The sequence below is a fragment of the Streptomyces chlorus genome (assembly GCF_042655885.1).
Lineage (GTDB): Bacteria > Actinomycetota > Actinomycetes > Streptomycetales > Streptomycetaceae > Streptomyces > Streptomyces chlorus.
In genome coordinates this window covers 113,156-227,233 of record NZ_JBHSOA010000042.1, presented here as the reverse complement: position 1 = coordinate 227,233, position 114,078 = coordinate 113,156, and the positions used below count along the sequence as shown (strand labels likewise).

The 114,078-nt window shown below is 70.4% G+C and carries 101 protein-coding genes and 9 pseudogenes (2 of these 110 only partly in view); 63 read left to right on the top strand and 47 right to left on the bottom strand.

Annotated elements, in window-relative coordinates:
• The 4 genes from ACFPZI_RS20250 to ACFPZI_RS20235 all read left to right on the top strand — a co-directional run.
• Positions 1-739, top strand: partial view of a sensor histidine kinase gene (locus ACFPZI_RS20250; protein WP_381364831.1) — the final stretch only. It extends 1,949 nt beyond the left edge of the window; 739 of the gene's 2,688 nt are visible here — the last part of the coding sequence; its start codon lies beyond the left edge, outside the window; the stop codon is at positions 737-739.
• Positions 736-1,425: a response regulator gene (locus ACFPZI_RS20245; protein ID WP_381364830.1), complete on the top strand. Its 690-nt coding sequence runs from the start codon at positions 736-738 to the stop codon at positions 1,423-1,425. The genes ACFPZI_RS20250 and ACFPZI_RS20245 overlap by 4 nt, the downstream gene beginning before the upstream one ends.
• Before the next feature lie 133 nt (positions 1,426-1,558).
• A complete protein-coding gene (locus ACFPZI_RS20240) occupies positions 1,559-1,957 on the top strand; it encodes an OB-fold nucleic acid binding domain-containing protein (RefSeq protein WP_381364828.1) in 399 nt (132 codons plus the stop codon).
• Between the two features lie 3 nt (positions 1,958-1,960).
• On the top strand, positions 1,961-2,740 hold the full coding sequence (locus ACFPZI_RS20235) for a DUF3159 domain-containing protein (RefSeq protein ID WP_381364826.1): 780 nt from the start codon (positions 1,961-1,963) through the stop codon (positions 2,738-2,740).
• A gap of 91 nt (positions 2,741-2,831) precedes the next feature.
• Here ACFPZI_RS20235 and ACFPZI_RS20230 read toward each other — a convergent pair whose 3' ends face one another.
• Together ACFPZI_RS20230 and ACFPZI_RS20225 are read right to left on the bottom strand one after the other, a co-directional pair.
• Positions 2,832-3,509 carry a potassium channel family protein gene (locus ACFPZI_RS20230; RefSeq protein ID WP_381364824.1) on the bottom strand — a complete coding sequence of 226 codons (678 nt, stop codon included), beginning with the start codon at positions 3,507-3,509 and terminating at the stop codon, positions 2,832-2,834.
• Complete coding sequence (locus ACFPZI_RS20225; RefSeq protein WP_381364822.1) at positions 3,509-4,180, bottom strand: potassium channel family protein; 672 nt, start codon at positions 4,178-4,180, stop codon at positions 3,509-3,511. Before ACFPZI_RS20225 ends, ACFPZI_RS20230 begins: the two co-directional genes overlap by 1 nt.
• Positions 4,181-4,766: 586 nt before the next feature.
• On the opposite strand from ACFPZI_RS20225, the gene ACFPZI_RS20220 reads away from it, so the two are divergent.
• Positions 4,767-6,812: an APC family permease gene (locus tag ACFPZI_RS20220; RefSeq protein ID WP_381364820.1), complete on the top strand. Its 2,046-nt coding sequence runs from the start codon at positions 4,767-4,769 to the stop codon at positions 6,810-6,812.
• A gap of 67 nt (positions 6,813-6,879) precedes the next feature.
• Complete coding sequence (locus tag ACFPZI_RS20215) at positions 6,880-8,208, top strand: class I SAM-dependent RNA methyltransferase (RefSeq protein ID WP_381364818.1); 1,329 nt, start codon at positions 6,880-6,882, stop codon at positions 8,206-8,208.
• A 560-nt stretch (positions 8,209-8,768) separates the two neighbouring features.
• Here the strand turns inward: ACFPZI_RS20215 and ACFPZI_RS20210 are convergent.
• The gene (locus tag ACFPZI_RS20210) at positions 8,769-9,677 is read right to left on the bottom strand and encodes a hypothetical protein (protein WP_381364816.1); all 909 of its coding nucleotides are present in this window, start codon (positions 9,675-9,677) and stop codon (positions 8,769-8,771) included.
• A 452-nt stretch (positions 9,678-10,129) separates the two neighbouring features.
• Between ACFPZI_RS20210 and ACFPZI_RS20205 the strand changes: the two genes are divergently transcribed.
• The 4 genes from ACFPZI_RS20205 (at position 10,130) to ACFPZI_RS20190 (ending at position 14,547) form a co-directional block, all read left to right on the top strand.
• Positions 10,130-10,342 carry a hypothetical protein gene (locus ACFPZI_RS20205; RefSeq protein WP_381364814.1) on the top strand — a complete coding sequence of 71 codons (213 nt, stop codon included), beginning with the start codon at positions 10,130-10,132 and terminating at the stop codon, positions 10,340-10,342.
• 430 nt (positions 10,343-10,772) lie between these two features.
• Positions 10,773-13,049 (top strand): GmrSD restriction endonuclease domain-containing protein, encoded by a 2,277-nt coding sequence (locus ACFPZI_RS20200; protein WP_381364812.1) that lies wholly within the window; start codon positions 10,773-10,775, stop codon positions 13,047-13,049.
• An 854-nt stretch (positions 13,050-13,903) separates the two neighbouring features.
• Positions 13,904-14,269 (top strand): hypothetical protein, encoded by a 366-nt coding sequence (locus ACFPZI_RS20195; RefSeq protein ID WP_381364811.1) that lies wholly within the window; start codon positions 13,904-13,906, stop codon positions 14,267-14,269.
• Positions 14,266-14,547 (top strand): hypothetical protein, encoded by a 282-nt coding sequence (locus ACFPZI_RS20190; protein ID WP_381364809.1) that lies wholly within the window; start codon positions 14,266-14,268, stop codon positions 14,545-14,547. The genes ACFPZI_RS20195 and ACFPZI_RS20190 overlap by 4 nt, the downstream gene beginning before the upstream one ends.
• A 211-nt stretch (positions 14,548-14,758) precedes the next feature.
• Here the strand turns inward: ACFPZI_RS20190 and ACFPZI_RS20185 are convergent, their stop codons facing one another.
• The 3 genes from ACFPZI_RS20185 to ACFPZI_RS20175 form a co-directional block, all read right to left on the bottom strand.
• Positions 14,759-15,949: an IS701 family transposase gene (locus ACFPZI_RS20185; RefSeq protein WP_381364807.1), complete on the bottom strand. Its 1,191-nt coding sequence runs from the start codon at positions 15,947-15,949 to the stop codon at positions 14,759-14,761.
• A gap of 181 nt (positions 15,950-16,130) precedes the next feature.
• Positions 16,131-16,547: a PIN domain-containing protein gene (locus tag ACFPZI_RS20180; RefSeq protein WP_381364805.1), complete on the bottom strand. Its 417-nt coding sequence runs from the start codon at positions 16,545-16,547 to the stop codon at positions 16,131-16,133.
• Positions 16,544-16,807, bottom strand: a complete 264-nt coding sequence (locus ACFPZI_RS20175; RefSeq protein ID WP_381364803.1) for a CopG family transcriptional regulator — start codon at positions 16,805-16,807, stop codon at positions 16,544-16,546. Before ACFPZI_RS20175 ends, ACFPZI_RS20180 begins: the two co-directional genes overlap by 4 nt.
• A 579-nt stretch (positions 16,808-17,386) precedes the next feature.
• On the opposite strand from ACFPZI_RS20175, the gene ACFPZI_RS20170 reads away from it, so the two are divergent.
• On the top strand, positions 17,387-17,842 hold the full coding sequence (locus ACFPZI_RS20170) for a TetR family transcriptional regulator (RefSeq protein ID WP_381364801.1): 456 nt from the start codon (positions 17,387-17,389) through the stop codon (positions 17,840-17,842).
• 49 nt (positions 17,843-17,891) lie between these two features.
• On the opposite strand, the gene ACFPZI_RS20165 is transcribed toward ACFPZI_RS20170, so the two are convergent.
• Positions 17,892-18,776, bottom strand: a complete 885-nt coding sequence (locus ACFPZI_RS20165; RefSeq protein WP_381364800.1) for a helix-turn-helix transcriptional regulator — start codon at positions 18,774-18,776, stop codon at positions 17,892-17,894.
• A 236-nt stretch (positions 18,777-19,012) separates the two neighbouring features.
• Between ACFPZI_RS20165 and ACFPZI_RS20160 the strand changes: the two genes are divergently transcribed.
• The 6 genes from ACFPZI_RS20160 (at position 19,013) to ACFPZI_RS20135 (ending at position 23,046) form a co-directional block, all read left to right on the top strand.
• Positions 19,013-20,029, top strand: coding sequence for a zinc-dependent alcohol dehydrogenase family protein (locus tag ACFPZI_RS20160; RefSeq protein ID WP_381364799.1), 1,017 nt, complete (start codon positions 19,013-19,015; stop codon positions 20,027-20,029).
• Positions 20,030-20,095: 66 nt separating this feature from the next.
• Positions 20,096-20,791, top strand: coding sequence for an SDR family NAD(P)-dependent oxidoreductase (locus ACFPZI_RS20155; RefSeq protein ID WP_381364797.1), 696 nt, complete (start codon positions 20,096-20,098; stop codon positions 20,789-20,791).
• Positions 20,792-20,831: 40 nt separating this feature from the next.
• A complete protein-coding gene (locus ACFPZI_RS20150) occupies positions 20,832-21,353 on the top strand; it encodes a cyclophilin-like fold protein (RefSeq protein ID WP_381364795.1) in 522 nt (173 codons plus the stop codon).
• 79 nt (positions 21,354-21,432) lie between these two features.
• Positions 21,433-22,200 carry an SDR family NAD(P)-dependent oxidoreductase gene (locus ACFPZI_RS20145; protein WP_381364793.1) on the top strand — a complete coding sequence of 256 codons (768 nt, stop codon included), beginning with the start codon at positions 21,433-21,435 and terminating at the stop codon, positions 22,198-22,200.
• Between the two features lie 63 nt (positions 22,201-22,263).
• A complete protein-coding gene (locus ACFPZI_RS20140; protein ID WP_381364791.1) occupies positions 22,264-22,584 on the top strand; it encodes a carboxymuconolactone decarboxylase family protein in 321 nt (106 codons plus the stop codon).
• Between the two features lie 48 nt (positions 22,585-22,632).
• The gene (locus ACFPZI_RS20135; RefSeq protein WP_381364790.1) at positions 22,633-23,046 is read left to right on the top strand and encodes a (R)-mandelonitrile lyase; all 414 of its coding nucleotides are present in this window, start codon (positions 22,633-22,635) and stop codon (positions 23,044-23,046) included.
• A 1,224-nt stretch (positions 23,047-24,270) separates the two neighbouring features.
• Here ACFPZI_RS20135 and ACFPZI_RS20130 read toward each other — a convergent pair.
• Positions 24,271-25,305: a hypothetical protein gene (locus ACFPZI_RS20130; protein WP_381364789.1), complete on the bottom strand. Its 1,035-nt coding sequence runs from the start codon at positions 25,303-25,305 to the stop codon at positions 24,271-24,273.
• Positions 25,306-25,442: 137 nt separating this feature from the next.
• On the opposite strand from ACFPZI_RS20130, the gene ACFPZI_RS20125 reads away from it, so the two are divergent.
• The gene (locus ACFPZI_RS20125) at positions 25,443-26,264 is read left to right on the top strand and encodes a TetR/AcrR family transcriptional regulator (RefSeq protein WP_381364788.1); all 822 of its coding nucleotides are present in this window, start codon (positions 25,443-25,445) and stop codon (positions 26,262-26,264) included.
• A gap of 227 nt (positions 26,265-26,491) precedes the next feature.
• Here ACFPZI_RS20125 and ACFPZI_RS20120 read toward each other — a convergent pair.
• From ACFPZI_RS20120 to ACFPZI_RS20110, 3 genes and pseudogenes are all read right to left on the bottom strand, one after another.
• Positions 26,492-26,698 (bottom strand): annotated as a pseudogene (locus ACFPZI_RS20120) (zinc-binding dehydrogenase); the annotation flags it as partial.
• A gap of 66 nt (positions 26,699-26,764) precedes the next feature.
• On the bottom strand, positions 26,765-27,253 hold the full coding sequence (locus tag ACFPZI_RS20115) for a TetR/AcrR family transcriptional regulator (protein ID WP_381364786.1): 489 nt from the start codon (positions 27,251-27,253) through the stop codon (positions 26,765-26,767).
• Between the two features lie 31 nt (positions 27,254-27,284).
• A pseudogene (locus ACFPZI_RS20110) lies at positions 27,285-27,622 on the bottom strand (hypothetical protein); the annotation flags it as partial.
• A 53-nt stretch (positions 27,623-27,675) separates the two neighbouring features.
• Between ACFPZI_RS20110 and ACFPZI_RS20105 the strand changes: the two are divergent.
• The 11 genes and pseudogenes from ACFPZI_RS20105 to ACFPZI_RS20055 all read left to right on the top strand — a co-directional run bounded on the left by ACFPZI_RS20105 (position 27,676) and on the right by ACFPZI_RS20055 (position 38,299).
• Positions 27,676-27,978 (top strand): urease subunit gamma, encoded by a 303-nt coding sequence (locus tag ACFPZI_RS20105; protein ID WP_381364784.1) that lies wholly within the window; start codon positions 27,676-27,678, stop codon positions 27,976-27,978.
• Between the two features lie 8 nt (positions 27,979-27,986).
• Complete coding sequence (locus ACFPZI_RS20100; RefSeq protein ID WP_381364782.1) at positions 27,987-28,352, top strand: urease subunit beta; 366 nt, start codon at positions 27,987-27,989, stop codon at positions 28,350-28,352.
• Positions 28,349-30,088 (top strand): urease subunit alpha, encoded by a 1,740-nt coding sequence (locus ACFPZI_RS20095; protein WP_381364781.1) that lies wholly within the window; start codon positions 28,349-28,351, stop codon positions 30,086-30,088. Before ACFPZI_RS20100 ends, ACFPZI_RS20095 begins: the two co-directional genes overlap by 4 nt.
• A 2-nt stretch (positions 30,089-30,090) precedes the next feature.
• Positions 30,091-30,786 carry an urease accessory protein UreF gene (locus ACFPZI_RS20090; protein WP_381364780.1) on the top strand — a complete coding sequence of 232 codons (696 nt, stop codon included), beginning with the start codon at positions 30,091-30,093 and terminating at the stop codon, positions 30,784-30,786.
• Positions 30,776-31,480 carry an urease accessory protein UreG gene (ureG, locus tag ACFPZI_RS20085; RefSeq protein WP_381364778.1) on the top strand — a complete coding sequence of 235 codons (705 nt, stop codon included), beginning with the start codon at positions 30,776-30,778 and terminating at the stop codon, positions 31,478-31,480. Before ACFPZI_RS20090 ends, ureG begins: the two co-directional genes overlap by 11 nt.
• Positions 31,477-32,253: an urease accessory protein UreD gene (locus ACFPZI_RS20080; protein WP_381364776.1), complete on the top strand. Its 777-nt coding sequence runs from the start codon at positions 31,477-31,479 to the stop codon at positions 32,251-32,253. The genes ureG and ACFPZI_RS20080 overlap by 4 nt, the downstream gene beginning before the upstream one ends.
• Entirely contained in the window at positions 32,250-33,122 is an 873-nt protein-coding gene (locus ACFPZI_RS20075) for an urea transporter (protein WP_381364774.1), read from the top strand. The genes ACFPZI_RS20080 and ACFPZI_RS20075 overlap by 4 nt, the downstream gene beginning before the upstream one ends.
• A gap of 546 nt (positions 33,123-33,668) precedes the next feature.
• On the top strand, positions 33,669-33,779 hold the full coding sequence (locus tag ACFPZI_RS20070) for an urease subunit gamma (RefSeq protein ID WP_381364772.1): 111 nt from the start codon (positions 33,669-33,671) through the stop codon (positions 33,777-33,779).
• The gene (locus tag ACFPZI_RS20065; protein WP_381365002.1) at positions 33,734-34,147 is read left to right on the top strand and encodes a GTP-binding protein; all 414 of its coding nucleotides are present in this window, start codon (positions 33,734-33,736) and stop codon (positions 34,145-34,147) included. Before ACFPZI_RS20070 ends, ACFPZI_RS20065 begins: the two co-directional genes overlap by 46 nt.
• Positions 34,060-34,868, top strand: a pseudogene (locus tag ACFPZI_RS20060) (urease accessory protein UreD). The gene ACFPZI_RS20065 and the pseudogene ACFPZI_RS20060 overlap by 88 nt, the downstream one beginning before the upstream one ends.
• A 125-nt stretch (positions 34,869-34,993) precedes the next feature.
• A complete protein-coding gene (locus ACFPZI_RS20055) occupies positions 34,994-38,299 on the top strand; it encodes an FUSC family protein (protein ID WP_381364770.1) in 3,306 nt (1,101 codons plus the stop codon).
• Positions 38,300-38,714: 415 nt separating this feature from the next.
• Here the strand turns inward: ACFPZI_RS20055 and ACFPZI_RS20050 are convergent, their stop codons facing one another.
• From ACFPZI_RS20050 to ACFPZI_RS20040, 3 genes are all read right to left on the bottom strand, one after another.
• Positions 38,715-39,794, bottom strand: a complete 1,080-nt coding sequence (locus ACFPZI_RS20050; protein WP_381364768.1) for a sensor histidine kinase — start codon at positions 39,792-39,794, stop codon at positions 38,715-38,717.
• Complete coding sequence (locus tag ACFPZI_RS20045) at positions 39,787-40,482, bottom strand: response regulator transcription factor (RefSeq protein ID WP_381364766.1); 696 nt, start codon at positions 40,480-40,482, stop codon at positions 39,787-39,789. The genes ACFPZI_RS20050 and ACFPZI_RS20045 overlap by 8 nt, the downstream gene beginning before the upstream one ends.
• A gap of 68 nt (positions 40,483-40,550) precedes the next feature.
• The gene (locus tag ACFPZI_RS20040) at positions 40,551-41,261 is read right to left on the bottom strand and encodes a VanZ family protein (RefSeq protein ID WP_381364765.1); all 711 of its coding nucleotides are present in this window, start codon (positions 41,259-41,261) and stop codon (positions 40,551-40,553) included.
• Positions 41,262-41,290: 29 nt separating this feature from the next.
• Between ACFPZI_RS20040 and ACFPZI_RS20035 the strand changes: the two genes are divergently transcribed.
• Positions 41,291-41,515, top strand: a complete 225-nt coding sequence (locus tag ACFPZI_RS20035; protein WP_381364763.1) for a hypothetical protein — start codon at positions 41,291-41,293, stop codon at positions 41,513-41,515.
• Here ACFPZI_RS20035 and ACFPZI_RS20030 read toward each other — a convergent pair.
• The 3 genes from ACFPZI_RS20030 to ACFPZI_RS20020 form a co-directional block, all read right to left on the bottom strand.
• A complete protein-coding gene (locus tag ACFPZI_RS20030; RefSeq protein ID WP_381364761.1) occupies positions 41,512-41,868 on the bottom strand; it encodes a DUF4241 domain-containing protein in 357 nt (118 codons plus the stop codon). The genes ACFPZI_RS20035 and ACFPZI_RS20030 overlap by 4 nt on opposite strands.
• Before the next feature lie 138 nt (positions 41,869-42,006).
• Complete coding sequence (locus ACFPZI_RS20025) at positions 42,007-42,645, bottom strand: NADPH-dependent F420 reductase (RefSeq protein ID WP_381364759.1); 639 nt, start codon at positions 42,643-42,645, stop codon at positions 42,007-42,009.
• Positions 42,646-42,715: 70 nt separating this feature from the next.
• A complete protein-coding gene (locus tag ACFPZI_RS20020) occupies positions 42,716-43,651 on the bottom strand; it encodes an MDR/zinc-dependent alcohol dehydrogenase-like family protein (protein ID WP_381364757.1) in 936 nt (311 codons plus the stop codon).
• Positions 43,652-44,077: 426 nt separating this feature from the next.
• On the opposite strand from ACFPZI_RS20020, the gene ACFPZI_RS20015 reads away from it, so the two are divergent.
• The 6 genes from ACFPZI_RS20015 (at position 44,078) to ACFPZI_RS19990 (ending at position 54,694) form a co-directional block, all read left to right on the top strand.
• Positions 44,078-45,544 carry an AAA family ATPase gene (locus ACFPZI_RS20015; protein ID WP_381364756.1) on the top strand — a complete coding sequence of 489 codons (1,467 nt, stop codon included), beginning with the start codon at positions 44,078-44,080 and terminating at the stop codon, positions 45,542-45,544.
• Between the two features lie 83 nt (positions 45,545-45,627).
• Positions 45,628-45,810, top strand: a complete 183-nt coding sequence (locus ACFPZI_RS20010) for a hypothetical protein (protein WP_381364754.1) — start codon at positions 45,628-45,630, stop codon at positions 45,808-45,810.
• Positions 45,811-46,030: 220 nt separating this feature from the next.
• Positions 46,031-47,779 carry a TIGR02677 family protein gene (locus ACFPZI_RS20005; protein ID WP_381364752.1) on the top strand — a complete coding sequence of 583 codons (1,749 nt, stop codon included), beginning with the start codon at positions 46,031-46,033 and terminating at the stop codon, positions 47,777-47,779.
• Positions 47,776-49,011 carry a TIGR02678 family protein gene (locus tag ACFPZI_RS20000; RefSeq protein WP_381364750.1) on the top strand — a complete coding sequence of 412 codons (1,236 nt, stop codon included), beginning with the start codon at positions 47,776-47,778 and terminating at the stop codon, positions 49,009-49,011. Before ACFPZI_RS20005 ends, ACFPZI_RS20000 begins: the two co-directional genes overlap by 4 nt.
• An 8-nt stretch (positions 49,012-49,019) precedes the next feature.
• Entirely contained in the window at positions 49,020-53,228 is a 4,209-nt protein-coding gene (locus ACFPZI_RS19995) for a TIGR02680 family protein (protein WP_381364748.1), read from the top strand.
• 89 nt (positions 53,229-53,317) lie between these two features.
• A complete protein-coding gene (locus ACFPZI_RS19990) occupies positions 53,318-54,694 on the top strand; it encodes a TIGR02679 family protein (protein WP_381364746.1) in 1,377 nt (458 codons plus the stop codon).
• A 247-nt stretch (positions 54,695-54,941) separates the two neighbouring features.
• Here ACFPZI_RS19990 and ACFPZI_RS19985 read toward each other — a convergent pair whose 3' ends face one another.
• The 5 genes and pseudogenes from ACFPZI_RS19985 to ACFPZI_RS19965 all read right to left on the bottom strand — a co-directional run bounded on the left by ACFPZI_RS19985 (position 54,942) and on the right by ACFPZI_RS19965 (position 56,861).
• Positions 54,942-55,544 carry a hypothetical protein gene (locus ACFPZI_RS19985; protein WP_381364745.1) on the bottom strand — a complete coding sequence of 201 codons (603 nt, stop codon included), beginning with the start codon at positions 55,542-55,544 and terminating at the stop codon, positions 54,942-54,944.
• Positions 55,541-55,825 (bottom strand): SHOCT domain-containing protein, encoded by a 285-nt coding sequence (locus tag ACFPZI_RS19980; protein ID WP_381364744.1) that lies wholly within the window; start codon positions 55,823-55,825, stop codon positions 55,541-55,543. The genes ACFPZI_RS19985 and ACFPZI_RS19980 overlap by 4 nt, the downstream gene beginning before the upstream one ends.
• 4 nt (positions 55,826-55,829) lie before the next feature.
• Positions 55,830-56,447 (bottom strand): annotated as a pseudogene (locus tag ACFPZI_RS19975) (class I SAM-dependent DNA methyltransferase); the annotation flags it as partial.
• Between the two features lie 24 nt (positions 56,448-56,471).
• Positions 56,472-56,657 (bottom strand): annotated as a pseudogene (locus ACFPZI_RS19970) (helix-turn-helix domain-containing protein); the annotation flags it as partial.
• A 36-nt stretch (positions 56,658-56,693) separates the two neighbouring features.
• A complete protein-coding gene (locus tag ACFPZI_RS19965) occupies positions 56,694-56,861 on the bottom strand; it encodes a hypothetical protein (protein ID WP_381364742.1) in 168 nt (55 codons plus the stop codon).
• Between the two features lie 268 nt (positions 56,862-57,129).
• Here ACFPZI_RS19965 and ACFPZI_RS19960 point away from each other — a divergent pair, with 268 nt between their 5' ends.
• Complete coding sequence (locus ACFPZI_RS19960) at positions 57,130-57,642, top strand: SRPBCC family protein (RefSeq protein WP_381364740.1); 513 nt, start codon at positions 57,130-57,132, stop codon at positions 57,640-57,642.
• 115 nt (positions 57,643-57,757) lie between these two features.
• Positions 57,758-60,088, top strand: coding sequence for an FdhF/YdeP family oxidoreductase (locus tag ACFPZI_RS19955; RefSeq protein ID WP_381364739.1), 2,331 nt, complete (start codon positions 57,758-57,760; stop codon positions 60,086-60,088).
• A 182-nt stretch (positions 60,089-60,270) separates the two neighbouring features.
• Here the strand turns inward: ACFPZI_RS19955 and ACFPZI_RS19950 are convergent, their stop codons facing one another.
• From ACFPZI_RS19950 to ACFPZI_RS19905, 10 genes are all read right to left on the bottom strand, one after another.
• Positions 60,271-61,734 (bottom strand): 4-hydroxyphenylacetate 3-hydroxylase family protein, encoded by a 1,464-nt coding sequence (locus ACFPZI_RS19950; RefSeq protein ID WP_381364737.1) that lies wholly within the window; start codon positions 61,732-61,734, stop codon positions 60,271-60,273.
• 133 nt (positions 61,735-61,867) lie between these two features.
• Positions 61,868-62,728, bottom strand: a complete 861-nt coding sequence (locus ACFPZI_RS19945) for an alpha/beta fold hydrolase (protein WP_381364735.1) — start codon at positions 62,726-62,728, stop codon at positions 61,868-61,870.
• 37 nt (positions 62,729-62,765) lie between these two features.
• A complete protein-coding gene (locus ACFPZI_RS19940) occupies positions 62,766-63,656 on the bottom strand; it encodes an alpha/beta fold hydrolase (protein ID WP_381364734.1) in 891 nt (296 codons plus the stop codon).
• Positions 63,656-64,822, bottom strand: coding sequence for an acyl-CoA dehydrogenase family protein (locus ACFPZI_RS19935; protein ID WP_381364732.1), 1,167 nt, complete (start codon positions 64,820-64,822; stop codon positions 63,656-63,658). The genes ACFPZI_RS19940 and ACFPZI_RS19935 overlap by 1 nt, the downstream gene beginning before the upstream one ends.
• 30 nt (positions 64,823-64,852) lie before the next feature.
• Positions 64,853-65,731 (bottom strand): VOC family protein, encoded by an 879-nt coding sequence (locus tag ACFPZI_RS19930; RefSeq protein ID WP_381364730.1) that lies wholly within the window; start codon positions 65,729-65,731, stop codon positions 64,853-64,855.
• 48 nt (positions 65,732-65,779) lie between these two features.
• Positions 65,780-66,979 carry a flavin reductase family protein gene (locus tag ACFPZI_RS19925; protein ID WP_381364728.1) on the bottom strand — a complete coding sequence of 400 codons (1,200 nt, stop codon included), beginning with the start codon at positions 66,977-66,979 and terminating at the stop codon, positions 65,780-65,782.
• The gene (locus ACFPZI_RS19920) at positions 66,972-67,790 is read right to left on the bottom strand and encodes an ABC transporter ATP-binding protein (RefSeq protein ID WP_381364726.1); all 819 of its coding nucleotides are present in this window, start codon (positions 67,788-67,790) and stop codon (positions 66,972-66,974) included. The genes ACFPZI_RS19925 and ACFPZI_RS19920 overlap by 8 nt, the downstream gene beginning before the upstream one ends.
• The gene (locus tag ACFPZI_RS19915; protein WP_381364724.1) at positions 67,787-68,575 is read right to left on the bottom strand and encodes an ABC transporter permease; all 789 of its coding nucleotides are present in this window, start codon (positions 68,573-68,575) and stop codon (positions 67,787-67,789) included. Before ACFPZI_RS19915 ends, ACFPZI_RS19920 begins: the two co-directional genes overlap by 4 nt.
• Positions 68,572-69,420, bottom strand: a complete 849-nt coding sequence (locus tag ACFPZI_RS19910) for an ABC transporter permease (RefSeq protein WP_381364723.1) — start codon at positions 69,418-69,420, stop codon at positions 68,572-68,574. Before ACFPZI_RS19910 ends, ACFPZI_RS19915 begins: the two co-directional genes overlap by 4 nt.
• Positions 69,417-70,388: an ABC transporter substrate-binding protein gene (locus tag ACFPZI_RS19905; protein ID WP_381364721.1), complete on the bottom strand. Its 972-nt coding sequence runs from the start codon at positions 70,386-70,388 to the stop codon at positions 69,417-69,419. The genes ACFPZI_RS19910 and ACFPZI_RS19905 overlap by 4 nt, the downstream gene beginning before the upstream one ends.
• 249 nt (positions 70,389-70,637) lie before the next feature.
• Between ACFPZI_RS19905 and ACFPZI_RS19900 the strand changes: the two genes are divergently transcribed.
• From ACFPZI_RS19900 to ACFPZI_RS19830, 15 genes are all read left to right on the top strand, one after another.
• The gene (locus ACFPZI_RS19900; protein WP_381364720.1) at positions 70,638-71,468 is read left to right on the top strand and encodes an IclR family transcriptional regulator; all 831 of its coding nucleotides are present in this window, start codon (positions 70,638-70,640) and stop codon (positions 71,466-71,468) included.
• Positions 71,469-72,232: 764 nt separating this feature from the next.
• Positions 72,233-73,636: an MmgE/PrpD family protein gene (locus ACFPZI_RS19895; RefSeq protein WP_381364718.1), complete on the top strand. Its 1,404-nt coding sequence runs from the start codon at positions 72,233-72,235 to the stop codon at positions 73,634-73,636.
• A gap of 70 nt (positions 73,637-73,706) precedes the next feature.
• Positions 73,707-74,546, top strand: coding sequence for an alpha/beta fold hydrolase (locus ACFPZI_RS19890; RefSeq protein ID WP_381364716.1), 840 nt, complete (start codon positions 73,707-73,709; stop codon positions 74,544-74,546).
• 28 nt (positions 74,547-74,574) lie between these two features.
• Complete coding sequence (locus tag ACFPZI_RS19885; RefSeq protein WP_381364714.1) at positions 74,575-75,747, top strand: acyl-CoA dehydrogenase family protein; 1,173 nt, start codon at positions 74,575-74,577, stop codon at positions 75,745-75,747.
• 199 nt (positions 75,748-75,946) lie between these two features.
• Positions 75,947-76,768, top strand: coding sequence for a 2-keto-4-pentenoate hydratase (locus tag ACFPZI_RS19880; protein ID WP_381364712.1), 822 nt, complete (start codon positions 75,947-75,949; stop codon positions 76,766-76,768).
• Entirely contained in the window at positions 76,765-77,712 is a 948-nt protein-coding gene (locus tag ACFPZI_RS19875) for an acetaldehyde dehydrogenase (acetylating) (RefSeq protein ID WP_381364711.1), read from the top strand. The genes ACFPZI_RS19880 and ACFPZI_RS19875 overlap by 4 nt, the downstream gene beginning before the upstream one ends.
• Entirely contained in the window at positions 77,709-78,737 is a 1,029-nt protein-coding gene (gene dmpG / locus ACFPZI_RS19870; protein ID WP_381364709.1) for a 4-hydroxy-2-oxovalerate aldolase, read from the top strand. Before ACFPZI_RS19875 ends, dmpG begins: the two co-directional genes overlap by 4 nt.
• 815 nt (positions 78,738-79,552) lie before the next feature.
• Positions 79,553-81,073 carry a catalase gene (locus ACFPZI_RS19865; protein ID WP_381364707.1) on the top strand — a complete coding sequence of 507 codons (1,521 nt, stop codon included), beginning with the start codon at positions 79,553-79,555 and terminating at the stop codon, positions 81,071-81,073.
• 424 nt (positions 81,074-81,497) lie between these two features.
• Positions 81,498-81,686, top strand: a complete 189-nt coding sequence (locus tag ACFPZI_RS19860) for a hypothetical protein (RefSeq protein WP_381364706.1) — start codon at positions 81,498-81,500, stop codon at positions 81,684-81,686.
• A 242-nt stretch (positions 81,687-81,928) separates the two neighbouring features.
• On the top strand, positions 81,929-82,426 hold the full coding sequence (locus tag ACFPZI_RS19855; RefSeq protein ID WP_381364704.1) for an effector-associated constant component EACC1: 498 nt from the start codon (positions 81,929-81,931) through the stop codon (positions 82,424-82,426).
• A 2-nt stretch (positions 82,427-82,428) separates the two neighbouring features.
• A complete protein-coding gene (locus tag ACFPZI_RS19850; RefSeq protein WP_381364702.1) occupies positions 82,429-87,168 on the top strand; it encodes a caspase, EACC1-associated type in 4,740 nt (1,579 codons plus the stop codon).
• A gap of 829 nt (positions 87,169-87,997) precedes the next feature.
• The gene (locus ACFPZI_RS19845) at positions 87,998-88,693 is read left to right on the top strand and encodes a type 1 glutamine amidotransferase domain-containing protein (RefSeq protein ID WP_381364700.1); all 696 of its coding nucleotides are present in this window, start codon (positions 87,998-88,000) and stop codon (positions 88,691-88,693) included.
• Positions 88,690-89,445 (top strand): SDR family NAD(P)-dependent oxidoreductase, encoded by a 756-nt coding sequence (locus tag ACFPZI_RS19840; RefSeq protein WP_381364698.1) that lies wholly within the window; start codon positions 88,690-88,692, stop codon positions 89,443-89,445. Before ACFPZI_RS19845 ends, ACFPZI_RS19840 begins: the two co-directional genes overlap by 4 nt.
• On the top strand, positions 89,438-89,869 hold the full coding sequence (locus tag ACFPZI_RS19835; protein WP_381364696.1) for a nuclear transport factor 2 family protein: 432 nt from the start codon (positions 89,438-89,440) through the stop codon (positions 89,867-89,869). Before ACFPZI_RS19840 ends, ACFPZI_RS19835 begins: the two co-directional genes overlap by 8 nt.
• A 114-nt stretch (positions 89,870-89,983) precedes the next feature.
• Complete coding sequence (locus ACFPZI_RS19830) at positions 89,984-90,481, top strand: hypothetical protein (protein ID WP_381364694.1); 498 nt, start codon at positions 89,984-89,986, stop codon at positions 90,479-90,481.
• A gap of 352 nt (positions 90,482-90,833) precedes the next feature.
• Here the strand turns inward: ACFPZI_RS19830 and ACFPZI_RS19825 are convergent.
• Positions 90,834-91,052: pseudogene (locus ACFPZI_RS19825) on the bottom strand (hypothetical protein); the annotation flags it as partial.
• Between the two features lie 856 nt (positions 91,053-91,908).
• On the opposite strand from ACFPZI_RS19825, the gene ACFPZI_RS19820 reads away from it, so the two are divergent.
• Positions 91,909-92,073: a hypothetical protein gene (locus tag ACFPZI_RS19820; protein ID WP_381364692.1), complete on the top strand. Its 165-nt coding sequence runs from the start codon at positions 91,909-91,911 to the stop codon at positions 92,071-92,073.
• 12 nt (positions 92,074-92,085) lie between these two features.
• Here the strand turns inward: ACFPZI_RS19820 and ACFPZI_RS19815 are convergent, their stop codons facing one another.
• The 4 genes from ACFPZI_RS19815 to ACFPZI_RS19800 are packed head-to-tail and all read right to left on the bottom strand — an operon-like array spanning position 92,086 to position 95,516.
• Positions 92,086-93,009 (bottom strand): LysR family transcriptional regulator, encoded by a 924-nt coding sequence (locus ACFPZI_RS19815; RefSeq protein WP_381364690.1) that lies wholly within the window; start codon positions 93,007-93,009, stop codon positions 92,086-92,088.
• 10 nt (positions 93,010-93,019) lie between these two features.
• Complete coding sequence (locus ACFPZI_RS19810) at positions 93,020-94,162, bottom strand: NAD(P)/FAD-dependent oxidoreductase (protein WP_381364688.1); 1,143 nt, start codon at positions 94,160-94,162, stop codon at positions 93,020-93,022.
• On the bottom strand, positions 94,159-94,347 hold the full coding sequence (locus tag ACFPZI_RS19805; protein ID WP_381364686.1) for a ferredoxin: 189 nt from the start codon (positions 94,345-94,347) through the stop codon (positions 94,159-94,161). The genes ACFPZI_RS19810 and ACFPZI_RS19805 overlap by 4 nt, the downstream gene beginning before the upstream one ends.
• Entirely contained in the window at positions 94,344-95,516 is a 1,173-nt protein-coding gene (locus ACFPZI_RS19800) for a cytochrome P450 (RefSeq protein WP_381364685.1), read from the bottom strand. The genes ACFPZI_RS19805 and ACFPZI_RS19800 overlap by 4 nt, the downstream gene beginning before the upstream one ends.
• 528 nt (positions 95,517-96,044) lie before the next feature.
• Here ACFPZI_RS19800 and ACFPZI_RS19795 point away from each other — a divergent pair.
• Together ACFPZI_RS19795 and ACFPZI_RS19790 are read left to right on the top strand one after the other, a co-directional pair.
• Positions 96,045-96,500, top strand: coding sequence for an SRPBCC family protein (locus tag ACFPZI_RS19795; protein WP_381364683.1), 456 nt, complete (start codon positions 96,045-96,047; stop codon positions 96,498-96,500).
• Between the two features lie 236 nt (positions 96,501-96,736).
• Positions 96,737-98,401 carry a phytoene desaturase family protein gene (locus ACFPZI_RS19790; RefSeq protein ID WP_381364681.1) on the top strand — a complete coding sequence of 555 codons (1,665 nt, stop codon included), beginning with the start codon at positions 96,737-96,739 and terminating at the stop codon, positions 98,399-98,401.
• Between the two features lie 573 nt (positions 98,402-98,974).
• On the opposite strand, the pseudogene ACFPZI_RS19785 reads toward ACFPZI_RS19790, so the two are convergent.
• A pseudogene (locus ACFPZI_RS19785) lies at positions 98,975-99,490 on the bottom strand (globin domain-containing protein); the annotation flags it as partial.
• Positions 99,491-100,502: 1,012 nt separating this feature from the next.
• Between ACFPZI_RS19785 and ACFPZI_RS19780 the strand changes: the two are divergent.
• Complete coding sequence (locus ACFPZI_RS19780) at positions 100,503-100,697, top strand: heme oxygenase-like domain-containing protein (RefSeq protein ID WP_381364679.1); 195 nt, start codon at positions 100,503-100,505, stop codon at positions 100,695-100,697.
• A 69-nt stretch (positions 100,698-100,766) separates the two neighbouring features.
• Here ACFPZI_RS19780 and ACFPZI_RS19775 read toward each other — a convergent pair whose 3' ends face one another.
• Complete coding sequence (locus ACFPZI_RS19775) at positions 100,767-102,299, bottom strand: FAD-dependent oxidoreductase (protein ID WP_381364678.1); 1,533 nt, start codon at positions 102,297-102,299, stop codon at positions 100,767-100,769.
• A 160-nt stretch (positions 102,300-102,459) separates the two neighbouring features.
• Positions 102,460-103,128 (bottom strand): histidine phosphatase family protein, encoded by a 669-nt coding sequence (locus ACFPZI_RS19770; RefSeq protein ID WP_381364677.1) that lies wholly within the window; start codon positions 103,126-103,128, stop codon positions 102,460-102,462.
• 128 nt (positions 103,129-103,256) lie between these two features.
• On the opposite strand from ACFPZI_RS19770, the pseudogene ACFPZI_RS19765 reads away from it, so the two are divergent.
• Positions 103,257-103,685 (top strand): annotated as a pseudogene (locus ACFPZI_RS19765) (RNA-guided endonuclease TnpB family protein); the annotation flags it as partial.
• A gap of 13 nt (positions 103,686-103,698) precedes the next feature.
• Here ACFPZI_RS19765 and ACFPZI_RS19760 read toward each other — a convergent pair.
• Positions 103,699-104,832: a glutathione-independent formaldehyde dehydrogenase gene (locus ACFPZI_RS19760; protein WP_381364675.1), complete on the bottom strand. Its 1,134-nt coding sequence runs from the start codon at positions 104,830-104,832 to the stop codon at positions 103,699-103,701.
• A 164-nt stretch (positions 104,833-104,996) separates the two neighbouring features.
• Between ACFPZI_RS19760 and ACFPZI_RS19755 the strand changes: the two genes are divergently transcribed.
• The gene (locus ACFPZI_RS19755; protein WP_364745500.1) at positions 104,997-105,188 is read left to right on the top strand and encodes a hypothetical protein; all 192 of its coding nucleotides are present in this window, start codon (positions 104,997-104,999) and stop codon (positions 105,186-105,188) included.
• A gap of 62 nt (positions 105,189-105,250) precedes the next feature.
• Here ACFPZI_RS19755 and glpK read toward each other — a convergent pair whose 3' ends face one another.
• The 3 genes from glpK to ACFPZI_RS19740 all read right to left on the bottom strand — a co-directional run bounded on the left by glpK (position 105,251) and on the right by ACFPZI_RS19740 (position 108,550).
• A complete protein-coding gene (gene glpK / locus ACFPZI_RS19750; protein ID WP_381364674.1) occupies positions 105,251-106,768 on the bottom strand; it encodes a glycerol kinase GlpK in 1,518 nt (505 codons plus the stop codon).
• 123 nt (positions 106,769-106,891) lie between these two features.
• Positions 106,892-107,779, bottom strand: coding sequence for an MIP/aquaporin family protein (locus ACFPZI_RS19745; protein ID WP_381364672.1), 888 nt, complete (start codon positions 107,777-107,779; stop codon positions 106,892-106,894).
• Between the two features lie 318 nt (positions 107,780-108,097).
• Positions 108,098-108,550, bottom strand: a complete 453-nt coding sequence (locus ACFPZI_RS19740; RefSeq protein ID WP_381364670.1) for a hypothetical protein — start codon at positions 108,548-108,550, stop codon at positions 108,098-108,100.
• Positions 108,551-108,891: 341 nt separating this feature from the next.
• Here ACFPZI_RS19740 and ACFPZI_RS19735 point away from each other — a divergent pair, with 341 nt between their 5' ends.
• The 3 genes and pseudogenes from ACFPZI_RS19735 to ACFPZI_RS19725 form a co-directional block, all read left to right on the top strand.
• A complete protein-coding gene (locus ACFPZI_RS19735) occupies positions 108,892-109,905 on the top strand; it encodes a GlxA family transcriptional regulator (RefSeq protein WP_381364668.1) in 1,014 nt (337 codons plus the stop codon).
• Between the two features lie 109 nt (positions 109,906-110,014).
• Positions 110,015-110,653 (top strand): HD domain-containing protein, encoded by a 639-nt coding sequence (locus ACFPZI_RS19730; RefSeq protein WP_381364666.1) that lies wholly within the window; start codon positions 110,015-110,017, stop codon positions 110,651-110,653.
• A 222-nt stretch (positions 110,654-110,875) separates the two neighbouring features.
• Positions 110,876-112,336: pseudogene (locus ACFPZI_RS19725) on the top strand (LacI family DNA-binding transcriptional regulator); the annotation flags it as partial.
• A 33-nt stretch (positions 112,337-112,369) separates the two neighbouring features.
• Here the strand turns inward: ACFPZI_RS19725 and ACFPZI_RS19720 are convergent.
• From ACFPZI_RS19720 to ACFPZI_RS19710, 3 genes are all read right to left on the bottom strand, one after another.
• Positions 112,370-113,137 carry an alpha/beta fold hydrolase gene (locus ACFPZI_RS19720; protein ID WP_381364662.1) on the bottom strand — a complete coding sequence of 256 codons (768 nt, stop codon included), beginning with the start codon at positions 113,135-113,137 and terminating at the stop codon, positions 112,370-112,372.
• Positions 113,138-113,318: 181 nt separating this feature from the next.
• On the bottom strand, positions 113,319-113,561 hold the full coding sequence (locus tag ACFPZI_RS19715; RefSeq protein WP_381364660.1) for a hypothetical protein: 243 nt from the start codon (positions 113,559-113,561) through the stop codon (positions 113,319-113,321).
• On the bottom strand, positions 113,558-113,818 hold the full coding sequence (locus ACFPZI_RS19710; protein WP_381364658.1) for a hypothetical protein: 261 nt from the start codon (positions 113,816-113,818) through the stop codon (positions 113,558-113,560). Before ACFPZI_RS19710 ends, ACFPZI_RS19715 begins: the two co-directional genes overlap by 4 nt.
• Before the next feature lie 247 nt (positions 113,819-114,065).
• Here ACFPZI_RS19710 and ACFPZI_RS19705 point away from each other — a divergent pair, with 247 nt between their 5' ends.
• Positions 114,066-114,078 carry the start of a helix-turn-helix domain-containing protein gene (locus tag ACFPZI_RS19705; protein WP_381364656.1) on the top strand. 824 nt of this gene lie beyond the right edge of the window, so the window shows 13 of its 837 coding nt (coding positions 1-13); the start codon lies at positions 114,066-114,068; its stop codon lies beyond the right edge, outside the window.

The following is a 114,078-nucleotide window of genomic DNA, read 5'->3' as shown; positions in this document are numbered from 1 at the left end:
CCGGGCCGAGCTGCTCGAGGGCATCGAGGGCGGCGCCGACCGCCTGGACCACCTGGTGGGCAACCTGCTCGACATGTCCCGTCTGCACACCGGCACGGTCACCCCGCTGATCCGCGAGGTCGACCTGGACGAGGTGGCGCCCATGGCGCTCGGCGGGGTGCCCGAGGGCAGCGTCACCCTGGACGTCCCGGAGACCCTTCCCATGGTCGCCGTCGACCCCGGGCTGCTGGAGCGGGCGATGGCCAACCTGATCGAGAACGCCGTCAAGTACGCTCCCGCCGGTACCCCCGTCCTGGTGGCCGCCAGTGCGCTCGCCGACCGGGTCGAGGTGCGGGTGGTCGACCGTGGCCCCGGCGTCCCCGACGACGCGAAGGACCGCATATTCGAGCCTTTCCAGCGCTACGGCGACGCCCCGCGCGGGGCCGGGGTGGGCCTCGGTCTGGCGGTGGCGCGCGGCTTCACCGAGGCCATGGGCGGCTCCCTGAACGCCGACGACACCCCGGGCGGCGGCCTCACCATGACACTGACCCTCCGCGCGGCGGCAACGTCGGCGACGGAAGCGACGGAAGCGACGGAAGCGACGGCCGTGACGGAAGCGACGGCGGCGGAAGCGACGGCCGCGACGAGGGCCCCGATGGCGACACCCACGGCGCCCGTGAGTCTCGAAGGCCCGGAGCCCGTTCGCCCAGCAGAATCGGAGCCCGCGGGCCCCGCAGAACCGGAAAGGCACCCCTCATGACCCGTGTGCTGGTGGTCGACGACGAACCGGCGATCGTGCGCGCCCTCGTGATCAACCTCAAGGCCCGCTCGTACGAGGTCGACTCCGCCCACGACGGAGCCGAAGCCCTCCGCCTGGCCGCCGCCCGCCACCCCGACGTGGTCGTCCTGGACCTGGGCCTGCCCGACATGGACGGCGTCGAGGTGATCCGGGGACTGCGCGGCTGGACCCGGGTGCCGATCCTGGTGCTGTCCGCCCGGCACGCCTCCGACGAGAAGGTCCAGGCGCTTGACGCGGGAGCCGACGACTACGTCACCAAGCCCTTCGGCATGGACGAACTGCTGGCCAGGCTGCGGGCCGCCGTGCGCCGTGCCGAGCCCTCCGGCGAGAACGAGGACGAGGGCGACCTGGTGGTGGAGACCGACGGATTCACCGTCGACCTGGCCGTGAAGAAGGTGCACCGTGACGGCAAGGACGTACGGCTGACCCCCACCGAATGGCATCTGCTGGAGGTGCTCGTACGCAACGGCGGCCGGCTCGTGGCACAGAAGCAGCTGCTCCGGGAGGTCTGGGGGCCGTCGTACGGGACGGAGACGAACTACCTGCGCGTGTACATGGCGCAGCTGCGCCGCAAGCTGGAGGCCGACCCGGCCCACCCGAAGCACTTCATCACCGAGCCGGGCATGGGCTACCGCTTCGAGCGGTGAGTGACCGCACGCGGTGCGCGCCGCGTGCGGTGCCTGCCGCGCGTGAGGTGGGTGCATGTGGCCGGGAGCGGCCGGTTCGGGCCGGGCAGGCAGCGGGTACGTAACCCTCGGGGCACCCCGGTACGCTTCACGTATGAGTGCTGTTCCTCGCTCGGAGAAACCGGCGGGCCGGTTCCGGCGCATGCTCGACCGGCTCTCCTTGTCGCAGGAGGACCTGGAGTCCGAGGAGCTGCGTGAGGACGCCGAGACCGCCGGCTGTACACGGATAGGTGACTGCCAGGATCGGCAGATAGTGACGGTTACTGGTACCTTGCGCACGGTCACGCTGCGACCGCGCGCGGGAGTCCCGGCTCTGGAGGCCGAACTGTTCGACGGCTCCGCCGCGCTGGATGTGGTGTGGCTCGGCCGGCGCTCCATCGTCGGGATAGAACCGGGGCGCAGACTGATCGCATCGGGCAGGATCTCCCTGAGCAGAGGCCGCCGGGTGCTGTTCAATCCGAAATACGAACTGAGACCCCTCGGACGGGAGTAGCCGGTGACGTCGCTCGACAAGCCGACAACCGAAGACACATCCGCGGACGACGCCAGGGCGGTGACCGAGGCCGCCCTGTTCGAGGCGTTCGGCGGGGTGCGGGGCATGGTCGAGACGGTGCTGCCCGGTCTCCTGTTCGTCAGCATCTACACGATCAACAAGAACCTGCACATGGCGGCGATCGCGGCGCTCGCCGTGTCGCTGGCGATGGTCGTGGTCCGGCTGGCGAGGAAGGACACCGTCAAGCACGCCTTCAGCGGCGTCTTCGGTGTCGGCTTCGGCGTGGTCTTCGCGATGATGACCGGCAACGCCAAGGACTTCTACCTGCCGGGCATGCTCTACACCACGGGCCTGGCCCTGGCGTACATCATCACCGCGCTGGCCGGTGTCCCGCTGATCGGCCTGATGCTGGGCCCGATCTTCAGGGAGAACCTCTCCTGGCGCACCCGCAACCCGGGTCGCAAGAAGGCTTATACCAAGGCCAGTTGGGCCTGGGGCCTGATCCTGCTCGGCAAGAGCGCGATCCTGTTCCCGCTGTACTGGTGGGCGGACACGACACAGCTGGGCTGGGTCCTGATCGCGTTGAAGATCCCGCCGTTCCTGCTCGCGGTGTACCTGACGTGGGTGTTCCTGGCGAAGGCGCCGCCGCCGATCGACGTGTTCGCGGAGATGGAGGCGGAGGAGCGCGCCGAGGAGGAGCGCAAGGCCGCGCGAGAGCAGGAGAAGGCGCAGCACGCGGAGGACGGCGAGGCGACGACGACGGGTCGCCACCGTCGGCCCTGAGTCACCTCGTTCGGCACGTGAGTACGTGAGTGGGGGCGCCCGGAGATCTCCGGGCGCCCCCACTCACGTACTCACCGCCACCGGAGCGGTGTCAGCGCACGGTGTCGGTCCTGCGTACCGACAGGAGGTCCTCCAGCTGCTCTTCGCGGGCCTGGGCGGCCACGAAGAGCAGCTCGTCGCCCGCCTCCAGGGAGTCCTCCCGGGTCGGGGTGAGGACGCGCGTCCCCCGGATGATCGTGACCAGCGAGGTGTCCTGTGGCCACTGGACGTCGCCGACCTGGGTGCCGGCCAGCGCCGACTCCTCGGGCAGGGTCAGCTCGACCAGGTTGGCGTCCCCGTGGCTGAAGCGCAGCAGCCGGACCAGGTCGCCGACGCTGACTGCCTCCTCGACCAGGGCCGACATCAGGCGCGGGGTGGAGACAGCCACGTCCACGCCCCAGGACTCGTTGAACAGCCACTCGTTCTTGGGGTTGTTCACCCGGGACACGACGCGCGGAACGCCGTACTCCGTCTTGGCCAGCAGGGAGACGACCAGGTTGACCTTGTCGTCGCCGGTCGCGGCGATGACGACGTTGCAGCGCTGGAGCGCCGCCTCGTCCAGGGAGGTGATCTCGCAGGCGTCGGCGAGCAGCCACTCGGCCCGCGGAACGCGCTCGACCGAGATGGCGGTCGGCGCCTTGTCGATGAGCAGGACCTCGTGCCCGTTCTCCAGCAGTTCGCCCGCGATCGAGCGACCCACCGCGCCGGCTCCGGCAATGGCGACCCTCATCACTGACCGCCCTCCTCTTCGGGGCCCTTGGCGAACGCCGCCTCGACCCGGTCGATCTCGTCCGTGCGCATCATCACGTGCACCAGGTCCCCCTCCTGCAACACCGTCCGGGAGCTGGAAAGGATCGCCTCGCCGAGCCGGGTGAGGAAGGCCACGCGGACGCCGGTCTGGTCCTGCAGTCTGCTGATCCGGTGCCCCACCCAGGCCTGCGAGGTGTGCACCTCGGCGAGCTGCACACCGCCGGTCGGATCGCGCCACAGCGGCTCGGCGCCCGAGGGGAGCAGCCTGCGCAGCATCTGGTCGGCCGTCCAGCGGACCGTCGCCACCGTGGGGATGCCCAGGCGCTGGTAGACCTCCGCGCGGCGGGGGTCGTAGATGCGGGCGGCGACGTGCTCGATGCCGAACATCTCGCGGGCCACCCGCGCGGCGATGATGTTGGAGTTGTCCCCGCTGGAGACGGCGGCGAAGGCGCCCGCGTCCTCGATACCCGCCTCGCGCAGGGTGTCCTGGTCGAAGCCGATCCCGGTGACCCGGCGGCCGCTGAACGAGGAGCCCAGCCGGCGGAAGGAGGTGGGGTCCCGGTCGATGACGGCGACCGTGTGCCCCTGCTCCTCCAGGGTCTGGGCCAGGGCGGAACCCACCCGCCCGCACCCCATGATCACAATATGCATCGCGTCACACCGTGCTTCCTGCAGGCCCGTCGACCTTCATGACCATCGTGCTCATGTCTCTCTTTCGGCTCGCCGGGCAACCCGTGGCGGCCTGAGTGCGGGCCGTCGGGCAACATCATGCCGGGACGGCGCGACCCCGGTATCCTCCGGGGGCCGACCGCCGCGTCCGGGTACCCGTGACCAACGTATCCGCATCGGGAGGCGGTCAGCGGCGGGTGATGCTGCGCACGCTCGCCAGGGTCAGGATCCCGAGGCCGAGCAGCGTGGCGAGGGCGCCGATCAGTTCTGCGGTCGCGTGCATGGGAACCTCCACGGAGCGGCGACGGACGGGGCACGGCCGCCCGTCCGGACCGGCCGCCCCGGACGACGGACAGGGGCGGCCCGGCCGTGACGGACAGGGGCCCAGTCATATAGGCATGGAACCGGTGCGTGCCACAGAACCCGCAGCGCCACCACCCCGAGATTTCACCCGGAGAGCAGAGGCCGTACGCCCGCACCACGGCGGTGGCACGAGTGCCGTACGGAAGCCGTATGGATCTGGGTGGCGGGTGGGTTGCCCCTGTTCGAACGCCTACGATCCCCTGTTGTGTCCAAACTGACCGACGTGCCCAAACGCATTCTCATCGGGCGCGCGTTGCGCAGCGACCGACTGGGCGAAACGCTTCTGCCCAAGCGCGTCGCACTCCCCGTCTTCGCATCCGACCCGCTGTCCTCCGTGGCGTACGCGCCCGGTGAGGTCCTGCTCGTCCTCTCCGTCGCGGGTCTGTCGGCGTACCACTTCAGCCCCTGGATCGCGGCCGCGGTCGTCGTCCTGCTGTTCACCGTGGTCGCCTCCTACCGGCAGAACGTCCACGCCTACCCCAGCGGCGGCGGCGACTACGAGGTGACGACGACCAACCTCGGTCCCCGGGCGGGTGTGACCGTCGCGAGCGCCCTGCTCGTCGACTACGTCCTCACCGTGGCCGTGTCGATCTCCGCCGGCATCGAGAACCTGGGCTCGGCGGTCCCGTTCGTCGTCGAGCACAAGGTGGCCTGCGCGATCGCGGCGATCGTGCTGCTGACGCTGATGAACCTGCGGGGCGTACGGGAGTCGGGCACCCTCTTCGCGATCCCGACCTACGTGTTCGTCGCCGGCGTCTTCACCATGATCGCGTGGGGTACCTTCCGCTCGGTGGTACTCGGCGACGACATGCGGGCACCCACGGCGGACTACGAGATCAACCCCGAACACTCGGGTCTGGCGGGCTTCGCCCTGGTCTTCCTCCTGCTGCGCGCCTTCTCCTCCGGCTGCGCCGCGCTCACCGGCGTCGAGGCGATCTCCAACGGCGTACCGGCCTTCCGCAAGCCCAAGTCCAGGAACGCGGCGACCACCCTCGCGATGATGGGCCTGCTCGCCGTCACCATGTTCTGCGGCATCATCGCCCTGGCCGGCGCGACCGACGTCCGCATGGCCGAGAACCCGGCCACGGACCTGTTCCACGACGGCGTACCGCTCGGCCCGGACTACGTACAGCACCCGGTGATCTCGCAGGTCGCCGAGGCTGTGTTCGGCGAGGGCAGCCCGCTCTTCCTCGTCCTGGCCGCCGCCACCGCACTGGTACTGTTCCTCGCCGCCAACACCGCCTACAACGGTTTCCCTCTGCTCGGCTCGATACTCGCCCAGGACCGCTACCTCCCGCGCCAGCTGCACACCCGCGGCGACCGGCTCGCCTTCTCCAACGGCATCGTGCTGCTCGCCGGCGCCGCCATCGTGCTGGTATGGGCCTACGGAGCCAGCACCACGCGCCTGATCCAGCTCTACATCGTCGGCGTCTTCGTGTCCTTCACCCTCAGCCAGATCGGCATGGTCCGGCACTGGAACCGCCTGCTGGCCACGGAGAAGCAGCAGGCCGCACGCCGCCACATGACCCGCTCCCGGGCCATCAACGCCTTCGGCGCCTTCTTCACCGGCCTGGTCCTGGTCGTCGTACTCGTCACCAAGTTCACCCACGGCGCCTGGGTCGCGATGCTCGGCATGTGCTTCTTCTACGTGCTGATGACGGCCATCCGCCGGCACTACGACCGCGTCTCCGAGGAGATCGCCGCCCCCGAGGTCCCCGGCGACGACATGGTGCGCCCCTCCCGCGTCCACTCGGTCGTCCTGATCTCCAAGATCCACCGCCCCGCACTGCGTGCCCTCGCCTACGCCAAGCTGATGCGCTCCGACAGCCTCGAGGCCCTCAGCGTCAACGTCGACGCCGCGGAGACCCGGGCCCTGCACGCGGAATGGGAACGGCGCGGCATCGAGGTGCCCCTCAAGGTGCTGGACTCCCCGTACCGCGAGGTCACACGGCCGGTCATCGAGTACGTCAAGAACCTGCGCAAGGAGTCCCCGCGGGACGTGGTGTCCGTGATCATCCCCGAGTATGTGGTCGGCCACTGGTACGAGCACCTGCTGCACAACCAGAGCGCGCTGCGGCTCAAGGGCCGGCTGCTGTTCACGCCGGGCGTGATGGTGACCTCGGTGCCGTACCAGCTGCAGTCCTCCGAGGCGGCCAAGCGGCGCGCCCGCAAGCGGGCGGACTGGGCGGCACCGGGGTCGGTGCGGCGCGGTCCGGCGGAGCGGTCGAAGGACTCCTCCCCGCACACGTAGACTGGACGGCTGTTGTCGCGGGCCACCGCCCGCACCTTCGCCCCCGATGTTGTGGAGTCACCCCGCCATGCAGGCAGAACCGAGAAAATCGCTGGTGGGGGAGGAGTACGAGGTCGAGGTCGGCCCCGTCGCCCACGGTGGCCACTGCGTCGCCCGTACGGCCGAGGGCCAGGTGCTGTTCGTCCGGCACGCGCTGCCCGGCGAGCGGGTCGTCGTCCGGGTGACCGAGGGCGAGGAGGGTGCCAGCTTCCTGCGCGCGGACGCGGTGACGGTGCTGGACGCCTCCAAGGACCGGATCGACGCCCCCTGCCCGTACGCCGGGCCCGGCCGCTGCGGCGGCTGTGACTGGCAGCACGCCAAGCCGGGAGCCCAGCGCCGGCTCAAGGGCGAGGTCATCGCCGAGCAGCTCCAGCGGCTCGCCGGGCTCACGCCCGAGGAGGCCGGCTGGGACGGCACGGTCGTGCCCGCCGAGGGCGACAAGCTCCCCGCCGGCCAGGTCCCGGCATGGCGTACACGCGTGCAGTACGCGGTGACCGCCGACGGCCGCGCGGGCCTGCGCCGGCACCGCTCGCACGAGGTCGAGCCGATCGACCACTGCATGATCGCCGCGGAGGGCGTCAGCGAACTCGGCATCGAGAAGCGGGACTGGACGGGCATGGACTCCGTCGAGGCGATCGCCGCGACGGGCTCCCAGGACCGCCAGGTCGTCCTGACCCCGAAGCCGGGCGCGCGCCTGCCGCTGGTCGAACTGGACCGCCCGGTCTCAGTCCTGCGCATCGACGAACGTTCCGGCCAGGTCCACCGCGTCCACGGCCGCCCCTTCGTCCGCGAACGGGCGGACGGCCGCACCCACCGGGTCGCGAACGGCGGCTTCTGGCAGGTCCACCCGAAGTCGGCGGACACCCTGGTCACCGCGGTCATGCAGGGTCTGCTGCCCCGCAAGGGAGACATGGCCCTCGACCTGTACTGCGGTGCCGGCCTGTTCGCGGGCGCCCTCGCCGACCGGGTCGGCGACGCGGGAGCGGTCCTCGGCATCGAGTCCGGCAAGCGCGCCGTCGAGGACGCCCAGCACAACCTCGCCGACTTCCCCCGCGTCCGCATCGAGCAGGGCAAGGTCGACTCCGTCCTGCCCCGCACCGGCATCACCGAGGTCGACCTCATCGTCCTGGACCCGCCGCGCGCGGGAGCGGGACGCAAGACGGTGGAGCACCTGTCGTCCCTGGGTGCGCGGAAGATCGCGTACGTGGCGTGCGACCCGGCCGCGCTGGCACGGGACCTGGCGTACTTCCGGGACGGGGGGTACCGGGTGCGGACGCTGCGGGCGTTCGATCTGTTTCCGATGACGCATCACGTGGAGTGCGTGGCGATTCTTGAGCCCGCCGAAAAAGGGCTTTGACCTGCGCTTTTCCTGTGATGCTCAGGTCTGGCCGGGTTGCTCGACCTGTTTTCCGAAGTGCACCACGTGAAGTGCGTGGTCTGCTGACGAACGCCGTCTGACCTGGCGTTTTAGATGGCGTACCGGGACGGCGGTGCGGTCGTCCCTTCTCTCAGTGCGAAGGGAGGCCGACCGCATCGACGCTCAGTTGACGCTCGTTCTGATGGCTCGTCATTGATTGCCGCCCGGCAAAACATGATCAGCTCACGGATGACGTTGCCGCCTTCTCGGTCGTGCCGGATTCCTCGGCATCCGCGAACCGCTTGTTGCGGCGCACGGAGGATCAGAAGGAGGCCCCGATCAGCACCACGCCGATGAGGTGTAGGTGATCAGGCCGGCGATGCCGGACAGCAGGACCGTCTCGTTCTCGTCGACGTGCGCGCCGTCGTGTGTCTGAGCGGGGTGCGCCCTGATTCCTCGTACGCGGCTTAGGATTTGATGTCGAGGCGGACCTCGTGGGCGGGCGCCCAGTCGAGCAGACTGGACGCCCGTTCCGGCAATGGCTTGGGTTCGGGCGAACGTCAGCAGCGGAACCCGCGGGTCGTGTCCCGGGGCTCGACGTCCGTGTAAGGCTTGAACCACTCGTCCCACAGGTCTTCTTCGGCCACGTCTGCTTCCAGGAAGTCGTGCGCCCTGTCGCTGACGTCGAGCAGCCCGCTCTCATTAGCGAGGAAATCCCAGTCATAGTCGAACCGAGAGGCCGGAAGGGTCTGGTAGACCTCGTCCGCGTGGACGGATTCGATATTGAACCCGCCGATGCCTTCCACGGCGTAGCCGAGTAGCACGCTCTCGACCAGGCAGCGCGGTTCCGGGATACCGTCGGCAAGCAGATCGGCCGCGAGGTCGTCGTACGCGCGAGCGCAGTGAAGAAGGAACCAGTCCGACTGGGTCTCTGCGCTGACCGGAACGCTGTGTTCCCAGAAGTCGGGGTCATAAGCAGCGAGGTACGTCTTGTCCGCAAGGTTCCTCAGCTGCTGATGGAGAACGAATGCGGTCCTGGGCGTTACCCCAACGCCGCCGCAGTCCCCGCAGCCGCGGCCCCGGGGGGACGAGTCGCAGATGGCGCACTTCGCGCAGTCCTCGGCCACAGTGCAGCCGCAGCTTCGGCAGCTCCCGCAGTCGGATGCGCTGAAAAGCGAGAACACGGCCGCGTTGGGCTGTCCCAGGTTCTCCGCGACGGCCCGCGCGGCCCTGCGCGCAGCCCGGGCTCGTGGAGCGTCACGATGTGCGTCCTCGATCTCCTCCGCGATGTCAGTGATCGCCTTCCTGAGGGGGCCAGGCAGGGAAGCCGAGCACCGGTGAACCTTCGCGAGGGCGCCTGCTCCTCCCTGGAGAGCCGCGTTGAGCGTGGCGGCGAGCAGCTGGGATTCGTCGCGATCCTCGAACGTCCCGATCTTTGAGAGTTCCGGTCCGCGGGGCGTCCCCTGCATGCTGAAGAGGATGGCGCCGTTACCCTTGGGCTGGGTCAGAAAGAAGAGATGCGACGGTGCGGAATGTGTCGGCATGGCTGAGCCTCCGAGTGGTGCGCGGGCAACGAGTGCGGGAACGGTAGGGAACACCGCCGCAGGCTCGTGCCTGCTACGTGAAAGATGAGGTGAGAGACAAGCCGGTGGTCCGGGTGCGTCCGCGGACTCCTTGGCTAAAGCGCAGCTGGTGATCTGGCCACGAGCGAGATCCCGTTGCTGGCACGCGGAAGCCTGCCACAGAAGGTGCCGGGGATGCCAGTGAGTTCGCGAAATCCTGAGTCGGGGCGGGCGTTGTCCGGTCCCTCAACTCCTGCCCCCGCCTACCTGATGTCCTGGTTCCAGGCGCTGCTCCGGCCGTTCGGTCCCGTATTGCAGACCGTGTGTTAACAGCGCCAATATCAGGTGCCGTTCTTTCGGTGGCGCAGTTCGATGCTGGTGCAGCCGCAGCGGCCGTACTCGGACGGGCCTGGGCCTGGTCCGTGCCGTCGCGGATGAAGACGGTCACGCGCACGCCGCGTCCGACCGCCTCGCGCAGCAGCGGCAGGATGCTGCGCACCCGGTTCAAGACCCACGCCCACAGCCAGACCGAGCTGCGGGCCGCGCGGATCTCGTCTTCGCACGTGCTGTAGAAGGTCAGTTCGTCGTTGATGCCCGTCACCTCGACGTGCCGGGCCAGGACGTCGGCGAGCGCGTTCCCGAACACGCCGAACTCGCGCTCGTTCTCGTGCGGCGGAGTGATCAGGTGGCTCGCTCGCAGCCGCCGTACTCCGGGAGTGCCTACCAACGAGGCGAGGTGGGTGAAGGACCTGCCATCCTTTGCGGCCCGGATTCGCTCCCAGCTGTCGATGACGTAGAGCCGGGTCTGGACAGGAGTGGCCGTTGGCGATCAGTTTGCCGCCCTGCAGCATTCCTCCGTAGGCGAGCGAGTTGGCCAGCCGCATCACCATCGGACCGAAGCGTTGCTGCTCGGTCAGGGTGACGCAGGCTAACCTGATGCTGTTCCCACGCCATGACCGCTTCCGCCGACCAGTTGCCCTCGGACGTTAGGAGCCCTCGGCTGTGCCACCCACTTTGTATCGCGACACTGGTTACACGCTCCGGCACCTGATCGAGAACATCGAAGGCGGTCGTATCGGATTACCAGACATTCAACGCCCGTTCGTCTGGTCTGCGGCGAAGACCCGCGATCTCTTCGACTCGATGTATCGGGGCTACCCGATCGGCACCCTGATGTTCTGGGAGACCGGCGCTGAGGTGGGGACGCGGCAGATCGGAACGGAAGCCGGTGATCGGGCACCTCAGCTGTTGGTCGTTGACGGACAGCAGCGGCTCACTGCCCTGTTCGCTGTCCTCACCGGGTGCAAGATCGTCACTAAGTCTTTCGACGAGATCAACGTTCGCATCGCGTTCCACCCGGAGGACCAGACGTTCGAGGTCACGGACGCGGCGATCGAGCGTGACGCCCACTTCATTCCGGACGTCACCGCGCTCTGGGCCCAAGGTGGTTACAAGCCCACCGTCCGGCAGTTCTTCCAACGGCTCGAACAGGCCAGCGGCCAGCCCTTGTCGGACGCTGCCAAGGATGAGCTCGAAGAACGCGTAGACAGGGTCCGGGACCTGCACGAGTTCCGCTTCCAGGTTGTGGAGCTGGGTGCTTCGGCCAACGAGGAGCAGGTCGCCGACATCTTCGTGCGCATCAACTCCGAAGGCGTGAAGCTCAACCAGTCCGACTTCATCCTCACCCTGATGTCAGTGCATTGGGAGAAGGGCCGCCGCCAGCTCGAAGACTTCAGCCGCGGCGCGGTGGTCGCAGGACTCCCCGGTCCGAGCCCTCGAAACGCCTTTCTGGACCCCAGCCCGGACCAACTGCTGCGCGTAGCCGTCGCTGTCGCCTTCCGGCGCGCCCGGCTGCAGCACGTCTATAGCGTCCTACGAGGAAAGGACCTTGAAACCGGCAAGGTCACCGCCGCTCGACGGCAGGAGCAATTCGACCGGCTCGCCCAAGCACACACGAAGGTCCTGGACCTGACCAGCTGGCACGAGTTCTTCCAGTGCGTCACGGCGGCCGGCTTCCGCAGTCGCAAGATGATCACCTCCGACAACGCCCTGCTGTACAGCTACACGATCTGGCTGATCGGACGCCACGACTTCGGACTGACGGTCGATGAACTCCGGCCCGTGATCGGACGGTGGTTCTTCATGGCGCACACCACCGGTCGGTACTCCAACTCGCCGGAGTCACAGATGGAGTTTGACCTGGGACGGATCGGCAGTCTGCCGCCAGGTGACGGCCGAGCCTTCACCGCGGAACTCGACCGGATCATCGCAGCGAACTTCACCGGCGACTACTGGGACATCTCCCTGCCGAACCGGCTGGACACATCCTCGTCGCGTTCACCGGTGCTGTTCGCCTACCAGGCGGCGCTCAACATCCTCGACGCCGAAATACTCTTCGGCGACCAACGAATCCGTGATCTGCTGGACCCCTCAGTCCAACCCGCCAAGGCTGTCGACCGGGACAACCTGTTCCACCGCAAGGCGCTCGCCGGACTGGGTATCACCGACCGGCGCCAAGTCAATGCCATCGCCAACATGGCCTACGTGACGTGGCCGGCAGACGAGCTGTCCAACACCGACGCACCACATGACTACTGGCCGAGAATCACGGACGCGATGGACCCGGAGGTGCTCGAGCGGCAGGTACGGTGGCACGCGCTTCCGGTCGGCTGGGAACAGCTCGACTATTTAACCTTCCTGGAACGGCGGCGCCAGCTAATCGCCAAGGTCGTGCGGGAAGCGTTCGAAACCCTCACGGGGGAACGCCCTGCGTACGTCCCAACCACCCCGGCCGACATGATCGCCGCCGGCGAGTCCCAGGGCACCGAGTTCAAGGCCAGCGCCCGCTGGAACGTGCACACCCGGCAGGCCGACAAGTCCCTACGGCACAACATCGTCAAGGCCGTCTGCGGCTTCCTGAATGGCGAGGGCGGAAACCTGTTCATCGGTGTCGCCGACGACGGAACCGTCCTAGGCATCGAGAACGACCTCACCACTCTGGAGTCGCAGGCCAGCGTCGACGGGTATGAGCTCTTCGTACGCCAACTCCTCGACAGCAGCCTGTCGACCCCGACAGCGACCACCGTCCGCATACGCTTCCCCGAGATTTCCGGCAATGTCGTCTGTCAGATCAGCGTTGCCGCGGCAGGTAAGCCGGTGTTCGCCAAGCCCGCCAAGGGTGGCAACGGCGCCACCGACTTCTGGGTCCGGGTTGGCAACGCCACCAAGCAACTCCACGGCGATGACCTCCTGCGCTACCAGGAGGAACACTGGGGATGAACGTCCCTATGGCCAGCCCTCCGACCAGAGGGGAATGACCTCGGGGACCTATCCCTGGTGTAGACCACGGTCCGGTTGCTGCCGAGAGCCTTGGGAGTCGCACTCACCAGACGGTGTGGCGACCTACACATTTGGGCACATCGACGGATGGCGCCGGTGGAGTCCGGTCGGCCTTCTCGGCCTCCTCGTCGACCGGCTTGAACACGCAATGGCCCGCGCACCGCGGGCGCGGTCGCCAAGGAGCAAGCGCAGGCTGTCGGCCGTGACGCTCGTTTGACGCTCTGGACGCCGACAAGCCGGGGCGAGAATCGATGGGATTGCTGTGACCTGCGCTTTTCCATAACCGGCACAGACCGACGTCATACCGATGACGCACCACGTGGAGTACGTGGCGATTCTGGAGCCTGCTCGGGAGGCTGCCTGACCTGCAGGTTCTCTGTTCAGGGTCGGCTCTCGACCTGTTTTGCCGTGTCCAACAGGTCGGACGGTAGCTCAGTCCCTCACCTGCGGTTTTCCGCTGCCAAGACTCGTGTGGGGGATGAAGGAGAGCCAACTTGCAGAAGATCTTGACGCTCATATGACGCTCGGACCGCCGGTGGGCAGAGGGCCGGCGGCTCTGCGCGGTAGCTGTTGCCCACCAGGAACGGTGCTCCTGCGGGGTGCTGTGAAGCCCTGCTCCTGGTGAGTGCATCTGATTACAGAGGGTCATGTGCTGAGTCGCCGGCTCTGGCCGTTGCGGCTTTCGGTAGGGCAGGGGGCTTTCGATCGGGTGTTGTTTTACGGGTGCGCTTGATAACGGCAGGGGTATGGGTGCACGCTCGTCGGGACAAGGTCCAGGAGAGGAGCGCCGACGCATGAGTGAGCCTGCGCACGAGGCAGCCGATGCCCCGCAGCCGCCCATGCAGGTGGAGGCGATCCGTTCGGCCCTTGCGCAGGTCGCGCCGGACCTGCTTCCCCGGTTTGACGAGGCGCGGGTGGCTGCCACGGCCAAGGCCCGGCTCAGTGTCTCCGCGACGCCGCTGCGGAACTTCGTGCAGGGCTGGGCCGTGGAGGTGGCCATAGCCCGCAGGCCGGAGACGTTCGCCCGGCTCCGTGACCTGGAGGCGCGTGCGGCGAGGGTTACCAGCCTGGACGAGGCACGGACGATCGCCGCGGAAATCAGCCGCATCCGTCGTAGTGCGGCAGTCGAGGTGGGCCTGCACGAGGCGGACGCTCGGTGAGCTTCGACAACCTCTGGGTATGGGAGTACGCCTTCCACGCCGAGGACGAGATCAGCTATCCGCAGCTTGTCCGCGACGAAGTGAAGACCATCGCCGATCAGCTCGTCGAGATGGCGAACCTCGGCATCGATCCCGCCGAGCTTGGCGAGCCCACCTCGGGGACGGCCCGTCGGCATGACTTGCCGTGCGGAGGCTGGTTCACGACCCAGTCCCTGCCGTACAGTCGACCGCCCCTTCTCGCCGTGGTCGAAGTGGTTCCGCCGTTCCACCTTCTCTGAAGGTCTTCCTGGGGCGTGGGGACAGGAGGATACGGGACGACAGGCCACTCTTTGGTCAAGCTGAGTGTCCGTACTGTCAATCCCCTCGAAACAGGGCTTGGTCATGGTTGTGGATCTCGTAAGTCATGATCGCGAGGCCGGAAGCAGGCTGGGCAACGCCACAGGGTGGCGATGAGGGCGGCCCGGAGCGCGATGACGACCCGATACAGACTCAGACCACGTGTCGGCCTTTTGGGTTGAGCCGCGCCTCCAGGCAGAACAGGTGGGCGGCGGAGACCAGGGCGACGTGATGGTGGAAGCCGAGGTGGCTGCGGACCTCGAGGTCGCCCAGCCCGAGGGCCTGCTCCATCTCCCGGTAGTCGGTCTCGATGTGCCGGCGGCTGGTGGCGTGCCTGACCAGCACGGACAGCGGGATGTCGGGGGGCAGGTCCGTGATCCATGAGCGGAAGACGTCCCCGCCGCGCCTGTGACGCCACTGGACCAGCAGGGTGCGCCGGGGCAGCATCCGATCCGGGGTGGTCCGCGAGACGTGGCCCCGCTCAATGATCCCGGCGATGTGCACAGGAACGGCGACGAACCAGCCGGAGCGCGCCGGATGGTCCTTGCTCTTCGGGCGGTAGACGAAGCGGCGGGCGCGATAGCGGTGTTCGGCGGCGACCTGGTCGACCTTGAGGCTCGGCCGCCGGTGCGCCCAGACGCTGACGGGCCGGCCGGTCGCGGGCAGGACGACGGTGTCCGCGGTGACGGCTACCAGCCAGGGGATCCCCCGGGCGGTCAGCCCGCTGCGGAAGGCGACGTTGTTCCCGTGGTCGCAGTCGGCGATCACCACCGGCGGGGTCGGGCCCCAGTCGGCCGGCTCGTCGAGGAGGTCGAGGGCGAGGGCCTGCTTGGTGCGGTGCCCGACATCGGCGGGCACGCCCGCCTTCGCGCAGCGGGTGCGGTCCTCGGCCCAGGAGGCGGGCAGGAACAGCCGCCAGTGCAGCGGGGAGGAGCCCCGCCGGGACACCGCGTGGACCGAGACGGCGACCTGGCACAGGTGCTGGTTCCGGTCGCCGCAGTGCTGCACCATCGCCCCGGCCGTGCCGTCCCCGTAGCGCACGAAGGGGTGATCGTCGATCAGCCACGCCGCCGGTCCCAGCACCCGCGCGGCCCGGGCGGCTACCCGTCGCTGCACGTCGCGGTAGTCCCAGGAGGACTGCCCGATGAAGTGGCCGAGGTTCTGCCGGGGCAGGCCGAGGCGCTCCGCCATCGGCGCCACCGACTTGCGTCCACCCTGTAGCAGCAACCCACGCAGATACTGCTGTCCATAGTCGCGTTGCCCCCGGTAGACGACGTACCTGAAGACAACGTCGGCGAACTCGGCAAGATCCAGATCCAGTTCCGCGATGGCTTGTGCGTCCATGGCACCACGATGGCACCGTCATCAGACCCCGGCACCGATCCACTGTGATCCACGACCATGACCAAGCTCTGAACTCGGGGCTTGACATAAGAAAGCTCCCGTCCTACTGGTAGTCGTCGTCTGCCTGAGCGGCTTGGTGCGACCGGACTCCTGGCCCTGGCGGAAAGCTGGGCGGCTCCCGTCAGATCTTGATCACGGTGACCCGTGTCCCGCAGAGCGCGGTGAGGTCCTCAGGGTCGGAGGTGAGGACGATGGTGGGGCTGGGGGCGGCGAGTGCGGTCGCGGCGAGTATGGCGTCGATGGCGTATTTGTGGCCATGGAGACCGGCATCGGAGAGGAGCGTGGCGGCATGGCGGGCGAGCGGGTCGGTGACTGGCTCGATCACGAGACGGGAGAGCGTCCATTCCAGCGCCGGGCGGTTGATCCGGGGGTGGATGACCTCGACGAGAGTGGCTGCAGAAGTGATGACCCGGAGGTCGTCGGCGCGGGCGAGAGAGAGCCAGGCGGTAACCGTGCGGTCGCGGAGGACGGCCTTGGCCAGTCCTTCACTGTCCAGGACGAGGGTGCCGCCTGGGGTGGCGGCGGGGGAGCGGGTCACGCGGCGTCTGCTGCGTGCTGCGACTGCTCGCGTCGTGCCTGGTGGAGCTGGTCGCGCAGGGTTTGGATCTCGTGGTTGGTGACGGGGCCGTGTTCCGCCTCGGCGACGGTGATGAGCTCGTTGAGGTTGTCGCGTTCGATCTGGCGGGCGACGGCCGCGGCGACGTAGGCGGAGAGGCCGGAGGGACCGCTACGGTCGCGGGCGGCCTCGGCGACATCCCGCGGCATGGTGATCGAGTACTTGCCGGTGGGCTCAGTCATGCTACCTATCCTACCTCCGATCCTCCCTCATGGTGGGGTGGTTTGGCCGGTGTGGGGGTGGATGCCCTTGCTTGCTTGCTTGGGTTGGTGGTGAGCCGCCGTTCGCCGCTCTCGCGACCCGTGACGCTCGTTTGACGCTGATGGCGTTTCCCGGGGTGTGGAAATGAGGCTCAACCCCATCTTGACCTGCACTTTTGCTCAGTCCCCTCCGGTGTGACGTGTTCTCGATGACGCACCACGTGGAGTGCGTGGCGATTTTGGAACCTGTCGCAAAAGGGGCCTGACCTGCGGTTTTGCGGCCCGGGTCGGTCGCTCGACCTGTTTCCCTCCATGTAACGGGTCGAGCGGACCGACTGCCCCTGAGGGCGATTGACCTGCGGTTTCATGGCGGCAACGCTTGCATACGCTTCGATTTCAGACCTCCTTCGGAGTTTCTTGACGCTCGGATGACGCTTGCTTTGAGGCTCTGGCCGTCCCGACGCATACGCCGGAGTCGCGTACGGCACTTCTCTACCCGGTGGTCACCCCGCGGGCGTCATCGCCGATGTCGCCTGGCGTCTTGTGTTCGCCGCCGCGACTGTGTCGCGGGCCACCTTCTTCGACTGCTTCGCCGGCAAGGAAGCCGTCGTCTTCGACCAGGACCCCGAAGCCCGCGAACGTCGGCTCGCCTTGCTGGAAGCCCGCACCCCGGGCGAGCCGCTCTGGAACGCACCGACCGCTGTCATGATCGAAGTAAACGAGGGCCTGCGCGACCGCATGCCGCTGATGCGACGGCTCAAGAGGCAGACGCCGGCGCTCGCCCGGGCCGGCCAGGCATCCGGCGACCAGCTGCGGACCGACCTGCAGAACTGGATCCTGGCCCAGAGCGACGGCGACGACGCCCTGACCGCGATCCTGCAGTTGAACCTGGCGCTCGCGGCCTCCGGCACCGCCTACCAGAGCTGGAAGGCCGACGAGGACTTCGACACCTACCTCCGGCGCCTCAGGCAGTGCCTGGAGCAGGCGGGCGCCGGTGTCGCCTTCCCCGCCCCCTGAACCGGGCTTCGTATCCCTCCGGGACCGCTGATACGGAGCGGAGGCGAGGTCACCTGTCCAGGGGGCGGCGGGCGAGGATTTCCTGCGTCGCAGCCCACGAGGCGAGCAGGCGCAGGCCCTCTTCGGACGGTGAACCGGGTTCGGCGGTGTAGATGGTGAGGGTGAGGCCGGGTTCGGCCGCCATTTCCAGTCCTTCGAAGGCGAGGGTGAGGTCGCCGACGGCGTGGTGGTGGAAGTTCTTGGTGCCGGTGCCGTGGTGGCGGACGTTGTGGGCGCCCCAGCGGGTGCGGAACTCGTCGCTGCGGGTGGACAGTTCACCGACGAGGTCGTGGAGATCCCTGTCGTGGGGGTTGCGGTCGGCCTCGGTGCGCAGGATCGCGACGGTGACGTCGGCGGCGAGGTCCCAGCCGGGGTAGAAGCGGCGGGAGACGGGGTCCAGGAAGGTGAAGCGGGCGAGGTTCGCCTGGTTGGTGGTGGCGTAGACGTCGCTGTAGAAGGCCCGGGCGAGCGCGTTGACGGCGAGGATGTCCATGCGGCCGTTGCGGACGAACGCTGGGCCGGCGGTGATCGCATCGAGCGTCCACCGCAGGCTGCGGTGCGGGGACCACTGACGGGCGGGCCGCCGGCGCCGGGGGCGGGTGAGGGCGTCGGAGCCGTCGGCGGCCTGCGCCAGATGGAGGAGGTGGGCGCGTTCCGCGTCGTCGAGCCGGAGAGCGCGGGCGACGGATTCGAGGACGGCGGGGGAGACACCGGCGAGATTGCCGCGTTCGAGCTTGGCGTAGTACTCCACGCTCATGTCGGCCAGGGCCGCGACCTCGCTGCGGCGCAGGCCGGGGACGCGGCGCCGGGGGCCGGTGGGCAGTCCGGCCCGCTCGGGGGTGATCTTGGCTCGCCGCGAGGTGAGGAACTCGCGGACCTCCTGCTGGTTGTCCACCCGTCGACCGTACGCCCAGCGGGCCGCGGGAGGGATGTACTGCCGGTACACCCATTGAGCGTGACTGGCCGCCCGCGATGAACGGCGGTTACCTGGAGAACGTGGTGCTGGTCCCGGCTGTCCGTCGGCGGGGACGGGGCCGCCCGACCCCGGTGCACAGACGTCTCGTGTCTCGGGGCCGGTCGCACGCGGACCGTACGGAGCGGTCCGGACTCACGTACGCAAAGGAACCCCTCATGCGCGGCGCAGTGATCCACGCCCCCGGTGACGTCCGCTTCGAGACGCTGGACGGCCCGAAGATCCTCCACCCGACCGACGCGATCATCCGTACGGCCGTCACCTGCGTGTGTGGGTCCGACCTGTGGGCCTGGCGCGGTCTGGAGCCGATCGGCGATGCCCATCCGATGGGGCACGAGTACGTCGGTTTCGTCGAGGAGGTCGGCTCCGAGGTCACGGCCGTGAAGCCGGGCCAATTCGTCGTCGGCTCGTTCGCGACCTCGGACAACACCTGTGCGAACTGCCGTAACGGCTTTCAGTCGAACTGCGTGCACCGGGAGTTCATGAGCACCTGCCAGGCCGACTACGTCCGCATCCCCAACGCCCAGGGCACTCTGGTGGCCATGGACGAGGTGCCGTCCGAGGGGCTGTGGCCCGGTCTGCTGGCCGTTTCCGACGTCATGGGCACCGGTTGGTGGGCCGCCGACGCCGCCGAAGTGAAGCCCGGCTCGACCGCCGTCGTCGTCGGCGACGGTGCGGTCGGCCTGTGCGCCGTGATCGCGGCCAAGGAGAGGGGTGCGGAGCGGATCATCGCGATGAGCCGCCACGAGTCCCGGCAGAAACTCGCCCGGGAGTTCGGCGCCACCGACATCGTCATCGAGCGGGGCGACGAGGGCATCTCCCGGATCAAGGACCTCACCGACGGCATCGGCGCCGACAGCGTGCTGGAGTGCGTCGGCACCACCCAGGCCATGCAGCAGGCCCTGCACTCCGCGCGCCCCGGCGGCAACGTCGGCTTCGTCGGCGTCCCCCACGACGTCGCCGTCGACGGACAGGAGCTGTTCTTCTCCCACGTCGGCCTGCGCGGCGGCCCCGCCCCCGTGCGCCGCTACCTTTCCGAGCTCATCGACAGCGTCGTGACCGGCCGGATCGACCCGGGCAAGGTCTTCGACCTCACCCTTCCCCTGGACCAGGTCGCGGAGGGATACAAGGCGATGGACGAGCGCCGCGCCATCAAGGCACTCCTCAAGCCCTGACCCCCCCACGTTCCCGTTCCCCGGGGCCGGACGCCCGGCCCCGGCCCGCTTGAGGAGGACCCCAGCGTGACCACGTACGTTCTCGTCGGTGTCGGTGTCGGTGTCGGTGCCGGTGCCGGTGCCGGTCCCGGCCTCGGACTGGCCACCGCCCGCCGCTTCGGCGCCGCCGGCCACGGCGTCGCCCTGATCGCCCGCAGCGCCGAACACCTCGAGCACCTGACGGATGAGCTCCGCCGCGACGACATCCAAGCCCGCGGCTTCCCCGCGGACGTCCTGGACCCGGCCGCGCTCACCGGCGCCCTCCAGGACGCCGCCGAGACACTCGGGCCGGTGGAGATCCTGCAGTACAGCCCGGTGCCGCGGGCCGACTTCATGAAACCGGTCCTCGACACCACCGCCGACGACCTGGAGGACCCGCTCGCCTTCTCCCTGAAAGCCCCGGTGAACTGTGTGAACGCGGTCCTGCCCGGCATGCGGCACCTGGGTCGCGGCACCCTTCTTTTCGTCAACGGCGGCAGCGCGGTCCGCCCGCACCCCCAGCGGGCCGGTACCTCGATCGCCTTCGCCGCCGAGAGCGCCTACGCCCGCATGCTCCACGACGCGCTCGCCGCCGAGAACATCCACGCCGCGCAACTGATCATCCCCGGCGTGATCCGGCCCGACGCAGAGCACAGCAGCCCCCAGGTGCTGGCCGAGCGCCTGTACGCCCTGCACACCGAGCGGGACGGCTTCCGCCACTACGCCGAGCCGATGCCCGAGTGACGGAAGGGTGATGGACATGTCTCCGGCGTCCCCTCCGGGCGTGCGCCTTGGGCCGGTCCTGCCGGCGATCTCGGCGGCCGTGGGACTGCTGGCCCTGACAGCCTGCTCCGGCAGCGGGCAGACCATCGACCCCTCTGCCCCGGCGACCTCCTCCGGGCGACCCCGGACGACCAGCACCCAGCCCGCCACACCGTCCGACAGGAGCAGCGTCGTGCGTATCCAGCTCACCCTCGACGGTCGCCCGGTCCGAGCCACGTTGAACGACAGCCCCGCCGCCCGTGACTTCGCCGCGCTGCTCCCGCTCTCCCTCGACCTGGAGGACTTCCACCGGACCGAGAGGGTCGCCGACCTCCGGAGGGAACTGGACACCTCCGGCGCGCCGGACGCGCCCACCCCCCGGGCAGGGGACCTGGCCCACTACGCGCCCTGGCGCAACCTGGCCCTCTTCTACCGCGACGGCGAGGCGTCCCCGGGCCTGGTCGTCCTCGGGCACTTCGACGACCGCCGAGACCTCGACCGGCTGGCCACCGCCGACCGCGTCACCATCGGACCCCTGACCTGACCCGGCCCTCACACCCACTCGGCGTACCGCCCCGTACGCCCGCCGTCCGTACACGCCGCACGGAAAGGGGAAAGCCCCAATGAACCCCACGTACGACTTCACCGGCCAGGTCGCCTTCGTCACCGGAGCCTCCTCCGGCATGGGCCTGGCCACCGCCCGCGCCTTTGCCGAGGCGGGTGCCGCAGTCGGCCTCGCCGACATCGACGAAGCCGCTCTCGACGCGGCGGTACGGCAGCTCACCGGCGAAGGCCACCGGGCGCTTGCCCTTACCTGCGACGTCGCCGACGAGTCCCAGGTCGCCGCCGCTGTCGACCGCACGGTGGAGGCGTTCGGACGCCTGGACATGGCCTACAACAACGCCGGCATCCAGATCCCACCCGCCGACGCCGCCGAGGAAGGGGCCGAGGTGTTCGACCGTGTCCACGCCATCAACCTGCGCGGCATCTGGGCGAGCATGAAGCACGAGTTGCGTCACATGCGCGCCCGGGGCAGCGGCGCCATCGTCAACTGCTCTTCCCTCGGCGGCCTGGTCGGCCTCCCCGGCCGCGCCTCCTACCACTCCTCCAAGCACGGCGTGATCGGCCTGACCGGCAGCACCGCCCTGGAGTACGCCCCGCGCGGCATCCGCATCAACGCGATCTGCCCCGGCACCATCGACACCCCCATGGTCAGCGACATGATCGCCAAGGGAGAACTCGACCGCGCCGAGGCCGAAGCGAATCAGCCGATCCACCGGCTCGGCACCGCCGACGAGATCGCGCAGGCCGTCCTGTGGTTGTGCAGCCCCGGCGCCGGCTTCGTGGTCGGTGTCGCGCTGCCCGTCGATGGCGGCTACGTCGCCCAGTGACCACAGAGTCGGCGAGCGGCTGCCTCCGTGAAGCCGCCCCGATACGCAGCAAGGAGTGACATCATGCCCAAGCAGTCCGCCCCGAAGGAGCTGGAAGCGATCGCGCCCAAGCTCGTCGAGGTCACCGACGAGGTGCTCTTCGGCGACATTTGGGAGCGCCCCGGACTCTCACCGCGCGACCGCAGCCTGGTGACCGTCAGTGTCCTGGCAGCCCTGTACCGCAGCGAGCAGCTGCCCTACCACCTGGGCGTGGCGCTGGAGAACGGCCTGAGCGTCGAAGAACTGTCCGAGGCCATTACCCACCTGGCCTTCTACGCCGGTTGGCCCAACGCCATGACCGCGATCAACCAGCTAAAGAAGCTCACCGACGAGCGCGGCGCCTGACACCGGTACACCGCCCCCGCCGCATCAGCACAGCAAGGGACACCTTCCGTGGAACACATCACGCAGACCCCGACCGCCAAGGCCCCCGCCGAGCGCTTCATCGGCGACGTCTACCTCAACATGATCGAGACCCCTGTCGAACCGGCCCGGCTGGCGACCGCCCTGGTCCGTTTCACCCCCGGCGCCCGCACCGACTGGCACTCGCACGCCAACGGCCAGACCCTCTACATCACCGACGGCGTCGGCCTCGTCGGCACCCGCGAAGGCGACGTCGTACGGGTCGGCGCCGGGCAGACCGTCAAGTGCCCGCCCGGCGAGGAGCACTGGCACGGAGGCACCGACACCACTCTCATGGCCCACATCGCCATAGTCGTCGGCGACGCCGACGGCGATGGCACCACGTGGCTGGAACCGGTGACCGACGAGGAGTACGCCGCGGCGCTCGCCACCGTCGCCCGCTGAGGCCGAGTACGACGGTCGGTACGTGCGAGTCCAGGTGAGAGGCGACTGCACCTCTCACCTGGACTCGCACGTACCGAGCAGCGGTCGGACCATGCCCTGCCGACGCCTGCGTCGCCGGGTGGTCTACTCGTTGCAGCCCTGCTGTCCGCGAGCAGGCCGAAGAGGCATTCGGCCATGACGCTCGTTTGACGCTCTCGGCCTCCCCACGCAAGACAGCGAGCCATGAAACCTCCCCTGACCTCGCCTTTTCCGTTCCTTGCTCGGGCCGACATCTTTTCGATGACGCACCACGTGGAGTGCGTGGCGATTCTCGAACCCGCGAGGAAGAGCCTCTGACCTGTGTTTTCTCTGGCGTGCCCGGTCTTTGACGGGCTGTGCCGACCTGTTTCCGGGTGGGCATGACGTGAAACCTGTCACCTGACTGACGAACGCCTCTGACCTGCGGTTCTGTGGAGAACATGCTGGATGAAGGGTCCGCTGCACCGATCTTCGCGGGGACAGTGAGGAGTCATTCCGACGCTCATCCGACGCTGATTTTGATGGAGTGTCATGTGCATCGGCCCGTTGGTCACGCTCTGTGGAACCCTCGGTCTCGACTCGTTGCTCGGAGGGCGGGGCGGGTGCTGCGGTTGACGTCGAAGCCGTCCGGAGTGCTGCGGCAGCCGAGGAGAGCGCTCCCGAAGGCCCGTTCGCAGTCAGTTGTGCGGTGGTGGTGCCTGTGCTGTGGTCAGGTGTGTCGCTATGGCGGTGAGGCGTTCGGCTGTGCTCGCCGAGGTGTTCGCGGGCCGGCCGCTGTATTGCGACCGCACCACGTCCGCCGAGAGATGCCGGAGAACCCATCGGCTCATCCCAGGGCACAGGGCACAGGCCCGGGGCCGGGGCCGGGGCCGGGGAGTCATCCGGGCATGAGCTGAACTCCCATGTCGCACGGGAGATCTAAATGCCGCCCGGGTGCAGGGGTGAGGGCGTTCTCGTCCCCCACCCGGTCGAGGTCGCCTGCCCTGTGTCCGGCCGGCAGGCGAGACGTCATCTTGAATTCAGCTGTGAGCGGCCCCCGACCGGCGCCGGTGCGTCGTGCGGGGGCCAGTTGTATGCGGAGTGAGTGCTGGTCACGTGTGGATGCTCATGGCGGCCGGTTGCCGGCGAGGCTTCTGGTGTCTCATCGTGTTCCGGGCGTCGGCGCAGCCGTTTCCTCGCAGGCCGGTCGCGTGCTCGGAAGGGAGATCAGGCCGGGGTCGGCGCTGTTTCGGTCGTGGTCGTGGCCGTGAGGGTGGTCTTGGCGCCTCGTCGGTCGGCGATGAGGATGAGGATCAGGCCGAGGGTGACCCAGGCGGCGAGTGTCAGTGCCGGGCTCATGGCGCCTATGCCGTCGAAGTAGGCGTTCGCTCGCAGCAGGCTGCCGGCGGCGCCCGGCGGCAGGATCTGGCCGAGGGTGGACCAGCCGTCCGGGAGCCAGTGGGGGCCGGTGGCGAGGCCGGACAGGGGATTGCCGAGAAACATCATCACGGCGGCGCCGAGGCCGAGGCCGGCGAAGCCGACGAGTGCTTCCAGGCCGATGAAGGTCATGGAGAGGGCGGCCATCCCCAGGCTGAGACCGAGCGCGGTGAACCAGTAGTCACCGGCGAGGGATCCGGTTCCGTACTGGAGGAACGCGGTGACGGCGGCCCCGGCGAGCAGCGAGAACAGCACGGCGCCCGTGAGGCGGGTGCGCAGGCCGGTGTGGCCGGGGAAGAGGCGGGCGAGGAGGACGGCCGGGATCATGCCTCCGAAGATCATGGGGAATCCGGCGGCGGAGAATCCGGCACCCCGGGGATCGTCCTCGGGGTAGGGCACCAGGTCATGGACGGTGGCTTTGGACTGCTGCTGCGCGGCGAGCGTGTTGCCCAGCCCGGTCAGGGCGCTGCTGCCCATGGGCGATGCGGCGGTGGCCGTGTAGACCTCGATCCCGGTGGCGGAGGCGGCGAGCCCGCCTATGACGTCCCGGTCCTTGATCGCGGAGGCGAGGGCGTCGGCATCGTCGTAGGCGATGACGTCCCACTGGTCGCCGTCAAGGTTCTGCCGGAGTGCCTGGGTGGTCTGCTCCGCTCCCGTCACGCCGACGGGCATGTTGTGCGGGCCGCTGTTGATACTGGGCAGGGCGAACGCGCACAGCATCAGGATGACCGCGGCGGTCAGCCCGAGCAGGACGGCGACCAGCTTGCGGGCTGCACCAGACCCCGCGGCTTGCGTTTCAGCGGTCGGTGTTGGCTGTTCGGACATGACGTTTCGTTGCTCGCTTTCGACCGGGGTACCCCTCCTTGCCGGCCTGCGGCTGACAGGGGCAGCTGTGATGGCACATCAGCGCGCTATGGCGCGCCAGTGGCCTTGAAACTTGATTACAGGGTATCCTGATCCATGTGTCAAACGATGATGAGCCCCGCGCCGGGGCGGTGCCGGAAGAAGTGGTGCAGGCGGCTCTGCGGGCCTCGCGCGACCGGGGAGTGCCCGTCGCCGACGTCCCGCTGATCACCGTCGCGGAGGAGGCGGGAGTGTCCCGCAGCACCTTGATGCGGCGGCTGGGGGGTACGCGTCGAACTCTCGACGAGGCCGTGCGTGCGAGGGGGGTCGACCCGGGAGGCCAGAAACCGGTCCGGGAGCGCGCAGTGGAAGCCGCAGGGCATCTGATCAGCGGGAACGGGCTGGCCTCAGCCACCCTGGAAAGGGTGGCTGTCGCGGCTCACTGCTCCGTGCACAGCCTGTACGCCGCCTTCGGCGGCCGGGACGAACTGCTCTACGCCGTCTACGAGCGCTACAGCCCGATCCTCGACGTCGAGACCGTTCTCGCCGGTCCGCGCGGCGACCTGCCGGACACGGTCCGTGCGATCTACCGCGCACTGGTCGACGCGCTGGATCGCGAGCCGCGCGTTCTGCCGGCCATCATCGCCGACGCTCTCTCCCGCCCCGAGGACCCGGCGGTCCAGGCGATGTACCAGCGCCTGCTGCCCCGCATGCTCGACGGCGTCGGCCGGTGGCTCACGGACGAGATGGCCGCCGGACGGATTCGTGACCTCCCCCTGCTGCCCCTGATGCAGCAGATGACCGGTCCGGTCTTCTTCCACTTCCTGGTACGTCCCGCCACCGAACGCCTGTACAAGGATGAGCTGCCCACGACCGAGGAGACCGTCGAGGTCTTCATGCGGAACTTCATCCGCGCCGTAGCTACGTCTCCCGAGTCCTGATCACCACCCACCGTCCGGCGCGGCGGACCTGCCGCCGATGCCCGGACCGTTGGATACGTGCCGCATTTGAGCGCGGCAGCCGCCTCCTCGGTGCCCTTGGGCGGCGCGGAGGCGGGCGTGCCGCCCGGGAGAGTGAGGCGCCGGTGGTGGGCCCGCTCGCCGGTTCCCCTCCCCGGCTCGGCGGGCGGGACGTCTCGTCGTAGGGGTGCCCGGCCGCTTGGTTGCTGTCAGAGGGTGATGACGGTTTTGCCGTGCAGCGTGCCCTGGTCTGCCTGTGCGTGGATGGCCGGGAGGTCGGCCAGGGGGTGACGGTCGGCGACGTTGATGCGGATCTCCCCGGCGGCCACGCGGTCGAGCAGGGTACTGAGCTGGGCGGCGTCTCTGCGGACGGCCATGCGGACGACCTGGACGCCGCGGCCGGATTCGGCGGAAGGCGGCGCTGCGCCGGGCGACGCGGGCCCTTTCCGGCCGGGCGCACCGCGTGCGGGACCGGTCCTGCTTCAGTCGTGCGTCTGTCCGGTCAGGTACTGCTGGACGGCGGGCGTCACGCGGTGGACGAGTTCGTCCCGGTCCATGCCGGCCAGCGGTTCGACCTCGATCACGTAGCGGGCGACAGCGACCCCCAGCAGATGCGACACGGCCAGCGCGACACCCTTCGCACGGTCCGTGTCCGCATTCGTGCCGAGCACTCTCTCCTGCAATTGCGTACCGAAGGACTCGCGCAACATGCCCATGGCCTTGGGCGAGGTGATGGCGGAGCGGAAAACCACGACGGTGGTCGGCCCGGCTTCCGGTGATTCCCACAGCTCGAAGTAGGCGCGCGCCAGGCGTTCGCCGACACCGTCCGGGGTGCCGCGCAAGGCGGTGGCGAGTTGGTCGGGGGCGGTGGTCCCGGCGGCGAGCGTGGCCGCGATCAGACCGTTCTTGTCGCCGAAGAAGTGCCTGATCAGCCCTGTGTCCACCCCGGCCCGTGCGGCGATGGCCCGCATGGAGGCGCCGCTGTGACCATGCTGGGCGAAGCCAGCGGCGGAAGGCGGCGAACACGTCGATCAGCTCGCGGGCGCTCCGCGGTCGGCGAGGGCGCGGACCTTAATCCCGATCACGTCCTCTTCTGCGAGGACGGGCCCATACGGGGTCTGGGCGACCGGCCGCCAGAAGTTCTCCTTGAGGACGTCGACTTCGCAGTCCTGTCCGGTGGCCGGGGCGGTCACGGTGAAGCGGGCGGACAGCGGGGCGGTCTCCAGCGCGTGCACCGTCCAGCCGCGGGCTTCCAGACCGGCGTGGAGAGTGGCGGCGATGTCGGCCCTGGGGGCCGGGTTCTCGGTGGCGACATCGAGGTCCTGGCTGGGGCGGCGCAGTGCGGGAGCCAAGCTCAGGTTGCGGTTATCTCCCGCGGTACTACAAAGGAACCATGCATCTGTCGCCGCAGGAGCAGGAAAAGCTTCTGGTTTGCGTTGCCGCCCAACTCGCCCGCAGTCGGCTGGAGCGGGGGGTTCGGCTGAATTACCCGGAAGCGATCGCGCTGATCACCGAGCACGTCGTCGAGGGAGCTCGTGAGGGGCGCAGCGTGTCCGAGCTGATGTCCAGTGGTCGCCACGTTCTCGAACGTGAGCAGGTCATGGAAGGCGTCCCGGAGATGATCGACGACGTCCAGGTCGAGGCGACCTTCCCGGATGGAACCAAGCTGGTCACCGTCCACTCGCCGATCCCCTAGGAGGGCCCGTGCTGCCAGGAGAGATCATTCCCGCGGACGAAGCCGTGCCGTTGAACCCCGGACGTGTCCGCACGCGGATCCGCGTGGTGAACCCCGCGGACCGACCGGTGCAGGTCGGTTCGCACTACCACTTCGCCGCCGTCAATCCTGAGCTGGAGTTCGACCGCCAGGCCGCGTGGGGGCACCGACTGGACATTCCGGCCGGTACCGCCGTGCGCTTCGAGCCCGGCGTCGAGCGGGAGGTGACGCTGGTCCCCATCGCCGGGCTCCGCAGGATCCGGGGGCTGCGCCTGGAATGGGCCGGTGACCTGGACAGCCGGGACCACCAACCGACCGAATTCGCCTATGGACGCAAGGGTGAAGGGCACCAATGACCTCGGAAGAGAACACGCCGCAGATGGAGCGCGCACGCTACGTCGAGTTGTTCGGCCCTACTACGGGCGACCGAGTGCGCCTGGCCGACACCGACCTGTTCATCGAGGTCACCGAGGATCGCAGCCTGGGGCCGGGCGGTTCCGGCGACGAGTCCGTGTTCGGCGGCGGCAAGGTGGTCCGCGAGTCGATGGGGCAGTCGATGGCGATCCGTGCCGAGGGCACGCCGGACGTGGTCATCACCGGTGCTGTGATCCTGGACCACTGGGGGGTGGTCAAGGCCGATGTCGGCATCCGCGACGGACGCATTGCCGGCATCGGCAAGGCAGGTAACCCGAACGCCGCCGATGGTGTCGATCCGGCGCTGGTGATCGGTCCGTCGACGGAGATCATCGCGGGAAACGGCCGGATCCTCACCGCCGGGGCGATCGACTGCCACGTTCACTTCATCGATCCCCGATCGATCGACGTCGCGCTGGCTTCGGGAACGACGACATTGATCGGTGGCGGTACCGGGCCGGCAGACGGGTCCAGGGCGACCACGGTGTCCCCGGGCGACTGGAACATCGGGCGTATGCTGCAGGCCCTCGACGGCGTCCCGATGAACATCCTGCTGCTCGGCAAGGGCAACACCATGCGCCGCGAGGCACTGACCGAGCAGCTGCGCGGGGGCGCCGGGGGCCTGAAGCTGCACGAGGACTGGGGATGCACCCCGGCGGTGATCGACAACGCCTTGCGCATCGCCGAGGAAACCGGTGTGCAGGTCGCGATCCACACCGACACCCTCAACGAGTCCGGCTTCCTCGAGTCCACCCTGGAGGCCATCAACGGCCGGTCGATCAACGCGTTCCACGCCGAGGGCGCCGGCGGAGGGCACGCACCGGACATCATCCGGGTCGCCTCCGAGCCGTACATCCTTCCGTCGTCGACGAACCCGACCCTCCCGCACACCGTGAACACGATCGACGAGCACCTCGACATGCTCATGGTGTGCCATCACCTGAAGCCGTCGATTCCGGAAGACCTGGCCTTCGCCGAAAGCCGTATCCGACCGACCACGATCGCTGCCGAGGACGTGCTGCACGACGTGGGCGCGATCTCCATGGTCAGTTCCGACGCGCAGGCCATGGGGCGCATCGGCGAGGTCGTCATGCGCACCTGGCAGACCGCGCACGCCATGAAACGGCGTCGGGGTTCGCTTCCGGGCGACAACCGCGCGGACAACATGCGCGCCCGCCGGTACATCGCCAAATACACGATCAACCCGGCGATCACGCACGGCATCCAGGACGCGGTCGGTTCGGTCGAAGTCGGCAAAATCGCCGACCTGGTGCTGTGGGAACCGAAGTTCTTCGGTGTCAAGCCCCACATGGTCCTCAAGGGCGGGTTCGCCGCGCGGGCCGCGCTGGGCGATGCCAACGCCTCGATCCCCACACCGCAGCCGGTGCTCTCGCGTCCTGTGCACGGGTCGAACCTGAAGGCGGCTGCGGCGAGCAGCGTGCACTTCGTCGCCCCCATAGCGCTGGACGCCGAGCTTCCCGAACGGCTGCGTCTGTTCCGTAGGCTCATCGGTGTCACCAGCACCCGCTCAACCACCAAGGCCGACCTGCCGCTCAACGACGCCACCCCGGAGATCCGGGTGGACCCGGACAGTTTCGCGGTGCGCATCGACGGGGAACTCGTCGAACCGGATCCGGTCTCGGAGCTGCCGATGGCGCAACGCTACTTCCTGTTCTGACCATGTCGTGCTCGCTGGCCATGCTGGCCCTTGCCGACGCTCGCTTTCCAGGCGGTGGCCACGTGCACTCGGGCGGGGTGGAGGAAGCCGTCCGCCGAGGTCTGGTCACCGGCCCCGAAGACCTGCGGGAGTTCCTGTTCGGACGGCTACAGGGCGCAGGTCGCGTGGCCGCGGTGTTCGCCGCCGCCGCCGCTCACGCAGCCGACGCGGGAGCCGACGGCCGGCACTGGCAGAGGCTGGACTCCGAGATCGACGCGCGCACGCCGTCCCCCGCGCAGCGCGAGGCGTCCCGCGCGCAGGGGCGCGGGACCGCGCGCGCCGGTCGTGTCGCCTGGCCCTCGGCAGCGCTTGACGCGTTGCTGGCGGTGTCCACGAGACCACATCACCCGGCTGTCATCGGCGCTCTGATGGGGGGCGCGCGTGCGGGCACACCGCGGGAGGCCGCCGCTGTGGCGGCGTACCTGTCGATCAGCGGCCCCGCCTCGGCCGCTGTGCGGCTGCTGGGCCTCGATCCCTTCGCCGCGAACGCCTCCGTGGCCGCACTCGGGCCGGATCTCGAACGCATCACCGAGTACGCCGCTTCCGTGGCCGGGCACGACCCGGCCGCTCTCCCCGCGATGGGCGCTCCCGCACTCGATCTGCTGGCGCAGGCCCACCAACGACACCATCGAGACGAGGTGCGACTCTTTGCCAGCTGACCACAACCACCAGCACGACCACGACCACCGGCATCCGGTGAACTTCGATCCGACCGCGCCGGAACCAGACCCTTTCGGCTCTGCGCCCACCGCAGGACGCCCACTCCGCATCGGGCTGGGCGGTCCGGTCGGAAGCGGGAAAACCGCACTGGTCGCCGCCCTGTGCCGCTCCCTCGGTGCCGATGTCGACCTCGCTGTGGTGACCAACGACATCTACACGACCGAGGACGCGGACTTCCTGCGGCGTGCCGGTGTCCTTGACCCGGACCGGATCGAGGCCGTGCAGACCGGGGCCTGCCCGCACACCGCGATCCGCGACGACATCACGGCCAACCTCGACGCCGTCGAACGCCTGGAGCAGCGCCACTCCGGTTTGCGCCTGATCCTGATCGAGAGTGGCGGCGACAACCTGACGGCCGTGTTCAGCCGTGGGCTGGCCGACGCCCAGATCTTCGTCGTGGACGTCGCCGGAGGTGACAAAGTGCCGCGCAAGGGCGGTCCCGGCGTGACCACGGCCGACCTGTTGGTCATCAACAAGATCGACCTGGCTGAGCGGGTCGGTGCGGACATGACGGTCATGACCGCCGACGCGCACCGGATGCGCGGCGGGCTTCCGGTGATCACCCAATCGCTGACCGACACCCCCGAAGCGCCCGAGGTGACGGCCTGGGTCCGAGAGCAGTTGGCACGATGAAGGCCCGCGCGCAGCTGGCCGTGGAGCTCGACTCGCGGGGCCGCAGCGTCGTCCGGGAGCTGACCTCGGCCTCGCCGCTGACCCTGATGCCCCGGCGCGGGGCCGTCCGACCCGCGCCGGGACCGGCGGATCGGGCGGTGGTGCACCTGGTCAACTCGGTGACGTCCCCACTCGGCGGAGACGAGCTGGACCTGCGGGTGCGGGTCGGAGCGGGCGCGCGCCTGCTGCTGCGCGGTGTCGCCGCCACACTGGTGCTTCCCGGACACCGCCGGGGCAGCAGCCGCAGCGCCGTGCATGTCGAGGTCGCTGAGGGCGGCACCCTCGAATACCTGCCGGAACACACCGTGGTGACCGCTCGCGCCGAGCACGAGGCCGAGTTCCGGGCGGAGCTGGCGCAGGACGCGCTCATGCGCTGCCGCGAGATGCTGGTACTCGGACGCAGCAATGAGCGTCCAGGTGTGCTGCGGACCAGCACGCACATCACGCGCGGTGAAGTACCGCTGGTGCGGCAGACGCTCGAACTCGGAAACCCCCGCCTGGAGGCCAGTGCCGGCTATCTCGCCGGGTCGCGGGTCGTGGCCACCGAAACCGTGGTCTGGAAGAACGACCCGGTGGAGCCGACGAGCGGCGAGTGGTGGTCGTTGACCCCGCTGGCCGCCGGCGGGGCGACGGCCAGCGCCCTGGCTCCCGACGCGGTGACCGCGCGATACCGGCTGGCCGAAGCCCTCCGGACGCACCCGGACGGGAAGGAGCTCACGGAGGAGCACTGGTGAGCACGAAGACACCCCCACCGGAACCTCGCAACGCCCTCGGCCCCGAAGCACTGCGGGGGCTCCCCCGCGGAGTCGCGCAGGTGTACCTGCAGAACAACACGCTCACCGGCGTGCTGTTTCTGGTGGGGCTGTTCGTCTCCGGCCCGGTCGCCGGGGGGAGCGCACTGCTCGGAAGCGCGGTGGGGATCGTTACCGCCGTGCTGTTGCGGGTACCGGCCGAGCGGATCGGACAGGGCCTCTACGGCTTCAATGCCGTCCTGGTCGCCCTGGGAGCCGCCGGCTCGTTCCGTCCACTGTGGCTCACCTTGCTCGTCGCTGTCGGGGGCGCGGTGGTGGCCACGCTGCTCACGCACATCGCCCAGTACTTTCTGCGCGTACCGGCCTACACCGCGCCCTTCGTGTTCACCTACTGGCTACTGGAGTACCTGCATGAGTCCAGGCACTGGCCTTCGGTACCACCGTCCCACCCGACGCTCGGACTGGGCATCTTCGCCAGTGGGGCCGAGGTCTTCCTCGTGACGGGTCTGCTGCCGGGCCTGTTCATCCTTGCCGGACTCGCGGTTTCACGGTGGACCCTGGCAGTGGGAGCCTTCGCAGCCGCACTGACCACGTACGGAATCGTGCAGGGAGTCCCGCTGTTCCCGGCCAACGAGATCACCACCGGCGTCTACGGCTTCAACGCCGTGCTCGTCACGGTGGGCATGCTCAGCACCGGCAGAGGATGGCGAGCATGCGTCCTCGCCGTTCCCGCGGTGCTGCTGCTGCAGGCCGGGATCGAAGCGGTCGGACTCACTCCGGCCACGTTTCCCTTCGTCCTGGCGATGTGGTGTGCCGACCTCTGGCGTGCTCGCTCGGAGCACGAGAAGTAACCGAGCGCAAGCCGACTCGGCGATGCTGGAGTCGCTGGTGGCGTGGTGCCCGCGGGCGCGGACGCAGGCTGGCACTGCGGGCCCGTCAGACTCAGGGCATCCGGATCCGCGTCATCGAGGCCTAGGTCACCGTCATTCCCGAACACGGCGGGCCCCGCACCGAGCCCGGGCCTTGACCCCGACGTCACCTGATGACCGCACACGACCACCGAGCCGGGATGACCGTCCGCTTAGCCCTCTGGGACCGGATCACCGGCGTCACCGGCCTGCCCGCCGTAGTCTGAGCCGCTGTCACCACCGAAGCCGAAACGCGCCGACCGGCTCACACCCTCGAGCACTCGCTCAACCTGACAACGCCCCCACAGATCACCGGCGGAGTCGACACCCACGGCCCGACCCACCACGCCGCCGTGATCCGCCACGCAGCGTGACCACCGATTACGGTACAGAGCCGATGGAGGCTGGACAGGCCCGGCTTGCCACCGAGGGCTTCGAGTCGCGCCGGGAACGGCCCGGAACAACAATGAGCAGGGAAGGAGGGCGGCCATGGCTGAGATCGTCACACAGGTCCAGGTCGAGGGCACCTTCGACGACGGCACCCAGCTGGTGACCTGCGGCAACCCGATCTCCCGCACCCCGAAGGACACGTCGCAGTAGCGGTCCCGCCAACACGCATCCGGTCAACGAAAGACAGTGACGACCATGATCGTGGGCCCAGACGTTCCTCGCCGACAGCCCCGTGCAGATCAACGCCGGACGCCGCACCACGCGACTGTTGGTGCGCAGTCGGCGAGGGCGACAAGATCCCCCGCAAACGTGGGCCGGGTATCACCGACTCCGACCTGCTGATGATCAACAAGGTGGACATCGCGCCGTATGCGCGTGCCGACATCGCGGTGATGCGACGCGACGCCGCCCGATTCCGCGGTAACCGGCCATGCGTACTCACCGACTGTCTGAGCGGGCGCGGGGTGCGGGCGGTCGCCGGCCATCTCACCAGCATGTTCCGTGGACGGCCGGCGTGAGCATCACCGCACGGCACCAGGACGAAGCGCCAGACTGGGTCGGGCGGATCCAGCCACCACCGGCGTTTTCCGTGTTCGAGGGTCCGGTGGACAACCTGCCGGTCGGCAGCACGGGCAAGGCCGGGGTGCTCGACGTCGAGCCGGCCGACATCGAGGGTGTCACCGGGATCCGCCGCCGGTACAGCAGTGGTCCGCTGTGCCTGCTGCATCCGCTCCACCTGGACCCGCACCGCCCGGGCATGGCGTTTCCCCACACCACCCAACCGGGTGGCGGCCTGCTGCAGGGCGGCCGGTATCGGTCGGCCGCCCGCTGCGGGCCGGGCACATCGACGCACCTCACCTCACAGGCCGCCACGAAGTTGTATCGAATGGACCACAACCACGCCGCCCGGACTGTCGATCTCACCGCCGATGCGGACGCGTTCTGTGAGTACCCGCCCGACCCGCTCATACCGTTCCGGGGTCTCGCTTCTACCAGCGCATCCGCGTCACCGCCGACCCTTCGGCCACGGTCATTCCCGGCGAGGCCGTGCTTCCCGGCCGGGTCGCGCGAGGCGGAGAACACACCTACACCTTGTTGCACACCGACCTGGAGGCCAGCCCGCCGGACGGCAGGCTGTTGTTCGCCGACCGAACGCACCTCGCCCCGCCGGAGGCCAACCTGCGCACGGTGTCGCGCCGCTGGGACAGCCTGACTCCCCGCACCACCGGAAAACGATGATCGCACTAGAGGGGAGCACGCACATGCTCTGTCCAGGCCAGGTGCTACGTGCCCGTACTGTCAGCGAACACTGGGCCCCTCACTGGGCGCCGGCCTGCCGAGACTGACCCGAGGGGTGTCGCGAAATGGCCGCGTTCTGGATCGCGCTGGGCATCGTGGTGCTCGGGGCGGGGCTGGTCGACTTGTTCCTGACGTCGTTGAACTACGACGAGGCCGGGTTTCTGGCGACCCGGCTGTGTGCCCTGCAGTGGCGGGTAATGCGCCGGGCCACCCGCCGGATGCCGCGCCGGTGGCGGCCCGCCGCGCTGCGGCAGGCCACCGGGTTGCAGATCGCGACGAGCCTGCTGGCCTGGCTGTTGTGCATCGTGCTCGGGTTCGGGTTCATTTACTACGGCCTGACCCCGGGCAACGGCTTCAGTTACGACGGGCGGGGGCTGGGACCGGGCATGTTCAGCGCTCTCCACCTCTCCGCCGCGCAGCTGGCCACCGTGGGCACCTCCCAGATCACGCCGGAGACCGACGTGCTGCGCACGCTGACCATCCTGGAGACAATGAGCGGGCTGGTCCTGGTCACCCTGGCGCTGACCTTCCTGCTGGGTGTCTATCAGGTGGTGCGGGACCTGTCAGCACTGTCGTCGAAGTTGTTCTACGCGGCCGGCACCGAAGACCCGGTCGCCAGCCTGGCCCCGTACTTCCCGCAAGGTCGGGCCACCGGGCTCGACGGCTACCTGGAGAGTCTGCACGACAGCTTCTCCTCCTACACCGACGGACTGCGTCTGCATCACATCACCTACTACTTCCAGAGCGGACGGGACCACTTCTCGCTGCCCTACGCGCTGAACAGACTCGGCGGGATCATCGCCACACTGCGCTGGGGCCTGCCCGCCGACCATCCGGCCGCGCAGCAACCACTGCTCACCCCGCTGACCCTGCACTTCACCCGGTTCGCCGACTACCTGCACCAGCAGCTGCGCTGGCAGAGCACCGACGTGCCCGAGGCCGTGGCATTCGACGCGTTCGCGGCCGCCTACCCCGACGGCAGGGCGGCGGACCGCTGGGTGAACCGCTTCCTGCGGATGGACCGGGAGATGGCCAAACTTGCCGCCCTCGACGGTGCCGAGGACGCGCACCGCGCCTACCAGCGCTACCAGCAGTGGCTGCCGTTCGCTTTCCGGGCGCAGCAACTGGCCGCCGCGGTCGGCCGCGACTTGGACTACCAGCCCCTGCTGCCGGCCCGGCGCGACGAACCACCGCCGCCGACCGGTCGTACCGGCCCAACCCAGCCGATCGGGCACCGGCTGCGCACCGCCACGTATCTGTGGGTGGCGGTGCCCGACCCCGGGCTGACCCGGCTGGCCGGCGCCGCCCGCGCCCTGCTCGCCGTGGTCGCCGCCATCGCCACCATGTACGGCCTGCTGAACGGCCTCGGCCTCGGCGCCACCGCGCTCCCGGTGGCGATGTTCGGCGGGATGGTCGCGATGCAAGCCGCGACCAAGGCGCGGGACGCCACCATCGGCGGGCGCCGGCTGACCACCACCCTGATGGTCCTGCCCGCGGTGGCCGGCGTCGCGATCGGCGCGGCCACGGATCCGGTGCCCGCGGCGGCGGCCGGCGCGCTGGTCGGCGTCGTGTTCTGCGGGGTGTGGGTTCGTCGGTTCGGTGTCCGCTTCGCCGCGCTCGGGCAGCTGGGGTTCATGGCAAGCTACTTCGCGTTGTTGCTGCGGCTGCCCCTGTCGCTGATGCCGTGGCTGACCGTGTCCGCCGCGGTCGGCACGATCTGGGCCTACCTCGCCCGATTCGTGCTGATCCCCGAGCGTCCCGCACAGGTGCTGCGCCGCGGGCTGGTCGCCTTCTCGGGTCGGCTGCTCGACGTGTTCGACCCGCTCATCGACGCGGTGTCGGCCGCCCGCTGGGACCCCGACATCACCCGCCGAGTGCGCGTCGACCTCCGCCAGCTGCACCGGTGCGGGAGATTCCTGGAGGGCCAGCTACGCGCCCTCGCCCCCACGACCGTCGACACCGCGCAGCAGCCCGGCGACCTGCGGCTGCGGCTGTTCGACGTCGAACTCGCCGCCGGACACCTCGCCCGGACAGCCGGCCGTATCGCCCAGACCGGAACCGCGGTACCCATCGTGGTCCGGGCCCGCTTGGCGGGCATGCTCACCGAAGCGCAACAAAACCTACGCAAGACCGCTCACCGCCACCGCGTGACCCGGCCCACGTCGGGAGCCGGCGTCCCCGACGTCACCACACCAGTGCCGGCCCGACCGGGCCTGCCGACGGGCGATACCCGTCGCCTGCACGACGCCATCGAGGAACTGCTCGCGGCCGTCGCCCGCGCCAGTGACTTGCAGACCGCCGTGTTGGCCGACCGCAACGCGACCTGCGGGGAGGTGACCACCGACTCCGTCCCCACCGACCCCGAGCCGCCGCCTGTCACCCCCACCGGTCACCCCCGGCTGAGTTTCACCACGCGACAGGCCATCCAGGCGGCCGTGGCCACCGGCCTGGCCCTGCTGGCCGGCGCGGCCCTCTCCCCCACCCGCCAATACTGGGCGGCCATCGCCGCGTTCGTCGTCTTCGGCGGCACCGATACCTCCGGCCACGCCATCGTCAAGGGCCTGCAACGCATCGCCGGCACCCTGCTCGGCGCGATCATCGGGTTCGCCATCGCCCTGCTCACCGGCGCTGCCCCGGCCGTGGTGCTGCCCCTGGTCGCAGTGTGCGTGTTCGCCGCCATGTACACCGCGCCCATCTCCTACGCCCAGATGGTCTTCTGGATGACCATGCTCATCGCGCTGCTCTACGAATTCCTCGGCAAACTCAACACCCTGGCGATCGAACTGCGAGTCGCCGAAACCATCCTGGGCGCCGTCATCGCGCTGGCCACCGCGACATTCCTGCTGCCCACCCGAACCCGGGAAAAATTCACCACCGACCTGCTGGCCCTGCTGCACACCATCGGCGACATCACCCGGACCGCGCTCACCGGCACACCCGACCGGCACGCCCTCCACCACCAGACAAACACCATGAACCAGAACCTGCGCCGCCTCTATCGAACCGCCACACCATTCCGCCGCGCCGCCGGTGCCCTACGCCGCGACGGCATCGAACGCCAACTTACCGCCCTGTCCGCACTCGCCTACTACACCCGACACCTCTCCGACCCCCGTACCCCGCCACCCCCCGCCGCGCCCCTGGATGAACTGGCCGAGCTCACCGACGACAACCTGCACGCCCTCACCCAAGCCATCACCGGCCACCCCTCCGGCGACACCCACGACCCCGCAGCCATCCTGCCCCCGACCGACGATCCCGCTTCCGGACACCCCACCGTGCGCGACGTCGTACGCATCAACCAGATCATCACCACCCTCACTGCCGACATCACCCCCGACGAACCAGACCCCGACTCCCACCGGGAGTGAAGAGACCCGGCTGGTCGTGCTGCGTGGGACGGCGTGCGGGACGACGGATGCGTTCCCCCGGCTCGGAGGACGCGGGCGGCAACCGTCCTGACGCTCGTTCGACGCCGGGCCTGACGTAGCGTCAGGATGCCCGCCTCCATGGGGGGCGGGCATCCTGCCCTCCGCTTCCAAGCGGCCCCCCGTCCTTGTCTCCGCGGCGGTGTCCACCTCCACCTGGCCAAGCTCACCCGGGAGCTGGTCGTTGTCCGCCGCGCCCACTGCTCCGGCCGGACCACGCCGACTTCGACCGGCACCTGCTCCTTCCCGGGGGAACTTCAGAGTCATCCTTCCGACAGAGATCAAGACGGCGAGTCAATGATCTGCGAGCCCTAGCTCCACGGCGTCGGTACTAGTGGGCCCCGTTCGGGGACGATGCCTACGGCGCGCCGGGAAGCCGGACCGTGACGAGGAGGCCGCCGGCGGGGCGGGGGACGAGGTCGAGGGTCCCGTCGTGGGCGCGGACGATGCTGTGCACGATGGCAAGGCCGAGGCCGACGCCGGCGTGCTCGTCGGTGCGTACGCGTTCCGTTCCGCGCTGGAAGGGTTCGGTGAGGGTCGGTACCAGTTCCGGTGGCACTGGATGGCCCGTGTTCTCGACCCGCAGCACGCTCGTGTCGTGCTGCGCTTCGGTGTGGACCGTCACGGTGCCGCCGGCGGGGAGGTTGTGGACGATGGAGTTCTGGACGAGGTTCGTCACCATCCGCAGCAGGAGCTCCGCGGAGCCGCTGGTCCGTGTCGCTCCGCCGGTGACGTCGAGCGTGATCCCGCGCTGTTCGGCGAGGCGGAGCAGGGTTTCGGCGGCCTCTTCGGCGACTAGGGAGAGGTCGACGCTCTCGCGGGTGACGTTCCCGCGGTCGCTGCGGCTGAGCAGCAGGAGGGCCTCGGTGAGGTCGATCGCGCGCGTATTGACAGTCTGCAGGCGTTCGAAGAGTTCGCCTTGGTCCCGCGTGGGGTCCCTGCGGGCGACGTCGAGCAGCGTCTGCGAGATGGCCAGCGGGGTGCGCAGTTCGTGGGAGGCGTTCGCGGCGAACCTCTGCTGCTCGGCGATGTGCGAATCGAGTTGTTCGAGCATGCTGTCGAACGCGTCGGCGAGTTCACGGAATTCGTCCTGGCGGCCTTCCACGCGGATCCGGTGGGACAGCGATCCGTTGCCGACCATCCGTGCCGCGGCCGTGATCTGTGTGAGCGGTGCGAGCATCCGGCCGGCGAGGACCCATCCCCCGACGAGGCCGAACACGAGCAGGAAGGCCATCGCCACGGCCGCGGCGGGGGCGAAGGTGCGCACAAGGAGGTAGCGGTTGGGCGCGATCCCGAGAAGGCCCTTGGGGCTGTCGGGTACGTAGCGCAGCAGGAACACCCACACCACGGCCAGCAGGAGAGCGCCGGCGACGGCGAGGAACCCGGCGTAGCTGAGGGTGAGTTTCAGTCGGACGCTGAGCCCTGGGCGTCTATGCATGCGTCCTGCCGGGGCGGGTGGTGTCGGGGCCGGTGTCGATGCGGTAGCCGACACCCGGCACCGTGGCGATGATCCATGGTTCGCCGAGCCGTTTGCGCAATGCGGAGACGGTGATGCGGACGGCGTTGGTGAAGGGGTCGGCGTTCTCGTCCCAGGCCCGCTCCAGCAGCTCTTCGGCGCTGACGACACCGCCTTCGGCGACGACGAGGACTTCGAGCACGGCGAACTGTTTGCGGGTGAGCGCGACGTAGCGTCCGTCGCGGAAGACCTCCCGGCGGAAGGGGTCGAGGCGCAGGCCCGCGATCTCGCGGACCGGGGGCCGGACGTACGCGCGCCTGCGGTCGAGCGCCCGCAGCCGCATGACGAGCTCCCGCAGCTCGAACGGCTTGGTGAGGTAGTCGTCGGCACCGAGCTCGAACCCGGAGGCCTTGTCGTCGATCCGGTCGGCAGCGGTGAGCATGAGGATCGGGATGCCGCTGCCTGAGGCGACGATGCGCCGGGCGACCTCGTCGCCGGAGGGGCCGGGGATGTCGCGGTCGAGGACCGCGAGGTCGTAGGAGTTGACGCTCAGCAGTTTCAGGGCGGAGTCGCCGTCGCCGGCGATGTCGGCGGCGATCGCCTCCAGCCGCAGACCGTCACGGACGGCTTCGGCCAGGTAGTGCTCGTCCTCCACGATCAGTACGCGCATGTCTGAAGCCTAAGCAGCACAACATATCGCCGACGTATGCAAAGACGTGTGCGCATCGGACACGCGACTCAGCCTGCCGGTGTCGGCACCGGCGCGGGGCGAGGCTGGTCCGACGGCGCTTTTGCCGTAGTGCGCCACCAGCGGCGCGACGCCAGCGCGGCCAGCACGGCGCCGGCGGCGTTGACCAGTACGTCGTCCACGGAGGACACCCGGTCCAGCCGCAGGACGTACTGTGCGGTTTCGACCAGGACCGAGCAGCCCGCCCCGAGCGCCAGGATCCGCGGCACGGACGCCAGCGCCGCGAACCGCATCGGGGCGAAGAACCCCAGCGCCGCGAAGATCAGCAGGTTGCCGACGATCCCAAGCGGTCCCATCGTGAGCAGGTCCCGCAGCGGTACCAGGCTCACCCGGCCGGGGACGGTGCCGGCCCCGGCGCCCGGCATCATGGTCATCCATATGAACGGCACCGTCCCGTGGACCATGCCCACCTCGGCCAGCGACATCCGCCACGCCGATGTGACGCCGGCGGCACGCCGACGGCGCGCCAGAGCCCACACCACCAGCGCGGCCAACGGCAGCGCGACCAACGTGATGAGCACCACGCCGTTGAACGTGTCGAAGCAACCGTGCCACCGCCCGGCCATGCACATCGGAGCGGACATCATGAGCGGCCGCCGCACGACGAACGCGGCGCTCGCCACGCCGAGGATCGCCAGGCCGAGGAGCACGATCCTGCGCGCGCGGCGGGGCGGTGCCGACAGGGATGCGTTGTGGTTCATGCCCCCATGGGAGACGGAGGGCCGTTGCGGTGGCGTATGCGATTTTCGATACGCCCGCGATACACGGAATCCCCGGCATCAAGGAACTGGCGCAAGCCGGCGGTGAGATGGTCCCGCGGCTGGTGATCGCGCCGGCCCAGCTACTGCAGGTGCTGGACGGCTCGTCCGTGGACATCGCACTGCCGAGCATCCAGGACGAGCTCGCCGTCACGCCCGCACATCTGCCCTGGACCGGCACGAAGGATCGAGGCTAGAGGTACGACGTGATCACCACGACCGAGACGAGTTCGCCGGCGGCGGAGCGGCCGAGCCATACCGGCCAAGTCCCGTCGCCCCCCGTGCAGAACGACACCAGGTCGCTTCCGGTCACCTCATCGACGGCACGTATGTGGCCGTCGCTGATGGGCTCGCATGCGCCGTCGTCCTGCTCCTCGTAGTAGCGCCTGACCTTCCCGGACAGCGTCTCCCAGGCCGCGGCGTCCGCGAAGCCGCCGGCCGCCCCGTCGGTGCTGAAGCCGTAGGCGTGGCCGTCGGGGAGCTGGAACTCGTGGCACTGAGGGTGGCGCCATGGGCAGGGGAGTTGTCGCCCACCGAGCGGCTGTACCACCCGCTGTACACGACCTGCGCCGGCAGTGTCGGCGTGACTTGTTCGGATGGTGCACTTCGGCTGTGTCGCTCTTTCCGATGGGGCGTCACCTTACCGGTGGTGCAGGTCGGGTCCCATGGGGCGCGTGGCATTCGTCGGTCACGAGAGGAGCTTGATGGCGCTCTGCCAGTTCAGCGCGAGGGGCTGCTGGATGGCGATGTGCAGGAATCCCATGGCCTCCAGTTCGCGCGCACGCCGCAGTGGGCCGACGTCCAGCGGGCGCATGGCGGCGGAGCGTACGAAATCGGCCACGCTGTCCTTGGCTGCCTGTGAGTCCCCGGCGATGAAGACGTCGAGCGGGGCGCCGTAGCCCTCCCCGGTCTCCAGCAGCGCGGCGAACGTGGTGTTGAACGCTTTGACGACCGGTACGTCCGTGCCCACGTTCTCCTGGATCTGCTCGGCCGCCGAGGTGCCGGGCGGTGTCGACAGCGCGTCCATGGTGGTGAAGTCGACGGGGTTGGAGATGTCGACCAAGACCTGGCCGGAGAGGCCGGCCCGGGCGGACTTCGAGACCTCCAGGGCGGCGTCGTAAGGCAGAGCGAACACGGTCAGCTCAGCCTGCCCGACCGAGGAGGCGTAGGCGACCTCGCCGTCCGGGAAGCGCTGCTTCAGCCCGTCGGCGAGCGGCTGTGCGCTGCCGGCTTTGGGGTTGACGAGGCGTACCGCATGGCCGCCGGTGAGCGCTCGGACGGCAATGCTCCGGCCCATGTTGCCGGTTCCCACGATGTTGATCCTCATGATGGTCCCTTCCGTCTTCGGCATACCGGGCGTGCTCGTGCAGGCGAGGTCGGCACCCGTGCCGCCGATTTCAGGCTTGGAGGTCAACGACGACCTTCACGTCGTCGCTGCCCTTGTGCAGCGCGTCGGCGAAGCCGTTCATCGGTACCCGGCGGGTGATGAGACGGTCCAGCCAGCGCGGGTCAGCCTTGGCGAGAGCGGCGGCGGCCTGTTCGTAGTGGCGGCGGCCGGCGTTGACGGAGCCGAAGACGACGGTGTTCTCCAGCACCATTTCCCGGGCGGTCGCGTCCAGGTCCACGGCAACCCTCCGGCTGCCGGAGGAGATACCGGTCAGGCAGATGACGGCGCCGGCCCCGACTGCTTCCGTCAGTGCGTAGACGAGTGAACCGGCGCCGGTGCATTCGATGACGAGGTCGGGTTCCAGGCCGATGTCCCGGACGTCGCCGGTGTGGAATGTTCCACCGAGGTCGGCGACGAGCTGTGGTTTGGGTCCGCTGTCGTTGAGGTCGAGTACGTGTACTTCCAGGCCGCGTTGGACGCCGAGCATGGCGGCGAACAGGCCGATCGGCCCGGCACCGGTGACGAGGGCGACCTGGGGCTTCCAGGAGGACCGGGCCAGGATGCGTTCGGTCTGTTCCCATGCTTTGGCGAGTACGGAGACGGGCTCGAGCAGGACTCCCCGGTCGCCGAGGGCGGGGTCGAGCTTGACCGCGTACCGCGGTTCACTGCGCCACCGCTGGGACCCGAAGCCGTTCAGCTCTTTGATGCCGCGTTCGGTGTAGAGGCCGTTGCGGCAGAAGTCCCACTCGCCCACCGAACACGGCCCGCAGGGTACGGGGTCGGGGCGTCGCACGATGCCGGCGACCAGGTCTCCCGGCGCGAATCCGCTGTCCCGGGGCGCCTCCAGCACCTTCCCCAGGGATTCGTGCCCGACGAGCAGACGCTCCAGACCGGGCGGCGCCGCACCGTAGCCCTTGCCGACGATGTCGATAGTCTCATTCCTCACCGGACGCACGGCTCCGCGGCCGGTGCGGCCCGTCCTGGCTGCCGATTCGCGCAGGCGGCCGACTCGCAGGCGGCATTGCCGACCCGACCGCCCTTTCACGCTAGCGCCATTTCGCCCCGCTGTCGCGATCAGCCAACCCTGCCACCGACCGGGCAGCGCCGCCCCCGCTCGCCGGGGAGCCGCATGGGGGCGGGGCGGATGGCGGACCGACTGGGCCGTAGGAAAACTCTGGCGATCGAAGGGCTGTTATTCATTGGGGGACCGCGATCCTCACGGTCGCCCCCGGCTACGTGGTGCTCCTGATCGGCCGCATCGTCCTCGGCGTGGCGGTCGGTGCGGTTGTCGTGGAAGGCCGGTCGACACGTTGAGGATAATGATTGCCACCACTATGATAGCTGTAGCTATCATAAATGGAAGAGGGTCTCTGTGGTGAAGCCGGAGCGGCTGTTCGCGCGGGACGTGGAATGGCAGGAGCTGGATGAGTTCGCCGGCTCCGGGCCGGGTGGGGCGTCGCTGGGGCTCGTGTACGGGCGCCGGCGGCAGGGCAAGACGCTGATGCTGGAGCTGCTGGCACGGCAGACGGGTGGGTTTCTGTTCGCGGCGACGCAGCAGAGCGAGGCGCAGAACCTGGCGGACCTGGGCGCTGCCTACGCGGCGTTCCGGGGACTACGGCAGCCGGTGATGTTCGGTGACTGGCGGGAGGCGCTGGACGAACTCCTGCGGATCGGCGAGGACGCCCCGGTGCCGGTCGTGATCGACGAGTTTCCCTACCTGGTGTCGGCGACCCCGGCCCTGCCCTCCTACCTCCAGCAGGCCCTCAGCCCGCTGAGCCATGCCAAGGAACACACGCGGACCCGGCTGATCCTGTGCGGCAGCGCTCTGACCACGATGGCGCAGCTTCTGGGTGGAGGCGCTCCGCTGCGAGGACGGGCGAGCATGGAGCTGGTGGTGCGGCCGTTCCGGTTTCGGGAAGCGGCCGCCTTCTGGGGGGTGGCGGACGATCCCGAGCTGGCGTTCCGGCTGAACGCTCTGGTCGGCGGGACGCCGGCGTACAAGGAGATGTGCGGAGGGGCGGGGCCGCAGGGCGCGGCGGACTTCGACCGGTGGGTGGCGCGCCGACTGCTGAATCCCGCGTCGGCCATGTTCCGTGAGGGCGGGCTGCTGTTGCGGGAGGAGCCGTCCATCTCGGATCCGACCTCGTATGCGGCGGTTCTGTCAGCGGTGAGCGCGGGATGTCACCGGAGATCGGAGATCGCCGGAGCGCTCGGCCGGCCGAGCAGCGCGCTGGCGCATCTCCTCTCCGGGCTGCAGGACATCGGCCTCCTGGAGCAGGTCGAGGACGCCATAAGGGACAAGCGCAGTGTGTTCCGGGTGGCGGAGCCCGTGGTACGGCTGCATCAACTGCTGACCCAGCGACACGAGCCGGAGCTGGTCGTGGGCCGGGCCGAGCAGGTGTGGGCGGACAACGCCGACACGGTCGCGGGAAAGATCTACGGCCCACATTTCGAGGAACTCGCCCGGCAGTGGTGCTCCGAACACGCCGCACCGGAGACCTTGGGTGGCCGGGCCACCTGGGTTCGCCCGACCGAGATCGCCTGCCGGGAACACCGCCGCGGGCATGAACTGGACCTGGTGGTCGCGGAGTCACCGGCTTTCGGCACCGAGCGGATCACCGCGATCGGAGAGGCCAAGGGTACCGTCACGCCCGTCGGACTGCCGCAGCTCGAGCGCCTCGAACACCTGCGGGGGCTGCTGCCCAGCGCCAGGGTCGGGGCCCTGCCCAAACTCCTGCTCTTCGCCCGATCCGGTTTCACGAACGACCTCCGGCACGAGGCCGAGCGGCGCAATGATGTGGAACTCGTCGATCCGGGCCGCATGTACCAAGGGGAATGACCTTGTGGCAAGAGCGAGGCGACGGGCTGACACCGGGCCCGCTTCTGCGACCCTCGCCGCCGGCCTGCACCTGCCGGCCCCGTATGTCCGGGCCGCTACGGAGCGCGGCCGCGCCGTCGACCATGGGCGCGGGGTTCGGCGCGGACGAGAACCGGGGCCGTGGCCTGGTCCTCGTCGACGCGCTCGCCGTCGACCGGGGCGTACGCGACCGCCTCGGTCCCGGCGAGACGGTACGGGCCGAGTGTGCGACGGCTCCCCGGGCCTGACAGTGCTGACAGTGCATGGTCGCGAACCTGTCCGACCGGAGCCCTGTGGGAGCGTCCGGAAGGCGATTGCCTGCCACGGCGAGCGGAAGGTGAGCCGGTCGGTGGTGAGTGACGAGCGCACCCGCGCCCTGCGGATGAACATCAGAGGTGAGCGGGTCGGCGCACGAAAAGTGGACATCCCGTACAGTCGCGGGCGTCGTTTTGGAACAATGGATTGACGATGACCTCCGAGACCTCCCAGCTGCCCGAACCCTCACAGCCCGCCGGCCCCGCATCCGCCGGCCCCGCATCCGCCGACTACGCCCCTTTCGCCCACCTCACCGTCCCCAACGCTCCCCTCTACCGCCAGGTGATGCGTGCCTTCCTCACCGCCAAGGAGCGGTTCGCCGTGCATCTGCGGCCGGAGGACGTGTACGCCGCCCTGGACGCGGGGAGCCGGCCCGCCGACGTCGAGGCGGTGACGCAGGCGCTGGACAAGCTCGTGGACTGGGGCAACCTGCGGGCCGACCCGGACCACGCGCGGGTGACGGCGGTCGAGGACTTCTACCGCAGGCGGTTCATCTACCAGCTCACCCGGGCCGGTGAGGCCGCCGAGGCGGCGCTGGGGACGTACGACGAGGTGCTGGGGCGGCGCGGCGAGCTCCAGGCGGTGGCGCTGCACGACATCGTCACGCAGCTGCGGGCGCTGCTGGTGATCGCCTCGGAGGACGAGCCCGATCCGGCCAAGGCGTACGTCGCCCTGTCCGTGCTGACGGCACGCTTCACCGACCTCGCGGACAACGCCCGTGCCTTCATGGGGTCGCTCCAGCGCACCATCGACCTGCACGACATCGAGGTCGAGGCGTTCCTCGCCTACAAGGACCGGCTGATCCAGTACCTGGAGCGGTTCATCCAGGACCTCATCACCCTCGGCGGGCGGATCGCCCTGCTGATCGGGGAGCTGGAGGAGCAGGGCAGGGTCGGGCCGCTGCTGCGGCTCGCCGCCGCCCGCGAGTCCGCCGACGCCACTCCCGAGGACGCCGAGCACGCGGAGGCGACGGCGTACGAGAAGTGGGCCGCCCGGTGGTCCGGGCTCGCGCAGTGGTTCGTGTCGGGGGAGGGGCGGGAGTCGCAGGCCAGGCTGCTGCGCGGGCGGGCCCTCGGGTCCATTCCGCAACTCCTCGCCGTCGTCAGGCAGTTGAATGAACGCCGGGCCGGGCGTTCCGACCGCTCGGCCGACTTCCGCACGCTGGCGCGCTGGTTCGCCCAGGCGCCAAACGACGCGGCGCGGCACCGGCTGTGGCGGGTGGCGTTCGGGCTGCACTCCTCGCGGCATCTCACCGTCGACGCCGACACCCTCGCCGAGCGGGCGGCCTCGCCGGAGCCGGCCTCGACGCCGTGGGGCGAGGCGCGACCGCTGCGGATCAGCCCCCAGTTGCGCCGTACCGGCAGCTACGAACGGCGTGGCAAGCCGCGCAAGGTGGCCGACCGGGGCGAGGCGAAGCGCAAACTCGCCGAGATCGCCACCCGGCAGGCGGGAGAGGCCAGGCAGGCACGGGAACGTCTCGTGACGGGCGGGCCGGTGCGACTGTCCCGGCTGGGAGAACTCGATCCGCTCGCCTTCGAGTTGTTCCTGCGCCTGCTCGGCGACGCGCTCGCCACCTGGCGGCCGGGCATGACCAGCACCGTGGTCACCAGCGGGGACGGTTCGATGGAGATCCGGCTGACCGCCCTCGGCGACGGATCGACGGCCGAAGTGCGCACACCTGATGGCGTGTTCAGCGGACCCGACCACCTGATCGACATCATCGACCTCACGGCGGGGGAGGACCGCGGTGGCGGGGCCGGCGTGCCCGAAGGGCACCTGCCCGCCTTGGGACATCCGAGTCCGCCGACAGCCATGTCCCCCCACGTGCCCGTATCCGCCCCCCGGCAGGACAGCCCCCTCCAGCCCTCCGGGGCCGCCCAAAACCGTAGGGAGACCCCATGAGCGGCCCCCTCGCCGAGGTCCTGGACGGCCAGCGCCAGGCCGATCTGCAGCGGGCCGCGCGCGCCCTGCTGAAGGAGCCGCTGCTCACCGCCGACGGACCGTACGCCGACGAGTTCCGGCTGGTGCGCCGCCACACCTCCGAACTGCGGGAGTGGTTCGAGCGCAACGTCGGCTGGTCGCTGCGCACGGACGCGGACACCGCACGGCTGCGCAAGACGCCGGGCACCCTCACCGACGCCACGCACCCCGCCCGCGAGGCCGCCCGGACCGCCCTGCCCTTCACCCGCCGCCGCTACGTCCTGCTCTGCCTCACCTTGGCCGCGCTGGAGCGGGGCGAGTCGCAGGTGGCACTCGGACGCCTCGCCGAACAGGTCGTCCTGGCCGCCGCCGATCCCGAACTCGTCGCCGCCGGGATCACGTTCACCCTGGAACGGCGCGACGAGCGCCTCGACCTCGCGGCCGTCGTCCGCCTGCTGCTGCGGCTCGGCGTGCTGCGACGGGTGGCCGGCGACGAGGAGGCGTACGTCAGCGGATCGGGCGACGTGCTGTACGACGTGCGGCGGCGGGTGCTGGCCGGGATGCCGGCGTCCCTGCGGGGCCCCTCCATGGTCGAGGCCGAGGAGTTCGAGGAGCGCCTGGTGGAGATGACGGCGCAGACCGCCCTCGACAGCGACGAGCTCAGGTTCCGCGCGATCCGCTGGAAGCTGACCCGCCGCCTCCTCGACGACCCGGTGCTCTACTACGACGACCTCACCGACGACGAACTGGCCTACCTCACCCGGCAGCGTGGCTTCATCACCGCACGCATCAACGAACTGACCGGACTGGTCGCGGAGGTCCGTGCCGAAGGCATCGCCATGGTCGACCCCCTGGACGACCTCACGGACGTCCGCATGCCGGAACAGGGCACACACGGACACGTCACCCTGCTGCTGGCAGGGCACCTGGCGCGGGCGGCCGGGCCTGTCGAACCGGCGGAACTGGCGGCCCGTGTACGGGAACTGGCCGTGGAGCACGGCGGATTCTGGTCCAAGTCGGCGAAGGAGCCGGGAGCGGAGCCCCACCTCGTCGAGCAGGCGCTGACCAAGCTGGTGGCGCTGGGACTCGCCGAGCGAACGGAACGAGGCGTCGTGCCCCGCCCGGCACTCGCGCGGTACGCGGTCGGTGAGCCCGTCGTCAGAGAACCCGGAGGGGCCCGCCGGCCTTCCACGACCGTGCAGGACGAAAGGTGAACCGCCCCGTGACCGCCCTCCCCAGCCCCGCCCCCGGCCGGTGGCGGCCCCTGCGCATCGGGCTCGTCGACCTGTTCCACTACGACGTCGAGGAGTTCTGGTTCCGCGACGGCCGGCTGCTGCTGCGCGGCAACAACGGCACCGGCAAGTCGAAGGTGCTCGCCCTCACCCTGCCGTTCCTCCTGGACGGTGACCTCTCCGCCCGCCGCGTCGAACCCGACGGCGACCCGGGCAAGCGGATGGAGTGGAACCTGCTCCTGGGCGGCGAGCACCCGCACCCGGAACGCCTCGGCTACACCTGGATCGAGTTCGGACGGCTCGACGACACCACGGGCGAGGCGCATTTCCGCACCCTGCTGTGCGGGCTGAAGGCGGTCACCGGACGCGGCATCGCCCGCCACTGGTTCGCGGTGACGGACCAGCGCGTCGGCGCCGGCCTCGACCTGCTGGACGCGACCCGAACGGCGCTGTCCCGGGACCGGCTCGCGGAGGCCGTCGGCAGTCACGGCATGGTGTACGACACGGCGAAGACGTACCGCAGAGCAGTCGACGAAGCCCTCTTCGGGCTCGGGGAACGACGCTACGGCGCCCTCGTCGACCTCCTGATCCAACTGCGCCAGCCCCAGCTGTCCAAGCGCCCGAGCGAAGCCGCCCTGTCCCGGGCGCTGACCGAGGCGCTGCCGCCGATGGACCAGGCCGTCGTCGCCGACGCGGCGGAGGCGTTCAGGTCGCTGGACGAGGAGAAGGAGGAACTGCGGGCGGCCCGCGAGGCCGAACAGGCCTCCTCGGCGTTCCTCGACCACTACCGGCGCTACGCCCGTCTCGCCTCCCGGCGCCGCGCCCGCCTGCCCCGCCGCGAACACGCACGGTACGAGAACCTCCAGCGGGAACTCCTCAAGGCACAGGCGGAACGGGAGCAGGCCCTGAAGGACCGCGAGGAGGCCCGCGCGCGAGGCGCCGCACTCGACGAACGGGCCGCGCGGCTGGCCGCCCAGGACGCCGCGCTGCGGTCCGGACCCGAGATGCGCGACGCCCGCGCCCTCGACCGGGCGGCGACCGACGCCTCCCGCACGGCCGGAGAGCGGAAGCGGGCCGAGGGGGACCGGCTCACGGCGGCCGAAGCGCACACCCGGGCCCTGGGCCGGCTCGCCACCGCGGGCAACCGGCTCACGGCGGCCCAGGAGGCCCTCGACGACATCCACGACCGGGTGGCGGAGAGCGCCGCCGCGGCCCGGCTCGACGTCCCCAGGACGGAGGGGGCCCCCGAACCGGTCCTGCGCCGCGAGGCGGACGAGGCGACGGCGGGCAGGCGGCGCGCCGCCGAGCACGTGGCGGAGCTCGCCACCCGGGCCGAGCGCGCCGAGGAGCGGCGCGGGGCCGCCCGGCTGCGCGCCGACGAGGCCGACGAGGAGGCCGTGCACAGCGGGGAGCGGCTGGCCGAGGCGCAGGAGAACGTCGCCGGGGCGGGGCAGGCGCTCGTCACGGCCGTGCGGGAGTACCTCTCCGGCTGCGTGGAGCTGCGGGTGCCCGGACTGCCGGGGGTCCTGGACGCCGTACAGGACTGGGTGAGCGGTCTCGACGGCCCGCTGCCGGCCCGTACGGCGGCGGCCGAGGCGCATCGCACCGCCGCCTCCCGCCTGGCCGACCGGGCGGCCGGGCTGGCCCACCGCGAGGCGGCGACGGCGGAGCGGCAGCGGCTGACGCTGGAGGAACTGACCGCCCTCGAAACGGGCGGGGAGCGCGGCCCGACGGCTCCCCACACGCGCACGCCCGACGTGCGGGACCGGGGCCTCGGCGCCCCGCTGTGGCGGCTCGTCGACTTCCGCCCGCACGTCACCGAGGCCGACCGCGCGGGACTGGAAGCCGCGCTGGAGGCCTCGGGGCTCCTCGACGCCTGGGTACGGCCGGACGGCTCCGCGGTCGCGGCGGACGGCCACGACGTGCTGCTCGACCCGGTCGGGCTGCTCGGCGGGGCCGGCCTCGACCGCGCGCTGTGCCCGGCGGTCAACCCGGCGGACGCGGGGGCCGCCGCTGTGGGGGAGGAGGCGGTCGCGCGCCTGCTCGCCTCGATCGGGCTGGCCGCGGGGACCGGCGACGGTCCCGAGGAGACCTCCTGGGAGGCCGGCGGCCACGACACCTGGGTCCGCGCGGACGGGCGCTTCCGGGTCGGCGCGCTCACCGGAAGCTGGGCCAAGGACAGCGCCCAGTACGTCGGAGAAGGAGCGCGGGAACAGGCACGCCGTACCCGGATCGGTGAACTGCGCACCGAAATCAACGGGTTGGCGGCAGAACGGGAAAAACTGGCCGAGGAGTCCCGCGCCGTGGCCGAGCGCCGCGCCGTGCTCGACGCCGAACTCGCCGCGGTACCGGGCGACGACCACCTGCGCCACGCGCACGCACGCGTCACCGCCGCGGCCGACGCGGCCCAGCGGGCCCGTGCCCGGCAGGACGAACGGGCCGCGGAACTGGCCCTGGCGGCGGAACAGGCCGACCGTGCGGCGGCCGAACTCGCCGAGACCGCGGCCGCCCTGCACCTTCCCACCGACCGCACGGCACTGGGTGCCGTGCGCCAGGCGCTCGCCGACCACACCGCTCGCCTGGCGGCCCTGTGGCCCGCGCTGCGCGAACACGCGGACGCCGGGCGCGCGGTGACCGGCGAGCAGGCGGAGACCCGCCGGGCCGAAGCCCTCGTGTCCGACCTCGCGGAGCGCGCGACGCAGGCGGCCCGGGCCGCCGCGGCGGCGGACGAACACCTCACGACACTCCGCTCCACCGTCGGAGCGGCCGTCGCCGAGCTCCAGCGGCAGCTGGAGGAGACGGCCGAGGCGGCCCGCGCCTGCGAGAACGAACAGCGCCAGGCCCAGGCGGACCACGGTGACGCCGACCGGCGGGCCAGCCGCGCCGAGGGGCGCATCGAGCGGCTCGCCGAGGACGTCACCGAGGCGACCGCCGCGCGTGAGGAAGCCGTCGTGGCGCTCCAGCGGTTCGCCGCGACGGGACTCCTCGCCGTCGCGCTGCCCGACCTCGCCGTACCGGACGACGACGCGGGGACGTGGGCGGCGACCCCTGCCGTCGCTCTCGCGCGCGCCGTCGAGTCCCGGCTCTCCTCGGTCGACGACTCGGACGCGGTCTGGGAGCGCGTGCAGAAACGGCTGAGCGAGGAGTTCGGCAGGCTCCAGGACGCGCTGTCGCGGCACGGCCACACCGCCACCGCCCGGCCGAGCGAGGACGGCATGCGGGTCGACATCGTCTACCAGGGCCGGGAACGGGCCGTGCCCGAACTCGCCGAGGCGCTGGCCGCCGAGGTCGCGGAACTGACCCGCATCCTGTCCGCACACGAGCGCGAGATCCTGCAGACCCATCTGATCACCGAGGTCGCCGGGACGCTCCAGGAACTGATCGGGGCCGCCGAACGACAGGTGAACGCCATGAACAGGGAACTGGAGGAGCGCCCGACCTCCACGGGAATGAAGCTGCGGCTGGTGTGGCGGGCGTCCCGCCGGGCCCCGCAGGGACTGGCCCAGGCCCGTGAACGGCTGCGCCAGTCCGCCGACGCCTGGTCGCTCGAGGACCGGGCCGCGGTCGGCGCGTTCCTCCAGGAGCAGATCGCCCGCCGGCAGGCCGACGACAGCACGGGCAGCTGGCTGGAGGACCTCACCGCGGCCCTCGACTACCGGGCCTGGCACGAGTTCGGCGTCGAACGCCACCAGCACGGCAAGTGGGTGCCGGCCACCGGGCCCGCCTCGGGCGGGGAACGGGTACTGGCCGCGTCCGTGCCCCTGTTCGCCGCCGCCTCCTCCCACTACGCGAGCGCGGGCGGTGCCCATGCCCCGCGCCTGGTCACCCTGGACGAGGCGTTCGCCGGCGTCGACGACGACTCGCGCGCCAAGTGCCTCGGTCTGCTGCGCGCCTTCGACCTCGACGTCGTCATGACCAGCGAACGCGAATGGGCCTGCTACCCGCAGGTGCCGGGCATCGCCATCGCCCAGCTCGCGCGCGTCGACGACATCGACGCCGTGCTGGTGACGCGGTGGGAGTGGGACGGCAGCGACCGGCGGCGCGGCCCGGAGCCCGGTGCGCGGGCGGACGCGTCGACGGCGACCTCCCCTGCCGGCGCCCCGGGTGAGGCGCCCGGGGCGCCGGCGGATGCCCGGGGTGGGCCGGTGCGGATCGCCGTCGCCGACGACACCGGCGGCCCGGAATCCCCGTGGACGTGAATCCTGCGGCGACTCCGCCTGCCCGCGGCGGCCGGAGTCCCGGAATTCGGACGGCGGCCGGACAGGAGACACCGGCGGACGATGCCGTCGTGGAGGCGACGCCGGCCGTCCCGTCACTGGTCGGGGACGCCGCACCGCCGCCGGTCGGGGACGCCGTCCCGTCACTGGTTGGGGACGCCGCACTGCCGCCGGTCGGGGACGCCGCGCCGCCGCCGGCCGGAGACCAGGCCGACATCGGCATCGACGCCGAGCGTCTCGGTCGTCTGCTCGGTGATCCCGGCCTCGCCTGGCTCGTGGGCCGCGCCCGGCAGCGGATGGCACGCGGGCGGCCGCTCACCGGCTCCGTCACCCTGTCCGACCCCGACGCATCCCAACGCCGGGCCGCCGAGCGCCTGCTGGGGCGGGCGCCACGAGCCGGTGGTTCCCTGAGCATGCGCCTCGACACCGTGGACGCGGTCCTGCGCCGCTCCGGTGTCAGTCCCGACGGGCTGGCGGCCGCCGTGGTGGCGCTCACCGGCCCCGTCACCCTCCGTGCGGAGACACGGGACAGGGAGGAACGAGCCTGGGAAGAGGCGTACGCCCCGCTCGACGTCCTGGACGCCGAGCTGGCCTCCTGGGCGGAGCGGATCCGCGGGGACGGTCTCGTACGACGTCTCGCCCGTACGCCGGAAGCGGCCGGCCCTCTGGTGGAAGCCGCCGTGCGTGTGCTGCGCGCGCTGCCCGTGTCACCTCCGACCTCGCGCGCGACGTTCGCCGCACGGAACCTCTCCGGCGCCCACGCTCTGGACGAGGGGACTCCGCTCGCCACTCTCGTCCTGTCCGGGCTCCGTTCCCTCACCGGCTTTCCCGACGGCGCCGGTGCCCGATGGCGGCGGGAGGCATGGGCCTCGGCGGGGCTGCTCATGGACGACCTGTCCTCGACCGTCCTCATCCTCAACCTGCGCGGCACTCCCTCCCTCGACTGGATGGCCGACGAGGGTGAGCCCGCGGTCCTGACGCTCCGCTCTCTCACCCGTGACACACCGGTCGCCGCCGTTCCGACGACGGGAACCGTCCACGTCTGTGAGAACCCGGCCGTGCTGTCCGCGGCCGCCGACGCCTTCGGCCCGGCGTGTCCGCCCCTGGTGTGCCTCCAGGGGCAGCCGTCGGCAGCCGCCCTCACCTTGTTGCGGGGCCTGTCCGCGCAGGGAGCCGGCCTTCTCTACCACGGCGACTTCGACTGGGGCGGTGTGCGCATCGCCGCGGCGCTGGGACGAAGCGTCCCTTGGCGGCCGTGGCGCTACACGGCCGCCCACTACCGCGCGGCAGCGGCCCGGGTGACCGAAGCCCCGGACCTGACAGGATCGCCCGCCGCGACGCCGTGGGATCCGGCCCTGGCCGTCGCTCTCGCCGAGTGCGGTGTCCGGGTCGAGGAGGAAGCGATGCTGGACGACCTGCTGACGGACCTCGGACCGGGGGCCCTTTGAGGTGCGTCCCGAGAGGCGCGGCGCGGGCACGGAACACTGCCGTCGCCATCGGTCCCGGGTGTCCACGGATGTTCCCGCAGGTCATCTGGTTCTGCCGCGTTGGCCGACCTGTGTTCAACGATGTGCCGAAGTCGGACTCGAGGCGATGGGACCCGGCCACCCTCTCCGTCAAAGTAGGTCGAGTCAGGCGTTCCGTTCGAAGTCCCGCGTTCAGGCGCTTCAGCGTCTGCGCTGGTCCTCGCCGTGGTCACCGTGTGACGTCCAGCTCGGTGTACATGCCGGCTATGTAGTGGCCGGGGACGTTGCAGACCAACTCGTAGCGGCCGGGCTGCAACGTCACCGTGGTCCAGGCCATCGCGCCGGGCGCGATGCCGTGCCCGGCCCCCGCACCGCAGCTGCGTGACGCCTCGCCCAGGCTCCCCGCCTCATTGACCCGCCCATCAGCTCGGGTGGGGCGTTCCCCTGCGGCCTGCCCCGCCGACAGGGGCAGCACCATCACCTCGTGGGGGAGGGCGCCAACGTTGACCGCCCGCAGCGACACCTTGCCGGCCGGGACCGTGCTCGGCGTGGCGCGCAGATACATCATGCCCATGCCCTGCCAGCCGGGGCCCGGGGCGCGCCAGTGGGGACGGCCCATCATGCCCGGCCCCATGTCCCCCACGGTCACATCCACCAGGTGCCCTTGCAGAGCAGGCGAACTGCAGTGCGCCCCCGGTGCTCGCCAGGCCGCCGGCGCACTGCCACGGAAGGCGCCGGTGGCGGCGAACAGCAGGGTGGTCGCGATGCCCAGCACCAGTGCGGCGACCGCCCCGGCGACCAGCAACCTTCCGCGCGGCCGGTTCGCGCTCACCGGTGCTCCCGCAACAGCGCGAGCCGGCGTTTGTACTCGTCCTCGTCGATCTCCCCGCGGGCGAACCGCTCGGCGAGCAGGTCCTCCGCTCGCCTGCTTCCCCACCCGGGCTCACCGGAGGAGGGAGGCGGGCCGCCCTGGTGGCCGTGATGGCTGCCCGCGAGGTAGCGGACAAGCGCGACGACACCGGCGATCACCAGCGCCCAGAACAGCACCATGAAGATGGCCATGAAGAACCAGCCGCCCCAGCCCCAGCCCCAGCCGCCGTCGTACCACATCATGCCGATCACCTTCCTCGGGCAAGCCCCACCTCCAGCATGCGTCACCGAAGGCCACCGAGCCTTGCCTGCTCACCACCGAACTCGTCGCCTGGGTGGCGACGTCGTAGATGTCGAAGGCCCATCGCGTCGGGCTCACGTGGTAGGGCACGACGTTCTGCCCGGCTGGAAGCCTTCGCAGTTCGGGGATCAGGACCTCGATGACGAAGCAGCCTCCGGGTTCCAGGTGAGCCGCGGCGTTGCGGAAACAGACCACCTGCTCCGCCTGCGTCGTCAGATTCAAGATCGCGTTGAAGAGCAGGTAGGCGACGGAGAACGTCCCGTCCACCCTCGTCGTCGCGAAATCGCCGATCGTGACGTCGATCGCGTCACCGCCTGGCTTGGCACGCAGCCGGGCAACCATCGCTTGCGACAAGTCGATGCCGTGGACCTGGACTCCGCGTTGTGCCAGTGGCAACGCGATGCGCCCCGTCCCGATGCCCAGCTCAAGGGCCCGGCCACCGTCGGTCAGGCCCGCCAGAAAGTCGACCGTCTGGTCGATGACGCCCGACTCGAACATCTCCCCTGACGACTGGTCGTAGGCCGTCGCAACACGCTCGCCGAAGTAACCGTCTTGATCGTCCATCGCCAGACCGTACTGGGGAGCCCGTCACAGCGCGCGTAAATTTCGCTGAGCGTGTGGCGTCGATGGCCATGAGTTCCATTCCGAGGCTCGTGGCGTGATGGAGCCATAGATGGTGGAACGCCCGATCTTGAAAGTCTGGGCGATCTTCGGGACGGGGGTGCCGGAGCCGTAGAGCTGTTGTGCCTGCTCGGCCTGTTCAGGAGTGAGTCGTGGCGGTCGCCCGCCGGTCTTGCCGCGGGCCCCCTCCTAGTCCCGTTCTCCCTCCGCTTGCGAGGGAGTGGTCTGGTACGACTCCGTGAGCTGTTCCTCCTCATCCCGTTCTCCCTCCGCTTGCGAGGGAGTGGTCCGGTACGGCTCCGTGAGCTGTTCTTCCTCGGGCGCGCCCTCCGCCTGTGAGGGGGTGGTCTCGCTCATCACGTCACCTTCTTTCCGGCTTTCGCGGGCCGTGGCCGCGGAACCGGAAGCCGCCACCGCGGGCTTTCGAGTTCCCCGAGTCCCCGGGAAAGCGTGCGTCAACCATCCGCGGGGCCCCGCAGGGGCCAGTGGCGCGCGGCACCCGCCGGCGGAGGCGCCGCCGGACCCGCTCCAGGGGCAACAATGCCCGGGTTGAGAGCGTTCGAGGAGGGCACTCGATCGCGTGGGTGGACGGCCCCCTGGCCCGTTGCGGAGAGGAGGGGCAGCCATGAGCGTCATCGAAGGCGCTGTCGACGTCGACGTCCCGGTCCATGTGGCCTACAACCAGTGGACTCAGTTCGAGTGCTTTCCCCGGTTCATGCGCGGCGTGCGCCGGGTGGACCGGTCGCGCTCCTCCATGACGCACTGGGTGACCGGGTTCGGCGGCGTGACCCGCGAGTTCGACGCGGAGATCACCGAGCAACGCCCCGACGACCGGGTGGTGTGGCGCACCGTGGGGACGCCCCGCCTGACCGGTGCGGTGAGCTTCCGGGCGCTGGGGGAGACCCGTTGCCGGGTCGCCCTCCGTGTCGATTTCACTCCGCGCGGCGCCGTCGAGCGGGCCGGGGACGCCCTGGGCCTGGTCCGCAGGCAGGCGCAGGGGGATCTTCGGCGCTTCAAGGAGTACATCGAGGGCCAGGGCCGGGAGAGCGGGCAGTGGCGGGGAACGATCAGTGGCGGCCATGTGGAACCGGACTCCGACCGTCTGCCGCCGCGGGTGCCGAACTGGCCGACCGGCTGAGAAGCAGCCGTGATGCCACACTTCACAAGAGGATATTTCGCATATAGCCGTTATCCGCCGCTTCCCGGCTCGGCGGGGAGCGGCGGAGGTGAGTGGAACAGCGCAGGAGGCTGACGTGGTGCGAGAGTCATCGAACGGTGATCCGGGCGGCGAGCAGGCGAAGATCACTCCGCCGAAGACGTGGGCGGCCGGTGTCCCGGCGGTGGCCCACGCGGTGCGGTACTCCCTCGCCGAGACTTCGGCGCGCCGTACGGCACTGAACCTGCTCGACATCAACCAGACCAAGGGCTTCGACTGCCCGGGCTGCGCCTGGCCGGACCCCGCGCCGGGCGAACGCCACACGAACGAGTACTGCGAGAACGGCGCCAAACACGCCAACGACGACGCCACCACGCGACGCGTCACCCCCGAGTTCTTCCGGCGGCATGCGGTCTCCGAACTGGCACGCAGCTCGGACCGGTGGCTGAACCAGCAGGGGCGGCTCACCCAGCCCATGGTGAAGCGGCCGGGCGCGGATCACTACGAGCCGATCAGCTGGCACGACGCCCTGGGGCTGATCGCCGACGAACTGCGGGCCATGGACTCGCCCGACGAGGCGATCTTCTACACATCCGGCCGGGCCGGCAACGAGCCCGCCTTCGTCCTCCAGCTCTTCGCCCGGGCCCTGGGCACCAACAACCTGCCGGACTGCTCCAACATGTGTCACGAGTCGAGCGGCGCGGCGCTGCATGAGACGCTGGGCACCGGCAAAGGCAATGTGAGCCTGCTGGACATCCACCACGCCGATCTCGTGCTCACCCTGGGTCAGAACCCGGGCAGCAACCACCCCCGCATGCTCTCCGCACTGGAGGAGACCAAACGCGGGGGCGGGCAGATCGTCGCCGTCAATCCGCTCCCCGAAGCGGGCCTCATGCGCTTCAAGAACCCGCAGAAACCACGCGGGGTCGTCGGCCGGGGCACCAACATCGCCGACCAGTTCCTCCAGATCCGGCTCGGCGGCGACCTCGCCCTCTTCCAGGCTCTGAACCTGCTCCTGCTGGAGGCCGAGGACGCCGCGCCGGGGACGGTGTTGAACCGGGAGTTCATTGACCACCACACCAGTGGGTTCGAGGAATTCGCCGACCACATCCGCACCACCGTCTCCTGGCCGGACGTCCTGGCGGCCACCGGCCTGACCCGCCGCCAGATCGAGGAACTGCGGGACCGGGTCCTGGCCAGCGAGCGGATCATCGTCTGCTGGGCGATGGGACTCACCCAGCACAAGCACGCCGTGCCCACCATCCGTGAACTGGTGAACTTCCAGCTCCTGCGCGGGAACATCGGCAGGCCCGGAGCCGGCGTCTGCCCCGTACGCGGACACAGCAACGTCCAGGGGGACCGGACCATGGGCATCTGGGAGCAGATGCCCCAGAGCTTCCTGGACGCCCTCGAACGCGAGTTCTCCTTCACCCCGCCCGCCCGGCACGGCCTGGACACGGTGAACTCCGTGCGGGCCATGCTCGAAGGCCGGGCCAAGGTCTTCCTCGGCCTCGCGGGCAACTTCGTACGGGCCGCCCCCGACAGCGACCTGACCGAGAAGGCGATGCGCCGCTGCCGCCTCACCGCGCACATCTCCACCAAGCTGAACCGCTCCCACACCGTCTGCGGCGACACCGCGCTGATCCTCCCGACCCTCGGCCGCAGCGAAAGGGACTGCCAGAACGGCGAGGAGCAGTTCATCACCGTCGAGGACTCCATGAGCCAGGTGCACGCCTCGTCCGGGCGCCTGGAACCGGCGTCCAGCCACCTGCTCAGCGAGGTCGCGATCCTCAGCAGGCTGGCCCGCCGGACACTGGCCGACAAGGTGCCCGTGCCCTGGGAGGACTTCGAAGCGGACTACGGCACCATCCGGGACCGCATCGCGCGGGTCGTCCCCGGCTTCGAGAACTTCAACAGCAAGGTGCGCAAGCCGGGCGGCTTCGGCCTGCCGAACCCGGTGAACGAGGGCGTCTTCCCCACCCCCGGCGGCAAGGCGCTGTTCACCCTCAACGACTTCGAGTCGCTGCGCGCCCCCCACGGGCATCTCCTCCTGCAGACGCTGCGCTCCCACGATCAGTGGAACACGGTGCCCTACACCACCAACGACCGGTACCGGGGCATCCACGGTTCACGTCGCATCGTGCTCGTCCACCCCGCCGACCTGCGTGCCCTCGGATTCGAGGACGGCTCCCAGGTGGACGTGGTCAGTGTCTGGCAGGACGGCACCGAACGTCGTGCCGAGGACTTCCGGCTCGTCTCCTATCCCACGACCGCCGGTTGCGCCGCCGCCTACTACCCGGAGGCCAACGTCCTGGTACCGCTGGACAGCGTGGCCGACACCAGCAACACGCCGACGTACAAAGGCATCGTCATACGCCTGGAGCCACGCTCGGGCGACCGCGCCTCCGGAACCGTAGAGCGCCCGTGACGACACCGATGAGCGGCGTCGGCGAGCGCTTGCGCGATCTCATCGGCGTTACGGTCCCCCGTGTTCTCCCCATGTCGGACCCTTCGATCGGGTGCGGGAGTCAGCGGCCTGCCGGGGACGAATGCCGCGGCATCGGCCCGTGAGAGCCGGATGCCGCCTTTCGCTCGCCCGGTGGGTCCGGGTCAGTCCGTGGTCACGGCCCCCAGCAGGCGCTCGGCGAGGGCCTCCGCCTCGCGGGTCTTCGGGGCGTTGAAGAACAGCACCCTGCCGACGATCGGGTCGCCGGTGTAGTAGCGCTCGTAGAGAGCCTGACGGGCGGCGAACGGGCTGCAGGTCATGTCCCAGACCATCCGCATCACCTGGAGGCGGCGCTCGGCGCTGATCCCCGGGCCGTGGACGTACTTCTCGACGAGGTGACCGATCTCCTCGTGCCGCAGTTCGCCCTCGGTCATCACGATCGCGCCGCTGCCGGCGACCAGCCGGAGCACCTCGACCGCCTTGGCGATCGCGTGCGGGAAGAAGAACGTCAGCGCCGCGATGCCGACCCGCGACTCCTCGCCCGGACAGCCGTGGCCGCGCCGCACCGATCCGGGATCGCGACGCTCGCCGAGCCGGCGGCTCAGGTCGAGCGCGGCGCCGTCGAGGACGCCCTCGGCGACGTTCAGCAGGCCCACGACCTCGCCGAGTTCCTCCTGGTAGCGCGGCGAGTCCGCCCGACCCGTCGTCCGTGCCGCCACGGTGGCCAGGCCGGCCAGGAACTTCAGTTTGGCGGTGCTGCGCGCCGCGCCCTGGAGCGGGCCGTAGCCGACCGCGTTGCGCACCACGTTGTTGTAGGCGTCCAGGTCGCCGGCGACGACGACCCGGTCCTGGGGGACGAAGACGTCGTCGAAGACGAGGATCGCGTCGCCCTCGTCGAAACGGCTGCTGAGCGGGGTGTCGAAGACGCCTTCCCCACGGTCGTAGGCCTGCCGGCAGACGATCTTGAGCCCGGGCGCGTCGAGCGGAAGCGTGCAGACCAGGGCGTAGTCCTCCTGCCCGGGCCTGCGCGGCACGTACGGGCCGACGAAGACCTCGTCGGCCACCGGGGCGAGGGTGGAGAGCAGACGCGCGCCGCGGACCACGATGCCGTCCTCGCGGCGCTCCACGATCCGCACCGCCTCCGGCGGGGCGTCCCGCGTCGAACGGTCGCTCTGCGGGTCCACCAGGGTGTGGGTCACCGCGAGGTCCTCCCGGCGCAGGCGCGCGAGGTAGTCGCCCATCCGGGCCGCCTCCTCGTGCTTGCCGACGTGCTCGAGGCTGCTTTTGACGTCGAGCAGGTAGGCGTTCATGAAGTCGGGGAGCCGGCCCATCATGCCGTAGGTGAGCTCGGTCCTGAGCCGGTCACAGCGCTGCCGGGCCAGCACGTCCTCGTGGTCCCGCGCCTCGAGCAGGGTGGTGCTGTGCCGCTCCCCGGTCGCGGCGTCCCGCACCGTCAGGACATCGGCGAACTCCGGGTCCGACTGGGCGTCGTAGAGTCCGGCGAGCGTCGCGAGCACGCCCTGGAAGGCGGGGTGGGCGGTGACGTCGTCGACCCGGTCACCGTTGACGTACAGGCTGCGCCCGTCCCTCAGGCCCTCCAGATACGCGGCACCCGAACGAATTCCCATGTCGTCACTCCTTGCGGTGAGGCTTGGCGAGTGCGTCCGAGCCGGACGCGAGGGGGGTGGTCCGGCTCCCGTACGCCGGGGCAGGGGGACCGCCGGGCCGTCGCGGCGACGGCCCGGCCGGGGAGAGCGGAGGTCAGCGGCCGAGCAGGAAGTCGAGCTGGATCCGGTTGAAGGTCTCGGTCTGCTCGTACTGGGGCCAGTGGCCGGCGTTCTCGATGACCGCGAGCCGGCCGCGCGGGATCAGGTCCGCGATCCGGCGTCCCTCGTCCACCGGACCCGAGGGGTCCTTGGTCGTCCACACGACCAGCGCCTCGGCACGGATCGCGCGCAGGTCGTCGTCGCTCAGCATGTTGCGCCGCCGGGTCTCCAGGTCCTGCAGCGCCATGTTCATCCGGCAGGCCGTCTTCCAGTCCGGCTGCTCGAAGATCGCCTGCCGGGTCCTGATCAGATCGTCGGTGACCATCGACGGGTCGGCCATCAGCCACTCCAGACGGGCCTTGACCCGCTCCCAGGAGGGGTTCTCGGCGGCCTGCGTCGACAGCGTCAGCAGCCGCTCCATCACCTGGGGGTTCGCCATCGTGCCCCCCATGGTGTTGAGCACGATCCGCTCGGTGCGCCCGGGGTGCAGCTGCGCGAACCGCGCGGTCACCCAGCCCCCCAGCGACTCCCCGCTGAAGTACGCGCTCTCGTGACCCAGCGCGTCCAGCACCCGGTTGACCTGGTCGAGGTAGTGCGGGATCTCCAGCGGGTGCTCGGGCTTGGTGGAGTAGCCGTGGCCGATGAAGTCGATCGCGTAGCAGTTGAAGTGTTCCGCGTGCGCGGCCAGGTTCCGCGCGTACGCCTCGGCATGTCCGGTGATCCCGTGCAGCATCAGCAGCAACGGCTTGTCCGGGCTGCCCGACTGGAGGAACCGGGTCCGGTACGGTCCCGTCTCCAGGTACCCCTGCCGGAACTCGACCTGCGCCAGGTCGGACCACACGCTCGTGTACGTCATCTTCTTCTCCTTGGATCTCGGCCCGGCTCGGGCGGGTTCAGGCGGCGGCCGGACCGGCCGTACGCTCGGTGAGGAATCCGAGCACCAGCCGGGTGAACTCCGAGGCCCGCTCGTGGGGCACCCACAGTCCGGTGCGCTTGAACAGGTGCAGCTGGGCGTCGGGGATCTGCTTGAGCAGGAAGAGGGCGTTGTCGAAGCCCTGCACCCGGTTCTCGGTGCCCCAGACGATCAGCGTCGGCACCTTGATCCGGCCCAGCTCCTGCCACAGCGGCTCGGCCGGCACGCCCGCCGATTCGGCGCCGGCCCGGCGCTCCTCGCCGCCGGCGACCGATTCCCGGTACCGCTCCTCGACGAGTTCGTCGGTGACCAGCCCGGGGTCGAACATCATCATCCGCAGGTAGGCGCGCATCTTCTCCCGCGACGGGCCCTCGCCCGCGTAGTAGGAGCGGATCGCCTTCTGGCCCTCGGAGGGCATCGTGCTGAACAGTGGCACTCCGCCGGCGCTGGAGACCAGCACCAGCCGGTCCACGCGTTCGGCGTGGTGCAGGGCCATCGCGATCGCGACCGCGCCGCCGGTCGCGAGGCCGACCACGCTCGCCCGCTCGATGCCCAGCTCGGAGAGCATCGCGGCGAACACGTCGGCGTAGGGCCGGTACTTGCCGCCGGACAGCTCGATGGCGTCGGACCGGCCGTAACCGGGCAGGTCGACGACCAGGACCCGGGCACGCCGGGACAACTCGGCGATGTTGGTGCCGAAGTTGCCCCAGCCCGAGGCCCCGGGCGCCCCGCCGTGGACGCACAGCAGGACCTCCGGGCCGGTGCCCGCCTCGTGGTAGTGGATGCGGGTGCCGTCGACCGTGACGAACCGGGACGTGGACTCCCGGGTGAGCGGCTTGTGGGCGGGCTGTTCGTGGGTACCGGCCGTCATCAGACCTTCACCGCCGCCGGCATCTCGCCGCCGAAGTAGTTCATGCCGTAGGCCTGGTACAGCGGGCCGGCGTAGTTCTGCACGTGGTGCAGGGCGCTCTGGCAGTCGCGCCACATCCGCTGCATCGGGTTCTTCGCGTGCAGCTGGGAGCCGCCGCTGACCTTGAAGATCTCGTCGGCGGCCGCGGCCGCGCGGTGCGAGGCGGAGACCTGGTTGCGGCGGATCTCGGCGCGCTCGGACAGGGTGAGCAGCCGTCCGGAGGAGACGATGTCGAACGCCCGGTCCATGTCGTGCAGGACGTGACCGATGCTGGCGTCGATGTCGGCGGCCGCCGGAGCCAGCACGGACAGCTGGAACGGGTCACGGCTGGCCGAGCCGAACCGGCTGCTGCGCTCCCGGGTCCACTTGACGTACGCGGCCAGGGTGCCCTGGGCCAGCGCGATCGTCGCCGTGGTGACCGCGCCCGAGAAGACCACGTTGCGCGGCATCGAGTACAGCGGCGCGTCCCGGCCCGCGATCGACCCGGCGCTGCCGTCGGTGACCGGGTTGGTCCGGATCAGCCGGTGCTCGGGCACGAAGGCGTCCTTGACGACGATGTCCTTGCTGCCGGTGCCGCGCAGCCCGATGACGTCCCAGGACTCGTGCAGGATCTCGTAGTCGCTGCGCGGGATGACGAAGTGGATCGTCTCCCGGTCGGTGACGTTGCCCTCCTGGTCGGTGATCAGGCCGCCGATCATCACCCACTGGCAGTGGTCGGTGCCCGAGGAGAACGGCCAGCGGCCGTTGAAGACGTAGCCGCCCTCCACCGGCCGCGCCCGGCCCATCGGGGCGTACGGCGAGGCGACCCAGGTGTCGGGGTCCTCGCCCCAGATCTCGCGCTGCATCCGCGGGTCGCCCTGGGCGAGCTCGTGCGGGTGCACGCCCACCACGCCGGTGATCCAGCCGGCCGCGCCGTTGCGCTGCCCGATCTCGTAGGCGGTGCGCAGGAAGTCGGTCGGGTGGGACTCGAAGCCGCCGAAGTCGCGGGGCTGGAGCATCCGGATCACCCCGGACTCGCGCAGCACGGCAGCGACCTCGTCGCTGACCCGGCCGAGCTCCTCGGACACGGGTCCGTCGCTCTCCAGCAGCTCGGCGTGTTCCATCACGCGGTCAAGCACGGCGTTCATGGCGCCTTCCTCTCTGGTGGGGCAGTCGGGTCAGTGGTGGTCGACGGAGTGGTGGCCCCAGAAGTGCGCGGTGTCGTACCGCGTGGGGGTCCACGTCTCGTCGTCGATCTTGATGCCGCCGGTGCCGAACTCGAGTCCCACGTCGGACGGGGTCAGCAGATAGAAGCTGGTCATCCGGTCGTTGCTGTGCCGGCCGAACGTCTTCAGCAGCCGGTGCGGCTCGTCCTCGATGTGCTCCATCGCCCGGCCGATCACGTCGAGGTCGGTGACCTCGAGCATGAAGTGGCCCACGCCCAGCGGCCGGCTCCCGACCTTCGGGGTGAAGGCGAAGGAATGGTGGCGGGGGTTGCAGTGCAGAAACGTTGCTGCAAGATCCGGGGCGAGGTCGATGTGGTCGGAGAGCCGGAAGCCCAGCACGTCGAGGAAGAGCGACTCGTAGCGGGCACGGTCCGAGACCACCTGCAGTACGTGCCCCAGGCCCTCGGTCCCGGCGACGAACTCCGCGCCGATCGGGGAGGCGAACCGCGCCGAGGAGGTGCCGAGGCCCCAGAAGATCTCGTGGTCGTAGCAGTCGTCGGGGTCACGGAACCGGATCAGGTCCGAGACCATCCGCTCCTTGGCCACCGCCTCGCCCGGCCGGGTCACCTCGTACCCGGCGGCGGTCAGGCGTGTCTCCAGTTCGGCGAGTTCGGCGGGACCCCTGGTCTCCCAGCCGACCGCGGAGACGCCGCCCCGTTCACCGGGACGCACCTCGAGCCGGTAGGCCTTCTCGTCCACCCGGAACAACAGGCGGTCGTCGCCCCGGCGGTCGGCCATCAGCCCGAGCACCCGCTGGCCGAAGTCCTGCCAGTGGTCGAGGTCGGTGGCCGTGAACTGTAGGTAACCCAGGGCGGTGACTCGGGCGGTCATGTCTCTCCTCGCGGTCGTTCTCTGCGCAGTCGTTCTGTGCGGCCGGGCTCAGCCCAGCACGCGGTCCTGGCCGAACCGGATCTGGATCAGGTCGGCCACCTCGGCGGCCCGGTCGCGCACCTGTGCGCCCCACCGCGCGACGGTCGCTGCGTCGGCTCCTCCCGGCGGGAAGGACATCCTCACCGCCAGTTGCGGGACGCCGGCCAGCGGCACCGCCACTGTGATGGAGCGGACGTCGTAGGTGCCGTCCGGCTCGAGGTCGGGCTCGTAGTAGTCGAGGTGGTCCAGGTGCATGGTGAGCACCTGGCGTTGACGGTGCGGTGTCGGCTCGCCGTTGATGTACCGGGTGACGTCCTGCCAGGTCTCCTGGTCCGGGCCGTGGCCCACCAGGTTGAGCGAGTAGCCCTGGACGGCCACCCGCTCCAGGATCTCCCGGCAGCGCTTGCGCGCCGCGTCGTCCTTGCGCGGCAGCCGGTCGAGCCAGCGGGTGACGGCGGCCTCGTCCTCGGGATCGAGGTGGACCGCGCCCGTCGGCGGCAGATGCGGCAGCCGCAGGCCGATCTCGAAATAGGTGCGGGTCGCCGAGCCGCGCTCGGTACCGATCACCACGTCGTGGTCGCCGACCAGCGCGAGCAGCGAGACGTCGGCCGACTCCTCGGCCGCCAGGTCGGCCAGCGGCTCCATCGCCGCCTCACTCAGCCGGGCGGCCCGGATCAGGTCGTGGTCGGCCGGGGCCAGGAACGACGAGGGCGCGAAGCCGCCGAAGCCGCCCTGGAAGAAGAGCAGCGGGCACGTCGGCCGCTGCACGTCCAGCGAGCGGACCTCGCCGAGCACGATGTAGTGGTCACCGGCGTCGACCAGCTGGTGGTAGTCGCAGTCGATCCAGGCGACCGAGTCCTTCAGGATCGGCGCACCCGACGGCGAGGGCCGCCACTCGACACCGGCGAACGACTCCGGACCGCGCCAGTTCGTGACGAGGTCGGCCTGGTCGGCGGCGAGCACGTTGACGCAGAAGGTGCTCGCCTCCCGCAGCCGGGCGAAGGTGCGCGAGCCCCGGTCGGGCAGGAACGCGACGAGGGGCGGGTCCAGCGAGACCGAGGTGAAGGTACCGACCACCATCCCGATCTGCTCGCCGCTGTCGAGGGTCGCGGTGATCAGGGCCACCCCGGTCGGGTAGTGTCCCAGCGCCTCGCGGAACAGGTGCGGGTCGATCGCGGTCAGGGCCGCGCCCGTGGTCGGCTCAGACATTGCGGATCAGACGGTAGACATGGCTGCGCAGCTCGGCGAAACGAGGCAGCGCCTTGGTGGTGACCTGCTCGCGCGGGCCGGGAAGATCCACGGTGAGCAGTTGCCGGATTCCGGCCGGCTTCCCGCCCAGGGCGAGCACCCGGTCGGAGAGGTAGACGGCCTCGTCGATGTCGTGGGTGACCAGCAGCACCGTGATGCCCAGGTGCTCGCGGACCCGCAGCAGCAGGTCCTCCAGGTCCGCCCGGGTCTGGGCGTCCACCGAGGCGAACGGCTCGTCCATCACCACCACGGCCGGCCGGTAGGCCAGCGCCCGCGCGATCGCGACCCGCTGCTGCATCCCGCCGGAGAGCTGCCAGGGGTAGGAGTCGGTGAAGTCGGAGAGACCGACTTCGGCGAGCGCCTCCCTGGCGGTCCGGTCCCGCTCGTCCTTGGTCACGCCCGCCGAGCGCAGCGGCAGTACGACGTTGTCGAGCACGCTGAGCCAGGGCATCAGCGACCGGCTGTAGTCCTGGAAGACGATGGCCAGACCGCGCGGCGGGGCCTCGATCGGCCGGCCGTCGAACAGCACCTGGCCCTCGCTGGGGCGGCGGAGCCCGGTCAGGCATTCCAGGAGCGTGGTCTTGCCGACGCCCGACGGTCCGACGATGCACATCAGCTCGCCGCGGCCGACCTCGAAGTCCAGGCCCTCGAGGACCTGGCGCTCGCCGTAGCTGTGGCCCAGCCCACGGATCTGCATGATCGGGTCGGTGACGCCGGCGCCCGGTGCGGCGATGTCCGGACTGTCCGCGTCCGGGGCGGTCTGTGCCTTCATCGCTGGTCCTCCTTCTGCTTGGTGTAACCGCGGTGCCAGGCCAGCACCCGGGCCTCGACGAGTCCGAAGGCCTTGTTCGCCGCGTAGCCGATCAGGCCCAGCACGATCAAGCCGGTCCACATCGCGACGATGTCGAACGTGCGCTGCGAGTCGAGGACGAAGTAGCCGAGCCCGCCCGGACTGCCGACCATCTCGGTGAGCACCATCGCCACCACCGACATCGACAGTGCCACCCGGGCACCGGCGAAGACCTGGGGCATGGCGGCGGGGACGACGACGTAGCGGATCCGGTGCCAGGTGCTGAGCCGGTAGCCGGCCGCGACCCGGTGCAGGACCGGGTCGACGGACCGGACGCCTTCCACGGTGTTGAGCAGGATCGGCCAGGTGGAGACGAAGGCGATGGTGATCACCTTCATGTCGTCGTCGGTGCCGAGCAGCAGCATCATGATCGGCAGCAGCGCCACGCTGGGCAGCGCCCGCATGAACTCCACCAGCGGCCGGGTCGCGTCCTCCAGCGCCGGGACGGAGCCGAGTACCAGGCCGAGGACCACGGCCCCGACGAATCCGATCCCGAAGCCGGTGACCAGCCGGACCACGCTGGGCAGCGCGTCCTCGATCAGGTGGTCGAAGAACCACAGGTCGACGAAACGGTCGGTGATCTCCGAGAGAGCGGGCCAGTAGAGCGAGGTACTGCCGGCACTGAGCCACCACCAGGCGGCGACCAGCAGAACCGGGAGCCACACTTCCCGCGCGACCAGCGACGCGACCTTCAGCGTCCGGTTCATGCCGCACCTCCCTTGCGGACCGAGGGGTGCCACCACAGCACGCGGCGCTGCAGCAGCACGAAGAACAGGTTGAGCAGCAGACCGAGGACCGCAGCGGTGAACGAGTACACGAACGCCCGCTCGGTGTCGTTGATCTGCATCGCCTGGAGCAGGGCGTAGCCGAGACCGTCGGAGCCGCCGAGGAACTCCGAGCTGATCGCCATCAGCAGGGAGATCGTCGCGGCGATCCGCAGACCGACGAAGACGAACGGGAACATCGACGGAGCCACCAGATGGCGCAGCCGGTGCCACCGCGTCAGGTGGTAGGCCCGCGCGACCCGGCGCAGCTGGGGCGAGATCTCCCCGACCGCGTAGGACGTCTGGATGACGACCGGCCAGACCGCCGAGACCAGGATCAGGACCAGGCCCAGATCGCGGGTCGCGCCGAAGAGCAGCAGCAACAGCGGCAGCAGCGCGATCGCGGGAACCGTCCGGCCGAAGTCGAGGAGCAACTGGGTGCTGCGCCGGACGTGTTCGTTGGCCCCGATCAGCAGACCCACCGGCACGCCGACCAGGACGGCGAGCGCCAGACCCAGCAGGGCCGTTTCGACCGAGGTGGCGATGTTCGACCAGTAGGCGCCGGTTTCAGCCAGGCCGACTGCGGACCGGAAGCTCTCCAGCGGGGTCGGGAAGCCGCTGGAGGACCCGGGCCCACTGGCGAACAGGTACCACACGACGAGCGCGACGAAGATCGCCAGCAGCCGGTTGGCCAGGCGCCGGACGCCGAGGGACGCGGCCCCGGGCTTCGTACCGGTCACGGCCCTGGACTTCGTGCCGGTCATCGCCGTGGGCTTCGTGCCGGTCACGGCCCGACCAGCTTCTCGGCATCCGGGGCACCCTTCTCGAACAGGTCGTACTTGTCCATGTACTCGACCGAGAAGTCGATGTCCTCGGCGGTCAGCGGCTCCTCGGCGTAGACCGGGAACGCGGCCTTCTCCAGGAGGCCGGCGTCCGCGTCGAGGACCTTGGCGGCGGTCCTCACCAGGAGCTCACGGTCGTCGTTGACCGCCGCGTTGCCCTCACGCACCGCTTCGGCGAAAGCCTTGACGGTCTCCTTGTTCGCCTCGGCGAAGTCCCGGGTGGCGACCCAGACGTACGCTATCCCGCCGCCGCCGGAGTTGACCGGCCCGAGCGGGCGCAGGTCGCCCTTGGCGCGCTCCACGGTGCCCACCGGCTCGGGCGTGGTGGTCGCGTCGACCTGACCGGACTTCAGGGCGGCCAGGGGGTCCGGGGACTCGATGAACTTGATGGAGGCGCTGTCGCCGCCGGCCTCGTCGACGGAACCGCGCAGGTCGACCCAGGGAGCGCTCTTGATCTGCGGCACCCCCACGGTCTTGCCGGTCAGGTCGGCCAGCGACTTGATCGGGGAGTCCTTCTTGACCCACACGTTGGCGAAGCTGAACTCCTCCTGGCCCTTGGGGATGCCCCCGTCGGTCGCGCCGGCGACATAGACCAGGTCCACGCCCTGCCCCGCGGCGACGAGCGAGGTGGCGGTGTCCAGCAGGGCGAGGTCCACCTTGCCGCCGAGCAGCTGCGGGACCATTTCGGTGGACGTCTTCGCCGTGCTGATCCTGACGTCCAGATCGTGCTTCTCGAACACGCCCTCGTCGTCCGCGGCGAAGGCCGGGACGCCGTTGAGCGAGGCGAAGACGGCGAGCTCGAGCGGCCCGTCGGCCGACGCGTCCGAGCCGGAGCCGTCGGAGGAGCAGGCGGTACACAGGGCCAGCGCCGCGACGGCGGTCGCGGCGAGAGCGCGAAAACGAGTGGAAGCCATGAGGGTCCAGTCCTTCTGTCGTGCCCGGCAGTGCGGCTTGTTCGGAAGTTGCGTCCGTGGTGGGCATGACGACAGTGGCAAAACGGGGCCCTCGAGTGGCCCGATCCCTCACCAATCGGAATTTCAACTCGGCTCTCATGGAAACCTCGACGTAACGCAGGACGTCGCGTACGTTCCGTATACACATATGTTCTGGCTGAAAACGGTTGGCCGACGGACAACGCCGGACGTGGGCGGGATGGAGCCGAGATGAGCGAGATCAACGGCAAGCGCGGTGTGCTGGCGCGGGCCTTCGACATCCTCGGCTGCTTCACCGGCGGCGAGCCCGAGCGTTCGGTCGCCGACATCTGCGCGGTGACCGACCTGCCGCCGGCGACCGTGCACCGCATGCTGGCCACCCTCTCCGAGCACGGCGCGATCGAGCGGACCGGCCGCGGCCGCTACCGGCTCGGCCCGCGCCTGTGGCGGCTCGGCCACGGTGTCCCGGACATCCGGCTGCTCCGCGACTGCGCTCGCCCGGCTCTGGTCGACCTGTACGCGAGCACCCGGCTGCCGGTCGCCCTGGTGACCCGTGAGGGCGACCGGCTGCACATCATCGACAAGATCGCAGGCCGCAACACGGTCCGGGTCTGGGACCAGCTCGGATCGCCGGCGCTCGACGAGCATCCCGCGGGCCTGGTCCTCCTAGCCTGGGGATGCGACCCCGACCGCCGGCCGGCGTCGCGCCCGTTGCGCAGCGAGGAGCAGTTCGCCTGGCGGCAGACACTCGCCCAGGTCCGGCAGAACGGCTTCGCACACTCTCCCACCGGCGCGCAGTACACCTCTCCGCTGGTCTGGGCCGCCGCCCCCGTCTTCGCCGAGGACCAGACGGTGAGCACCTGCGTGATGATCGGCGGTCGCCGGGGCCAGCATCCGCCGGTGTCCCTGGGACGCCAGGCCCGGACGACCGCCCGGGACATCTCCGCCGGCCTGCGCGGCACCCCGGACGAACGCACGCTCGGCGGAACGCACGCCTGGAGGGGCGGTCTCCCGCCCGGCCCCGGGTCAGCCGGGCGACCGGCCGCGTCGTCCGCCGGGTGAGGGCGCGGGTGCACCAGTGACGCGGGGAGCGGGGCCGGTCCGCTTGGCAGCCGGCTCCTGAGCCGGGGCGGGCGGCGGTGTGCGGTTCCTGCGCGTGCGGTGCCGCGCCGTCGCCGTACGGATGGACGGCTTGCCCTGCCGACCGGAGAGGGCGTCGGCCTTCACGCCCTTCGGAGCGGGGGAGCGCCGGGCCTGTGCGGCTCTTCCTGGCGGCGTTCATGTCCTTATTTCGGCCGGGCCCTTCGGCCGGGCCCTTCGGCCGGGCCCTTCGGCCGGGCCCTTCGGCCGGGCCCTTCGGCCGGGCACCGGCCGGACGGCGCGGTGCCGTCGGCATCCGGTGTCCGGCTGAGGGCGGCACCGTCATCGGCCGACGGACCCGGCCGTCGCCTGCCGCGTGCCCCGAGCGTTGACACTGTCTTCTCGCGCCCCGGACATCGAGGCCTTCTCCCCGGCGCGAGTGGACCACCGGACCTCACGCGGGCCACCGGACCGGCCGATGCGCGCGGGCTGTTTCGGCCGACAGGCATGTGGTGTCGCCGTGCGTGCTGTTCCGGCCGGCGGGTGCGCAGTAGTGCGGGCTGTTCCGACGGGCAGGTACGCGCCCGGCCGCGCCGTTTCGCCCGGCCGCCGAGCCCTCCGTCGCACCCGCTCACCAACTCGCTTTCCGCTGGATGCGAGCCGCGGACCGCTCGGCGCCCCGTCCTCCGAGACTGGTCACCGAGGGTCGCCGGGCGGCCCGCAGGCCCACCACCGAGAGGACAGCCGTGAGCGTCGCCTCCCCCGTGTCGCAGCAGATCGGCGCGACCGCGCAACTGGTCGACTTCGTCTGCGGACGGGACCGCCGCGCCGAGCCCGCCACCCGCGCTGCCCTGCGCGGCCTGACGGTCGACACCGTCGGGGTCGCCGTCGCCGGACTCACCACACCGGCGGCCGTGCTGGTGCGCGACTGGGTCGAGGACCAGGCACCCTCCGACGCCGTCGCGCAGGCCGGGACGGCGGCCGTGTGGGGCTCCTCGAGCAGGCTCGGGCCTGCCGACGCCGCCCTGGTCAACGGCACCGCCGCGCATGCCCTGGACTGGGACGACGCCGCTCCCTCGATGGCGATGCACCCCGCCGCCGTCCTGCTGCCGACACTCTTCGCGCTCGCCGCCCGCCGTCCGGTGACCGGAGCCGAACTCGACGCCGCCTACAGCGTCGGTTCCGCCGTCTTCCGCGCGGTTTCCGAGGCACTCCCGCACGCCGTCCACTACGGCCGGGGCTGGCACAACACCTCCACCACCGGACGGCTGGCCGCCACCGCCGCGGCCTGCCGACTGCTCGGCCTGGACGGCGGTGTGACCGCCCATGCCCTGGGCATCGCCGCCTCCCAGGCGGCCGGAAGCCTGGCGAACTTCGGCACGATGACCAAGCCGATGCACGCCGGCCTGGCAGCCCGGGACGCCGTGATGGCCGTAGGGCTGGCCGGTCGCGGCTTCACCGCCAACCCCGCCCAGCTGGAGGCGCGCGGCGGCTTCTTCGACCTCTTCGGCGACCACGACCCACAGCGCACGGCGGTCCTGGGCGAGCGGCTGGAACACTGGGTGACCGGCTGGGTCGACGACTACGCGATCAAGGCCTACCCCTCCTGCTTCGCCACCCAGCGCGCGATCGACGCGGGACTCTCCCTGCGCGAGGAACTGGGCGCCGACGTCGACCGGATCTCGCGGATCGCGGTGACCCTCGAACACGGTGGCACCCGGCCACTGCGGGACACCGCTCCGGGCAACGGACTCGAGGCCAAGTTCTCCCTGGAGTACACCCTCGCCGTCGCCCTGCTGACCGGGGACGTACTGCTCGGCGACTTCACCGACGAGGCCCTGGAGCGGCAGGGTGTCGCCGAGCTGATGGACCGGATCGAACTCACCGAGCGGCCGCCGGCCGAGGAGCCGGGCCACACCGTCGTCCGGCTGCACACCGACGACGGCCGGCTCCTGGTCCGCGATGTCCACCACTCCCGCGGCGACTCGCACCGGCCGCTCTCGCCCGCCGAGCTGGCGGCCAAGTTCCACCAGTGCGTGGGACGGGGGCCCGCGAACGAGTCCTGGTTCGACGCGCTCCACACCGTCCCGGACGCCGACGAGCCGCGGGACCTGCAGACACTCCTCGCCGGCCCGTTCGCACGTGGCTGACCCGGCCTCCGGCCTCCCCTTCGGCCGCGACGCGCGTCGCGCCGTACCCGACACCAGGAGAAACCCGATCATGACCGACACCTTCACCGAGGAAGCGACCAGCCGCTTCGTGAAACTGCCGAGCGGGCGCGTCCACTACCACGAGTACGGCGAGGGCCACCCGCTCGTCCTGCTGCACGGCTCCGGCCCCGGCGCGACCGGCTGGAACAACTTCGCGGCGAACATCCGCGAGCTGGGCAAGCGGTTCCGCTGCCTGGCCGTCGACATGCCCGGCTGGGGCAAGTCCGACCCGGTCGGTTACGACGACCGGGACCACGCCGCGACCGCGCTGGAGTTCCTCGACGCGCTGGAGATCGAGAAGGCGGCGTTCATCGGCAACTCGATGGGCGGCGCCACCTCGGTCATGGTCGCCGCGACCCACCAGGAACGGACCAGCCACCTGGTCACCATGGGCGCCGGGGTCGGCGGAGCCCACCTCTTCGTCCCCGGCGGCGGGCCGAGCGAGGGCGTGAAGGCGCTGCAGCGGACCTACCGCGAGCCCAGCGAGGAGAACTTCCGCGACCTGGTCGACGTGATGACCTTCGACCCGGCGCACGCCTCGGAGGAACTGGTCCGCCGGCGCCACCGGGCCGCGGTCGAGCGTCCTGACCACCTCGCCAACTTCGCCGACGGCATCGGCCGGCCGCGCCCGCACATGGCCACCCACGCCCAGATCGCCGGCATCACCGCACCGTCCCTGTTCGTCCACGGCCGCGACGACCGGGTCGTGCACTACGAGAGCTCACTGAAGCTGGTCTCACTGGTGCCCCGCTCCCGGATGGTGCTGCTGGCCGGCTGCGGCCACTGGGCCCAGCTCGAGCACGCCGACGAGTTCAACCGCACCGTCACCGACTTCCTTCTCCACAACTGAGGAAGAAGAGGAAGAAAGGGCTTCTGCCATGCACGAGGTACACGAGCGGATCCTGGCCCGCGCCGAGGAGATCGCCGCCGAGGCAGCGCCCAGCGACGAGCTGGGCCGGCTGACCGACAAGGCCGCCGAGGTGCTGCGTTCCAGCGGCGTCATCCGGATGCTCCAGCCGGCCGAGTTCGGCGGTCACGAGGCCGGTCCGGTCGACTTCTTCCGCACCCTGCGTGACATCGGCGTCCACTCCTCCTCCGCGGGCTGGGTGGCCGGCGTGGTCGGCGTCCACGCGTTCGAGGTGGCCCAGATGGACATCGCCCTGCAGAAGGAGATCTGGGGCGAGGACCCGGACACCTGGATCGCCTCGCCGTACGCCCCCCTGGGGCGCGCGACCCCGGTCGAGGGCGGGTTCCGGTTCAGCGGACGCTGGCCCTTCTCCTCGGGCACCGATCACTGCCGGTGGATCATCCTCGGCGGCCTGATCGTGGACGAGGACGGCAAGCCGGTGCCGGGCGGACTGCGCCACTTCGTCCTTCCCCGCAAGGACTACGAGATCGTCCAGGACTCCTGGGACGTCGTCGGGCTGCGCGGTACCGGCAGCAAGGACATCGTGATCGAGGACAGATTCATCCCGGAGCACCGGATCCTCGACCCGGCCCCGATGGAGGACGGCGGCCTGGCCCACCAGGTCGGCCGCGGTGACTCGCCGCTGTACCGGATGCCCTTCCACCCGATGTTCACCGCGGGCATCACCACCGCCACGGTCGCGATGGCGCAGGGCGCCCTGGCGGCGTTCATCGCCTCGATGCGGGGCCGGGTCACCGCACGCGGGGTGAAGACCGCCAACGACCCGCACCAGCTCGCCGTGCTCGGCCGGGCGATCTCCGACCTGGAGGCCGGCGAGGTCCAGCTCTTCGGCGACATCGAGCGGATGTGGGAGCAGGCACAGCGCGACGAGCGGTTCTCGCCCGAGGAACGGCTGCGGGTCCGCCGCAACCAGGTCCGCATCGCCCGTCGCGCGGTCGATGCCGTCGACGAGTTGTTCCTGCACGCCGGCGGTACGGCGCTGCGCAGCGACTCCACGCTGCAGCGGTGCTGGCGCGACATCCACGCCGCGATGAACCACGCCAGCAACAACGCCGACCCGATCTACCAGGCCTACGGCCTGAACACGTTCGGTCACCCGTTGCCGGCGTCGGTGCTCTTCTGAGCGACCCGCAGGACCCGGCCCCGCCGCCCGGCACGACGAAGCCGCCTACGGCAGCGCCGCGGGGATTTTGCGCGCCGGTGGCGAACGTGACCCCGCGTCCCGTCCGGCGAACCCTTCATCACCACGCCCGTCCTTTCTCGGAGGTAGCCCGCATGTCCGCTCCGCACCGCACTCTCACCCACCAGGACAGGAGGCACACGTGAGCGCCCCCGAGGCCGCCGGTGCCGTGGCCGATGTGCTGGCCGTCCTGGACGAGGCCGCCCGAACCGGAGAACCGTGCTCCCCGGTGCGCGCGCTCCTGCCCGCGGAGGACGTCGGGGCCGCCTACGCCGTGCAGCGGGAGTACGTCGAGCGCGGCATCGCGGCGGGCCGCCGACCGGTGGGCCGCAAGATCGGCCTGACGTCACCCGCCGTCCAGCGTCAGCTCGGCGTCGACCGGCCCGACTTCGGCACGCTGTTCGCCGACATGGCGGTGCCCGAGGGAGAGCCGATCGCGGCCGGCCGGCTGCTGCAGCCGAAGATCGAGGCCGAGGTCGCCCTGGTGCTGGGCGCGGATCTGCCGCACCGGGACCCGACCGTCGCCGACCTGCTGCGGGCCACCGCTTTCGCCCTGCCCGCGCTGGAGATCGTCGACAGCCGCATCGCCGGCTGGGACATCACCATCGTCGACACCATCGCCGACAACGCGTCCAGCGGCCTGTTCGTCCTCGGCGGCACCCCCGTGCCGCTCGACCGCGTCGACCTGCGCGGCGTGCGGATGACGCTGACGAAGAACGGCGAGACGGTCTCGCGGGGTACCGGAGCCGACTGTCTGGGCAGCCCGCTCACCGCCGCCCTCTGGCTCGCCTCCACTCTCGCCGGCCTGGGCGACCCGCTGCGCGCCGGAGACATCGTTCTGACCGGCGCCCTCGGACCCATGGCGGTCGCCGCCGAGGGTGACGCGTTCTCGGCGCACATCGAAGGACTCGGCACGGTCACCACCGTGTTCGCGTCCGCCACCGCGGAAGGAGCGGGAGCATGACCACGAAGGTCGCCGTCATCGGGTCGGGCAACATCGGAACCGACCTCATGATCAAGATCCTGCGGCTCTCCGAGTCCCTGGAGATCGCCGCCATGGTCGGTATCGACCCCGGCTCGGACGGCCTGGCCCGCGCCCGCCGGCTGAAGGTCGCCACCACCCACGAGGGCGTGGACGGCCTGGTGAAGATGGACGAGTTCGCGGAGGTGACGACCGTCTTCGACGCCACCTCCGCCGGCGCGCACCGCCACCACGACGAGGTACTGCGCTCACTGGGCCGTACCGTCGTGGACCTCACCCCCGCCGCGCTCGGCCCGTACGTCGTGCCACCGGTCAACGGCGACGCCCACCTCGACGCGCCCAACGTCAACATGGTCACCTGCGGCGGCCAGGCCACCATCCCCGTGGTCGCCGCCGTCGCCGCCGTGACACCCGTTCACTACGGGGAGATCGTCGCCTCGATCTCCTCCCGCTCGGCCGGCCCCGGCACCCGCGCCAACATCGACGAGTTCACCGAGACCACCTCCGCCGCCATCGAGAAGGTCGGCGGCGCCGCCCGCGGCAAGGCCATCATCGTCCTCAACCCGGCCGAGCCCCCGCTGATCATGCGGGACACCGTGCACTGCCTGGTCGGCGACTGCGACGACGCCGCGGTCACCGCCTCGGTGGAGGAAATGGTGGCCCGCGTCCAGACCTACGTCCCCGGTTACCGCCTCAAGCAGAAGGTCCAGTTCGACCGCGTCGCCGCCGACGACCCGCTGCGCTCCCTGCTTCCGACCGGCTCCCGGTCTGGCCAGGCCGCGAAGGTGTCCGTCTTCCTCGAGGTGGAGGGCGCCGCCCACTACCTGCCCGCCTACGCCGGAAACCTCGACATCATGACGTCGGCAGCCCTGCGCACCGCCGAACGCATGGCCGCATACCGCACCCCGGAGGTGGCATCCCGATGACCACGCCCCCCGCAACCCCGCTGTACGTCCAGGACGTCACCCTCCGGGACGGCATGCACGCCGTCCGGCACCGGTACACCGTGGAGCAGGCCCGCACCATCGCCGCCAGCCTGGACGCCTCCGGCGTCGCCGCGATCGAGATCGCCCACGGCGACGGCCTGGCCGGCTCCAGCATCACCTACGGCGTCGGCGCCCACACCGACTGGGAGTGGATCGAGGCGGTCTGCGACGCCGTGACCCACGCGGTGCCCACCACCCTCCTGCTGCCCGGCATCGGGACCCTGCACGATCTGAAGCAGGCCCACACCCTCGGCATCCGCTCGGTGCGCGTCGCCACCCACTGCACCGAGGCCGACATCTCCGCCCAGCACATTGCCGCCGCCCGCGAGCTGGGCATGGACGTGGCCGGGTTCCTCATGATGTCCCACATGGCGGAACCCGCCGAACTCGCCCGCCAGGCCAAGCTCATGGAGTCCTACGGCGCCAACTGCGTCTACGTCACCGACTCCGGGGGACGGCTGACCATGGACGGAGTGCGCGACCGCTTCCGCGCCTACCGCGACGTCCTCGACGCGCGCACCGAGACGGGCATCCACGCCCACCACAACCTCGCCCTCGGCGTCGCCAACACCGTCGTCGCCGTGGAGGAGGGCGCCACCCGCGTCGACGCCTCCCTCGCAGGCCAGGGCGCCGGGGCGGGCAACTGCCCCCTGGAGGCGTTCATCGCGGTCGCCGACCTCATGGGCTGGGAGCACGGCTGCGACCTCTTCCCTCTGATGGACGCTGCCGACGACCTCGTCCGCCCCCTGCAGGACCGCGAGGTCCGCGTCGACCGGGAAACCCTCACCCTCGGCTACGCCGGCGTGTACTCCAGCTTCCTGCGCCACGCCGAAGCCGCGGCCGCCCGCCACGGCCTGGACACCCGCGCCGTCCTCGTCGAGGTGGGCCGCCGCAAGATGGTCGGCGGCCAGGAGGACATGATCACCGATATCGCCCTGGACCTCGCCGCAGCCCGTACCGCCTGACAGCCCGCTGCGCTCGTCCGACGCTCCAAGCGCCGAGAACCTGGACTCGGGGCCAAGAGGTGACCGCCGGCCTGGGTTTCCTCTTTCCCTGTTGAGCCCGACATGTCCTCGATGACGCGTCATGCGGAGTGCGCGGCGATCCTCGAACCGACGGAGAAGGGTCTCTGATCTGCCGTTCTGTAGTGGTGTTGGTGGGGCTCGACCTGTTTCGTGAGGGGAACAGGTCGAGCCCTTCACTCTTGTCCCACCTGCGGATCTGTGCTGGAGCGGCTGGTGGGGGGCCGTTCGGCGGCGGGCGCTCACCCGGTGCGCAGGACGACGCTCCGCCGACCTCGGCGGCAGACCCGTAAGCCCCTTGGCCGGAGAAAACCCTCCGAGACGCTCGACAATCACCTACTATCTACGCAAAACGGAATTATTGCGACGATTCTTGAATCCGGTCTCCGCACCCGCCGCCGCTGGAGCACTACGTACGGCCCGGGACCCGCCCTGGCCGACGGGAGCAACGGCTCCACCCGTGCCCACCGCTCGTCCCCCGGGCCGGACCGGTGACCAGGTGTCGTCAGGGCGGATCCGATCGGGCAGGGAGCGGCATCCCGGTCGCTCTGTCCGAGTGAGGGCGTTTACCGCGGCTGTTCCGGGTGAACCCGGCTCCGGGAACCGGGACGTGCTGGTGAGGAGTTGCCGAGGACCGCTCCGGCGCGTCCGTGCCACGAGTGCGGGCGGGGAGTGCCCCGCCCACTTCGCCGGTCGCGCGTTCGCGCACCGGTGCCGGACAGCCGGCTCGTCGCAGCCACGAGACGAAAGGCAGAGCCATGACGGAGATCCGACCCGCCACCACGACCGACTCGGGCGCTCCCGCCGAGAGCGACGAACACTCGCTCACCGTAGGACCCGGGGGCCCGATCCTTCTGCAGGACGCCTATCTGATCGAGCAGATGGCGCAGTTCAACCGGGAGCGGATCCCCGAACGCCAGCCACACGCCAAGGGAAGCGGGGCCTTCGGTCACTTCGAGGTGACGCACGACGTCAGTGCGTACACCAAGGCGGCCCTGTTCCAGCCGGGCGTCCGCACCGACCTGGTGATTCGCTTCTCGACCGTGGCCGGCGAGCGCGGCAGCCCGGACACCTGGCGCGACCCGCGCGGCTTCGCGGTGAAGTTCTACACCAGCGAGGGCAACTACGACATGGTCGGCAACAACACGCCGGTGTTCTTCGTGAAGGATCCGATGAAGTTCCAGCACTTCATCCGCTCGCAGAAGCGCCGTGCGGACAACAACCTGCGCGACCACGACATGCAATGGGACTTCTGGACCCTCTCCCCGGAATCCGCCCACCAGGTCACCTGGCTGATGGGAGACCGCGGCATTCCCCGGACCTGGCGCCATATGAACGGCTACACCTCCCACACCTACATGTGGATCAACGCCTCGGGTGAGCGGTTCTGGGTGAAGTACCACTTCAAGACCGACCAGGGCATCGAGTTCTTCACCCAGCACGAGGGCGACCAGATGGCGGCGACGGACACGGACTACCACATGCGGGACCTGTTCGAGCACATCCGCGACGGCGAATTCCCCAGCTGGACCCTGAACGTGCAGGTCATGCCGTACGAGGACGCCGTGGGGTACCGGTTCAACCCGTTCGACCTCACCAAGGTGTGGCCGCACGGCGACTACCCGCTCATTCCGGTCGGCCGGATGACGCTCGACCGCAATCCGACCGACAACCACGCCGAGATCGAGCAGGCGGCCTTCCAGCCCAACAACCTGGTGCCGGGCATCGGACCGAGCCCGGACCGCATGCTCCTGGCCCGGCTGTTCTCCTACGCGGACGCCCACCGCCACCGGATCGGTGCCAACTACCAGCAGCTCCCCGTGAACGCGCCCGTCGTCGATGTCCACACCTACTCCAAGGACGGGGCGATGGCCTACCGCAAGACGACGGATCCGGTCTACGCGCCGAACTCCAAGGGCGGCCCCGCGGCCGACACCGCCCGCTACGGCAGCCCGCCCAGCTGGGAGGCCGACGGCGAGATCACCCGCGCCGCCTACGTCTCCCACCCGGAGGACGACGACTGGGGGCAGCCCGGCACCCTGGTGCGCGAGGTCATGGACGACGCCGCCCGCGACCGCCTGGTCGACAACGTCGTCGGACACCTCCTCGACGGCGTCACCGAACCCGTCCTCGAGCGGGCCTTCGCGTACTGGTCCAACATCGACGAGAACATCGGCAAGCGCATCACGGACGGGGTACGGGCCAAGGCCCACGAGAAGGACCCCAAGGCCGCCGAACAGGGAAATCCCGCACGGAGCACCATGCAGCACAAGGCGTGAGGAACGCGTGAGCCCGCGCCGGGGTGGAACGCGGCCACACCCGTGAGCCGGCCCGGACGCGGGATCGCGCGAGCCGCGCAGACCGTCCGCACCCGACGCTCATCCCGACGGAGTGCCGGGTGCGGCGGTATGACGGGCGTCCCGCCGACGGCGTCGCACCACGGACCCGCCCCTGTCCCGACAGGCGGGGCATGACCGTCACCGGCGCACCCCTGAGGGATGCGGAAGAACAGCGGGCCTCTCGGACGTGGACGGGCGGCCGTCCCGACGGGCGAGACGCCGGGCGCGCATGCAGCGCCCGGCGTCTTCGGCGCTTCATGGGGGTGGGCGGCAGGTTCCAGGACTGCCGCCCACCCCCATGAAGCACCGGTCGCGGTACCGTCCGTTTCCCCTGGCCCCCAGGCTTCGTGAACGTGCGGTGCGCATGATCGTGGAGAGCGGTCCGAACCATCCGACCGAGTGGTCCGCGATGAAGTCGGCGGCGGTGAAGCCGGTGATTCCAGGGGTCATCGAGTCGCCCGTCGACGTCTCGGTGTCCGCTGGGGAAGCCGCCGATGTCGAGGTCGGCCCGTCTGCGGATCGGTATGGCCGGCATGGGGCCATGGGGCGCTGAGAGGTAACCATGAGAGGTGGTGCCACGGCCAGGGTGGTGCCGCCCACCGAGCGGCTGCACCACCCGCTGTACATGGCCTGCGCTCTGCACGGCCTGCGCGGAACGGGGGGACCCCACGGACGCTTCCGCCCTGTCCGGTTCGGGCCCGTTGCCAGCGGGGCGCGTTTTCGCGTTGCCAACTTGTGTGTTTGAGCTGACAGTTGATACCTCCTGCACCGCGTTGCGCCTGGAGGGCAAAAGAGATGAGAGTGACACTGGCCGTGGAGGCCGGGGACGGAGACGCGGCCGGAGCTTCGGACGATCTCTACCAGTGGCTTCGCCAGGACCCGGATCTGCGCGTGCTCGTCCGCCGGGAGGTTCCCGCCGCGCCGCCGGGCGGAGCCATGGGTGCCCTGGGGGAGCTGATCTCGCTGCTGCTGGCTCCCGGCGGTCCGACGGCGGCTCTGGGGGCGGCCGTTGTGGTGTGGCTGCAGGGCCGCCGGGGCAATCAGACCGTCACCCTCACCCTGCCGGACGGTACCCAGGTCGTGGTCTCCTCGGAGAAGGTGCGCGGCCTGACCGCCGAAGGCGCCGGCGAGCTGGCCGAGCGGGTCGCCGCGGCGCTTCAGCAGGAGCGGTACCCACAGGCGGCGCGGGGAACGCCAAGGCCGCAGGAAACACAGGGGACACAAGGAATCCAGGGGACACGAGGCACGGCGGAGGACGACGGCCGCGTCGGCCCCTCGCGAGAAGCGGGCTGACCATGGCTGCGGGGGACGGGCCGGAGCTGCCGGCGGGAGCGGATCTGGCGGCATCCGGCTGCCACGCGCTGGTGGTCGGGACGGCCGCCCATCCGGGACGGCACCTGCCCGATCTGCCGTCCGCCCTCCGGTCGGCGCAGGACGTGGCCGAGACGCTGAGCACGGTGTGCGGTATGGGCGACCGGGTCACGCTGCTGACCGATCCGACGTCGCCGAGCGATGTCCTGGAGGCACTGGCGACGGCCATCGGCCGGGCCGAGCCCACCGAGCAGCGGTACGAGCGCGGAACCGTCCTCCTCTACTTCGTCGGACACGGGCTGCGCGGACCCGGCCGGCAGCTCTACCTGGCCACAGCGAGCACCAAGTCCCAGGCCGACACGGCGCACTCCGTTCCTTACACGGAGGTCGAGCGCTACCTGAGCGACGCCGCCGCCGACCCGGTCGTGATCCTCGACTGCTGTTTCGCGGGGAACGCGCAGGAGCCCGGCGGGCCGGCCGCCGTGGACCCGTTCGCCGGTGCCCGGCCCACCGGCAGCTACCTGCTCGCATCGGCGATGCGCAACGCCTTGGCGTACGCCCCGCCGGAAGCGGAGCACACCCTCTTCAGCGGCCAGTTGCTCAGCCTTCTGCGGGAGGGGGACGCGGGCGGCCCGAAGTGGCTGACGCTGGGCGGCGTCTACCGGCTGCTCGACCAGCGGCTCCAGGGAAGCGCCGCCCGCCCGTACGGCGGTGGCACCGCGCGCATGAGCGAGCTGACTCTCGCCGTCAACCGACGGTACGAGCCGCTGCCGGGCCCGTCCACCGAACAGCGGGCGGCCGACACCCCGGATCCGGACGCCGACCCGGATGCCGTCTGCCCCTACCCCGGCATCCTTCCCTTCCTCCCCGAGCAGCACCGTCTCTTCTTCGGCCGCGAGGAGCTGACCCAGGAGCTGCTGCGCCGCGTCGAACAGGCGCGACCCGGTGAGCCGGTGGTCCTGGTGGGGCCGTCGGGGGTCGGCAAGTCCTCGCTCCTACGGGCGGGGCTCAGCGTGGCCGCGGAGCAGGCGGGGCTCGGTCCCGTGCGGCTGGTGCCCGCGCTGGGTGAGCGGCCCTTCCGGAGCCTCGCCGAGGCGTGGGCGGCGGCGGTGGGCAGGGCCCCCTCCGACGTCGTACGCGATCTGGAACGCGGGCGCTTCAGCCGGCCCGCGGCGACGGGGGCCGGAGCCGGGGTCGGGCAGGCACCGCGGCTCCTCGTCATCGACCAGCTCGAGGAGTACTTCACGCTCTGCTCGGACGAGGCCGAACGCGAGCGGTTCGCCGCCGCCCTGACCGCGGGAGCGGACGAGGAGGGGGAGAGGGCCGGGGACCCGACGCCCGCTCCGCGTCTCGTCCTGGCCCTGCGCGCCGACTACTACGGCGACGCCCTGAGCGACCCCCGTCTGGCGCCCGTCGTGCGACCGGGCCACTTCGCCGTGCCCGCGCTGGCCGACGAGGAGGTCGAGGCCGCGATCGTGCGCCCTGCGGAGTATGCGGGCCTGCGGTGGGAGGAGGGCGTACCGCAGCTCCTGCGGCGCGATGTGAACGAGGAGCGACGCGCCACGGGTGATGCCGCGGCGCTGCCCTTCCTGGCCTACGCCCTCCCCGAGATCTGGCTGCGGCGCCGCGGGACGACGCTGACGTACGCCGGGTACGCCGCCGCCGGAGGCATACGGGGCGCGGTGGCCACGGCCGCCGACAGGATCTACGACTCTCTCGACGACACCGGCCGCACGGCGCTGCGGAGCCTCCTGCTGGCCATGGTCCACGTCGCCGACGGCGAGGGGCGGCTGATCCGTCGCCGGGTGCTGCCGGCGGAGTCGGCCGGGAGCGAGGACCTGCTGCGTCGGCTCGCGGACGCCCGCCTGGTCGTCGTCGACGAGGAGGGCGGGGCGCAACTCGGCCACGATTCGCTGCTGCACGCGTGGACGAGGCTGAGCGGCTGGATCGACGAGGTGCGGGACGACCTGCTGAGACTCCGCCGGCTGACCGCGGCGGCGGAAGGCTGGGCCGAGGCCGGACGGAAGCCGAGCGGCCTCTACGAGGGCGATGCCCTGGAGGAGGCGAAGAAGCTCACCACGGAGCATGCCCGGCCGGCTCGGGAAGCCCCGCCGGCTCAGGACGGTCGACCGGCTCAGGAAGCCCGTCACGTGGCTACCGACGGCTCGGGCGGCGCAGCCGCGTCGGCGGTCGTCCGCGTGCCCGTCCCGCACGTGGTGGGGGATTTCGTCGCCGCGAGCGACCACGCGCAGCGCCGGCGACGCCTCGTCACGCGGGCGTGGATCGCCTCCCTTTCGGCCCTGGCCCTGGTGGCGGCGTCTCTCTTCGGGTGGGCGTTCCACGAGAACGGGCAGGCGGCGAGCCGGGAGAAGAGCCTGATCGCCAGGGAGCTGGCCACCAAGGCCGACGCCATGCGTGACCGCGACCCGCAGACCGCGCTCAGCCTCAGCCTGGCCGCCTACCGCACGGCGGTCACTCCCGAGACCCGCTCCAGCCTGTACGCGGCCTCGATGACCATCACACCGGCCCGCCTCGTGCCCGAGAAGCGGTATCGCATGCCCGTGCTCAACGTCGCCTACAGCCCGGACGGCAAGGTGCTGGCCGCGAGTCACCCGCGCAACGGGTCCGAGGGCGGCCGTGTCCAGTTGTGGGACGTTTCCGCGCCGACCAGGCCCGTTGAGGCGGGCCGGTTCAAGCTGAAGAGCAGTACGGTCATCGCCTACCATCCGCGCTCACGGATCCTCGCCGCACAGTCGGCGGACGAACTGACCCTGTGGGACACCGCGGACCCGCAGAAGCCGAGACGGCTCGCCCTGGTACGGCTCGCCCACCGGGTGACGACGTACACGCTGGCCTTCAGCAAGGACGGCCGGACCCTCGCGGCGGGCAGCAAGAAGGGACTGCTGCGGCTGTGGAACGTGAGCGACCCCGCCCGGCCCACGCTGCGTGAGCAGCGGACGGTCGCCACGTCGGATTTGATCTCTTTGGCCTTCACCCGCGACGGAGGACATCTGATCACGGGTAACGGCAACGGGGACACGGCCGACGAACCCGCGCAGGTGCGGCTGTGGGACGTAGGCGACCCGGACCGGCCCGTGCTGCGGGACACGGAACAGGCCGAGACGGTCATGGCGGTGGCCGCCCACCCCCGCCGCGACCTGGTGGTCGCAACCGGTGGAGCCGGAAAGATTGCTTGGTGGGAGGTAGTGGACGGGCCGGACCTGCGACGTGTGGAGACGGAGCCGTACTGGGACACCTGGGGCACCGACGACGGCGGCATGCCGTCCCTGGCTTTCAGCGAGGACGGCAGGTTCCTGGCGGGAGCGGACCGCGACAACGGCGTCCGACGGGCCGACACGACCAGGAAGGTGTCGGATCTGGTCGACGGCACACCCGGGGTGACCCTGCCGACGGGCGAACCGTCCCAGTCGGTCGCGTTCAGCCCGGACGGCAGGTATCTGGCGGTCGGTGAGGTGGGCGGAGAGATACGAGTGTGGCCCGACCGGCCCTGGGCGCCGGCGTTGGCGGGCGGCATCCACGTCATGCCCCAGACGGGCACCAGCCCGTTCAGCGCCGACGGTGAGCTGGCCATCGTCACACAGCCGAGGGGCGCGGAACGGGACAGCCGCACGAGGGTGTGGGACGTCAGCGATCTGAAGGCGCCGAAGGTCCGGTACACCCTGCCGAGCGGATGGGAGGCGAAGTTCTTCCTGACACGGCGCAAGACGCCGGTGTTCCTGGCCCACCACTGGACCGAGGGGCTGGACCACACCCTCCAGCTCTGGCAGTTGGAATCCGACGGAGGCGTGAAGAAGAGTTCCGACATCCGGTACACCGCCGACGTCTCGAGCATCGCCGTGAGTCCCGATGGCACGCTCCTCGCGGTGGGTTCGCACGAGGAACCCGACACCGCCCTGTGGGACATCCGGGATCCGGCGAAACCCGTGCGCCGGGGCACGGTCGCGGTGAGGGCGAGCAGCTCGCTCTGGAGCTCGGGAAGTCTGTGGTTCGCCGGAGAAGGGTCGCTGGCGACGGTGGAGGACCGCTGGCACATCAGGTTCTGGGACGTCTCCGACCCCGCCCGGCCCCGCAAGGGCGGTCGCATCGAGGACGCGGCGTCGATGGACGGCGCGATGTACTACGACTCGTCCCGGTTGCTCGTCACCGAGAAGGCGGGAGACGAGATCCAGCTCTGGGACCTCTCCCGGCCCGCGCACCCCGTCAAGGGTGGCCGGCTTCCGGCCGCACCGGGGGGTTACTTTCCCACGGGGAAGGGGGAGTTGGCGGCGACGCTGGCCGATGGAAGCGTCGAGTTCTGGGACGTCTCCGATCCGGCGGACCCGGTGAAGAAGGGCCACGACCTCCTGCTCGACCGCGCGGTCGGGTCGATCAGCATGACCTCCGACGGCCGCTACGCGGTGACGAGCAAGCCCCATCGCATCTGGTCCATCGGAAAGGACGGGCGGTGGAACACCCCCGGGCTCTTCACGCTGGAGAACGCGGACGCGGTCCACGTGCCGCCGGCGAAATCACCGCAGGCTCCCCGATGGCTGGCCGTCGCCGCCCAGGACAGCTACGGCATGACACCGGAGACGACCTATGTGCTCGACTTCGCCACCGATGGCCTTTACAAGGCCCTGTGCACGGCCTACCCCTTGAGCGTCCCCGAGGACCGCTGGGAGCAGTTGTTCCCGCACCTGACCCACCGCGCGTCCTGCGACTGACTCGGCGCCACCCTTGGCGTGACGAATCCCGTCGCCCTTTGGAACCGGTGGTTGCGCAGGATCCTCCAGGCTAGGGCATCGTGTGGGCTCCTCTCATGAAACCCATCCGACCCTCTGTCACCCTCCACCGCATCTCGGGGGAAGCTCAGTGGTGCCGCACGTGGTGCGCGGACGCTCCCACGCGTGCATCGGCCGCGAGACGGGCCTGCACATGGACACCGTCCGCTTTGACGCGAAGAACGCCTCGCTCCCTTGACCCGGCACAACCGCTCGGGAAGCGTTGCAACGCGAGAACCCGCAACCGACTTGAAACGGGAGGGCGGCATCATCGGCAACAGGCGTGTGGCCAGGGTGCGTTCGCCGACCGCGAGGGAGCCGAAGACCGCTGCGATCACGGCCAGGGTGCCGCACTCGACCAGGGCCGGCAGTCGCACCTGTGGAGAGGGCCCCTGCCGGGCCTCGGTCACAGGCCAGGTGTACGCGGCGGAGTTCGCCGCACTGTCGGGGACGTTGAAGCTGGTGCCGTCCAGCGAAGTCAGGCGTGAACGTCCGCGTCAACGCGCCGATCCGTATCCGCTCTGGAAAGTCGTCCCCACCACATGATCACGAGCCACAAGCCCCGGATCCTGAACGATCACCCAGCAAGGAAGCGACGTCGGGGCCGGCCCTGGCCCGACTGCCGTCCGCCGAATTCGCCCTGAACCTCGGCGCGCGCGCGTGAATGGTCGAGACTACATTGGGGGGAGGGGGGAAGACCGGCGGCGGCGAGCCGGTTTCCTGGCTCATCCCGCGGAACCCTGAAACAGGCGTCCGAGAGGGGATCCTTGCCATGGCCAGGGTGCTTTTCATCGTGAGCGGAGCCACCTACTGGGTATTGAAGGACGGCACGAGGTACGCGACGGGCTACTGGGCCGAGGAGTTCGCGAACCCGTACAAGATCTTGACGGACGCCGGCCATGAGATCGTCGTCGCGACGCCCAACGGCGTGACCCCCAGCGTCGACATGATGAGCCTACGCCCCGAGATGGTCGGCGGAAATGACAGCGCCCTCGAATTGGAGGCCGTCATCCGTTCCGCGGAGGTGATGCGTCGGCCCTTGCGACTGTCGGACGTCCGCCTCGAGGACTACGACGGGGTGTACTTGCCGGGCGGCCACGGTCCGATGTCGGACCTGGCCTGGGACGCCGATGCCGGACGGCTGCTGACGCAGCAGCTGACCTCGGGTAACCCTCTGTTCATCGTCTGTCACGCGCCTGCCTCGATGCTGGCGACCAGGATCCACGGCGAGTCGCCGTTCAAGGGCTTCGACATCACCTGTTTCACCAACGAGGAGGAGGAGGGCGTCGGACTGGCCCCCCTGGCCCCGTGGCTGCTGGAGACCGATGTGCAGGAGAAGGTCGGGGTCAACTTCAGCCGCGGCCCGATCTGGGAGCCGTACATGGTCGAGGATCGCAACCTGGTCACCGGGCAGAACCCGGCTTCGGCCGCGATTCTGGGCAACCGGATGCTGGAAATCCTCAAGTGAGCGTGGACGACACGACGGGTGCGGACACCGCGCGGAAGGTCGCGGTCATCACCGGTGCCAGCGGGGGCATCGGCTCCGCCGTCGTCACCGCCTACCGTGGCCTCGGGTACGCGGTCGTGGCCACCAGTCGTTCCATGCCGGAATCCGAGGACCCGCAGGTGTTCGCCTTCAGCGGCGATCTGGTGGAGCCCGGTGCGGGCGAGCGGATCGTGGGGGCGGCGATGGATCGGTTCGGTCGGATCGACACCGTGGTCAACAGCGCCGGCGTCTACATCGGCAAGCCGTTCACCGACTACACGGACAAGGACTTCGACCTGATCGTCGGTGTGAACCTGCGCGGATTCTTCAACGTCTCGCGCAGCGCCGTCGGCGCGATGCTCTCCCGCGGTGAAGGCGGCGGTCACCTGGTGAACATCTCCACCTCCCTGGTCGACCAGCCGAATGCACAGGTGCCGTGCGCGCTCGCGTCGCTGACCAAGGGCGGCCTGAACGCGGTCACCAAGGAGCTGGCGATCGAATTCGCGGGGCAGGGCGTCCGCGTGAACACCGTCTCGCTCGGCGTCGTCCGTACGCCGATGAACCCGGAGACCACGCCCGAACTCGTGGCTCGCCATCCACTCGGGCGGATGGAAGAGGTCGACGACGTCGTCCAGGCCATCGTGTACCTCGAGCAGGCGTCCTTCGTCACCGGCGAGGTCCTCCACGTGGACGGCGGCCAGAGCGCCGGCCATGGAAAGGATTGCGATGAATGACAGCGCAGACACCGGGTCCGTTCCGCGCGAAGGGCTGAACAGGGCCGCACTCGAGGAACACTGGCGAGCATCGGAACGCGGGGATACCGACGCCGAGCATGCCGTCTACGCCGCGGACGCGATCCTCGACTACCCCCAGTCAGGTGAACGATTCCGGGGCCGCGCGACGATTTCGGCGCAACGTGGAGGGCACCCTGCCAGTCGGCACTTCACCGTCCACCGGATTGTCGGCAGCGGGGATCTGTGGGTGAGTGAGTGTGTCATCACGTACGACGGGGTGCCCACCCACTCGGTGAGCATGATGGAATTCTCCCACGGGTATGTGGTGCACGAGACGCAGTACTTCGCGGACCCCTTCGATGCGCCTGAGGGGCGGAAGGCACTCGCGGAGCCGATGCCGGGCAGGAATACCGCCGGGGCCTGACCCTGGGCCTGACCCTGGGCCGCAGGGCGATGTGCGCAGCCGGATCGTGGCCATGTGCTCCGGTCCGTGTCCGGTGCGGACCGTGGAGGCGCCCGTACGGAGGAGGAAGAGTCCATGCGCTGTGTGATACGTCCACTTCTCTACGGAGCCGCGGCCGGCGCCGCGGGTACGACCGCGCTCAACGTCGTCAGCTACGCGGACATGGCGCTGCGGGCCAGGCCCGCGAGCGCGACACCCGAGGTCACCCTGCGCAAGCTCGCGGCGAAACTGCATGTGAGGATCCCCGGCGACGGCCCAGCCCTGGACAACCGGGTAGCGGGACTCGCCCCGCTGACCGGAATCGCCAGCGGTCTCGGGATGGGAGCCCTGCTGTCCCTGGTCCGCGGCGCCGGCCGGCACCCGTCCAAAGCCCCCGAATACGCCGTTGCCGCGGTGGGGGCGATGATCGGCACGAACGGTCCGATGACGGCTCTGGGCGTGACAGACCCGCGGACTTGGTCGACGTCGGACTGGGTCTCCGACATCGTCCCCCACCTCGCCTATGCGGCGGTGACGGTGGCGGTTCTCGACCGCCTGTACGCGACGCCCGGCGGTGGGACCGTATCCCGTTGACGTGGGTCCGGCGCGAGGCGAGCGACAGTCAAGACCTGTGCATGGGTTGACGTGCACTTCAGCGACGCGAGCTCCGCTGTACGCAAGCGCCCGCCATCCGCCGCCTGCGCACCGCACGTGAAGGTCGGCGAGGAGATCAGCGGAGTCGACGCACCGGGCAGGGTGCCACTTCGCGGAGTTCGGTGATGCCGCGCCTCTTCGGGTAAGCGTCGTCGGCCCGCTCCTCGGTGACGAGCGCGGGACGGACGCCTTCGTCGATCAGTGCGAAGAACTCGTGGGCCACGTCGAGGCCGGCCCGCCCGTAGTCCGGCACCACCAGGGCGGTGGGCCGAGCAGGGGGCTGCGGGGGCGCGGTGCCGTCCCCGCCCCGGACCCCGGTCCGGTCGAGCCCGCGCCGCTCGATACGCACCCACGTATCGCGGTCCGTCCGCGTGCCGATCGAGCGACGCTTGCGTACTGCGGTGTCCCGATCCAGGCGTGTCCGAAGCGACTGCTCCACACGACCGAGAACCTCATCAACCGGTTCAACTCGCAGATCGACGGCACGTGTCGAGGGTACCGAGAGCGTCATGTGGCGACCGTAGCAGCGGCCCGACCCGTGCGGGCTCCTCTCGGTCAACACGCGATCTCGTCTCGCCCGGAGGGCTCCAACCTTGCGCTGCGCGACGGACGGCGGAACCCAAGGTGACCCCGCAGGCACCGTGCGGTACAGCGGATTCCGGGTCGACGGGCATGCGTGTCAGTGCCACCCGGCAGGATTGGAGGGCGTCGATCAGCGCGGGAGCCGTGCGGCCGAGCCGCGAGCCGAGAGAGCCGAGAGCAAGGACTGACCGCCTGATGCCCACGAGCGAGCTCCTGCTGAAGGACGTCATCGAGATCAAGGAAGACGTCCATGCCGGCGACTTCAAGATCGAGCTCTCCCAGGGTTTCAGCGAGACCGATGCCCGGGTGGCCGAGTACGTGGTCACCGAGCAGCTCCAGGAGGCGTTCCGGCAGGCGCTGGACATCGTGGCGGCCTGCGTCAGGTCGGGCAATTCGGAGGCCTCCTACCTGCACGGCTCCTTCGGCTCCGGCAAGAGCCACTTCCTGACCGTGCTGCACGCCGTGCTCAACAACCACCCGGCCGTCCGGACCAAGTCCCGGCTGGTGGAGGCCGTGGCGCCGCACGACGAGTGGCTGCGGCGGAGTAAGTTCCTGATGGTGCCGTACCACCTCGTCGGCTCCGCCGACCTCGACTCCGCGCTGCTCGGCGGCCATGTGTACACGGTGCGCGAACTCCACCCCGAGAAGCCGCTGCCCCCGTCTACCGGGCCGACGCGCTGCTCGCCGACGCCCGCACCCAGCGGGAGTTCCTCGGCGACGACGCCAAGTTCCTGCAGTGGCTCGGGAAGGGCGCCGCGGCCCGCACGCCGAGTGCGGCCGCGCCCGTGGAGGCCGACCGGGACGACATGCCGATGCTGGACGGCGAAGCCGGGGTGCTGCCCGCCCAGGCGTGGACCGGCGCCGACTTCGACCGGGCCTTCGCGGGCGCGTTCGACCGAACGGCCTGGGCCGGCCGACCGAGCCTGCCCCTGCCCGGTCCGGCGCAGTGAACGCCGTCTACGTCAGAGGTGTGCCGCGACGTCGAACAGCAGCGCCCGAAGCCACTCGATGAAGTACTGGTCGGCCAGCCGGGGATTCCAGACCATGTCGATCCCGAGCCCGGGCAGCGGGAACGGGAACTCCTCGATCCGCAGGTCGGTGAGCGTCCGCATGGTGGCGGCCACCTGGTAGCGGAAGAGGGCGACGCCGCCCGCGCGGGCGACCAGGAAGGGGACGAGCAGGAAGTCGGAGCTCAACTGGCCGACGCGGTAGGGGATGCCCTTTTCCTCGAGCACCGAGTACGGGAAGACCCGCCGGTCGGTGTCGACGACGATGTGCGGCTGGGTGGTCAGGAGGTCGAGCGCGCTCGCTTCCGGTGGCGTGTCCGGTGAGGCCACCACCACACAGCGGTCGTTGTACAGCCGCTCGCGCGGATACGGCGAGAAGTGCCCCTCGGAGATCAGCACGACGTCGACGCCCATGTCGGTGAAGGTGGCCTCGGTCGGGACCGTGATCGTCCGCAGGCGCAACGTGGCGTGGGGAGCGCGTTCGGCGAGGAGCCGCGTCAGTTGGGGGCCGATGACGAACGCGGTGCTGTTCGTCAGGGCGACCGTGATGACGCGCCGGTCCGTGGCGGGGTCGAAGGAGGGGAAGTTCACGATGCGTGCCGCCTGTTGCAGCGCACTGCGCAGCGGTGGGATCAGCTCCAGGGCGCGCGGGGTCAGCGTCACGCCCGTCCCTTGTCGGACGACGAGGTCGTCACCCAGCAGACGCCGCATTCTCGTGAGGGCGTGGCTCATCGCCGGCTGGGACAGACCGACCCGCTGCGCCGCCTTGGTCACCGAACGCTCTTCGAGGAGCGCGAGGAGGGGCACCAACAGGTTGAGGTTGACCGATGCCAGCCGGTCCAGTCCCGAACCCGTGGTGCCCTCTTCTCCGTCGCCCATGAAACCGACCTTACGCGGCCGCCTGAGTCATACGGCGCAGCCGGGGGATGGGGATCCGGTAGTTGAGCGCCGCGGCCACACCGGTGCCGTGGTCCTGCGACCAGCGCATCAGCGCCGGCCCGCCACCGGGCTCCCCGTCGACGTACTCGGGTTCTCCTTCCAGCGGCAGATAGCCCACCGCCTTGAGGGTCAGCCCGAACTGCTCGGTCCAGAAGTACGGCTGGAACTGGAGCGGTGGCGCGTCGTCGCCCCGGACCAGAGCCCTCGCGGCGACCTTCGCCTGTTCGATCGCGCTGCTCCAGAAGGGGACGCGGCGCAGACCGTTCGGAGTGTGGACGGCCGCGAGGTCGCCGACGGCCGCGACGTCGGGGCGGACGAGCCCACGCGAGTCGACCGCGATGGCACCCTTCGCCGCGAGACCCGTGTCCGCGAGCCACTCCGTGTTGGGCACGTCGCCGACGGCGGACAGGAGAATGTCCGCCTCGAGGACCGGGCCCTCGTGGAGGACGACCCGGGCACTTTCCCCACGCCGTTCCAGCCGTGCCAGCTCGGTCTCGATGATGGTGAGTCCCAGGTCCAGCCCGGCCTTGACGAAGACACCGGCGAGGTGCGGACCGAGCTGGAGGATCAGTGGGGCCCCTTGGGAGACGAGGGTGACCCGGCAGCCGGCGGCCAGGCAGCCCGAGGCGATCTCCATTCCGAGCGGGCCGCCGCCGACCACGACGACCGACGGCCGGTCCGCCAGCCGCTTCCGCAGGGCGAGGGCGTCGTCGAGCCCGCGCAGGGTGAGCTCTTCGGGAAGGTCGGACAACCGTCGCGCCCGGGAGCCGGTGGCGAGGACGACGCGGTCGTACGGCAGATCCGTGCCGTCGTCGAGCGTGACCAGCCGACGGTCGAGGTCGAGTCCGGTGGCGCGGACGCCCAGGAGCTCCGTCGCTCCGTGGCCGGTCGGCGGGAGCTCGTGCGACGACAGGTCGTCGCCGTCGAGCAGGAGCGCCTTCGACAGGGCCGGGCGGCTGTACGCCGGATGCGGTTCGTCGCCGACGACGGTCAGTTCGCCGTCGAAGCCGGCCTCGCGGAGCGTGTCGGCCGCGGTGAGCCCGGCGATCCCGTTGCCGACGACGACGACGCGGTCCAGGGTGTCGCCGCTCATATGACCCTCAGCGCAGCGACCGGACACACGCGGGCGGCGGCGTTCGCCAGGGCGACGTCGGCTTCGCCGATCTCCTCGTGGTCGAGGACGAGTTCGCCCTCGTCGTCGAGGTGCATGAGCTGCGGGGCGGCCTCCTCGCACAGGCCGTGGCCCTCACAGCGGGGGCGGTCAAGAACGATCTTCATGCGGGGATCACCTCCAGGACGGGGAGCTCCTCGATGCTCCGGGTGGTGTTGCTGGGAACGCGGACCTCGGGTCCGACGACGAGGCGCTTGACGCGCCGGGAAAGCGCCTCGATCACGGCATTGGCCTCCAGGCGGGCGAGTCCCTGGCCCGCGCAGCCGTGCGGGCCGTAGCCGAACGAGAGGTGGTCGATCGGATTGCGCTCGACGAGGAAGGCGTCCGGGTTCTCGTAGTGCCGGGGGTCGCGGTTGCCGGCGCCGAGCAGGATCGCGATCTGCGCGCCTGCGGGGATGACGGCCCCGTCGATGTCGACGTCCTTGGTGGCGCGTCGGCCCCAGGCGTGGATGGGCGCCCAGAAGCGCAGCACCTCGTTGAACGCCGCCGGCACCAGCGACGGGTCCTCGCGGATCAGGTCGAGCTGGTCGGGGTGCGAGCCGAAGAGGGCGACCACGTTGCCGATCGCCGCCATGGTGGTGTCGACGCCGGCACCGAGGTACTGGTGGATGATGTGGCCGGCCGTGTTCGGCGGGATGGTGCCATGTGCCTCGGCGTCGAAGATGCCGCGGCCCACGGACCCTTCGGCCAGGTCGGTGGCCTTGACCTGGGAGCACCACGCGTAGAGCTCGCCGGCGATGGGGAAGTTCTCGGCCGTGCGCTGGTTCATCGGGCCGAGGACCTGCATGGCGGCCTGTCCCCAGCGCAGCATGTTGTCGCGCACGTGGCCCGTGAAGCCGATCAGGTCCGCGACGACCTCCAGCGGGAACGCCCGGGCGAGGGCGTCGATCGCCTCGAAGGAACCCTTCTCGACGAGTTCCGCGACCAGAGCGTCCGCCTTCGCCTCGATCTGCCCCTTCAGACCGCGCAGCGCGCGCGGCGAGAGGTTCTCGGTGAGCGTGGCGCGCAGCTGGGTGTGCACCGGCGGGTCGGACGCGAGCGAGGTGCCGGTGAGCGCCTCGTTGGCCATCGGATTGAAGGCGATCGAGGTCGACGAGAACGACTCCCAGTCCGCGAGCGCGCCACGGATGGCGTCGTACCGCGTCAGCGCGTAGACGTCGTTCTTGCGGAGGTGGACGACGGGGCCCAGCTCCCGCAGTTCGGCGTAGACGGGGTAGGGGTCGACCAGGACGTCGTCGGCGAAAAGGTCGACGTCGGAGGCAGGGGGAGGAGTCATGCCCCCAGTGAAGTGGCCGGTCTTACATCCAGCAAATGAATGATTCGCATGGAGCGACATGCGCGCCGTTCATGCTTCAGGCGGGGCCCGTACAGGCCGCCCTGTCCGACGGTAGTCGCCGAGCCGGTCCCGACGTGCCCGTATCGCTCTCCGTGCATTGTTTTTTCATGATGTTCATTTCATTGACGTCATGTAAACCGAATGGTTACTGTCGCCGCGGCCACCGGGGTGCTGGGCATCCCCCACCGGGCACGGAGAGGCACGCACTCGGCCCGGACGGTCCTGCCGGCGGGTGGGTACGGCTCTGTGCGGGCGCACGGCCCACCCGCCAGTGAGAACCAGGGGATACGGGGAACCGGGCGCGATCACACCCGCCCGGAGCCGCGTGCGCGGCTCCGGCATGTCCGTCACACGGCTGCCCGGGTGCGGCAGGCGGCGGATTCCCCCGGTGCCTGCGAGAGTGAACGAGTGAGACCTCACGGCCGGGTACGGGTGGAGGCCGGGGATCCGAACAGGGCTGGAGGACGGATGGCCGTACGACACCGATTGATCGAACGCTCCGTGGACGAGGTGTGGGCGGTTCTCGCGGACGGTACGCGTTACGGCGACTGGGTGGTGGGCACGTCCGAGTCGCGACCCGGAGAGGGCGACTGGCCACAGGTCGGCTCCACCCTCACCTATACGGTCCGGCTGGGACGCTGGTCGGCGTCGGGGAGCACCGTCGTCCGGCGGTGTGAGGCCCCGGCGGTGTTGGAACTGGAGGCCGACAGCGGGTGGCTGGGCACCGCGCGGATCGCCGTCGAGGTGCGGCCATGGGGCGAGAACGCCTTGGTGATCATCGACGAACACCCCCTGCGCGGGCCGGCCGGGAAACTCCACAACACCGCAGTGGACGCGCTGATCCAGCTGCGCCACCGCAGGATGCTCGCCCGTTTGGCCGACACGGTGGAGAAGACTCCGACACGCACGCACGAACCGGTCTGACAACGGGCCGCGGGCCCCTGTCTGAGGGGCCCGCGGCCCGGGAGAGACGCTGTTGACGCATCCGGCTGACCTGGGGCATGAGTCCGCCGACCGTGACACTTTCCGGGAATGTGTCACGGTCGCGGCCGGAGTACCCGGCTCCGGCGGTACGGACTCGCGGAGCCCGGAACGCCAGACCGCATCGACCAGCAGCATCGGGAGAGCGACGGGCCCGTCGAGAACGCCAGGAGGCGACGATGTCGGACGCGGTGGTCATCGGCGCGGGACCCAATGGTCTCGTCGCTGCGAACAAGCTCGTCGACGCGGGATGGAGCGTGGAGGTTCTGGAGGCCCAGCCGGAACCCGGCGGCGCGGTCCGCAGCGATCGCGGCGTCCACACCGACTACGTGAGCGACGTCTTCAGCGCTTTCTACCCCCTCGCCGCCGCCTCCCCGGTCCTCGCGGGTCTGGAGCTCGGAAAAGAGGGGCTCACCTGGAGCCACGCCCCGCGCGTCCTGGCACACCCGCTGCCGGACGGCCGGTGCGCCGTCCTCGCACGCTCGGCTGCCGACACGGCGGCGGGCCTGGACACGTTCGCGGCGGGCGACGGGGCCGCCTGGCTCGATCTGTGCACCACGTGGGAGCGCCTGAGCCCGGACATCCTGCGTGCTCTCTTCACCCCCTTCCCTCCGGTCCGGGCCTCCCTCCGGCTCGCCGCCAGGCTCCGGGCGGCCGGAGGCCTCCGCCTGGCACGGACCCTGCTGCTGCCCGTCCGTCGCCTGGGGGAGGAGTCGTTCCGCGGCGAGGCGGGACGGCTGCTGCTCGCCGGCAGCGCGCTGCACGCGGATCTCGGCCCCGAAGCGGCGGGCAGCGGAGGCTTCGGATGGCTGATGTGCATGCTCGGACAGGCCTACGGCTTTCCCGTGCCGGTGGGGGGAGCCGGGGCGCTCACGGCGGCCCTGGTGCGCCGGCTGGAGCGGCGCGGCGGCGTGGTCCGCTGCGGGGAGCGCGTGACCGAGATCGTCGTACGCGGCGGACGGGCCGTCGGCGTCCGCACCGCGGGGGGCGAACCCGTAGCGGCGCGTCGTGCCGTACTCGCCGACGTGTCCGCACCGGCCCTGTACGGCGAACTGGTCGACGCCCAGCACCTCCCCGGACAGCTGCTGAAGGACCTGTCCCGGTTCCAGTGGGACTCCGCGACCTTCAAGGTCGACTGGGCGCTGAACGGCCCCGTGCCCTGGACAGCAGGAGAAGCGGCCTCCGCGGGAACGGTCCACCTGGCCGAAGGAGTCGACGGTCTCACCCGCTTCGCCGCCCAGCTCGCGACGGGCCGGGTGCCCGACCGGCCCTTCCTCCTCTTCGGGCAGATGTCCACCACGGACGCCACGCGCTCACCGGCCGGCACCGAATCGGCCTGGGCCTACACCCACGTCCCGCACCGGATCAAGGGCGACGCGGGCGAGGACGGGCTGACCGGGCTCTGGGACCGGCGGGAGGAGGAAGCCATGGCCGACCGCATGGAGAACGAAGTCGAACGCTGGGCGCCGGGATTCCGCTCCCGCATCACAGCCCGGCGCCTTCTTACGCCGCGCACACTCGAGTCCATGGACGCCAACCTGAGCGAGGGCGCGATCAACGGCGGAACGGCGGCATTGCACCAGCAGTTGGTGTTCCGGCCGATGCCCGGCACCGGGCGGCCCGAGACGCCGGTGAAGGGCCTGTACCTCGCCTCGGCCTCCGCGCACCCCGGTGGCGGGGTGCACGGCGCCCCCGGTGCCAACGCGGCCGGTGCCGCGCTGCGCGGCACCGGCCGACTGCGCCCGGTACGCGTGCCGTGGAGCACCCGTACCGGGCGGAACATCGGAGGACAGCCACCGCGCCGACGCAGCAGCGGTACGGGTTCTCTCGGCCGAGCGGAGTAAGGGCGTGCAGATCAGGCGGGGACCTGCTGCCCCGGGGGCATGAAGTCCCCGGCCGGTCCGTGCCCCTCCGTGAAGCGTGGCAGGACGGGCGGGCCGGCCGGCCGGCAACAGGTCGTGGACGATGCGGTCGGCGGGATGCCCGGCGTGGACGAGCCCGGCCGTCACCGTACGGACCATGTCCGGCGGCCCGGCGACCAGGGTGCGGCCCTCCGCGAGGGGGGTGCTCCGGGTCACCGCGAGGACCAGCCGGTCGTACCTGCCCTCGGCCGGCGTCCTGCCCGCCATCGGGACCACGGTCAGCCATGAGTGGCATTGCTCGAGGCCGGCCGGGTACTCGGTGTCGTGGAGGTCGGACAGCGAGTCGGCGCCCAGGAAGAGCCGTACTCGGCGCGGACGGTGTGCGGGTGACCGCCGCACCTGGCTGTCCAGCTCCTGCAGCAGCGCCTTCATCGCGGCCCAGCCGGTGTCCCAGGCGACCAACTGCAGGGTGCCCGGGGGCTCCGCGCCGAGCGTCAGGTTGCCCTTCGGCGGCCCGAGCCGTACCTCGTCCCCGGGCGCGGTGTGGCGTACCAGCGTCTCGCTGACCCCGCCGGGGCCGGTGCACCGGACGTGCACCTCGATCTCCCCGCCGGGGCCGGGTCCGTCGGCCAGGTAGTACGGGCGCCAGGTGTGCGGCAGCCGGGCGGACTCCAGCGCGGTGTACTGGCCGGCCCGGTACCGGAAGGTCTCGTGCGGCAGGAGACGGAGGACCGCCAGGTCCGGCCCGTACATCCGATGGCCCGTCACCGTGGCACGCCAGCACGGCGGTTCGTGCAGCGCGGACTCCGCGCCCCGGACCATGGCGGTGACGCCGAGCCGCAGCATCCGCGTCCACGCCTGCTCGAGCTCCGGGCTCCAGTACTCGCCCGCGCGGACCCGCAGCGCTTCGCACAGCGCGTCCTTGAACGCCGCGTACTGCGCCGGGCGCACGCCGAGTTTGCGATGGTCGCGGCCGAGCTGGGTGAAGGTCTCGGTGATCTCCCCGGGGCGGTCCAGGTGCTCGATCAGATACCAGAACGCCCGCGCCAGATGCTCCTGCTGGAACGCCATCGTGGCGGGGAAGAGCGACCGCAGTGAGGGATGTCGTGTGAACAGCGCCCGGTACAGGTCGGTGATCAGCTCGTCGAGCGGAGCCACCAGGTCCAGGTCGCGCATGATGATCCGCCGGCCGGCGGCCGCGTCGTACGTCTCTTCGGCCGAGGGCCGGCCGCCGCGTCCGGTGCGCGGGTCGCTCCCGGGGGAGAGCAACTGCTGACGCAGCCGCATCGCATCGTGCCGGGCGAGGAGCGTGTGGTAGGTCCTGTCCTCCGTGCTCATGGTCAGCGAACCCTCCCCGTCTCGCGCCCGACGACGGCGACCTGTACGCAGCCGCGTCCGGACCCGGCCCGGACGGCGACCGGAACGGGAGCCCACCGGCCCGGTCGGCGCGGGGCCTTCGCCGGAAGCTGACGGAAGGGTCGGGGCATGGCTGGGCTCCTTGAGGAACGTGTCGGGGTGCGGGGGTGGTCCGACGGTGAACAGAGGCCGACCCACCGGGATCTGACGGGTGAAACCGCAGGTCAGTATGGCATCGGGGACATATGCCCCAAGGGCCCTGGGGGGGCAGGGCTGTTGGGCCCTGGACAACGGGAAGCGGGTGTGCCGCGCCTGACCTGTACGCCTGCGAGCGGAACGCCCCGCCCTCGCCCCCGGAGCCGGTTCCGGGTACGGGCCGCTCGGCGGCGCGGGGAACGGGCCCGTGGGACGGGTCGGGCGCGCTTGCGGCGGCGCATCAGGAAGACGGTTGCCACGCCGGCCGCCACCGGGGCGCAGCAACAAAGCTGATCAGGCCCCGCAGGACACGACGACCGGCCGCACGGCCACGACCCGAAGGACACCCATGACGGCGACCACCACTGACCACAGCCCTGCCGCTGCCTCCGTGCCCGCGCCCAAGGGACCGCTCTCGGCCGGTCTGTTCGCCGCCCTGGCCTCGCCGCGCCAGGCCCCCTCCCGACGCGGGCGAGGCCGCGGTCACCGACCCGTACGGGGAGGATCTGCACCTGGCCCTCTACCGGAGCACGTGGAAGCGGACGCCGTACACGAACAGGTCGTACGCCGGGAGGTGATCGGGGGTCTGCTCGCCGACGAGCCGCGCCTGGAGTCGGACGGGGCCTTCGGAGCGGACGCCACCGTCCACCTGGAGAGCCGGCTGGCGTCCCCTCTCCTGAAGGCATGGCGGAACGGACAGTCGGCGCTGCGCCAGCGTCAGGGATAACAGCCGGCGCTGCCTGCGTCAGGGACAGCGGCCGGGGCGCTTCACCGCGCCCCGGCCGCCGGCGGGCGCTCACACCGTCCGCGGGGGCAACGGTCGCAGCGCCGGGCCGTGAAGCACCTCGCCGTCGACGCCGAACCGTGAACCGTGGCAAGGGCACTCCCACGCGGTTTCCGCCTCGTTGAAGGCGACCAGGCACCCGAGATGGGTGCACCGCGCCGACACGGCGTGCACGGCCCCGCCCTCGTCGCGGTAGACGGCGCAGCGCCGTCCCTCGACGCGCACGACCGCGCCCGATCCGGGGGCGATCTCGGCGACGGAGTCGACGTGGCTGCTCTTCAGCCGGTCGCCCACGAAGTGCCGGGCGACCTCCGCCTGTTGCTTCAGCAGCGACGTGCCCTCCCGGACGGTGCTGCGCAGCCGACGCGGGTCGTAGAGCCCCGCCCACTCGGGTTCCGTGCCGGTGATCGTCGATGCCAGCAACTGTCCGGCCATGGCGCCGCCGCTCATGCCCCAGCCGCCGAACCCGGTCGCCACGTACACGTGGTGCGCGCCGGGGTGGAAGGGGCCCACCAGCGGTACACCGTCGCTGGCGTCGTTGTCCTGGGCGGCCCACCGGTACGCCGTGTCACCGACCGGGAAGTGCTCGTGCATCCAGGCGTCCAGCCGGAGGAACCGCTCGCGGCTGTCGTTCGTGCCGGGCGTGAACTCCTCGCCCGTGACGATCAGCAGACGCCTGCCCTCGTCGAGCGGAGCGGTACGGACCGACCGCTTGCCCATGTCGTCCGTGATGTACATGTGCTCCGGCGCCACAGAGGCCGGCAGGGGAGCGGCGACGACCAGTTCGCGGCGCGGTGACAGGCGCGCGAAGAGGAGGGCCCGGTCGAAGACCGGGTAGTGCGTGGCGACGACGACGTCCTTCGCCGTGATCGTCGTGCCCCGCTCGGTCTTCACCTTGCACGGACGGCCCTCGGTGAGGCCGGTCACCCGGGTCCGCTCATGGATGACACCGCCTCGTGCGGTGATGTCGTCCGCGAGGGCGAGCAGATACTTGCGCGGGTGGAACTGCGCCTGGTGCGCGATGCGCACGGCCGCTGCCACCGGGAAGGGGAGGTCGGTCTCCGTCACGAAGGACGCGTCCAGCCCCGCTTCCGCGGCCGCCTCGGCCTCGGCCTCGAACACGGCACGGCGCTGCGGGTCAGTGGTGAAGGTCAGGGCCGACGACCGCTCGAAGTCGCAGTCGACACCCAGTTCGGCCGCCACCGATCCGACCCGTTCCACCGCCGCCTGCTGGGACCGGGCGTACTGGCGTGCGCCCTCCGGTCCACGAGTGCGGCGCAGCCGCTCGTACACGAGAGAGTGAGCCGCGGTGAGCTTCGCCGTCGTGTAGCCGGTCACCCCGGCGGCAACGCGGTCCGCCTCCAGCACGACTACGCTCCGCCCGGCCCGGGTCAGTTCCCAGGCGGTACTCAGGCCGGCCATGCCTGCCCCGATCACGGCGACGTCCGCCGTGGTGTCGGTCTCCGATGCGGACCATCGGGTGCCCGGTGCGGTAGCCATCCAGTACGACTCGGCCATGCCGGGCAGTTCAGGTCGCGTGGTCATGGACCACGTGTTCCCCTCCACGGTCGGAAGGAGACGCGGCGGGCCTTTTCTTCCCCTGAGCGGCCCTGTGCCACCGCATGCACCGTCGAGTAACCGAACACGTCGTTCCGGACCTGCGTGGGGTACGGACCTGCGGCGGGGTACGGACGAACGAGACCGGTCAGGCCTCGACGACCTCCACGGCTTCCCCCGCCGGACCGCTCGCGCCGGGGACGCCGGCCGCGGGACCGACCGACCGGCCTGCCCAGGTATGGACCCGCCAGCCTTCGTCGGGGGCGCCGGAGAGGATGACGACGCCGGTGTTCTGGAGCGCGTGCCGGGCCGCGAAGTCGACGTCGAGGTTCTCGGCCCGGGCCGCCGCCCACATACGGATGGCGGCACCGTGACTGACCATGGCCACGGTCTGCGCCCCTGTGTCCGCGGCTTCTTCGACCACCGTGTCGAAGCGTTGCAGCGCCTCCACGCCGTTCTCCCCGCCCGGCATGCGGAGCCCGGTGTCTCCCGCCGACCAGGCGAAGACGGTGGTCAGGTACGTCTCGACGGCCTGATCGTCGCCCCGCATCTCCAGGTCGCCGGCAGACAGCTCCCGGATGCCGTCCCGCACCCGGACCTCCAGCCCCGTCCAGGCCGCCAGCGGCTCGGCGGTGAGCTGGGCGCGGAGGAGCGTGGACGCGTAGAGCGCGCCGATCTCCTCCGCCGCGAGTGCTGCCGGGAGGGCGGCCGCCTGTTGCCGACCCAGGGGAGTCAGCTCCGGCCCCGGTTCCGTTGTGTCCAGCAGGTGCTTGAGGTTGGACGGGGTCTGACCATGGCGGATGAGCAGCAAGCGCATGTGGACGGGCCTGTCTCCAGGGTGGCTGGTCTGGGATCTCCACTCTGACACCTCTGGACCTGGCCCCGGTCGGCGGGGCGCATGGAACCTCAGATCCCAGTCTCCTGGTGTCCACGATCAAGTGGAAGCTTCAAGACCTCGCGGTGTCCGCTCTCGGCCGCACCCGGCTCGCCAAGTCCGTGCACGACGCGGGCTGGTCCGCGTTCGTCGGCATGCTGGAGTACAAGGCGGTCAAGCACGGCCGCACCTTCGCCAAGGTGGACCGTGCTTTCCCGTCCTCCCAGGTCTGCTCGGCCTGCGGATTCAGGGACGGACCCAAGCCTCTGCAGGTAAGGGAGTGGACGTGCGGCGAGTGCGGCACCGTCCATGACCGCGACCACAACGCAGCCCGCAACGTCCTGTTCGAAGGACGCCGAGTCGTCGCCGCCGGACGGGCGGAGACGCCAAACGCCTCGTGGAGCGCCGGTAGAACCAGGACGAAAGTCCCGGCACGGCGCGGTGAAGCAGGAAGCCCCCGGAAGGGTCAGCCGACCCAGGCCGGAATCCCTGGCTTTTAGACCAGGGAGCACGTCAAGGGTGCAGCACCACCTTGGTGTAGCCCTCGATCCGCTTGTCGAACTTGTCGTAGGCCGACGCCGCCTGATCCAGGGGCAGTTCGTGGGAGACGACGAAACTGGGCTTCGCCCTGCCCTCGATGATCATGTCGCGCAGGTGCCGGTTGTAGCGCTTCACGTTGCACTGTCCCGTACCCATCCGCAGGCCCTTCTCGAAGAGCTTGCCGATCGCGACGAGGAGCATGCCGTGCTTGGCCTGCTCGTCCGGGCCTCCTGGGTCGGACGGGACGTAGAGGCCGGGCACGCCGAGCGCTCCGGTGGCCCGGACCGTAGCGATGAGCGAGTTCAGGACGGTCGCCGGTTCTTCGTGGTCCGCGCCGTGCGCCGTCGCCTGGTAGCCGACGGCGTCGACGCCCTTGTCCGTGCCGATGCCCTCGGTCTGCTCCTTGATCTGCTCGGCCGGGTCGCCCTCGGCGAAGTTGATCGGAACCGCGCCGATCTCCTCGGCCTTCTGCAGCCGCTCGGGGACCCTGTCCACGGAGAACACCTTCTTCGCGCCGCGCAGCAGAGCCGAGTAGGCGGCCATGAGCCCGACCGGCCCCGCGCCGTACACCGCAACGCTCTCGCCCGGGCGCACCTGGGCGAGTTCACAGCCGTGGTAGCCGGTGGGGAAGATGTCGGCGAGCAGGATGAAGTCGGTCTCGTGCTCCTGTCCCGGCGGCAGCTTCAGGCAGTTGAAGTCGGCGTAGGGGACGCGCAGGTACTCGGCCTGGCCACCCTTCCAGGGCCCCATGGCGACGTAGCCGTACGCGCCGCCCGGAAAACCGGGGTTGACGGTCAGACAGTAGCCGGTGAATCCCTCGACGCAGTTGACGCAGAAGCCGCAGGCGACGTTGAAGGGCATGACCACGCGGTCGCCCTCCTTGAGCGAGGTGACGCCCTGGCCGACTTCCTCGATGATTCCCATGTTCTCGTGACCGAAGACGATGCCGGGCTCGGCGGCGGTGCGGCCCTCGTACATGTGCAGGTCGGAGCCGCATATCGCGGTGGAGCTGACCCGCACGATCACATCGTTCGGATGCTGGATGCTGGGCTTGTCGACCTCTTCGACCGCGACGGTGAACGGTTCTTTGTACACGACGGCCTTCATGGATGCGACCTCCTGCTCGATGGCGTACGTATCCGGTCGTCACGCCCCGGCCCGCTCTCCGCGTGACTCAGCTCTCATGATTCTCCGGTCTACCGGATCGGGCAAACCGGTAATCTCGGGACGTATAAGCTTTCGACGCCGCACCAGGAAGGGAGTGACGGACTATGGCAGCGCAGAGGCTGGGGACCCTACTCGTCCCCGTGCCGGGATTGTCAGGCATCACGTACCCGCCAGGAACAACCGTCACGGTCCGTGGCCGCGGCGCGACCGTCGATGCCTTCGTCAACGGCGACTGGCTTCCTCTGTCGTGGTGGGAATTCTCCGACGGTCTCCGCGAGGACATCGCCGACCGCTGACAGCTGCGTCGCGACAGCTACGTTGCGACTGCCGGACTGCCGGACTGCCGGACTGCCGGTCGTCAGGTGACCTTGACCCAGTCCAGGGTGCGTTCCACGGCCCGCTTCCAGTCCTGGTAACCGCTCTGGCGCTGCTCCTCGCTCCACACCGGGCTCCAGCGCTTCGACTCCTGCCAGTGCGAGCGCAGTTCGTCGGTGTCGCGCCAGAAGCCGGTGGCGAGGCCGGCGGCGTAGGCGGCGCCCAGCGCGGTGGTCTCGGCGACCACCGGACGGCTGACCGGCACACCCAGCACATCGGCCTGGATCTGCATGCACAGGTCGTTCGCGGTCACGCCGCCGTCGACCTTGAGCACGTCCAGGTGGACGCCCGAGTCCTGTTCCATGGCATCGACCACGTCGCGGCTCTGGTAGCAGATGGCTTCCAGTGTGGCCCGTGCGATGTGACCACCGGTGTTGAAGCGGGCCAGACCGACCATGGCGCCGCGGGCATCGGAGCGCCAGTACGGGGCGAACAGGCCGGAGAAGGCCGGCACGAAGTACATCCCGCCGTTGTCGTCCACCGAACGTGCCAACTGCTCGCTCTCCGGGGCGCTCCTGATGATCTTCAGCTGGTCGCGCAGCCACTGCACGGCCGCGCCGGTGACGGCGATGGATCCCTCCAGCGCGTAGATCGCGGGGCTGCCGGCGAACTGGTACGCCACCGTCGTCAGCAGACCGTGCTGCGAACGCACCAGCTCCGTACCGGTGTTGAGCACCAGGAAGTTGCCGGTGCCGTAGGTGTTCTTGGCCTCGCCGGGGGAGAAGCAGACCTGGCCGACGGTCGCCGCCTGCTGATCTCCGAGCATGCCGGTGATCGGCACGGCGGCACTCAGTGGCCGGGAGGTCCGGGCCTGGCCGTACGCCTCGGGATGGGACGAGGGACGGATGGCCGGCAGCATCGCGTGCGGGATGCCGAAAATGCCCAGCAGTTCGTCGTCCCAGTCCAGGGTCTCCAGATTCATCAGCATGGTGCGGCTGGCGTTGGTCACGTCGGTGGCGTGCACACCGCCGTTGGGCCCGCCGGTGAGGTTCCACAGCACCCAGGCGTCCGTGTTGCCGAACAGGGCGTGGCCCGCCTCGGCGGCCTCGCGCAGTCCGTCCACGTTCTCCAGCAGCCACTTGATCTTGCCGCCGGAGAAGTAGGTGGCCGGCGGCAGGCCGGCCTTGTGGCGGATGACCTCGCCGTGGCCGTCACGTTCGAGGGTGGCGGCGATGCTGTCGGTGCGCGTGTCCTGCCAGACGATGGCGTTGTAGTACGGGCGGCCGGTGCGCGGGTCCCAGACCACGGTCGTCTCGCGCTGGTTGGTGATGCCGATGGCCTTCAGATCGGCAGCCGACAGGTTTCCGGCACGGAGGGCGTTCTGGATCACCGTGTTGGTGCGCTCCCAGATCTCCACCGGGTCGTGCTCGACCCACCCCGACCGCGGCAGGATCTGGCGGTGCTCGAGTTGGTGCTTCGCCACCTCGTTCCCGGCGTGGTCGAAGATCATGAAGCGTGTACTGGTGGTGCCCTGGTCCACCGCGCCGACGAATTCGGGCATCGTGGCCACCTCTTCTCGTGGTCGTGCGGGATTGCGCGCTCCGGGGCAGGGGGCGCGTCGGACGGTGTGCTCGCGGCGACCCTCCCCCAGCCACCAGGTGAAGCCGGGCGCGGCCGCCTGTGCCTAGGGTTCCTCGGTGGCCGGGCCCTCTTCGGCCTCTCCGAGCCTGGCCTTGAGCACCGGGCTGATGAGCAGGTCGTACACTCCGGTCCCGATGACTCCGCCGATGAGGGGACCGGCAATGGGGATCCACCAGTACCCGCTGAACCATTGGAAGGTTCCAGGCAGGGCAATAGAGCCCCAGCCTTCGAAGAAGGTGAACAGCCGGGGCCCGAAGTCCCGGGCGGGATTGATCGCATATCCGGCGTTGGTGCCGAACGTCAAACCGATCGCGACGACCACCAGGCCAATGAGGAATGGGCCCAGATTGGACATCGGAGCCGTATTGCGGGTGTCGATGAGTGCGCAGATCAGCAGCAGTAGAATCCCGGTGCCCACGATTTGGTCGAGCAAGGGGCCCCACCAGGAATTTCCGAAGTATTCGGCGGGAAATGTGGCGAAAATCGAGTACGTCGCCAGTGATTCGTCCCGTGGGACCCCCGCCTTGGCATTGGCCGCGTCGATCGCCCACCGGTAGGACGCGTAGACGAGCGAGGCGGCGACGAACGCCCCCACGACCTGCGCCAGCCAGTAGGGCAGGACCTTCCGCCAGGGGAAGTCCCGTCGAACGGCGAAGCTCAGAGTCACCGCGGGATTGATGTGGGCGCCGCTGATACCGCCGGCCACATACACGCCGAATACCACGGCGAGACCCCAGCCCCATGAAATGATGAGCCAGTTGGCGGGGCCGAAGTCCACTGTTTGTCGACCCGATCCGGGCAGGCCGACGACGGCAACGGCCACCGATGCGGTGCCCAATAGAATCAGAACGAATGTTCCCAGGAACTCTGCGAGCATCTCACCGGCGAGACCTTTTTGGTAACCGCGTCGATGGACAATTCGTTCAGCCATCGATTCTCCTCGGCTAGAATAGTGCAGACTTGCCCTGCCTATCGCCGGAAGCCTATGTCTACCGGGGGGATCCCGCCTGCGCGGCGCCGGATTTCCCTCCCATGGAGTAATGGCGCTTTTCCGTTCTCGGCCCGAGGCGGCCCGGTGGGCGGCACCGGTGCTCCGGTGCGTGGACGAGCGGTGGGGCCGCCCGCCGTCAGGGCGGTTCCTGAGAGGTCACTTCACGGACAGCATGGCCCCGAGGTGATCCGGTTGGGGCGGCGAGCGGAGCCGGGCGGGGCGTTCAGTCGGGTGGCGCCGCCCTCACGGGGTACCGGCTCAGCCGACGATCGGTGAGACAGCGACGCATCCGGCCACGGAAACCGCGCCCGCCCCGGACTCCTCGACCAGCGTCTTGCCCTTGTAAACGATCTTGCAAGTGATCTCACCGGAGGCGTCATCGACGTCCACGGTCAGCGGCATGACGGCGGGCGCCTCGATGCCACGCAGCTGCACCGTCTTCTTCCACGGCAGCGTGGGGTTCTCCACCGTCTCGAACTTCGGATCGGACGCGTCCCCGCCACCGGCGTTGAAGTCGATGGAGTCGACCTTCTCGCCGGTCACCTCATAGGTGACCTCGTACTCTTCGCTGATCTGCTCGTCGACTTCCTCGAGCGCCGCGTCCTCCGCCCGCTGGGCGGCCTTGTCGGTGGCTTCGGAGCAGGCGCCGAGACCGAATACGAGGCCGGCCACGACGAGCGCGGACACGGCGGAGCGACGGATGTGGTTCATCGGATACCCCCCGGACATGCGGACTGTGAAGGAGTAGACAACAGTCGAAAAGTGAGCGAGTCAACCCGTTTCACCTGCGTGAACTTGCCCACCGGCACCACCTGTCGCCGTACTCTCACCGAGCCCTTGAGCAGTACTCGGTCACGTCACCGCTCCGGAACCACAGCCGACGGGTTCACGGCCTGACACGCGTTGTGGTCGAGGGACCGCCACCGGCCTGAATCGTCGAAGAGCTCCTGCGGCTTCTTCCGCCCTCCTGCTGCCAGAGTTGAGCACGGCCGGCCGCCGGTTCGCGCGTCGGCCGGGGGCCGAGGAACTGGTTGAAGGCAAAGGACGAACGAGTGGCGGAGACAGAACATCGCGTGGGCGTTCTGGTGTTCGACGACATGAAGATGCTCGACCTGTCGGGGCCGGCGGAAGTCTTCAGTGAGGCCAACCGGTACGGGGCGAACTACCGACTGAGCGTGGTCTCGGTCGACGGAAACCCGGTGCGCACATCCATCGGTCTCCAGATACCGGTGGACTCGGACACGGAGTCGGCCCCCGCCTTCGACACCTTGCTGGTCGCAGGGGGTGACCTGCTGCCGGGCCGCCCCGTCGAGGCGAACCTCGGGGCGGCCGCGCACCGGCTCGCGGGCAGCGCCGGACGGGTCGCCTCGATCTGCACCGGGGCGTTCATCCTGGCCGGGGCGGGACTGCTGGACGGCAGACGGGCGACCACGCACTGGCAGCACACCGCGTTGCTGGCCCGCAGTTATCCGTCGACGCGGGTGGAACCGGACGCCCTCTACGTGAAGGACGGTTCGATCTACACCTCGGCCGGTGTCACCGCGGGGATCGACCTGGCGCTGGCCCTGCTGGAGGAGGACCACGGTCCCGGTCTGGCCCGCAGTGTCGCCCGCTCGCTGGTGGTCTTCATGCAGCGGCCCGGCGGACAGTCGCAGTTCTCCGCCTCGCTCCAGGGCCCCGCGCCCCGGACCCCGGTCCTGCGGCTGGTCCAGGACCTCGTGCAGGCCGACCCGGCCGCCGACCACACTCTGGAGACGCTCGCGGAATGGGCCCGGGTCAGCCCTCGGCACCTGACCCGCATGTTCCGCACCGAACTGAAGACCTCGCCGATGAAGTACGTGGAACTGATCCGCTTCGACATGGCCAAGGCCCTCCTCGATTCCGGGCACGGCGCCACCGAAGCCGCCTCGCTGTCGGGTTTCCCCAGCTACGAGAGTCTGCGGCGCGCCTTCGCCCGTCACCTCGGCGTGTCACCGACCCGCTACCGGGACCGCTTCACCACCACGAGGCCCGCACCCCGTCGTCCCGTGTCACCCACCGACCCGGACGGTCACGACGGGCCGTGACCGTTTTCGAGGTGTTGTCGGCCATCCGGTAGCGGACACGGCAGGCGGTCCTGGCGGAGTGTAGAAGTACAACAAACCACCCACGTCATCGTTCCCCAGGGAGGCCACCGTGACCGAGAAGATCGCCGGTATCGAGATCCCCGACAGCAAGCTCGCCCAGGACGCCACCGAACTGATCCGCGACACCACCCCGCCGCTGATCTTCCACCACTCCCGGCGGGTCTACCTCTTCGGCAGCCTCCAGGCCCGGGCCCTGGGCATCCGGCCCGACCCGGAGCTGCTGTACGTGGCGGCACTCTTCCACGACACGGGTCTGGTGCCGCCGTACCGCAGCGACGACCAGCGGTTCGAGGTGGACGGCGCGGACCAGGCGCGCGCCTTCCTGCTCAGCCATGACATCCCGGCCGGTGACGCGGACACGGTGTGGACGGCCGTCGCCCTGCACACCACACCGGAGGTGCCGTACAAGATGGCCCCCGAGATCGCGGCCACCACCGCGGGCGTCGAGACCGACGTACTCGGGCTGCGCCTGGCGAACATCAGCCGGACCGAGATCGACGAGGTCACCGCCGCGCATCCGCGCCCCGACTTCAAGCAGCAGATCCTGCAGGCGTTCACGGACGGTTTCAGGCACCGTCCCGACACCACCTTCGGCACGGTCAACGCGGACGTGCTGGAACACTTCGTGCCCGGCTTCCGCCGCACCGACTTCGTCGAGGTCATCCAGAACTCCGCCTGGCCGGAGTGATCGCACGTCCGAGGGCTGTCCGCCGGGGCGGCGAGCACGTCGCCCCGGCGGACGCAGTGCCGGACAGGACCGGAATGCCGTGCCGGCGGGCCCAGTGACTCCCGGAGAACCCACGGCAGCGGTGTCGAAGCTGTGGACGATCGCGGGTTCCGCCGCCGCCCTCTGCTCCAGGTCGGTGGCGTGGTCCCGCACGGCACGCCGTCCGCCGCGGTGCTCCGCCTCTGCGATGAGCTGGGCCTCATGGTCTGGCAGGACTTCCTCTTCGCCTGCGCCTCCTACCCGGAGGAACAGCCTCTGCGCGGCGAGGTGGAGGCCGAGGCTCGGGACAACGTCGTCCGGCTCATGCCGCACCCGGGCCTCGTCCTGTGGAACGGCAACAACGAGAACCTGTGGGGGTTCCGGGACTGGGAATGGGAGCCCGCCCTGCGCGGCGACTCGTGGGGCGGCGGGTACTACCTGGACCTGCTGCCCCGCGTCGTCGCCGAACTCGACCCCACCCGTCCCTACACCGCCGGCAGCCCCTGGTCCGGTTCCTGGGACCACCACCCCAACGACCCCGCGCACGGCACCCACCACTCCTGGGAGGTGTGGAACCGCCGTGACTACGCAGAGTACCGCGACAGTGTGCCCCGCTTCGTGGCGGAGTTCGGCTGGCAGGCACCGCCGGCGCTGGCCACCCTGAGGCGTGCGCTCCCCGGGGAGCGGCTCGCCCCCGACTCGCTCGGCATGCTCCACCACCAGAAGGCCGAGGACGGCAACGGCAAGCTGGACCGGGGCCTGGCGCGCCACTTCACCCCGCCCGAGGACGACTTCGACCGCTGGCACTACCTCACCCAGGTTGTGCAGGCCCGCGCGGTCGCCGGCGGGATCGAGCACTGGCGGTCGCACTGGCCGGTGTGCGCCGGCACCGTGGTCTGGCAGCTCAACGACTGCTGGCCGGTGAGTTCGTGGTCCGCGGTGGACGGCGACAGCCGCCTCAAGCCGCTCTACCACGAGCTGCGCCGGGTCTACGCCGACCGCCTCCTGACGCTCCAGCCGGGCGCGGACGGCGACACCGACCGCCCGGTGCTCGCCGTGATCAACCAGTCCGCCGAGCCGTGGCACACCTCCGTGAGCCTGCGCCGCATGCGCGCGGACGGCACCGTACTGGTGGAACAGGTCCTCGACCTGACCGTCCCCGCCGTTGCCGAGGCCGTGCGCTACCTCGCGGCTCTCGGCCACCGGCGCATCGCGCGGGTGTGCGGACCCGCCGGACTCGGCCACAGTGCCATCCGGGCGGAGGCGTTCGACCGGACGCTCGCGGAACTCGGCCTGCACGGCGGCCGGCACGTCGAGACGGGCTTCTCGGGGGAGGAAGGCGCACGGGCGACCCGCACACTGCTGCTGACACCCGACCGCCCCACGGCGATCGTCTACGACATCATGGCCGTCGCGGGACTGGGCGTGGCGGCCGAGAGGGGCGTCTCCGTGCCCGACGACCTGTCCCTGCTGGCCTGGGACGACTCCCAGCTGTGCCGCCTGACGCATCCGACCCTGTCGGCGATGAGCCACGACGTGCATCGATTCGGGGCGGAGGTCACCGAAGTCCTGTTCGACGTGATCGCCGGTGAGAAGGTCCGGCCCCGCCCCGTGGCGACCCCCTCGCTCGTGCCGCGCAGGTCGACGGCGCCGCCTCGGGCGTAGGGCGTACGTCCGTAAGGCGGCGGGACAACTGTCTCAGCCCGTGAGCGCGGCCGAGGTGGCGTGGGCAAAAGCCTCCGGGTTGTCCAGCATGATGTTGTGCCCGCACTCCGGGATCGCGACCACGTGCACGCCCGCAGCCTCCAGCGCGTCGGTGCCGGGCAGCGGGCCGTCGGCCTCCGGCACCAGAAAGGTGCGGGGGATCTTCAGGTCGAGCAGGAGTGCGCGCACGGTGGGGACGGTGCCGCGGGCGAGGTGGACCGCGCTGCGGTGCAGCGCCGCACGGCCCGCCAGGCGCATCGTGGACCACCAGTGCTCACCGGCCCGGTCACGGACCTCTTCCCAGCCGCCCGCCAGGAACTCCTCCTCGGAGTACGCGGCGATACCGCTGCTGCCGAGGACACCGGGCCGCGGCTGGATCGGGTCGAGGTTGGCGTCGATCAGGACCAGACGGGCCACGAGGTGCGGGTGCCGCGCGGCCAGGACGACGGCCACCGAGCCACCCATGCTGTGCGCGATCAGCTCCGCATCGGCGACCCCCGCCGCGGTCAGCGCCCCGGCGAGAGCATCGGCGTGCGACTCCAGGGAGTAGTCGAAGTCCGTCGGCCGGTCGCTGATGCCGTGACCGAGCAGATCGATCAGCAGCGAACGGCGGCCGGCCAGCAGCGGATGCACCGCCACCTGCGCGAAGTAGGCGGGCGACATGGCACCCAGACCGTGCACGTAAACGCGGGAAGGCTCCTGCCCCGGCAGCTCGACCCAGCGGATCCGGTCACCCTCGGGTGTCACGGCGGCATTGCGCACGGTCGGCTCTCCTGCGGTCGGGATCAGTGGAGAGACGAGGATAGTCACGGTCGCCGGACCTCACCGCACCGGGACTGATCTCCCCGGCCCCGCCCCCCGGCGCAACGTCCCCGAGTGCCGAGGAACATGCGACTGGCAGGCCCGACAACGCCCATGGCACGCCCATGGCGGCTGAGCGCCGTCACCCTGGCTGTCTGCTGCGGGCGCTCGCCTCGGCGACGAGGGCGCTCAGCAGCTCGGACGGGGTGAGGGGGCACAGGTGGAGCGGGTCGGCGTCCCATTCTCGGCCACCGACGAGCGGGCGGAGCTGGACGTGCGGGCCCACGTGCCCCATGACCCGCCCGACGCGGTCGCGCACGGTGTCGCGGACGGCCGCGCCGATGCCGGGAAGCCCGTCGACATCGTGGTTGACGTCGTCCGTCACTCGGCGACTCCCTCCGCGCTGCCCACCGCGCTTCCCTTCGCAACCCCCCTGGTGATCACGTCCGCGAGCGCGAGGGCGACCGGGGCCGAGCACACGCCGAGGTGGACAAGGGCGTAGGGGGCTTCGCCGGTTCTGCGGTCGTCCGCCCAGGGGGTACGGACGTCCATCGCGGGGAGCTGGATACCGGCTCGGGTGAGGGCGGTGGCGAGGGCGTCGCGGGCCTCGAGGGCTTCGTGGATCTTGGGGGTGTGCGGCATGGGGTCCTCGTCAAGGTGCGGTGGGCCGTGTCCGGGCGTGCCGTGATCGACGCGGTTTCGCCGATCACCTGACCCGACTGCGCTGGGTGTATTACGTTGCGTAGTCCAGTCGTTACAAGGATGCCCGTGGTGCGGGCGCCCACGCCGTGGACGGGGAAGTGGGTCCCCGTGGCGCGGGGGTGGTTCCACGGAGTCCACACGGCCCACACAGCCGCATCGTTCATCAGCACGTCCCGGAAGGAGCGGTATGTCGCAGCGAC

Excerpts from the sequence above, each read along its gene's own strand:
- ACFPZI_RS19885 (WP_381364714.1), top strand. The coding sequence starts at position 74,575 with ATGCACGAGGTACACGAGCGGATCCTGGCCCGCGCCGAGGAGATCGCC.
- ACFPZI_RS19935 (WP_381364732.1), bottom strand. The coding sequence starts at position 64,822 with ATGAACGCCGTGCTTGACCGCGTGATGGAACACGCCGAGCTGCTGGAG.
- ACFPZI_RS20005 (WP_381364752.1), top strand. The coding sequence starts at position 46,031 with ATGACCTCCGAGACCTCCCAGCTGCCCGAACCCTCACAGCCCGCCGGC.
- ACFPZI_RS20090 (WP_381364780.1), top strand. The coding sequence starts at position 30,091 with ATGTCGTGCTCGCTGGCCATGCTGGCCCTTGCCGACGCTCGCTTTCCA.
- ACFPZI_RS19805 (WP_381364686.1), bottom strand. The coding sequence starts at position 94,347 with ATGAAGATCGTTCTTGACCGCCCCCGCTGTGAGGGCCACGGCCTGTGC.
- ACFPZI_RS20050 (WP_381364768.1), bottom strand. The coding sequence starts at position 39,794 with ATGCATAGACGCCCAGGGCTCAGCGTCCGACTGAAACTCACCCTCAGC.
- ACFPZI_RS20140 (WP_381364791.1), top strand. The coding sequence starts at position 22,264 with ATGCCCAAGCAGTCCGCCCCGAAGGAGCTGGAAGCGATCGCGCCCAAG.
- ACFPZI_RS19965 (WP_381364742.1), bottom strand. The coding sequence starts at position 56,861 with ATGAGCGAGACCACCCCCTCACAGGCGGAGGGCGCGCCCGAGGAAGAA.
- ACFPZI_RS19835 (WP_381364696.1), top strand. The coding sequence starts at position 89,438 with ATGAATGACAGCGCAGACACCGGGTCCGTTCCGCGCGAAGGGCTGAAC.
- glpK (WP_381364674.1), bottom strand. The coding sequence starts at position 106,768 with ATGCCCGAATTCGTCGGCGCGGTGGACCAGGGCACCACCAGTACACGC.
- ACFPZI_RS19845 (WP_381364700.1), top strand. The coding sequence starts at position 87,998 with ATGGCCAGGGTGCTTTTCATCGTGAGCGGAGCCACCTACTGGGTATTG.
- ACFPZI_RS20185 (WP_381364807.1), bottom strand. The coding sequence starts at position 15,949 with ATGGACGCACAAGCCATCGCGGAACTGGATCTGGATCTTGCCGAGTTC.
- ACFPZI_RS19890 (WP_381364716.1), top strand. The coding sequence starts at position 73,707 with ATGACCGACACCTTCACCGAGGAAGCGACCAGCCGCTTCGTGAAACTG.
- ACFPZI_RS20080 (WP_381364776.1), top strand. The coding sequence starts at position 31,477 with ATGAAGGCCCGCGCGCAGCTGGCCGTGGAGCTCGACTCGCGGGGCCGC.
- ACFPZI_RS19790 (WP_381364681.1), top strand. The coding sequence starts at position 96,737 with ATGTCGGACGCGGTGGTCATCGGCGCGGGACCCAATGGTCTCGTCGCT.
- ACFPZI_RS20055 (WP_381364770.1), top strand. The coding sequence starts at position 34,994 with ATGGCCGCGTTCTGGATCGCGCTGGGCATCGTGGTGCTCGGGGCGGGG.
- ACFPZI_RS19940 (WP_381364734.1), bottom strand. The coding sequence starts at position 63,656 with ATGACGGCCGGTACCCACGAACAGCCCGCCCACAAGCCGCTCACCCGG.
- ACFPZI_RS19815 (WP_381364690.1), bottom strand. The coding sequence starts at position 93,009 with ATGGGCGACGGAGAAGAGGGCACCACGGGTTCGGGACTGGACCGGCTG.
- ACFPZI_RS20095 (WP_381364781.1), top strand. The coding sequence starts at position 28,349 with ATGACCTCGGAAGAGAACACGCCGCAGATGGAGCGCGCACGCTACGTC.
- ACFPZI_RS19760 (WP_381364675.1), bottom strand. The coding sequence starts at position 104,832 with ATGAAGGCCGTCGTGTACAAAGAACCGTTCACCGTCGCGGTCGAAGAG.
- ACFPZI_RS20245 (WP_381364830.1), top strand. The coding sequence starts at position 736 with ATGACCCGTGTGCTGGTGGTCGACGACGAACCGGCGATCGTGCGCGCC.
- ACFPZI_RS19830 (WP_381364694.1), top strand. The coding sequence starts at position 89,984 with ATGCGCTGTGTGATACGTCCACTTCTCTACGGAGCCGCGGCCGGCGCC.
- ACFPZI_RS19775 (WP_381364678.1), bottom strand. The coding sequence starts at position 102,299 with ATGACCACGCGACCTGAACTGCCCGGCATGGCCGAGTCGTACTGGATG.
- ACFPZI_RS19710 (WP_381364658.1), bottom strand. The coding sequence starts at position 113,818 with ATGCCGCACACCCCCAAGATCCACGAAGCCCTCGAGGCCCGCGACGCC.
- ACFPZI_RS19900 (WP_381364720.1), top strand. The coding sequence starts at position 70,638 with ATGAGCGAGATCAACGGCAAGCGCGGTGTGCTGGCGCGGGCCTTCGAC.
- ACFPZI_RS20130 (WP_381364789.1), bottom strand. The coding sequence starts at position 25,305 with ATGTCCGAACAGCCAACACCGACCGCTGAAACGCAAGCCGCGGGGTCT.
- ACFPZI_RS20010 (WP_381364754.1), top strand. The coding sequence starts at position 45,628 with ATGTCCGGGCCGCTACGGAGCGCGGCCGCGCCGTCGACCATGGGCGCG.
- dmpG (WP_381364709.1), top strand. The coding sequence starts at position 77,709 with ATGACCACGCCCCCCGCAACCCCGCTGTACGTCCAGGACGTCACCCTC.
- ACFPZI_RS20025 (WP_381364759.1), bottom strand. The coding sequence starts at position 42,645 with ATGAGGATCAACATCGTGGGAACCGGCAACATGGGCCGGAGCATTGCC.
- ACFPZI_RS19960 (WP_381364740.1), top strand. The coding sequence starts at position 57,130 with ATGAGCGTCATCGAAGGCGCTGTCGACGTCGACGTCCCGGTCCATGTG.
- ACFPZI_RS19915 (WP_381364724.1), bottom strand. The coding sequence starts at position 68,575 with ATGAACCGGACGCTGAAGGTCGCGTCGCTGGTCGCGCGGGAAGTGTGG.
- ACFPZI_RS20115 (WP_381364786.1), bottom strand. The coding sequence starts at position 27,253 with ATGCGGGCCATCGCCGCACGGGCCGGGGTGGACACAGGGCTGATCAGG.
- ACFPZI_RS19855 (WP_381364704.1), top strand. The coding sequence starts at position 81,929 with ATGAGAGTGACACTGGCCGTGGAGGCCGGGGACGGAGACGCGGCCGGA.
- ACFPZI_RS19875 (WP_381364711.1), top strand. The coding sequence starts at position 76,765 with ATGACCACGAAGGTCGCCGTCATCGGGTCGGGCAACATCGGAACCGAC.
- ACFPZI_RS19930 (WP_381364730.1), bottom strand. The coding sequence starts at position 65,731 with ATGACCGCCCGAGTCACCGCCCTGGGTTACCTACAGTTCACGGCCACC.
- ACFPZI_RS20160 (WP_381364799.1), top strand. The coding sequence starts at position 19,013 with ATGCGCGGCGCAGTGATCCACGCCCCCGGTGACGTCCGCTTCGAGACG.
- ACFPZI_RS19740 (WP_381364670.1), bottom strand. The coding sequence starts at position 108,550 with ATGAACCACATCCGTCGCTCCGCCGTGTCCGCGCTCGTCGTGGCCGGC.
- ACFPZI_RS19920 (WP_381364726.1), bottom strand. The coding sequence starts at position 67,790 with ATGAAGGCACAGACCGCCCCGGACGCGGACAGTCCGGACATCGCCGCA.
- ACFPZI_RS20215 (WP_381364818.1), top strand. The coding sequence starts at position 6,880 with ATGCAGGCAGAACCGAGAAAATCGCTGGTGGGGGAGGAGTACGAGGTC.
- ACFPZI_RS20225 (WP_381364822.1), bottom strand. The coding sequence starts at position 4,180 with ATGCATATTGTGATCATGGGGTGCGGGCGGGTGGGTTCCGCCCTGGCC.
- ACFPZI_RS19800 (WP_381364685.1), bottom strand. The coding sequence starts at position 95,516 with ATGACTCCTCCCCCTGCCTCCGACGTCGACCTTTTCGCCGACGACGTC.
- ACFPZI_RS19745 (WP_381364672.1), bottom strand. The coding sequence starts at position 107,779 with ATGGCTGAACGAATTGTCCATCGACGCGGTTACCAAAAAGGTCTCGCC.
- ACFPZI_RS20045 (WP_381364766.1), bottom strand. The coding sequence starts at position 40,482 with ATGCGCGTACTGATCGTGGAGGACGAGCACTACCTGGCCGAAGCCGTC.
- ACFPZI_RS19945 (WP_381364735.1), bottom strand. The coding sequence starts at position 62,728 with ATGACGTACACGAGCGTGTGGTCCGACCTGGCGCAGGTCGAGTTCCGG.
- ACFPZI_RS19865 (WP_381364707.1), top strand. The coding sequence starts at position 79,553 with ATGACGGAGATCCGACCCGCCACCACGACCGACTCGGGCGCTCCCGCC.
- ACFPZI_RS19810 (WP_381364688.1), bottom strand. The coding sequence starts at position 94,162 with ATGAGCGGCGACACCCTGGACCGCGTCGTCGTCGTCGGCAACGGGATC.
- ACFPZI_RS19905 (WP_381364721.1), bottom strand. The coding sequence starts at position 70,388 with ATGGCTTCCACTCGTTTTCGCGCTCTCGCCGCGACCGCCGTCGCGGCG.
- ACFPZI_RS19755 (WP_364745500.1), top strand. The coding sequence starts at position 104,997 with ATGGCAGCGCAGAGGCTGGGGACCCTACTCGTCCCCGTGCCGGGATTG.
- ACFPZI_RS20240 (WP_381364828.1), top strand. The coding sequence starts at position 1,559 with ATGAGTGCTGTTCCTCGCTCGGAGAAACCGGCGGGCCGGTTCCGGCGC.
- ACFPZI_RS20175 (WP_381364803.1), bottom strand. The coding sequence starts at position 16,807 with ATGACTGAGCCCACCGGCAAGTACTCGATCACCATGCCGCGGGATGTC.
- ACFPZI_RS19950 (WP_381364737.1), bottom strand. The coding sequence starts at position 61,734 with ATGGGAATTCGTTCGGGTGCCGCGTATCTGGAGGGCCTGAGGGACGGG.
- ACFPZI_RS19770 (WP_381364677.1), bottom strand. The coding sequence starts at position 103,128 with ATGCGCTTGCTGCTCATCCGCCATGGTCAGACCCCGTCCAACCTCAAG.
- ACFPZI_RS20195 (WP_381364811.1), top strand. The coding sequence starts at position 13,904 with ATGAGTGAGCCTGCGCACGAGGCAGCCGATGCCCCGCAGCCGCCCATG.
- ACFPZI_RS19795 (WP_381364683.1), top strand. The coding sequence starts at position 96,045 with ATGGCCGTACGACACCGATTGATCGAACGCTCCGTGGACGAGGTGTGG.
- ACFPZI_RS20230 (WP_381364824.1), bottom strand. The coding sequence starts at position 3,509 with ATGAGGGTCGCCATTGCCGGAGCCGGCGCGGTGGGTCGCTCGATCGCG.
- ACFPZI_RS19850 (WP_381364702.1), top strand. The coding sequence starts at position 82,429 with ATGGCTGCGGGGGACGGGCCGGAGCTGCCGGCGGGAGCGGATCTGGCG.
- ACFPZI_RS20105 (WP_381364784.1), top strand. The coding sequence starts at position 27,676 with ATGCATCTGTCGCCGCAGGAGCAGGAAAAGCTTCTGGTTTGCGTTGCC.
- ACFPZI_RS20040 (WP_381364765.1), bottom strand. The coding sequence starts at position 41,261 with ATGAACCACAACGCATCCCTGTCGGCACCGCCCCGCCGCGCGCGCAGG.
- ACFPZI_RS20145 (WP_381364793.1), top strand. The coding sequence starts at position 21,433 with ATGAACCCCACGTACGACTTCACCGGCCAGGTCGCCTTCGTCACCGGA.
- ACFPZI_RS19860 (WP_381364706.1), top strand. The coding sequence starts at position 81,498 with ATGATCGTGGAGAGCGGTCCGAACCATCCGACCGAGTGGTCCGCGATG.
- ACFPZI_RS20070 (WP_381364772.1), top strand. The coding sequence starts at position 33,669 with ATGGCTGAGATCGTCACACAGGTCCAGGTCGAGGGCACCTTCGACGAC.
- ACFPZI_RS20000 (WP_381364750.1), top strand. The coding sequence starts at position 47,776 with ATGAGCGGCCCCCTCGCCGAGGTCCTGGACGGCCAGCGCCAGGCCGAT.
- ACFPZI_RS19925 (WP_381364728.1), bottom strand. The coding sequence starts at position 66,979 with ATGTCTGAGCCGACCACGGGCGCGGCCCTGACCGCGATCGACCCGCAC.
- ACFPZI_RS20210 (WP_381364816.1), bottom strand. The coding sequence starts at position 9,677 with ATGCAGGGGACGCCCCGCGGACCGGAACTCTCAAAGATCGGGACGTTC.
- ACFPZI_RS19980 (WP_381364744.1), bottom strand. The coding sequence starts at position 55,825 with ATGATGTGGTACGACGGCGGCTGGGGCTGGGGCTGGGGCGGCTGGTTC.